This window comes from Roseibium salinum (assembly GCF_026240905.1).
GTDB classification, from domain to species: domain Bacteria; phylum Pseudomonadota; class Alphaproteobacteria; order Rhizobiales; family Stappiaceae; genus Roseibium; species Roseibium salinum.
Genome location: NZ_JAPEVI010000003.1, coordinates 3,263,083 through 3,378,425, shown reverse-complemented (window position 1 = coordinate 3,378,425; position 115,343 = coordinate 3,263,083). Strand labels below are relative to the sequence as shown.

Genomic DNA, 115,343 nt, shown 5'->3' with positions numbered 1-115,343 from the left:
GTGACCGGTGACGTAGCGCACGCCCGTGGCAAGGCCGCGATGGGTCAGCGGCACGCCGCTGGACGCGGCCGCGCCTTGCGCGGCGGTAATGCCCGGGGCGTATTCGACGGAAATTCCGAGGGCGAGAAGATGGGCGGCCTCTTCCGATCCCCGCCCGAAAATAAGTGGGTCGCCGCCCTTCAGGCGGGCAACCGTCAGCCCGTCCATCGCCAGCCCCGCCAGGATCTCGTTGATCTCGTCCTGGGGTACGGGATGGTTGTTGGCAGACTTGCCGACGGCGATCTTTTGGGCGTGGCCGGGGGCCAATGACAGGATTTCAGGAGAAACAAGCCGGTCATGGACCACCACGTCGGCTTCCTGAAGCATACGCATTGCCCGTATGGTCAGCAGTTCGGGATCTCCCGGACCTGCACCGATCAGATAGACCTTGCCAGCTTGTTTCATCGTGATTTCCTGCCATTAGGAGATGTGCACAGGGGAAATGGAGGGGCGGGAAAAGTGCCCCTCCAAACCATGTCAGTAGACGTCGGCGCGAGTGTTGAAGACGTTGAACTTGCCGGTCGGCGTTACCAGCCGCTCGTCCTTGATCACGTGCTTCAGCTTGAGCGTCTTGTCGTCGACGATGACGATCGCGCTTTCCTTGTCCTTGGCGTTCCAGACCGAGAACCAGATTTCTTCACCGGCCTGGTCGAATTCGCCCTGAACGACGCGCGGCTGCCCGTCGGTGATGTCCGCCCATTCGACAATCGGCAGGACCTCGTATTGCGGCTCTTCCTGGCTCAGCTCATCCACCTTGAACACGGCGACTGATCCGGAAATCTCGGCGTCGGGGTTGAGCGGTGCATCAACGTAGAGATGGTTGGAGTTGGGATGCGACTTCACGAACAGCGAGCCGCCACCCAATCCGTAGAGCTGCTGCACCATCTTCCAGGCCTGGTCGGGATGACCCTCCGGATCGGTGCCGATCAGCGCGATGGTTTCATCGCCCAGATGCGAGGTTGCCCACACCGGACCGTGAACCGGGTGATTGAGGTTCGCGCCGCGGCCCGGATGCGGTGTCAGGCCCTCGGTTTCCAGGATCGCGGTGAGCGCACCTTCCTTGGTATCGATCACAGCCACCTTGCCGCGGGCGTTCGCCGCCGTGAGGAAGTAGCGCTTGGTGCTGTCGAACCCGCCGTCATGCAGGAAGCGTTCGGCCTCGATTTCGGTGACTTTCAGGTTCTTGATGTCCGAATAGTCGACCAGCAGGATCTTGCCGGTTTCCTTCACGTTGACGATGAACTCCGGCCTGTAGTGGGACGCCACGATGGCCGCCACGCGGGGTTCGGGGTGAAAGACCTGCTCGTCGTAGATCATGCCGCGTGTCGACTTGATCTTCAGCGGTTCGAGCGTGTTGCCGTCCATGATCACGTATTGCGGCGGCCAGTAGGACCCGGCGATCGCGTATTTGTCTTCCCAGCCCTTCATCTTGGATGTTTCGACCGAGCGCGCCTCGGAGCCGACCTTGATCTGGGCCACCGTTGCCGGTGTTTCCATCCACAGGTCGATCATGTTCACCAGGGCGTCGCGGCCGATCACGTAGAGATAGCGCCCGGAAGCGGAAATGCGCGATATATGCACCGCATAACCGGTATCGATCACCGCGTGGATTTCATAGGTCTCACCATCGATCAGGGCAATCTGGCCGGTGTCGCGCAGGGTGACGGAGAACAGGTTGTCGATATCGATGTCGTTCATCTTCTCCTTCGGGCGGTCTTCCGGCTTCACGATCAGCTTCCAGCTGGCGAGCATTTCCGGCATGCCGAATTCCGGCGGCGAGGCCGGTTCCAGAAGGAGGTAGCGGGACATCATATCGACCTGCTCTTCCGTCAGTTCGCCCGACGTGCCCCAGTTCGGCATCCCGGCCGGAGACCCGTAGGTGATGAAGTCGCGCAGGTATTCGTAGCCGTTGGCGCGGGTGATGTCCGTCGTCAGCGGTTTGCCGGTCGCCCCCTTGCGCAGCACGCCGTGGCACCCTGCGCAGCGCTCGAAATAGATCTGGTTGGCATTCTGGTATTCGTCGGGCGTTATCACCGGATCGCCTTCTTTGCGCCCCGGGATCTCGACCTTCAATTGACCGAGTGTCGACATGCTGGGTTCGTAGGCTGCCGCCGGACCGTTGCCGTGGTCCACTGGCTTTTCCTGGGCAGAAGCGCCGAGTGCTGAAAAGCCGAGCGTGAAAGCCACACTCATCAGCAACGCATTCCTGCGGATGGCTCGTGTCGGGATCATGTTTAGTCTCCGTTCGACTGGTGAGGCAGCCGGACGGTGCGCCCGCCATGGGGACCGGTCCTTGACTTTCGTTAACTTGAGAGCGCCGCTCCTGTTGGAATCGGCAGGGTCGGTCGTAGGGCTCGTGCAGCCGGGTGAGCCAAAAACGCGTTGTGTTTCAGGCGTTTTCAGCGGACGCGCCCGGCCGGTTTGTACCGAATTGTCGCAGGCGCGCTTTCAATGCCGCAAGGAACCGCCCCGTTTCCCGCCGGCCTCCGCGCAGGAAAAGGCCTGCTTGACTTTGGTTAAGGAAAAGCCCGCCGGTCCTGTCACTTTCCCGGCCAGGATCAACTCGGGGAAAGGAACGCACGATGCGCGAAGTCATGACCAAAAGCATGGCCCGAAACATATTTTACGGCGGGTCACTGTTCTTCATCATCATCTTCGTGGGCCTGTCCATCCACACTCACCTGTACATCGTCAATACGTCGACGGATGCCAGCACGCTCAACGAGAGCGTCGTCGCCGGCAAGCGGGTGTGGGAAGACAAGGCCTGCGTCAACTGTCACACGATCCTCGGCGAAGGCGCCTACTACGCCCCCGAGGTCGGCAACGTGATGGCGCGCTGGGGTGTCCTGGAGGATCCGGACGCAGCTTTCGAGACGCTGAAAGGCTGGATGGACTCCATGCCCACAGGCATTCCGGGCCGCCGGCAGATGCCGCAGTTCCACCTCACGGACGAGGAAATCCGGGACCTCGCGAATTTCCTGATCTGGACCAACAAGATCAACGCCCAGGGCTGGCCGCCCAATGACGCCGGCTGATCCGAACGCGAAAGGACATGAACATGAAATACCAATCTCAGAAGGTGGCCCTGGCGTATTTCGCCGTCGCCCTGGGCCTTTTCGCCATCCAGGTCTCGGGTGGCCTGCTGGCGGGCTGGGTCTATGTCTCGCCCAACTTCCTCTCCGAGCTCCTGCCGTTCAACATCATCCGGATGCTGCACACCAACAGCCTCATCGTCTGGCTGCTCCTCGGCTTCATGGGCGCGGCCTATTTCCTGATCCCGGAAGAAGCCGAGCGGGAGATCCATTCGACGAAGCTGGCTTATCTCCAGCTGATCATCCTGGTCGTCGGAACGCTGGGCGTGGTGCTGACCTATGTCTTCAACCTGTTTGAAGGCAACTGGCTGCTCGGCAAGGAAGGGCGCGAGTTCATCGAACAGCCCCGCTGGGTGAAGGTCGGCATCGTCGTCGCCGCGCTCATCTTCCTCTACAACATCACCATGACGGTGCTGAAGGGCAAGAAGACCGCGATCACCAACATCCTGCTTCTGGGCCTGTGGGGTCTGGCGCTGCTGTTCCTGTTCAGTTTCTACAATCCCGGCAACCTGGCCCTCGACAAGCAGTACTGGTGGAACGTCGTCCATCTGTGGGTTGAAGGTGTCTGGGAACTGATCATGGCCTCCATTCTCGCCTACCTGATGCTGAAGCTCACCGGCGTCGATCGCGAAGTGGTGGAGAAATGGCTCTACGTCATCGTTGCGGCCGCCCTGTTCTCCGGCATCCTCGGCACCGGCCACCACTATTACTGGATCGGGACACCCGCCTACTGGCAGTGGATCGGTTCGATCTTCTCCTCGCTGGAAGTCGTTCCCTTCTTCGGCATGATGGCCTTCGCCTTCGTCATGGTCTGGAAGGGCCGGCGCGATCATCCCAACAAGGCCGCGCTCCTGTGGTCGCTCGGCTGCGCGACGCTGGCCTTCTTCGGAGCAGGTGTCTGGGGCTTCCTGCACACCCTGCATGGCGTCAACTACTACACCCACGGCACGCAGATCACCGCCGCTCACGGCCACCTGGCCTTCTTCGGCGCCTATGTGTCGCTCAATCTGGCGATCATCAGCTATGCCGTGCCGATGCTGCGCGGCCGTGATCCCTACAACCAGGTGCTCAACATGGCCTCCTTCTGGCTGATGGCCGGCGGCATGACCTTCATGACCTTCGTCTTGACCTTCGCCGGCACCATCCAGACGCATCTGCAGCGCGTCAACGGCGAGTACTTCATGGGCGTCCAGGACCAGCTGGCCCTGTTCTACTGGATGCGCTTCGGGTCCGGTGTCGCGGTTGTTCTCGGCGCGGTGCTGTTCATCTACGCGATGGCGGTCCCCCGGCGTGAAATCATCGAGCAGGGCGATGCCGTCGCCGCGGCTGCGGAGTAAATGTGATGGAAGGAAGTGTATCCCTGGCAAGAGGGGCGGCCGACGCCCCTTTTACCTCTCGCAAGGCGACGAGTGCGACGTCTTTGAGGCCGCCTATGCAAACGGCCTGCCGGTCCTGCTGAAAGGCCCGACCGGCTGCGGCAAGACCCGCTTCGTCGCGCATATGGCTGCAAGGCTCGGGCGCAAGCTCTACACGGTCGCCTGCCATGACGATCTCGCCGCGGCGGATCTTATCGGCCGGTACCTCCTCAAGGGCGGCGAAACGGTGTGGGTCGACGGACCCCTGACCCGCGCCGTGCGCGAAGGCGCCATCTGTTACCTCGACGAGGTCGTGGAGGCGCGCAAGGACGTGACCGTGGTTCTGCATCCGCTCACCGATGATCGCAGGACCCTGCCGATCGACCGGACGAGCGAGGAACTGGCGGCCGCGCCCGGCTTCATGCTGGTCGCGTCCTACAACCCCGGCTACCAGAATATCCTGAAGACCCTGAAGCCCTCCACAAGGCAGCGGTTCATCTCCCTGGAATTCGACTTCCCGGCCCCGAAACTGGAAACGGAAGTGGTGGCCGAGGAAAGCGGGCTGGACCGGGAGCGGGTCGCTGCCCTCGTCCGGTTGGCCGGCAAGCTGAGGGCCCTGAAGGGCCAGGATCTGGAAGAAGGCGTCTCTACCCGCCTTGTCGTCTATGCGGCCACGCTGATCGCCCAGGGAATGCCCGTCGAACGGGCCATCCGGGCTGCGATGATCGAGCCGCTGACGGACGACGAGGACGTGAAACGCGGGCTCCTTGATCTTGTCACGGCCGTGTTTGGGTGAGGCCAGACCGATGGGCAAGATCGACTTCGAGCCATGGGAACCCGAAGAAACTGTCGGGAAACTGTGGCACGCGTTTGCAAGCCGCCTGGATGCACCTGAGGTGCATCATGGAGCCGCGGTCGACCTCCACGAGGTCGGCGGGCGGCTTGCTGTCCTTTTCCGGGGGCTCGGCGGAGCCCACAATGTGGAACTCCGCCCGGTCGCCGCTGAAGTCTCCCGCCACCGCCTCGGTTTTCTGAGGCGGCTCGGCACGGACGCGGAGATCCTGCCGCGCGCCAGCTTCGACGGCGAGATCCTGCGCCTGCCTGCCAGGCTGGCGGTGTTTCCGACCCGCGAAGCCAATGCGGCGCTCTACATCTGGCTGACGGCCCTGGTGGCCAATGCGGCCGGACATGCGGCCGAGACCGATCCGCTCTGCGCGGATCTGCGCAACCTGCAGATGACGGGCGCCATGGTCCGCGAAACGCTGACCCATGCGCCCGGACTGCGCGATCTCTATTCGGCGCTCGCTCGCGAGGCTCTGCTGCAAAGACCGGAGGCTTCCCTGCCGGCGGCCGAGCGGCGGGTCGAAAGCCTCGTGCGCCATATGCTGGGAGACACCGGCCAGTTGACCCCGGATGTCCTGGCCCTGAAAGCGGCCGTCGACACGGGCGAACTGGAAGGTATTTCAGCACCGCGCGGATACCGCCCCTTCCGCCCTGTCCCCGTCTGGCCGGATCTGCGCGACCTGGTTTTTTCAAGCGGCGACGCGGTCGAGAATGCGGAAACGGAAGGTGACCCGGAAGAAGCCGGCGGCAAGACCGTTCGGGCCCGCAGGCGCAAGGCCGACCAGGCCGAACGCCAGGACAGCCTGGTCCTGCACAAGTTCGAGGCCATCCTCAGCTGGGCGGAGTTTTTGAACCTCAACCGGCGGGTTGATGACGACGACAATGACGATGCAAAGAAGGCCGCCGACGATCAGGAGGAAATCGGCCTCGGCCAGATTTCCAAGGCTCCGGCAACGCGCCTGAAACTGCATCTGGACCTGGCGCCAGAGGATGTCGACCGCGAGCGGCTGTCCGGACGTATCCTTTATCCGGAATGGGACACGCGCAGCGGCCGCTACCTTGAGGACCACGTCTGCGTCCTTGCCAGCGTCGTCGATGCCGACCCTGAAAAGGGTACCATTGCCGTCGACCCGCGCGCCGCCCGGCGCATCCGCTCGGTCAAAAGACAATTCGAGGCACTGCGCCCCGGCCGGGTGACGACACGCGGCCATCTGGAAGGCGATGGGCTGGACATGGACGCCGCGGTGCGCTCCCAGGTGGAGCGGCTGGCAAGCGGGACCGGCAATGAGCGGATCTGGCTGCAGACGCGCCCCGAGGCCCGTGACCTGGCGGTATCCATTCTGCTCGACGTATCGCGCTCCACCGAAAGCGCGGTTTCGGGCCGTGCGGTGATCGATATCGAGCGCGAAGCGCTTACGGCACTTGCCTGGGGGCTGAACGCCTGCGGCGACGATTTCGCCATTTCCGCCTTTTCCTCCCTGAAGCGCCACCGGGTCTATCTCCAGACCTGCAAGCGTTTCGACGAGCCGATGACGGCGACTGTCGAGCAGAGAATCAGTGGGCTGAGGCCCGGGTTCTATACAAGGCTGGGCGCGGCTCTGCGCCACACCTCCGCCGAGCTCACCACCCAGTCCCGCAAGCGCAAGCTGCTTCTTGTGATCACGGACGGCAAGCCGAACGACCTCGACCACTATGAGGGGCGCCACGGCATCGAAGACACTAGAATGGCCGTCCGGGAAGCCCGGCGTGCCGGACAGTCGGTGTTTGGCGTGACCGTAGACAAATCCGCGAAATCCTGGTTCCCCCGGCTTTTCGGTCAAGGCGGATTCGCGGTGATCCCGCATCCCGACAAGCTGACCCAGGCACTGCCGCAGATCTATCGCCAGCTCGTGGGAGGATAGTCTTGGATCATTCCGAAACCGGTTCGGGAGCCGGGGCGCTGGACGAACTGCCCGGCGAGCTGATGATGTGGGTGCTCATCGTCAGCGAGTTGCTCGTCTTCGGGGCGGGGCTGGCGGCGTTTCTGGGCGTCAGGATCACCGATCCGGCCGGTTTCAGGGAGGCGCAGTCCCATCTCCACCCGGCACTGGCGGGCCTCAACACCATCATCCTGATCACCAGCGGATTTCTTGCCGCCCGCAGCCTGGCGCTGAGGGAGGCGGGAAAGCGGGCCGCATCTCGCTGGCACCTGGTCGGCGCCATGGGACTTGGCGCCGCTTTCCTGGTGATCAAGGTCCATGAATACGTGGAAGCGGCGGCGCAGGGGATCTCCACCGAAACCCATGCCTTTTTCACCTTCTACTATCTGCTGACCGGGTTTCACGCGGCCCACGTCGCCGCCGGTATCGTGATCCTGGGGCTGGTCGCCTGGAAGGACGCGCCGGGCAATATCGAGGCGGGAACCGCTTTCTGGCACATGGTCGATCTCGTCTGGGTGCTGTTGTTCCCTGTCATCTATCTGCTCGGATGAGGCGCCCATGACCATGGATCCGATCACCCGCGCATGGCTGACCTTGATGGTCTTGAGCGCCGCCTCCGTCCTCGCCGCACTCGCCGCGGGCGCGTCGTTCGGTCACAGCGCCATCGGCGCAAGCGTGTTGCTGTTTGCGTGGATGAAGGCCCGCGTCATTCTCTCGCGCTATCTCGGCCTGTGGCAGGCGCCGGGCTGGCGCGCGGGCTTCAACTGGGTTCTCGGGCTTCACTGCCTGCTGCTGCTCGGCCTGTTTCTGATACCCGAAGTCAGCCGGTGAAAGCCGCCGCCAGCGGTTCGGGAAGGTCGAATTCCCTGATCACCCTTTGCCTGGCCTCGTCGGACATCTTGCGCGCGGTCTTGCCGACGATGTCCTGCACCTTGTCGTCCGGGTGCTTGGCCGCAAAGGGCGCGAAATACCATTTCAGGAACACGAAGCAGATGACGTCTTCGAGCGCCTGCACGTCGTCGTGACGCTTTATGCCTTCCTTGCGCAGCATCCGGCCGGCCGCCGCGATATCCTCTTCCGAATAGCCTGCCGCGGCCATGATCTCGCCGACACGTTCGGCATGATGGCGCGCCAGGTCGCGGCGCCACGCATGATAGCCCGCCTTGCCTTCGGGATAGGTGCCGCGCGGCAGGATCCAGCGCTCGATATGCTGGCCCCTCGCGGCGATCTTCAGCGGCTCGGGAGCATCCGGAAAGAGACGGTCGAGTTCGGCGCTCATCCGCCGGCCGTAAAGCTGAGCGGCCGGCTCTCCGTCTTCCAGGCTGGGATCTGCGGCGTTTGCCGCGTCGATCGCTGTAAGGGCGTTTTCCAGTTTCATCATCAGGCTTTGTGCCAGGCGTCAACCGGGTCAGTTTCGGAGAACGCACGCAGCCGGTCAATATCCTCGATCGCCGCATTGTTGCGATTGATGTGGACGCCCGCGGATTTGAGCCGCGCGAAGGACCGCGACAGGCTCTCCGGCTTCATGCCCAGACGGCCGGCGATGAGGAACTTGTCGTAAGGAAGCGTCACCTCGCAGCTCCCCGTCTCCTGCTCGCACAGCTCCAGCAGGAATTCGGCGACCCGCTGCGGGCCGGTCTGCGCCTTGAGCTGCTCCAGTTGCGAGACCAGCGAGTGAAGATGGGCAAACGTGGACGCCAGCACGGACACCGCAATGTCCGGGTCCTTGCGCATCGCTTCCAGCAGGGCGCTGCTCGGGATCCGCATGACCTCGCAGGCGGTGACGGCTTCCGCCGAAACCGGATAGGCAAGGCCGCGGAAGGCGACGGCCTCTCCGAAGCTCTCGCCCTTGGCAAAGACACTCACCACCGCTTCGCCGCCATTGGGTGCGATCCGGTAGAGCTTGACCCAGCCGTCCGTGACGATGTGGATTGCGTGGGCGGTCTCGCCCTGCAGGAACAGGGTCTCGCCACGATCATATTCGCGCCAGCTCGACATGCTGAGAACCATCTCCTGGATTCCCTGCGGAAAGCTTTTCAGCAACAGCGAGTTCTGCGCAATTTTCCTGCGGCGGTCGTTCGGCATTCTGGCGGATCCTTATCAGGTCGGGCACGGAAACCTGCTCGAATCAAGGCCGCCAGTCTACACACCTGACGCGCGCGGGCACATGCGGTGAAATGCGGATCTTTCAAACCTCTGAAACTGTGCAAATGGCGGTCGGTGAAGCCGGATCCGAACGGGCAAAGCCGCGCGCCGCCCCCGCATGCAGAATTGCCCGGGATCTGTTGACGAAAGTCAAGGAGCCCGTGAAGCGCTGGCCGTTTTCTAGCTACGTGAAAACGTTGGCATTTTATTCGGCCGGGTCCGTTTCAGAGGCACGGGGCGGAGGCGGGGGGTATGGATCGCTTTCGCTCGAGGGAAACGGCCGATAGTGCCGGGCCGGGTCCGGGCCGCCGGAGCATCCCGCGATTGGAAGAACGCAGACAGGATGCTTCCGCGGCTGACAGAGGCCCGGCCCGGTTTGCCGCAATCAGCTTGGCGCCGCCCCTTTCCGGTTCTCCGGCACGGAGGTCGGCACGAACGGAAAGGATCGAATATGAAACATGCAATCTTCTGCCTCGCGGCAATCGCGGGTCTGGTTTTCACCGCTCCTGCCTCTGCCGAAGGCGATGCAGCTGCCGGTGAGAAGATCTTCAAGAAGTGCCAGGCCTGTCATGCGGTTGGCGAGGGCGCGGCGAACAAGGTCGGCCCGGCCCTGAACGGCATCGTCGGCGCGCCCGCGGGGCAGGTCGAGGGTTACAAATATTCGAAAGGCATGATCGAGGCGGCCGAAGGCGGTCTTGTCTGGGATGAGGAGACGCTGGGGGCTTATCTCCAGAAGCCCAAGGACGTCGTTCCCAAGACCAAGATGTCCTTTGCGGGCCTGCGCAAGGACGCGGAAGTTGCCGACGCCATCGCCTATCTGGAGACTTTTCAGTAAGCAAGTTTGCCGCGGTCGGATGAGTCAATCCGGTCGCGAAATGCGCTTGCCGGCCAGCCCGCCTCCCGTCGAAAGACGGCGGCAGGTTGGCCGGTCTTTTTTAAGTTGCTCAGACAGCAGCGACCAGTTCCCTGGGGCTTTTCTCGCGCCGGGGCGGCAGACGTCCGATGGCTCCCTTCTGGGGCCGCCCGGCCACGTAGACTTCCTCGATCGCCCTGTCGTCGCCGAGCATTTGCAGGACGAAGAGTTCCTCGCTGAGCGTGCCCGCGCGCTCCATGCGCAGGGCCATGGCGTCGGTCGTCCTTGAATCCAGCACCACCACATCGGCTTCCGTTCCCTCGTCCAGGGTGCCGATCCGGTCTTCCAGGCCAAGCGCGACCGCATTGCCGCGCGTGATCCAGTGAAAGGCGCGCAAGGGGTGAAGCTTCTGGTCCTGCAACTGGAGGATCTTGTAACCCTCGTTCAGCGTCTGCAGCATCGAATAGCTGGTTCCGGCGCCGATATCGGTGGCGATCGCGTTGACGATACCCCTGGCACGCAGGCCGGCATCGTCGAAAAGGCCGCTGCCGAGGAAGAGGTTGGACGTCGGGCAGAAGACCGGCCGTGCGCCGGTTTCCGCAAGGGCGTCGATCTCGCGCGGCTCCAGATGGATCGAATGGCCGAGCAGCATCCTGGCTCCGACGAGGCCGTAGGCCTGATAAACGTCCAGATAGTCGCGGGCCTGCGGGTAGAGCTCAAGCGTATAGGCGATTTCGTTCCGGTTTTCCGAAAGATGGGTCTGGACGAAGCAGTCCGGATGCTCAGTGGCAAGGGCGCCCGCCATTTCCATCTGCTCGGGTGTCGAGGTGATCGCGAAGCGGGGGGTGATCGCATAGTGCGCCCGGCCCCGGCCGTGCCACCTGGCGATCAGTTCCTTACTGTCGTCATATCCGCTTTGCGGCGTGTCCCTGAGGCCGTCCGGGGCATTGCGGTCCATCAGCACCTTGCCGCCGACCACCCGCATGTTGCGCCGTTCGGCTTCTTCGAAATAGGCGTTGGCGGACGTCTTGTGCACCGAGCAATAGGCGACGCAGGTCGTCGTGCCGTGGTTGATCACGAGATCGAAGAACCTGCCCGCCATGGCGGAGGCGTGCCCCTCGCCGGCAAAACGCGTTTCTTCGGGAAAGGTGTAGGTGCTGAGCCAGTCCAGAAGCTGCGCGCCCCAGGAGGCGACCACCTGTACCTGGGGGAAATGGATATGGGTGTCGATGAACCCGGCCATCAGCAGCTTCGGCCGGTGGTCGGCGATCTCCGCATCTCCGGCTTCCGCAGTCAGGTCAGGGTAGGACCCGCGCCTGCGGATCATGCCGTTTTCGATCAGCAGCGCACCGTCCTCGATATAGTCGAAGGACGCCGTGTCGTCGGGGCCTTGCGGTTCCGACCTGAAGGAGAGCAGACGTCCGCGCAGGAGCAGGCGATCAGGTTGCATTGTGCGATATCCCGTTTCTCGAAAATTCGGGGCGGAAGGACCGCCCCGAAGGTTGTGACGTGGCAGGGTCATTCCCCCGGAGTGACCTGTGGTTCAGGCAACCGGCCCGCTTCCGGTTCGACGGCCTCTTGCTTGTGAACCATCGGATAGATGAACAGGAAGGCCGCCGCGATCAGGTATCCGAGGCTGACCGCGCCGAAGTCCGGCCAGTGCAGCGTCGCGGAATGGATGATGCCGATGGACGCCATGGCAAAGGCGGCGAAGGCGAATCCACCGGCATTGCGGAACCTGCCGTCGATGACGCTGGCGACGATCGCTCCCCAGATCAGGCCGGTCAGGATGGCACCCTGGCTGAGCGCCAGGTGACCCTCGTAGTGGGCTCCCTGCTGCAGCAGCGCGGCCGTCAGTGCCGGATCGCCCAGAGGCAGTACGCCCTCGGCCCCGGTGGCATTGAGAGCGCCCATCAGCGAGCCCCACTTGATCACCAGGAAGCTGGAGACGTGGGGCATCATGGCGATGGTGACGGCGGCCATGTGCTCGGTCTTCACTGCATGGGCCGTGTTGGTGATGAGGCTGAGGGCGACGAACACCAGGACGGGTGCGGCGGCGGCAACCGGGATCAGGTTGTTCAGGAACGCAAGCAGCCCGAAGAACGCCGCCAGCGGGATCACGGCGCCGACGCCGATCACGTATCCGGCATGGGCGCCCATGCGCTTGTAGGCCGGATGGCCGATATAGGCGGTGGTCGGGAAGGGCGAGCCGAACAGCGCGCCGATCATGGTGCCGGCACCGTCGGTGATCTGGCAGGTCGCGACCGGATAATGGTCCCCGGCAGCCTCGGCGCTTTCCACGTTGTTCATCGTTTCGATAAAGTTGTAGATCTGCACCGGAACGAGCACCAGGAACAGTTCCGGATGGCCGAAGAGATGCTGGATGCCGACGATCAGGTCACCGAAATAGGGAACGGGCGGATAGAAACCGACGCCCTCGAAGGTGACGCTTGACTGGCCGATCGCCAGGGCCACGACCGTGCCGACGATGAGCGCCAGCAGTCCGGCCGGGATGTTGAACGGCAGCCGGAAGCGGCCGACGAGGCCCCAGAGAATGATGATCATCGAGGCAAAGCCGATGAACGGGTTCTCGAAGACGATGGCCAGCGGCACTGTGCCGATGAACACCAGCGCGATGCCGCACAGCGTGCCGAGCATGCCGGCGCGCGGCGTGACCTTTTTCAGCCACGGTCCGACGATTGCGCCGAGCGCGGCGACGATCCCGCCCATGAAGCCGGCGCCGATGCCGACCTGCCAGGCAAGCAGCGGATCATTGGTCGACCAGTAGATCGGGCCGATCACGCCGAAGAGATAGACGAACATGACCGGCGTCGAAATGCCGTAGGGCAGTGCGGTGACGTCCCGGCCATGCCGTGCGGCGGCACGCTTTGCCAGCAGCACATAGACCGCGACACCGGCGAGAATTGCGATCGCCGCGCCCGGAACGATCCGGCCGTAGACGATCTCCGCCGGCATCTGGAACACGAACTGGCAGATCCCCGCCAGCACCATCAGATTGACGAGATTGTCCGTGAACAATGCCCAGAAGGCACTGAAGTCCCCCCGCGAAAACAGATTGTAATCGTACCTCCCAACCCGCATTTCGGGTCTCCTTTCTCGATTGAACCGGCTGGTTCCGCCATCTCTCCCGGTCCGGCGGAACGGCCGTCATTTTCACTGTGCCGCTTCCAGCAGCACAGCCTCCCTGTTGCCGCTGGAAGCCCGGGAGCCCGTCGTCAGGGCTGTCAGGACTTCGGCGGCCACAAATGCGGCGATGATTTCGGGTCTCTTGTCGCGGCTTGCCGTTGCCCCGATGGGGCAGGTCAACCCGTCTATGGAGAGCCCGTCGCAATGGCTTTCGCACCAGGAACGCAGCCTGGCGCGCTTCGTCGCCGAGCCGATCATGCCCACATAGGCGGCATGGCCGATCTCGAGCGCGGCCGAAGCCAGCAGGAAATCCAGGCCGTGATCGTGGGTCGCGACGACGAATGCGCTGCCCGGCGGGGCCTTGTAGATATCGACCTCTGGAATTGCGCTGCGGCGCTTGTCGACAGCGGCCGTCGATTGCGCCAGTTCCCCTTCGCGCATGTCGACCAGCACGCAATGCACCGGCGCATGCTGCATGAGATTTGCGAGCGCCCGGCCGACATGGCCGGCGCCCATGATGTAGACATGCGGCTGCTGCTCTTCGGCATCCTTGAACCGGTCCAGCGCGTCCCGGCGGTCCTTGCGGCTCATGCGGGTCAGGTGCAGTTCGACCCGGCCGCCGCAACACTGGCCGATTTCCGGTCCGAGGGGCAGGTCGAGCCAGCGGCTGAGCATCCCCTCCGCCAGCAGGGTGCGGGCCTCGTCAATGGCGATATGCTCCAGCCGCCCGCCGCCGATCGTTCCCAGAAGTCCGGACGCGGTGACGAACATTTCCGTGCCTACCCCGCGCGGCGAGGATCCGCGCACGCGGGTCAGCGCGACGCGAATGGCCGGGTTTCCCGTGTCGAAGAAGTCGGCTGCGTGGGTGAGGAGCGCGCTCATGGCGTTACGCGCCTTCCTTCAGCCGTTCGATGGCCATGAGAACCCGCTCCGGCGTCGCCGGTGCGTCGAGGCGCGGGCATTCCCGGTAGTCCGCGACGCTGGCGACGGCCATGGACAGGGCTTCGAACACCGAGACGCCGAGCATGAACGGCGGTTCGCCGACGGCCTTGGAGCGCTTGATGGTCCGTTCGCGGTTCTCCGACCATTCCGCCAACTGCACGTTGAAGATGCGCGGCCGGTCGGAGGCGAGCGGGATCTTGTAGGTGGACGGGGCATGGGTGCGCAGGCGCCCGGCCTGGTCCCACCATAATTCTTCCGTCGTCAGCCAGCCCATGCCCTGCACGAACGCCCCTTCCACCTGACCCTTGTCCAGGATCGGGTTCAGCGACTTGCCGACATCGTGGAGGATATCGGTCCGGTCGATACGGTATTCACCGGTGAGCGTGTCGACGGAGACCTCCGAACAGGATGCCCCATAGGCGAAGTAGTAGAACGGACGGCCCTTGCCGGCGGCGCGGTCCCAGTGGATCTTCGGCGTCTTGTAGAACCCGGCGGCCGAGAGGTGGATGCGGGCCATATAGGCCTCGCGTACCAGATCGCTGAAGGAGACCGTCGCCTCGCCGATCCGCACCACGTTGTTGTGGAAGACGATTTCCTCCAGGGCTACGGACCACTTTTCGGCGGCAAAGGCGATCAAGCGCTCTTTCAGCTGTTCGGCGGCATCCAGCGCCGCCATGCCGTTGAGGTCCGAGCCGGAGGATGCCGCGGTCGCGGACGTGTTCGGCACCTTTTCCGTGGTCGTCTTGGTGATCTTGATGCGCTCGAAATCGACCTGGAACGCATCGGCGACCACCTGGGCGACCTTGGTGTTGAGGCCCTGGCCCATTTCGGTGCCGCCATGGTTCAGGTGGATCGAACCGTCATTGTAGATGTGGATCAGCGCGCCGGCCTGATTGTACCAGGTGGCGGTGAAGGAAATGCCGAATTTCACCGGCGTCAGCGCGATGCCCTTCCTGATGATTGAGGAGCGGGCATTGTGCTCAAGAATTGCCTCGCGGCGAGCCTGATAGCCGCAGCTTGCCTCCAGTTCGCCGATCAGGCGCGCCAGAATGTTGTCCTCGACCTCCTGGTGATAGGGCGTGAGGTTCCGTCCGTCGGTGGCGTCGCCATAGAAATTGGCCTTGCGGATCTCCAGCGGATCCTTGCCGAGCGCATAGGCGATCTCCTCGATCATCCGCTCGGCCGCAACCACGCCCTGCGGGCCGCCGAAGCCGCGAAAGGCGGTGTTCGAGACCGTGTTGGTCTTCATCGGCCGGCTGCGGAGGCGGACATGCGGGTAGTAATAGGCATTGTCCGCGTGGAACAGCGCACGGTCGGTCACCGGGCCGGAAAGGTCGGAGGAATAGCCGCAGCGGGCGGCAAACGTGCCGTCGACGCCTTGAATGCGGCCTTCCTCGTCAAAGGAAACGTCGTAGTCGACCACGAAATCATGGCGCTTGCCGGTCGCCGTCATGTCCTGGTCCCGGTCCGGGCGGATCTTGACCGGCCGGTTCCATTTCTTCGCGGCAATGGCGGCGACGGCACAGAACAGGTTCATCTGGCTTTCCTTGCCGCCGAACCCGCCGCCCATGCGGCGCACGTTCACCGTCACCGCGTTGGAGGGAACGCCCAGGACGTGCGCCACCATGTGTTGCGCTTCGCTCGGGTGCTGGGTGGAGCAATGGACGGTGACATCGTCATCCTCACCCGGCAGGGCGAAGGCGATCTGGCCTTCCAGATACATGTGGTCCTGGCCGCCGATGCTGATCTGCCCCTTGATGCGGTGCGCGGCAGAGCTCAGGGCGGTTTGCGCGTCGCCGCGTTCCAGCTTCAGCGGTGCGGTGACATGCGGGTAGCCGGCTTCCTGCGCGCTCAGCGGATCGAGCGCATGCGGCAGCACCTCATAGTCGATCCTGGCAAGCTCGGCGGCGCGGCGGGCTGCGTTCCGGGTTTCGGCGATAACCGCAAAAAGCGGCTGGCCGTGATACTCGGTCTTTTCCGTCGGAAACACAGGCTCGTCGTTCTGGCCCGTCGGGCTGATGTCGTTGCAGCCCGGCACGTCCTCGGCGGTCAACACGCCGATCACGCCGGGAGCCGCGAGCACCGCGGAAAGGTCCATGCCCTTGATGAGCCCGTGCGCGACCGTCGAAACGCCCAGATAGGCGTGCAGCGTACCCTGCGGCTCGGCAATGTCGTCGCAATATTCGGCCCGTCCGGTAACGTGCTTTTCGGCGCTGTCGTGCCGCCGGTCGGCGTGGACGCCGCCGCTGATGGATGTGCCGGCTTCAGTGATTACGTCGTGTTTCATGGCTCAAATCTCACTGTCACGCGGAAAGCAGGTCGACCGGCTCTGCGGTCGTGTCGTCATGGGCGAGGTAGAAGCGCAGCAGGAGGTTGCGCGCGGTGCTCATCCGGTACTGCGCCGAGGCGCGCCAGTCGGTGAGCGGGGTGAAGTCCGCTTCGAGCGCCTTGCCCGCCGCGGCAAAGGCGGCCTTGCCCCAGGGCTGGCCGCGCAGGGCGGCTTCGGCTGCGCCTGCGCGTTTCGGCGTTCCCGCCATGCCGCCGAAGGCGAGGCGGCAATCCGTGATGACGCCGTTGTCGACCGTGACGCAGAACCCGGCCGCGATGGACGAGATATCCTCGTCGCGGCGCTTGGAGATCTTGTAGGCGGCATCGAGCTGGCCCGGAGCGGGGCGCGGGATCACGATGCGCTCGACGAATTCGCCCGGCGCGCGATCCTGCTTGCCGTATTCGATGAAGAAATCCTCCAACGGCAGCGTGCGCTGGACCTGTCCCTTGCGCAGCACGATCTGCGCGCCGAGCGCGATCAGGACCGGCGGCGTGTCGCCGATGGGCGATCCGTTGGCGATATTGCCGCCAATGGTGCCCATGTTACGAACCTGGCTGCCGGCAATGCGGTCCCAATAGGCGCCAAGATGCGGGAACCGCTCCGTGATCGCTCCCTGAGCCTCGGAATAGGTGACGCCCGCGCCGATTTCCAGGGCGCTCTCCGTCAGATGGATGGCCTTCAGATCACCCAGGTTTCCGATGAAGACGGCCGGGCCGATCGGGCGCATGAATTTAGTCACCCACAGGCCGACATCGGTCGCTCCGGCGACGATGGTCGCCTCCGGCCATTCGCTCAGGATGTCGGCGAAATCCGCGACATCGGCCGGAATGATCGCCCGGTTGTCTTCCGGGCCGGTAACCACCCGCCTGCCATCCTTGAGCGCGCTCAGGCGGCGGGTGATCTCGTCCCGTTCACCTTGAAGAAAATCGTTGGCCGGGGAGCCGTAGCGATTGGCCGCCATCGCGGCCGCGACGATCGGCTGGTAGCCCGTGCAACGGCAGAGGTTGCCCTGAATGGCGGATTCGACTTCGTGTTCCGCCGGCTCCGGATTTTCCATCCACAGCGCATAGAGCGACATGACGAAGCCCGGCGTGCAGAAGCCGCACTGGCTGCCGTGGTAATCGACCATCGCCTGCTGGATCGGGTGCAGTCCGCCGTCCCGTCCTTTCAGGTGTTCGATGGTGACGACATGGCAGCCGTCGAGCGAGGCAAGGAAGCGGATGCAGGCGTTGACGGTCTCGTATTTGAGGGCGCCGTCGTGCAGGCGCCCGACCAGGACCGTGCAGGCGCCGCAATCGCCTTCCGCGCAGCCCTCCTTGGATCCCGTCAGGCGGCGTTCCAGTCTCAGATAGTCCAGCAGCGTCTGGTCTGCGGGCACATCGCCGGCGGCAACGTCGGCGCCGTTCAGCAGAAACCGGATTTCTGTACGGTGGGTCATCGCGTCCTCAGCTAACAGTCTCTTCCCATCTGGGTACGGTACCGCCGGCGACTGGCTCGAAAAATCCGGTGAATCCGGAAATACTTTCAACAATTCATTGAAAAAGCGCCGGGACTGCGAAACTCAGGAAGTGGTAAGCTGGCGGAAACCGCTAGGCGCGCGGCCGCGACACGCGACGTTTGAAACGGGAGGACGGGACATGGCCTATCTGGAATCCTTGCGTGTCTTCACGCGCGTGGTCGAACTCGGCAGCATCACGTCCGGCGGACGGGATCTGCGACTGACCCCGGCCGTTGCCAGCAAGCGCATCAAGGAGCTGGAAAAGCACTTGGGCGTCCGTCTTTTCAACAGGACGACACGCTCCCTGACGCCGACCGAGGTCGGCAAGGTCTTCTACGATTACGCGGTCAAGGCGCTGGAATCGATCGAGGACGCGGAAATGGCGGTCGCGAGCTTTTCCGACACGCCCCATGGCGTCATCCGGGTCACCGCGCCGCTCGGCGCGGGCCGGCGGATCATCGCACCGCTGGTGCCGCGCTTCGTCGAACTCTATCCGGCAACGGAAGTGCACATGCGCCTGTCCGACCGAAAGGTGGATCTCATGGCCGACGGGCTGGATCTCGCCTTCTTCATCGGCACGCCGCAGGATTCCAACCTGAAGCTCCGCAAGATCTCCGATTGCCCGCGCGTGCTGTGTGCGTCTCCGGAGTATCTGAAGAAACACGGCACGCCGCAGACGCCGGACGACCTCCTGAGCGAGGATCACAACTGCCTGCTGCTGCGCTATCCGCGCTCGCCGGAATATTTCTGGGTGCTGCAGACGCCGGACGGGCCGCGAAAGCTTCAGGTCGCCGGCAAGTTCGACGCCGACCATGGCGACGTCCTGACCGACTGGGCGCTGTCAGGCTACGGCATCGTCAACAAACCGCGCTTCGACGTCGCCCAGCATCTGGAAAGCGGCCGCCTCGTCGAAGTCCTGACGCATACGCCCCCGCCGCCGACCATGTTCGGCTGCCTCTATCCCCACCGCCGCCTGCAGGATCCCAAGATCCGGCATTTCGTGGATTTCGTCATCAGGCACGCGGATGTGAGCGGGTAGGATAACGTATCGCGTTCTGCCCACGTCATTCCGGACAAGTGAGGCGCAGCCGAGCGCTGATCCGGAATCCAGACATAATTCGCGCTGAAAGCGCGGCCGATTTTACTTAAAAAAGTGTTCGCGACGCTCACTCTGATTTCTGGATTCCAGATCAGCGCGCAGCAGTCGCTGCGCTTGTCTGGAATGACGGAGACAAGTGGTGAGCCTTTCCCCAAGCAAAGCGCTCCCCGGAAACGGGAAGCGTCCTCTTTGCAGCTACGGTTTCCTCACCGCGCCGCCACGCCGAACGGCAGTTTCTCCCTTGCATTGCGGTACCATTCCACGATCTTCCGCCGCTCCGGCTCTTCCATGAAGGAGACGTTGGCCGGTGGCATGGCGTTGGTCAGGCCTGCCTGCAGGTAGATCTCCTTCGCCGCCCGGACGACATCCGCCTCGGTTTCCAGGAGAATACCCTTGGGCGCCCAGTGGATGCCCTCGTAGAACGGCTCACGGGCGTGGCACATGCCGCAGCGGCCCGGGACGATGTTCATGACCTCGTTGAACCCCTCGGCGCTGGCGAAGACCTGTTCGCTCGGCGTCAGGCTGCGGTTCTCGGAGGCCTCGTAGCTGTTTTCCTTCCACAGCGGCGCCATGCTGAGCTGGATGATGATGACGAAGAGGATCGCGGTCACCAGCCAGGTCCAGGTGGGATTGCCCGCCCCCGCATGCACGGTGTTGAAATAGTGCCGGATCGTGACACCCATGAGGAACACCAGCGCGGCGATGACCCAGTTGTATTCCGTGGCGAAAGCCAGGGGATAGTGGTTGCTGAGCATCAGGAAGACGACCGGCAGGGTCAGGTAGTTGTTGTGGGTCGAGCGGAGCTTGGCGATCTTGCCGTATTTCGGGTCCGGTGTGCGTCCCGCCTTGAGATCCGCGACGACGATCTTCTGGTTCGGAATGATGGTGAAGAACACATTCGCGGTCATGATCGTGGCCGTGAAGGCGCCCAGATGCAGCATCGTCGCCCGGCCGGTGAACACCTCGTTGTAGCCCCAGCCCATGGCCACCAGCAGGATGAACAGCAGGACCATCAGGAGGGTCGGCTTTTCGCCGAGCCCAGACTTGCACAGGAAGTCGTAGACCAGCCAGCCGATGGTCAGCGAACCGGCCGAGATCAGCACGCCCTGCCACAGGGCGAGATCCGCCTTGGCCGGATCGATCAGGTAGAGTTCGCCGCCGACCCAGTAGACGATCATCAGCAGCCCGGCGCCGGACAGCCAGGTTGCGTAGCTTTCCCATTTGAACCACACCAGATGGTCCGGCATGTTTTCCGGCGCCACCAGGTATTTCTGAATGTGATAGAAGCCGCCGCCATGCACCTGCCATTCCTCGCCATGGGCGCCGACGGGCAGATGCGGCACCTTGCGCAGCCCGAGATCCAGCGCGACGAAGTAGAATGACGATCCGATCCAGGCGATCGCGGTGATCACGTGCAGCCAGCGGACGGCGAAAGCCAGCCAGTCCCATATGATGGCAATGTCCAGCATAGTTTGTCTCCCTAAAAACTTGTCGCTTACGCCAGGGTACGGACCCATAAAATTGACTGCACTGGCGTCAAAACGGCAATGAGCAGGGAGGAAAAGTCCGCAGGTCGATGCTTGTACATCGGCCAAGGGCTTTGACGCTGCTGCTCGCAGCCGTTTTGGCGTCCGTCGGATCTCTCTGGAGCGGACCGTCTCCTGCGTTGCGAAGACTTGAAAACCGGCCGGGTTTCCCGCGCCTTCGCGCCTTGGAAACGGTCCGCTCCAGAGAGACCAGTGCATTCAATTTTATGGGACCGTACCCTAGCTCAGATCCACATTTTCTGGTATCTCAGCATAATGCCGAGCAGTTTCAAAAAAACTAGAATAATCGTTGGAATCAGCCGATGGCCTATCTGGAAAATATCCGAACCTTCCTGCGTGTCTATGAGCTCGGCAACATGTCCGCAGCGGCCCGGGACCTGAGGATATCCTCCGCCGTCGCCTCCTCGCGGGTTTCCCAGCTTGAAGAACACCTGAACGTCCGCCTGTTCCAGCGCACCACGCGCGCGCTCAGCCCGACGGAACACGGCAACCTGTTCTATCGCGGGGCAACCAAGATCATCGAGGCGGTGGAGGAGGCCGAGGCGGAAATCAGCAACGTCACCCGCTCGCCGCGCGGCACGTTGTTCGTCGCAGCGCCCATCGGCATGGGCCAGCGCCTGATCGCACCGGCGATCCCGAGGTTCAAGAAGGCCAATCCGCTGATCGATATCCGCTTGAGACTGTCGGACCGGAAGGTCGACCTCACGGGGGAGGGGCTGGATGCGGCGTTCTTCCTGGGTCTGCCGGAAGATTCGACACTTAAAATCCGCAAGATCGCCGATTGCACGCGGGTTCTGTGCGCATCGCCGGATTATATCGCCCGCAAGGGGATGCCGGTTACCAGCGAGGAACTCACTTCAGGCAAACACGACTGCCTCAACATGCGCTATCCCGGCGCGCCGGAATTCCAGTGGCCGCTGCAAACGGCAAACGGCGTCAAGCGGGTGGCCGTGTCGGGTCCCTTCGAATCCGATCATGGCGATGTCCTGACCGGCTGGGCGCTGGAAGGCCACGGAATCGTGCTGAAGCCGGTCTTCGAGGTCGCCGATTATCTCAAATCCGGCCGGCTCGTGCCTGTCGTTGAAAACGAACCGCCGATCCCGGTCCAGATGGGCTGCCTCTACACCCACCGCCGGCGCCAGGATCCGAAGGTGCGGCTGTTCCTGGAATTCATGGTGGCGCATATTCAAGGCTCGCTGGCGGCGATGGCGGGACGTTAGGTGCGAGAGCCAACAAGAGGGCCCTATTCAGGCCCCACGAGGAGCCTCCTCACCCCTCATGCTGAGGAGGGCCGAAGGCCCGTCTCGAAGCATGGGCGGCATATTCCGGGGCAGGCCCGTCCATCCTTCGCGACGCAAGCAAGGCCTGCGCCTCAGGATGAAGCCGCCTTGCGGCTCGGCTGTTCATCAAGGTCCGCGTTCTGCGCGAGCCCGCCGGTCGCCTCCCACCAGTCGCCGAGCGCGTCGATGAGGGGTACCAGCTTTCGTCCTGCATCGGTGAGGTCATATTCGACCTTGCGCGGATAGCCGTCATATTCGGTGCGCCGGACGATGCCGGCATCTTCGAGCCGGCGCAGTTCCATGGTGAGCATCTTGTGCGAAATCGTCGGATTGTCCCGGCGCAAGGTGCTGAACCGCTTCGTTCCTTCTGAGAGATAATAGATCAGCAGGGTCGGCCAGCGGCCGCTCAGGACCTGCATCACTTCTTCGATCGGGCAGCGGGAGACGAGCTGTTTCATGGGCGGCCTGTGGTAACAAAAAGGTGCGTAATTGCCTGGGTTTGGCAGCGTGTTAGGGTCCGCCATCGCTGCGCAGCGTGATCATCAGAAATCACGGAGAACGATGTCTTGGAACCTATCCTTATTTATGGCTATCCCTGCGGGAGCTCAATGGGCCTTGTGGCCGCTCTCGAGTGGCTGGGGAAACCGTACCGCCTCTGCCGTGTCGATATGCTCGGCGAAATGCGAGAGCCGGCCTACAAGCGCCTCAATCCACGTGTCGAAACGCCCGTGCTCGTTACCGACGGGGGAAACCTCGTCACCGAGACTATGGCGATTGCCGCCTGGCTGGAAGCCCGGGACACGGAGCGGCGCGTCTCCTTCGACCCGATATCGCCGGAAGCGGACCGGATGCATCAACTGACGGCCTTCATCAACACAGGCTTCACCGGTGCCTTCTCGCCGCTCTGGATTGCCATGGAAACCGAAGATCCGGCTCCGGCGACCCAGGCGGTTCTGACGGAAATCGGCCGCAACGGCGTGATGGAGCGTCACGATAGGCTTGAGGAGATGATCGGGAACGGCAGGTTCCTCGTCTCCGACAGGCCGGCACTTGCCGATGGCGTTCTGATCGGCGTCGCCCGCTGGCTGGACTACCATGGCGTCGCGAACCGGGAGCGGTGGCCGAAGCTCGACGCTCTGCGCAAGAGGATCGAAGCAGAGCCAGCAGTGACCTATGCCTTGGCACTGGAGAACGGCGAGGATGTGCCCGGAACCGGAGCCTGCAAGGGACACATCCCGCTCGCCGAAGTTATCGACCGCTTCGGCAACTAGACCATCTACCGGACGCCGGTGAATGCCGGCGTCCGATATTGTGTTGCAGTAGTCGGAACGGTCTGACACGTTTCCGGATCAGGGGGAACGATTGCGGGTGCCTTGTGAAGGGGAGCAACCGGATGGCTTATGCAATCAAGGCGGAGATCCGCGATCCGCAGGCGAGCACCAATACGCTCCCGGCCCGGAAAACCATGTATGGCGGCAAAAGGATCGCGGCCGGTGACACGGTCTATATCTTCGCAAGTGAAAACGAGGGCGGGCCCGGATTGATCGCCCGCGGTACCGTCACCTCTGCCACTCCTGTCCCGAAAATACCGGACGTGGAGCGGCAGACTCCACGCGTGGATGTCGAAATCCGCCGCGACGCGACGGCAAAACGGCCGCTGGGCCGCGCGCAGCTGAAGTCTTTCAGGGACTGGGAAGACGGCCTGCCCGAGACGGAACTGAACTTCAAGCTCTACCGCCAGGCGACGAACAAGATCGTCGGGCTGACGGACGAAGCGGCCAGCTATTTTGGGACCTTCTTTTGACGCAGGGACCGCGGGAGCCGCGCGTGTCCTAACTTCCCCGGTAGGTCGAATAGCTGAACGGCGAAACCAGCAGTGGCACGTGGTAGTGCGCTTCCTCGGACATGCCGAAGCGTAGCGGCACCTCGTCCAGGAAGCGCGGCTCCGGCGTCTTGATGCCGGCCGCGTCGAAATAGGCGCCGATATGGAAGACGAGCTCATAGGTGCCGGTCCGGAATTCACCCGTCGGCAGGATGGGTGTGTCCGTCCGGCCGTCGTCGTTGGTCACGAGGCTGCGCAGATGCGTCCGGGTCTCGCCTGAGACCTCGTAAAGATCGATCCTGATGCCCTCGCCGGGGCATCCGCGGGCTGTGTCCAGCACATGGGTCGTCAGGTAACCGGCCATCGGGTGCTCCTTCACATTTCACTTTCGGCGCATCATGCTGTGACACGTAACCGAAGGGCACCTATGGTTATCAGAAAGCACTTTCTAAAAAACCCAGAAAGTCAGCGACATTGTTTTGCTTTATAAGAAGACTAACGCCGCCGGCCGCTGATCGTGCCCACCTGACCGTCGGCGTCAGCAGGAGGTAAGTTTTGAATCGCTATCCTCGTAACTTGCGTGGCTATGGTCCCAATCCGCCGGATCCGCAGTGGCCGGATGGCGCGAGGGTCGCCGTCCAGTTTGTCCTCAATTATGAAGAAGGCGGCGAGAACTGCGTGCTGCACGGCGATGCGGCTTCCGAAGCCTTCCTCTCCGATATTCCGGGGGCCGCCCAGTGGCAGGGCCAGCGCCACTGGAATATGGAATCCATCTATGAATACGGTGCGCGCGCCGGGTTCTGGCGGCTGCACCGGCTGTTCACCCGCACCGGCATCCCGCTCACCATCTACGGCGTCGCGACGGCGCTTGCCCGCAGCCCGGAGCAGGTCGAGGCGATGAAGGACGCCGGCTGGGAAATCGCCAGCCACGGCCTCAAATGGGTCGAACACAAGGACATGCCGGAGGAGGACGAACGGGCCGCGATCAACGAGGCCGTTCGCCTGCACACGGAAGTCATCGGCGAACGTCCCCGCGGCTGGTACACCGGCCGGTGCTCGGCAAACACGGTCCGCCTTGTCGCCCAGGAAGGCGGCTTCGACTACATTTCCGATACTTACGACGACGACCTGCCCTACTGGCTGGACGTCGACGGCCGCGACCAGCTGATCATTCCCTATACGCTCGAAGCCAACGACATGCGCTTCGCGACGGCGCCCGGCTGGACCGACGGCGAGGACTTCTTCAACTACCTGAGGAACGCCTTCGACGTGCTTTATGCCGAGGGCGAAACGGATACGCCGAAGATGATGACGGTCGGGCTCCATTGCCGCCTCATCGGCCGTCCGGGCAAGATCGCCGCCCTGCAGAAATTCATCGACCATATTCAGAAACACGCAGGCGTCTGGTGCCCGCGCCGGATCGACATTGCCCGGCACTGGGCGGCCACTCACCCGCCGCAGACGGGACCGCAGCCGAGTCGGATGAGCCGGGAAGAATTCGTCGCCACCTTCGGCGGCATCTTCGAGCACTCGCCGTGGATCGCCGAACGCGCCTTCGATCTGGAACTCGGACCCGCGCATGACTGTGCGGCCGGCGTGCATAACGCGCTGTGCCGTGTCTTCCGCACCGCCGGCGAGGACGAACGTCTCGGCGTGCTGACGGCGCATCCGGACCTTGCGGGCAAGCTCGCCCGGGCCGGGCGCCTGACGGCGGAAAGCACCAGCGAACAGGCAAGCGCCGGACTGGATCATCTGACCGACGAAGAGCGGGAGGAATTCACGAGGCTCAATACCATCTATGTGGAAAAGCACGGTTTTCCGTTCATTGTCGCGGTGCGGGACCACGACAAGGCATCGATCATGGCGGCATTCCTCCGCCGGATCGAGAACGACCGGGAAACCGAGTTCGCCGAGGCCTGCCACCAGGTCGAGCGCATTGCACGGCACCGGCTGAAGGATCTTCTGCCGTGACCGGGAGAATTGCCCCATCACCGCTGAACGCCGAGGCGTTCTCCCCCTATGGCGACGTCATCGAGGTCGCGGGCGCACCTGACAAGATTATAAACCAGGGCAAGTGCGGCCGTTATCACGACCTGGCAACGCTCGATTTCGGGAGGGGACGGGCGGGCATCAGCCTCTTTGAGGCCGAAGCCCGCGCGCTGCCCTACACCGTCGACATGGTCGAGCGGCACCCGGACGGCAGCCAGGCTTTCATTCCGATTGACGGCGTTCCGATGCTGGTCGTCGTCGCCGACGACCAGGACGGGACGCCCGTCAATCCGAAGGCCTTCATCAGCCAGCCGGGCCAATCCATCAATCTGCACCGCGGCACATGGCACGGCGTTCTGGCACCGCTGGGACGCGCGGGCCGGTTTGCCGTTGTCGACCGTATCGGGGACGGGACCAATCTGGAGGAATACTGGTTCCCGGAACCCTGGACCGTGGAGGTGGCCGAGACCTAGGCATTCACCGCCCACACCGGACGATCCCTGCCCGCCCAATGAGGTGGAGACGTCCAATCGACCTTCAGAGGAGCACATATGAACAAGTCTACGATAGGAACCGCGGAACAGCTGCGGGATCCGAACTATACCCCACCCTTGATCCAGGCGATTCCGCTCGGAATCCAGCATGTGCTGGCAATGTTCGTGTCGAACGTGACGCCGGCCATCATCGTCGCCGGCGCCGCCGGTTTCGGCTTCGGGTCGAATTCGCCGCATTTTCCCGAACTGCTCTACCTCATCCAGATGTCCATGGTCTTTGCCGGGGTCGCGACTCTCCTGCAGACCCTGACCCTCGGCCCGGTCGGCGCCGCTCTTCCCATCGTGCAGGGAACGTCCTTCGCGTTCCTGCCGATCATGATCCCGCTTGTGGCGGGCAAGGGCGTCGACGGGCTCGCAGCCCTGTTCGGCGGGGTGATTCTCGGCGGGATCTTCCATGCCGCGCTCGGCCTGGTGATCGGCAAGATCCGGTTCGCCCTGCCGCCGCTCGTCACCGGCCTGGTCGTGACCATGATCGGACTTGCCCTGGTGCAGGTCGGCATCCAGTACGCGGCAGGCGGCGTGCCGGCCATCGGCACGCCGGAATACGGTTCGCTGCTCAACTGGTCGGCGGCCCTGGTGGTGATCCTGGTCACGCTCGGGCTGAAGTTCTTCGGCAGGGGCATGCTGTCCATCTCGGCGGTTCTGCTCGGCCTGATTGCCGGGTACATCTACGCGCTGCTGACCGGCATGCTGACCTTCGAGGCGATTGCCGGCTCCTGGTCGAATGCCGCTGCCTTCGCCCTTCCGCAGCCGTTCAAATACGGCTTCGAATTCTCCGCCGCTGCGGTGATCGGCTTTTCGCTGATGGCGTTCGTTTCCGCGGTCGAGACCGTGGGCGACGTTTCGGGCATCACCAAGGGCGGCGCCGGCCGCGAGGCCACCGACAAGGAGATCCAAGGCGCCACCTATGCGGACGGGATCGGCACGGCAGTTGCCGGTCTCTTCGGCGGGTTCCCGAACACCTCCTTCAGCCAGAACGTCGGCCTTATCGCCATGACCGGCGTCATGAGCCGCCATGTGGTGACCTGCGGCGCGATCTTCCTGATCGTCTGCGGCCTGATCCCGAAGGTGGGCAGCGTCATCCGCACGGTGCCGATCGAGGTGCTGGGCGGCGGCGTGATCGTCATGTTCGGCATGGTGGTCGCGGCCGGTATCTCCATGTTGTCGGACGTCAACTGGAATCGGCGGAACATGGTGATCTTCGCGATTTCCCTGTCCATCGGCCTCGGCCTGCAGCTTGAACCGGGCGCCCTGCAGCACATGGCGGATACCCCGCGCATCCTGCTGACCAGCGGTCTCCTGCCGGCGGCCCTGATCGCCATCGTGCTGAACCTGATCCTGCCCGAGGATCTCACCGACGAATCCACCGAGGAGGTCTCCGGCGGCATGGCCGGCCACGGGCGCGGGTCGCTTCCAAAGGAAGAGACGGCCTGATTTTTCAAGGCCTAGCGAGAAGACGAAAGGGCCGCGTTTGCGGCCCTTTTGGCGCCCTGTTTGCCGGTGACGCGACAAACCGGTTTGACGAGAAGGTGGGTTTACCTCGCAGCCATCAGCCGGGCCATGTCGATCATGCGCGCGGAAAAGCCCCATTCGTTGTCGTACCAGCCGAAGATGCGCACCTGCCGCTCGCCGACCGTCAGCGTCTCGGGCAGGGCGACGACGAGGGATTCCGGCCGTGCGCGCATGTCCGTCGAGACCACCCGGTCTTCGGTAAATCCGATCACGCGGCTGCCGGCGAACATCTCGCAAAGCATGTCGTTGACGGGCTTCCCGGCGGGTCGTGCCAGGGTCAGGGTCAGGTCGACAGCGGAGACGCTGATCGCCGGCACCCGGACGGCTGCACCGCTGATCTTGCCATCGAGCTGCGGCAGGACCTTTCCCACCAGCCTGGTGGCGCTGGTGGTGGTCGGCACCATGGAAACACCGCCCGCGCGGCTGCGCTCCAGCGGTCCGCGCGGCGCATCCACCATCGGCTGGCTGCCCGTATAGCAGTGGATGGTGGTCATGTGGCCGGCCTCGATCCCGAGCGTATCGTCAAGGACGCGCAGGAGCGGCGCCAGCGCGTTTGTGGTGCAGGAGCCGTTGGAAACGATGCGGAAATCGCCGAGTTTTTCCTCGTTGGCGCCGAGCACCAGCGTGATGTCGGCCGCCGCGGAGGGGCCGGAGATCAGCACGTTCGCCGCACCCGCCCCGAGGCCCCGTTCGGCGGTCTCGCGCGCGTCCGCCTTGCCGGTGCATTCCATGACCACGTCGACGCCGGTAAGGTCGAGGTCGCCGAGATCGGCCTTGCCGGAAAACGGGATTTCCCGGCCGTCCACCATGAGGCAGCCGGGCCCCGCCTTCACCTCGCCCGGATAGGGGCCGAAGACGCTGTCATACTTGAGGAGATAGGCGCAGGTTTCCAGCGGCGCGATATCGTTGATCCGCACCACGTCGATGGCTTCCGTCTCGGGGAGTTTGAGCACCTGACGCAAAACGGTCCGGCCGATACGGCCGAACCCGTTGATGACAATCCGCATTCACACAATCCAAATTACGTCTTCTGAGGACTGCGGTTTCTGGCGCGAACCGAATGAGCCTTGCTCTTTCCGCGCGTCCTCAAAAATCCACTTCGATAGCGACACCCTTCCGGATCGCCAGCTCAACCGCGGCCGAGGCAACGGCGAGATCCTGAAGGCCGACGCCGGTTCCGTCGAACAGCGTGATCTCGCTTTCCGAGGTCCGTCCGGGATGCGTAGCATTAATCACGGCGCCGATCTCGATTATATTGTCCCTGGATACAATGCCTTTGGCGACCGCGTGCTGGCATTCGCCGATGGTGGCGGACTGGGCGACTTCGTCGGTAAAGAGGGTCGCACCGGCCACCAGCTCGACATCGACTTCCTGCTTGCCCTTGGTATCCGTGCCCATGCAGGCGATATGCGTGCCGGGGCCAACCTGATGCGCCATCAGGATCGGATCGAAACTCGAGGTGATCGAGATGATCACATCCGCTTCGGCGCCCATCCGGTCGAGGTCGACGGACTCGAACGGCAGGCCGAGTTCGCCTGCAGTCTCTTCCAGGCGGGACAGCATTTCCGGGTGAAAGTTCCAGCCGAGGACCTTATCGAAGTCCCGCTGCTCGGCCGCGGCCCGCATCTGGAACGTGGACTGATGACCCGCTCCGATCATGCCGAGCACCTTGGCATCCTTGCGGGCGAGATGCTTGATGGAAACGGCGGAAGCCGCAGCCGTTCTGAGCGCCGTCAGAAGATTGCCGCCGACGACGGCCCGGGCCCTGCCGGTATCCGCATCGAACAGGAAGACCGTCGACTGGTGGTTGGTAAGGCCCTTTTCGGCATTGCCGGGCCAGTAGCCGCCGGATTTCAGCCCCAGCGCGAGCGAAGAGCGGTCGAAGCCGGACTTGAAGCCGTAAAGCGCGTCGGCATGGCCGATGGCTTCGCGAATGACCGGAAAGTTGTAGGCCTGCCCGCTCGCCATGGCGGCAAAGACGTTCTCGACGGCCTCGAATGCCTCGGCCCTGCCGAGCAGCCCGGCGATTTCCTTTTCAGGAACGATGATCATTTGGTTCTCCAGTGGGAGCGGTCTCAAAACAAGCTCCGCCTCATCTTGAGGTGCGGAGCGCAGTGGAGCCTCGAAAGATGGGCCGCGAACTCGGAGCGTACCGCCCATCCTTCGAGACGGGCCGGTGGCCCTCCTCACGATGAGGCTGTGCTTCTTTCCTTCTGTCGTCATCCCGGCCGAGCGGAGCGCGCGCCGGGAACGGAGAGCCACAGAGTTTCTTTTGGGGCTCAACCGGATAGCCCCGGGTTCCCCGATCCCTGATCTCCGCTTCGCTGCGTCCGGGATGACGGATTGAGAGGTTGTATGCTTCGGCTCAATACGCCTTGCCGCGCGCGGAGACCGGCCAGACGGTTTCGACCTTGCCGTTGCGCACGCCGACATACCAGTCGTGAACATTGGCGGTCGGGTCGCAATGGCCCGGGACCAGCTTCAGCTTTTCGCCGACTTTCAGGACGCCCTTCGGATCGGCGATGACGCCGTGCTCGTCCGAGCACTTGACGTATTCCACGTCGTCGCGGCCATAGATGAAAGGCAGGCCGCTGTCGACGGACTGGGCCTTCAGCCCGGCGTCGCAGATCGCCTTGTCCGGCTTGGCATGGCTCATCACCTGGGTGAGAATGAAGAAGGCGTTTTCCCATTCCCCCTGGTCGATGCGATTGCCGTCCTTGTCCAGTATGCGGCCGTAGTCGGCATCCATGAAGGCATAGGACCCGCATTGCAGTTCGTTATAGACGCCGGAATTGGACTCGAAATAGTAGGACCCGGTGCCGCCGCCGGAAACGAGTTCCGGCTCGAGCCCGGCCGCTTTCAACGCCTCGACCGCATCCTTGACCATGGCAATGGCGATATCCAGCTTTTCCTTGCGGGCCTCATAGGTGTCCAGGTGCTGCATGGCGCCCTGGTAGGCTTGGATGCCGGTAAACTTCAGGTTGGCGGCCGCGTCGACGGCCTTGGCGATCGCGACAACGTCTTCGCTCGTCGTGACACCGCAGCGCCCGGCGCCGCAGTCGATCTCGATGAAGACCTCCAGCGTGGTGCCGTGCTTTTGCGCCGCCGCCGAAAGATCGGCGACATTGGCAATGTCATCAACACAGACGATGGTGCGGGCGCCGAGTTTCGGCAGCCGCGCCAACCGGTCGATCTTGGCCGGGTCGCGCACCTGGTTGGACACCAGAATGTCCTTGATGCCGCCGCGGGCAAAGACCTCCGCCTCGCTCACCTTCTGGCAGCAGACGCCGACGGCGCCGCCAAGACGCTCCTGCAATTTGGCGACGTCGACGGACTTGTGCATCTTGCCATGCACCCGGTGACGCATGCCGTGGTCCCGGGCATAGTCGCCCATCTTCTTGATGTTGCGTTCCAGCGCATCGAGATCGAGCACCAGGCACGGGGTCTGGATATCGGCTTCGTCCATGCCCGGCACGGCCGGAATGTCGTAGCCGACTTCGAGTTTTTCAAAACCGGTTTGTGCGTTCATGGGTCAGTCTCCCGGGTTAGCTTAGGGTCCAGGGCAGCTTGTCGAGGTCGACATTGCCGCCGGTAATGATCACGCCGACGCGTTTTCCCGCGAAGACGTCCCTGTTCTTGAGAATAGTGGCGAGCGGTACGGCGGAAGACGGTTCCATCACGATCTTCATCCGGGCCCAGATCAGACGCATGGCGTCGACGATCTCCTGTTCGGACGCTGTCAGGATGTCGGTGACGTGATTGGAGACAAAGTGCCAGGTCAGCTCCTTCAGCGGCACTTTCAGTCCGTCGGCAACCGTATTGGGTGCGTCGTCGGCAATGATGTGACCGGCCCGGAAGCTGCGCGCGGCATCGTCCGCCTGTTCCGGTTCTGCGGCGTAGATCTTCACCTCCGGCGCAAGGTTGGAAAGGGTCAGGCACGTGCCGGACACCATGCCGCCGCCGCCGATCGGCGCGATCACCGCGTCGAGGCCGTCGGTCTGGTCCAGAAGTTCCCTGGAGCAGGTGCCCTGGCCGGCAATCACGCGGTGGTCGTTATAGGGGTGAACGAATTCGGCCCCCGTCTTTGCCTGCACTTCGGCAAAGACCGCCTCGCGGCTGGAGGTCGACGGCTCGCACTCGGTGATGATGCCGCCATAGCCGCGCACCGCATCCTTCTTGGCCTGTGGCGCCGTTTTCGGCATCACCACATGACAGGGAATGCCCCGCCGTCCGGCCGCATAGGAAAGGCTCAGCGCATGGTTGCCGGAACTGTGCGTGGCAACACCCGCTTTGGCCGTTTCCGCGTCGAGGCCGAAGACCGCGTTGGAGGCGCCGCGCACCTTGAAGGCGCCCGCCTTCTGGAAGTTCTCGCATTTGAAGAACAGCTCGGCGCCGGTCAACTCGTTCAGAAAGGACGAGGTCAGGACCGGGGTGCGGTGGATGTGCGGCTTGATGCGCTCATGGGCCACCAGCATGTCCTCAAGCGTCGGAATATAGGTGTTCAAGGCGTCGGTTTTCATGCTGCTTTCCTGGACGAAAGGACTTCCTCGTTACGGTAATATTCCTGGGCGGCGGCAACGCCGGAGCCAAGGCGGATGTCAAGGCCGAGATCGGCCATGACCATTTCCGCGGTCCCGATACCGGAGAGCGTCATGACGTCGGTCAGGCTGCCCAGATGGCCGATGCGGAAGACCTTGCCGGCGACTTCCCCGAGACCGACGCCGAAGGCGACGCCGTATTTCCGGGCCGCATGCGTGACGATGTCGGTGGCGTTGAAACCGTCCGGCGTGCGGATCGCGCTGACCGTGTCGGAATAAACGTCCGGCGTTTGCGCGCACAGCTCCAGACCCCAGGCGCTGACGGCGGCGCGCACGCCTTCGGCAATGCGGTGGTGCCGGGCAAAGACGGCGTCGAGCCCTTCGCCGAGCAGCATGTCGCAGCTCTGCTTCAGGCCGTTCAGAAGTCCGACGGCCGGCGTGTAGGGATAGGCGTTCGAGGCATAGGCCTTGGTCATGTCGCGAATGTCGAAGAAGGTGCGCGGCAGCCTGGCGGCTTCCACCGCGGCCAGTGCCCTGGGCGACAGCGCGACGATTGCAAGGCCCGCCGGAAGCATGAAGCCTTTCTGCGATCCGGTGACGGCGGCATCGACGCCCCATTCGTCCATGCGGAAATCCATCGAGGCGATGGAACTGACGCCGTCGACCAGCAGCAGCGCCGGATGCCGTGCGGCGTTGAGGGCACGGCGAACGGCCGCGATATCCGATTTGACGCCGGTTGCCGTCTCGTTGTGGGTGGCCAGAACCGCCTTGATCTCGTGGTTGGTATCGGCCGTCAGGATCTCCTCGTAGCGGTCCGCCGGAAGACCCGTTCCCCAGGGCGTCTCGACGATCTCGACCTTCAGGCCGTGGCGCTGGCACATGTCGATCCAACGATGAGAGAACATGCCGTTGCGTGCCGCCAGGATCTTGTCGCCCGGGCTCAAGGTATTGGTGATGACGGTCTCCCAGCCGCCCGTCCCGGTGGACGGAAAGATGAAGACTTCGGCGCGGTCCGTTTTCAGGACCTTTTTGACGCCCGCCAGGGCCGGACGGAGGATCTCTCCGAACAGCGGCGAGCGGTGATCCAGGGTCGGCATGTCGCAGGCCTTGCGGAGGGCCTCTGGCATGTTTGTCGGGCCTGGAATGAAGACCGGGTTTTGAAAGCTCATGGCCGTTTCCTCTCACAGTTTCCAGAAGCGTACCGGAGGAGGCCACGAGAGCGCAATTTTTTTAAAAAGTTTTTCATAAACGCGAAAAACGGAAAAGGGCCGTATTGTCAGCGGCTTGCATTTTTCATATGGTGAAGTGATTTTTCATCAATGAAAGAATGTGTCTGATGACGGAGATGAAAACCGACTCTTCCGCCACCCGCCGCGCCCGCGGGCGTCCCCGTGCGTGGGACGACAAGAGCGGGCAGAACACCATCAAGTCGCTCGACCGGGCGATGGCGGTGTTCGAGCATCTGAGTACCCAGTCGGGTGTCTCGCTCTCCGCGCTGTCGGACCAGATGGGCGAGTCCACCGCGACCCTCTACAGGATCCTCTTCACGCTCGAGGTGCGCGGCCTCGTCGAGTTCGACCAGGGTCAGCAGCTGTGGCACATCGGACCGGGCGCCTTCATCATCGGCGCCCGGTTTTTGAGGCGGACGAGCCTGGTCGAAAGGGCGCGGCCCATCCTGCGCGAGTTGATGGAAGCAACCGGCGAGACCGCCAATCTGGGCGTTGCGCAAGGCGATCAGGTGCTGTTCGTTAGCCAGGTCGAGACCCATGCGAATATCCGTGCCTTCTTCCCGCCCGGAACCCTCTCGCCGCTGCACGCCTCCGGCATCGGCAAGGCGCTGCTCGCCTCCATGGACCCGGCCCAGTGCGAGCGTATCCTGAAACAGGGCCCGCGTGAGAGATTTACCGAATACACCTTGTGCGACCCGGATCTCCTGAAAGCGGATCTGGAACGGACGCGCGGGCGCGGATATTCGATCGACGGGGAGGAAAAGAACCTCGGCATGCGCTGCATCGCCGCCCCGGTCTTCAATCATTTCGGCGAGGCGATTGCCGGGCTCTCGGTATCCGGGCCGACAAGCCGTGTCTCTGAGGAAATGACCGACGATCTGGCGGCAGCGGTGAAGGCGTCCGCCGCCGCACTCACCGCCGCACTCGGCGGGGACGTTACTCCGCCGCGTTCCTGAACGCCTGCTGCCGGGTGCCGGCCTCGAAACCGGCGGCGGGCCGCAGCTTCGCGTGCCGGTTGACGTCCTTGTAGAGAAGGTAGCGGAAAGGGCCCGGCCCGCCCGCGTAGCAGGCTTGCGGACAGAAGGCGCGCAGCCACATGTAGTCGCCGGCCTCCACTTCCACCCAGTCCTGGTTCAACCGGTAGACCGCCTTGCCCTGCAGCACGTAGAGCCCGTGCTCCATCACGTGGGTCTCGGCAAAGGGAATGACCGCGCCCGGCTGGAACGTGACCACGTTGACATGCATGTCGTGGCGCAGGTCTTCCGGGTCGACAAACCGCGTCGTCGCCCATTTGCCCTCGGTTCCTGGCATCGCATTCGGGGTGATTTCGCTTTCGTGGGTCACGAACAGCTCCGGCAGGTCCAGCCCGTCGACGGGCTCGTAGGCCTTGCGGATCCAGTGGAAACGCACCGCCTCGGCGGATTTGTTGCGGATGGTCCAGCCGGTCTGCGGCGGCAGATAGGCGTAACTTCCCGCCCGCAGCGGATAGGACTGTCCTTCAGCTGTCAGAACCGCCTCGCCTTCGACCACGAAGATGACGCCCTCGGCCATGGGATCGGTCTCCGGCCGGTCGGAGCCTCCTTCAGGCGATACCTCGACGATATACTGCGAAAAGGTCTCGGCAAATCCCGACAGCGGCCGGGACAGGATCCACACGCGCGTGCCTTCCCAGAAGGGCAGGGCGCTGGTGACAATGTCGCGCATCGTTCCGCGCGGTATGACCGCATAGGCCTGGGTGAAAACGGCCCGGTCGGTCAGAAGCGTTTCCTGCCCGGGATGCCCCCCTTTTGGCGCGTAATAGCTGTAAGGTCCGTTTGACTGCGGCATTTCCAACCCTTTTTCTTGTCAGATCCATTGCCGACTATGGCGCTCATGGCCACCGGGCACCATGGGGGAAGTTGAAAGAGAACCTTTCGGAAATTCAAGATAATGGCTATGGCGTGACAGTGCGGTAGCCTCTCACGAGAGCGGCGGCGGCGTGGTAACACTGATGCGCTTGTCCTGCGAAGCGTAAGAGTGAACGACGAGAATGAAGGCGTTTGGATGACCTTGAGTGACAACCCGGCTGGTTTCCTGTCGCTTGGCCCGGCGGCGAACGGAAGGGCGATCATGACGCCGGACCGCGCGGCACTGTGGTGGCTTTCCCTCGACAGGATCGGGGACCGGGACTGGCAGGACCTGAAAGGTCTGCTCACGGAGGCGGAACGCGCGCGCTCCGAGAGGTTTCATTTCGAAGGCGACAGGCAGGTCTATATTGCCGCCCATGCCACCTGCCGGGGACTGCTCAGCTATTGCACGGGCCATGCACCGCTCAGCTGGGATTTTTCGGTCGAGGACCACGGCAAGCCGGAGCTGGTCTGCCCGCCGGGCGGCCCGCGCCTGCGGGTGAACATCTCGCATACCAGGGGACTGGCCGCCGCCGCCCTGACGGTGGAGCACGATATCGGTGTCGATGTGGAATGGCTGCAGCGGACCACTCCGGCGGAAAAACTCGCCGAACGGGTGTTTGCCGAACCCGAACGCAAGGTTCTCGCCGCCGCGCCGGAACAGCGGAAACTCGACACGTTCCTTACCTTCTGGACCCTGAAGGAGGCTTATGTGAAGGCCATCGGCAAGGGCCTGTCACAACCGCTCGACGCCTTCTCCTTCGACCTTGAAACCTTGCGGATCCGCTTCGACGACCGGCTGGCGGACGATCCGGAACACTGGCATTTCGAACGCTATTCCCCCGGTCCGGACCACCTCATGGCCCTCGCCATCCGCCACCCCGACCCGGCGCGCCTTGCGGTCGACGCCATGCCGGCCCCACTCGACTGGCTGCGGGATCTGGCGGGGAAGTAGGGTGCGGACACGGATTGCACCGGTTGCCTGGAAGCGTCGCCGCCCTTCAGTCGCTTGACTTTTCCTGATCCGGGTCTATTATTTCTGTCATGACAGAAATTACTGACATGTCCGACGCATCGGCAAAGGCAAAGTTCATCCTCTACTGGGGCGACATGGGCAGCCAGTGGGGCGTCAACCGGTCCGTGGCGCAGATCCATGCACTGCTGTTCCTCAGTACCGAGCCGCTCAACGCCGAACAGATCTCTTCCGAACTGGGGATCGCGCGCTCCAACGTCTCCAATTCGCTGAAGGAACTTGTCGGCTGGCGTCTCATTCAACGCGTCCCGGTCGCGGGCGATCGCCGGGAGCATTTCGTTGCCGAGACGGATGTCTGGGAAATGGCCTTGCTGATCACCAAGGGCCGCAAGGAACGCGAGATCGACCCCGCCATCCGGGCGATCGATATCTGCGTGAGCCAGGCGGAAAACGAGCCCGGTCTTCACCCCGTCGTGCTCGGTCGGATGCACGATATGCAGGAATTCCTGCAAACCGCGGACCGCTGGTCAGAACAGATGCTGAGCGTACCGAAGGCGAAGCTCGCCATGTTGATGAAGATGGGGGACAAGGTTCTGTCGCTCCTCAAGATCGGCGGCAAAAAGACGGAATAGGCGGCACCCTTTTTTGCTTAACTATTTCTCTTTCTGCAGAAATAACGGATAGTACAGTATCAGGTGCAAAATGCGACACGAACGCCCAATCCCGACCGCCCCAATTCTTCGCGATGGCCGTTTTCGTGACTTGGTCGGAGAGGCGGCATGGAACAGCCTTCCGGCGGCCGTTCAACGGCGCTTCGGCAAACGCCTGACAGGCGGAGCGAGCGTCGTCTATCAGGGCACAGTCGTCACGATGCGCATGAACCCGGCTGGATGGCTCCTTGCACAGCTTGCCCGCCTTCTGGGCGGGCCGCTGCCTTACGACATGTCCTCGGTGAACCAGCCCGCCGTCGTCTCGGTCACGGAAGATTGCGCCGGAGAAGGCCAGTTCTGGATCCGCCAGTATGGACGCGCCGCCGGATTTCCGCAGGTCATCCACAGCTCCAAGCGCTTCGCCGGCCCAACCGGCATCGAGGAGTATATCGGAGCGGGGATCGGCATGGCGCTGCGTGTCACGGCCGATCCCGACGGCCTGCTCTTTGAGAGCGATCACTACTTTATCCAACTCGGTTACCGGAAGCTGCGGTTGCCGGCCTGGTTACGGCCCGGCGCCCTGACCATTGCCCACAAGGAGCGCGGCAACGGGCGGTTTCTCTTTTCACTCACCCTCAAGAGCCGCCTGTTCGGCGAACTGGTCCACCAGGACGCGCTCTTTCACGATGTGGAGGCCTAGTCATGGATAGTTCCACGCTTTGGACCCTGGACGAAGCGAGCGCTGCCCGCAATCACCGAACATGCAATCAGATCAACTGCCTGACTGCGACGAGACCGGAAACGAACTGTGTTGCCCGGCCTGAGCTCGCCGCCGCTGTGGCTGCGGATTTCCGGCTCTCCGGCAGGGCGAACGGATGGTTTGGAACAATGCGCTTGGTCAGTCCGTTGGGAGTCCGGTTGCAGGCTGCGGAGCTTGCACTGCGCCGGAAAGCCGGCATGCGCATGCAGGCTTACTCCGTTGCGTACGGTCAGAAGGCCGTCTTCCAGCCGTATTGGCGGCGGGCCTTGGCCGCGCCGAGTTCGTCGAGGTCAAAGAAGACTTTGGCACGAACGGCCAGTGAACAAGCTTCGGCACTGCAAAAGGTGCGGCGCGTCAAATTGCCGTGCTGCAGGCAACCACAGAGACAGAAGGAGAAAGATCATGTTCAAGACTGATATCACCGCCCTTCTTGCCGGTTCGGCACTTGCGCTGTCGGTGGCGGCATCGCCTGCCGTGGCTGCCATTGATTTCAGCAACTGGGATTCCGACAGCAACGGTTCGTTGAGCAAGCAGGAATTCAACAGCGGGTTCGATAACGCCCAGGTCTTCAGCGCTTGGGACGACGATGGCGACGGCAAGCTGTCGCGCGAGGAATTCGAAGCGGCTGCCGCTGACAACCAGGATAAGATGCAGGAGCGCTTCGGAGATACCGACGTTTACGCGATCTGGGATACAGACGCTGATGGTGAAGTCTCCGAACGGGAGTTCAAAGAGAGCGCCTGGGGGGTCTACGATCCCGACGCCGACAACATCATCGAGGAGCCGGAACTCGGCGATCTTGGTGACGATATGGGCGACGAAGGCTTCTGGGACGTCTGATTCCCGAGATCTGCCAACCCGGAACGGGGCCGCGCTGCGGCCCCGTTTTTTGCGTGGCTCTGCAAGCCGGTCTTGTGCGGAGCCAGGGACTGTACCCTAGAATCGGGAAGCGATGGTGTCCGCGATGGCGATATGGGCCTCCGCGGTGAGGTGAACACCGTCCTCCGCTGAAACCGTTGCCACCGAGCCCGCGTCGAAAAAGCGCGCGCCGAATTCCTCCGCCAGGCTGGCAAAGAGAGAGGCCAGTGCCCGTGATTTCGCCGCGCCGCCTGCAAGGCTTTCGGCGGTCGGGCCGCATTCCTCGATCGGCACCGGCGCGACCACGAGCACGTCCGGGGCCCCCTTGTCCGGGCTCGCCTCGCTGCGGCGGATCTGCAGAAGCAGGCTGCGCAGCCCCTTGGCGATGTCCGGCGGGGTGAGGCCGAGAAAGGCCTTGAGGTCGTTGGTGCCGAGCATGACGATGATCAGGTCGATCGGCGCATGACTTTCGAGCGCGACCGGCAGGTGGCGCAGGCCGTTCTTGTGCGGGCCGTCGAACGGGTTGTCGTGGCAGGTCGTGCGGCCCGGCAATCCCTCTTCGATCACGTGCCAGTCCGGTCCGAGCAGCGATGCGAGCCGGCGCGGCCACCGGATATCGGGTCCGTAGCGGAACCAGCTTCCATCCGGTTTCATCGGTGACGAGCCGTAGGTGTTGGAGTCGCCGTAGCAAAGCACGGTTTTCATGGAACGCGCCTCAGGACGGTTGGCCGGGCGTGGCGCCGGCGATGCCGCCTTCATGGCCGAGCGCGGCCGAGGCTTCCTCGCCGGCCGCCTTGAGCAGGGCAATGTACTCCGCCTTCTTCGCCTCGTCGAAGCGGAAGAGCGGAAAGCCGATGGAGATCGCCGCGACGGATTTCCCCATGTGGTCGAGGATGGGTGTCGCCATGCAGCGCACCCCTGCCTCGCTCTCCTCGATCTCTTCGGAATAGCCGCGCAGACGCGTGGCCTTGAGCTGTTCGCGCAGCACATCCGGGTCGGTGATCGTGCGCGGCGCGACCTGGATGAGGTCCATCGAGGCAAGCCGTTCGCTGACCTCCGCATCGTCCCGCCACGCCAGCAGCGCCTTGCCGAGCGAGGTCGAGTGCAGCGGATTGCGCAGGCCGAGGGTCGACTGCATCGACAGGCTGTAGAAGGAATCGTACTTGTGGATATAGGTGACCTTCTGCTCGCGGTCGTCGAAGACCCCGAGATTGATCGACTCGCCCGTGGCCCGCGAGAGCTTGCCCATAACGCGGTCCGCCACCTTCAGGAGGTCGGAGCGGCCGGAGAGTGAGCGGGCGGCAAGGCTGAAGAGCTTGAGCGTCAGAGAATATTTCTCGGTCTCGGGATCCTGCACCGCGTAGCCGAGATCGATGAGCGTGTTGAGCAGCCGGTGCGCGGTGGTCTTCGACGTCATGGCCGTTTGTGCGATTTCGCCGAGGCTGGCGCTCTTTTCTTCCGCGAGGCTCTCGAAGACGGCGAACACCTTCAGAACCGCAGCCGCGTTTTCAGTTTTCGTGGTGGTATCGGACATCTTCATTGCTCTTCTTTTTCGGAACCGCATTCCGCTTTTTTTGAACGGATTTGTCAACGGTTTGATGAAAAACCCCGTAAGTCATTGCAACTGTGTGATCTTTAAAATCAGCTCGGGTCCGCAAAACGCTGTTGTCAGATGGACTGGATTGTGGTTTCATTAAAAATGGAATTTCGTTCCAAAAAAGTCAACACGGCATTTAAGGTCCGCGATGCATCCCCTGCTTCAACAAAAACAGCATCTCCTGCCGAAAGAAGGCGTTTGCGAGCTGATAGATCGGCTCACGGACAATCTCGTCAGCATTGAGGACGAGACCGGCGAGTTCCTGTTGCGGCTTGAAGACGGGCGGGTAATCGACACCAAGGGTTGGGCCGGTTGGGAATGGACCCACGGGATCGGCCTCTACGGGCTGTTCAAATACTGGCAGACAACCGGCAACGCACGGGCGAAGCAGATCGTCACCGACTGGTTCGAGGCGCGTCTCGCCGAGGGCACGCCCACCAAGAACATCAACACGGTTGCCCCCTTCCTCACTCTCGCATGCCTCTACGAGTGCGACCCGGACCCGGTCTGGCGCACCTGTCTGGAACGGTGGGCGGAATGGGTGATGTACGAAATGCCGCGCACCGCCGAGGGCGGGCTGCAGCACATCGTCTACAACAACGTCAACGACCAGCAGATGTGGGACGACACGCTCATGATGAGCGTCATGCCGCTGGCAAAGATCGGGCTGGTTCTCGACCGCCCCGAGTTCGTCGAGGAAGCCAAATACCAGTTCCTTATCCACGCGCAGTATCTCGCCGATACACGGACGGGCCTGTGGTTCCACGGCTGGACCTTCGACGGCAATCACAATTTCGCCCGGGCGCTGTGGGCGCGCGGCAACAGTTGGATCACCATTGCGATCCCCGAGTTTGTCGACCTGCTCGATCTCAAGGAGGGCGATCCGCTGCGCCGTCACCTTCTGTCGTTGTTGTCGCGGCAGGCGGCGGCGCTCAAGGAGATGCAGGATCCGTCCGGGCTGTGGCACACGCTGGTCGACGATCCGGACAGCTATCTGGAAGCCTCGGCAACGGCGGGCTTTGCCTATGGTCTGCTCAAGGCCGTGCGTAAACGCTATCTGCCGCCGGACTACCTGCCCGTGGCCGAGCGCGGGGTCAAAGGCGTGATCGACAACATCAACGAGGACGGTGAACTGCTGCAGGTCTCCTTCGGCACCGCCATGGGCCACGACCTCGATTTCTACCGCAATATCGCTCTCACCTCGATGCCCTACGGACAGGCGATGGCGATGCTGTGCCTGAGCGAATTTCTGTTGACCTACATCTGAGCGCGCTTGCTCGGGTGAACCCGCTATCGGGACGCACCAGGCCATGGAGGATGGCGACGGCGGTCCGACTGAATAAAGAGGAGGAAATCACATGAGAATCACACGTCGGCATCTGCTCGCATCGATCGGGGGCGCGAGCGCATTGGCAGCGCTTCCCGGCCTCCCGGCCTTCGCGCAGGAGCGCACGATTCGGCACTTCTGGTGGGGCAATCCCACGCGCGACAAGAACACGTTCGCCGTGATCGACCTGTTCCAGAAAGCCCATCCGGACATCAAGGTGTCCGGCGAGACCATCGGCTGGGGCGACTATTGGACCAAGATGGCTACGCAGACGGCGGGCGGCAACATGGCCGACGTGATCCAGATGGCGCATACCTTCATCCATGAATATGTCGGCCGCGGCGCGATCAAGCCGCTGGACGAATATGTCGGCAACGGGATCAGCCTCGATCACTACGACGACGGCGCCAATGAGGTCGGCACGATCGACGGCCAGCTCTACGGCATCAATATCGGCTCCACGACGCAGGCCATCCCCTACAACATCAAGGCCTTCGAGGACGCCGGCGTCACGGCGGACCTGCTCGGCTGGACAACCGAGGATTTTGCCGACGCCTGCGCGAAGATCACCGAAGCCTCGGGCGGCGCGATGCGCGGTTCCGAAGACCTCTCGCTCTATATCGAGAATCTCGAGGTCTGGGTGCGCTCGACCGGGCGCGATCTGTACGCGCCGGACGGCGGCCTGGAAATGACCGAGGAGGACGTGCGGTCCTATTGGGAATTCTGGGGCGGGCTGCGTGACGACGGAATTGTCGAAGGCAAGGACGCCACGGTGATCCTGGACAAGGGCATGGCGGAACTCGGCATCACCAGGGGCACCACGGCAATGACCTTCCGCTACGCCAACCAGGTCGGCGCGGTGCAGAGCCTGATGACCGATCCCGTGGGCGCGGCAATGGTTCCGCAGCGCCCGGGCACGAGCAACGGCCACTACGTGCTGCCATCGATGTTCCTGTGCCTCACCCGTGATGCCAAGGACATCGACGCGGCTGCGGCTTACATCGACTACTGGATCTCCAACCCGGATGCGCTCAAGGCGCTGGGCATAGACCGCGGCATCCCGCCGAGCCAGCTCGGCCGTGATGCCATCGCGCCGACCCTGTCGGAAGTGGACCAGAACGTCGTCGCGTTCTTCGGCGGCATCCAGGACAAGGTCGGACCCGTGCCGAATGCCACCCCGAAGGGAGCGGGTGAGGTGCGCGACGCCTTCATGCGCACCGGCACGGAAGTGGTTCTCGGCAACATGCCCGCAGACGAAGCCGCAGGCCGGTTCATCCAGGATGCAGAGGCTATCCTGATCCGCGCAAATCGCTAACTCCTCCCCCGGCTCTTGCGCAATTCGCGCAGGAGCCGGTTTTTTTACCTACAAGGCAGCGATCGCAATGCGCCGATTCATACGCAGAAACGCGGCGGGATATTTCTTCCTGTCGCCCTGGCTGCTCGGGTTCGGGCTCCTCGCCCTCGGGCCGATCCTCGCGTCGCTCTATCTGAGTTTTACCCGCTACGACATGGTCTCCGCGCCAGTCTGGGACGGGCTCGGCAACTATCACTATATGCTGGAGTACGACCGCCGCTTCTGGAAGGCGCTGGAGGTCACGTTCACCTTCGTCGCCCTGTCGGTGCCGCTGCGGCTCGCCATGGCGCTCGGGGTGGCGATGCTGCTTGACAAGGGCCTGCGCACGATCGGGCTTTACCGGGCCATTTTCTACCTGCCGTCGCTGTTGGGCGCATCCATCGCCATCGCGCTCCTGTGGCGCGAGATGTTCGGCATCGATGGCGTGGTCAATCAGGTGCTTGCCGTCTTCGGGATTGAGGGCAAGGGCTGGATCACCGATCCCGACACGTCGCTCTACACCATCGTCGTTCTGGCCATGTGGCAGTTCGGTTCACCGATGCTGATCTTTCTCGCAGGCCTGCGCGGCATCCCGCGCGATCTGTATGAGGCGGCGGAAATCGACGGCACGTCAAAGTGGCGGCAGTTCTGGCGCATCACGCTGCCGATGCTGGCGCCGGTGGTTTTCTTCAATCTCGTGCTTCAGACCATCGAGGCGTTCAAGACCTTCACGTCAGCCTTCATCATTTCCAACGGAACCGGCGCGCCGGCCGACAGCCTGCTGTTCTACACCGTCTATCTGTTCAACGAGGCCTTCAAGTTCTTCCGGATGGGCTACGCCTCGGCACTCGCCTGGGTGCTGCTGATCATCATTGCGGCCTTCACCGCGCTGGCCTTCGCGACCTCGAAATACTGGGTGCACTATGAAAATGAACGCGATTGACCAGGCGGCGGTCCTGGTGGACCCGGACGCCCGCCTCGCGCATGAAATCAAGCAGCGTCAGATCAGCCGGGACAAGCGCGCGCGCCTGTTCAAGCACGCCTTCCTGATCGTGCTGTCCTTCGTGATGCTCTATCCGCTGATCTGGCTCTTTGCGTCGTCGCTGAAGCCGGAGAATGAAATCTTCGGCAGCCTCGATCTCTGGCCCTCGAAGGTCGACTGGTCGAACTACACGGAGGGCTGGAACGCGCTGCCGGTCTCCTTCACGGTTTTCTACAAGAACTCCGCCATCGTGACGGTCCTGTCGGTGATCGGAAACCTGCTGTCCTGCTCCTTTGCCGCCTATGCCTTCGCGCGGCTCAAGTTCAACGGGCGGACCTTCCTGTTCGCCCTGATGATGATGACGATGATGCTGCCCTACCACGTCGTGCTCATCCCCCAGTATGTGCTCTTCCTGAACCTTGGCTGGGTGGACACCTACCTGCCACTCATCGTGCCGCGCTTCCTGGCCGCGGACGGGTTCTTCATCTTCCTGATGGTGCAGTTTTTCCGCCAGATCCCGCGCGAACTCGACGAGGCGGCGATGATCGACGGCTGCTCGCCGTTCAAGATCTACTGGGCGATCATCCTGCCGCTGTCGCTTCCGGCCATGGGCACGGCCGCCATCTTTTCGCTGATCTGGGTGTGGGAGGACTTCCTTGCCCCGCTCATCTACCTCAACGACATCAACAGCTACACCGTGCCGCTCGCCCTGCGTCTCTTCGTCGATCAGGAGGGTCAATCGGCCTTCGGTCAGATGTTCGCGATGTCCGTGCTTTCCCTCGTGCCGGTGTTGATTTTCTTCGTCGCCTTCCAGAAGCTGATCATTCGCGGCATCGCCACTTCGGGTATGAAATAAGGAGTTGAAGCATGGCTGGTCTGTCGCTTCGCAATGTCGGAAAGTCCTACGGGGCCGTGGAAATCATCAAGAGGCTGAACCTCGAAATCCGCGACGGCGAGTTTCTCGTGCTCGTCGGGCCTTCGGGCTGCGGCAAGTCCACGCTCCTGCGCATGATCGCGGGGCTCGAGGAGATTACCGACGGAACGATTTCGATCGACGGCAAGGTGGTGAACGACCTGCCCGCCTCCAAGCGGAACCTGTCGATGGTCTTCCAGTCCTACGCGCTCTATCCGCATATGTCGGTGCGCAAGAATCTCGCATTCGGGCTGCAGAACCTGTCGATGCCGAAAGCCGAGATCCTGAGGCGAGTCGACGAGGTCGCGCGTATCCTCCAGATCGAGCCGCTGCTCGACCGCAAGCCGCGCCAGCTTTCCGGCGGTCAGAAGCAGCGGGTGGCGATCGGCCGGTCCATCGTGCGCGAGCCGGGCTTGTTTCTCTTTGACGAGCCACTGTCGAATCTCGACGCGGAGTTGCGCGTGCAGATGCGCGTCGAACTCGCCGCTCTCTACGGCCGGCTCGAGACGACGATGATCTACGTCACCCATGACCAGATCGAGGCGATGACGCTCGCCAGCCGTATCGTCGTCCTGCGGGCCGGCAAGATCGAGCAGGTGGGCACGCCCGAGGAGCTCTACACGCGGCCCGCCAACCTGTTTGTCGCCGGTTTCATCGGCTCGCCCAAGATCAACATGCTCAAGGCAACCGTCGAGGACGCCGCCGGTGCCCGCACGGCAAAGCTGGCGGACTTCCCGGACTTTTCCCTGCCGGACATCGCTACCGCAGATGCGGACCTGACGCTCTGCGTCCGGCCGGAAGCCATCCATCTCGGGGGTGGGGATATCAAGACCGAAGGCACCATCCGCCTCGTCGAGTACCTCGGCGCGGAACGGCTCGTGCACATCGAACTGCCGTCGGGCCAGCGCCTGCTGTTCCACGCGACTGGCGCGCAGAACCATCGGGCCGGGGAAAAGGTGACGGTGGGGCTGAACCTCAAGGATATCCATTTCTTCGACGCGCTCGGCGAGCGGGTCGTACCGGCTTACCAGAAGGTGGCGTGAGATGCGGGTCGCCATCGTCGGCTGCGGCTCGCGCCACCAGATGTACCGCAATGCCCTGACCGGCCCCTATGCCCACCTGCATGATCTGGTGGCCCTTTGCGACACGAACGCCGTCCGTCTCGCGCTTTCCCTGGAGGCGGCCGGAGGAAAAGGGGTGAGGGGGTATGACGCGGCGGAGTACGGCCGCATGCTGGCCGAACGGGAACCGGACACCGTCATCGTCTGCACGCCGGATTTCACCCACGCCGACTACATCGTGACCGCCCTGGAGGCAGGCTGCAACGTGATCTGCGAAAAGCCCCTGGCAACGACCGCCGCGCAACTCCAACGTATTCTCGAGGCGCAGGTAAGGACGCAAAAGAAGGTCACCGTAACCTTCAATTACCGCTACACGCCCGCCCGCACCCAGATCAAGGAGATGCTTTCCTTGGGGGCGATCGGCGAGGTAACGGCGGTCATGTTCCGCTGGTCGCTCGACCGCGTGCACGGCGGCGACTATTTCCGGCGTTGGCATCGGCAAAAGGACAATTCCGGCGGGCTGCTGGTCCATAAGTCGAGCCATCATTTCGACCTTCTCAACTGGTGGCTCGACAGCCACGCGGTCGACGTCACGGCCACCACGCGCCGGGTCTTCTACACACCCGAAGCTGCCAGGTCACTTGGGCTTGAGGGGCACGGCGACCGCTGCGCCGCGTGTCCGGTTATCGATCGGTGCGACTTTGCCCTGCGCCTGGACGAGGACGAGAACCTGCGCCGCCTCTACAAGGACGCCGAAGACGCGGACGGCTATTTCCGCGACCGTTGCGTCTTTGACCCCGAAATCGGCATCGAGGACACCTACCTTGCCCATATCCGCTACGCGTCCGGAGCCGTCTGCAACTATTCACTGGTGGCCTACGCTCCCTGGGAAGGATTTGAAGTCACGTTCGTGGGCACCGAGGGCGAACTGACGCACCGCCATGTCGAAGTGCACGGTATCTTCGGCGGTACACGCCCGGCTGGCGAGCGCGAGTCGATGACTACCACCCTGCACCGGGCGGGCTACCCCGCCGAGGTGGTCGAGGTCGCCAGCGGCGACGGCGATCACGGCGGCGGCGACCCGCTGATTCTCGCCGACCTCTTCGCACGCGAAAAGGCGCCGGATCCCCTGGGCCGGAGCGCCGATCACAGGGCGGGCATGTTTTCGATCCTGACCGGGCTCGCGGCCGAAAGATCCGCAGCCTCGGGAAAGACGACACGTGTGACCTTTGACGGACTTTCCGAGTAACGGCCGGGACTGGTCAAGATTCACTCCGGCAGAACATCCCGCAGGTAGTGGGCCATCCCCTTGTTCTGGTCCCACTGGCGCGGGTAGCCGAGCGAGACTTCTTCGAAGCGCGAGCCGTCGCGCCAGTCGGTCCGGCGCGTATGGAGATGGCCGGAGATGACCACTCTGGCGTTGAAGCGCCGGTGCCAGTCTTCCGTTCGCCTGGTTCCGCACCAGGGCGTGAACCGCGGCGCTCTTGGAATATGGATGAGGTCGCGGCGCAAGGGATAGTGATTGACGAGAATGGTCGGCAGGCCGTCGGGGATTTCCTCCAGCCTGCGTTCGGTTTCCTCGCAGCGGCGCGCGCACCAGTCCTCGCGGCTTTCAAAGGGCGCGTGGTTCAGGAACAGTTCGTCCGCGCAGACGGCGCCTTCCTCCCGCGCCCAGTCGACCACCTCGTCCCGCCCGATATGGTCCGGCCGGAAACTGTAGTCGTAGAGCAGGAAGAGCGGCGCGATCACAAGCGGCCCGCCGGACCCTTCCCACGTCTCGAAAGGGTCTTCCGGCGTAAGGACACCGTAGTCGCGCGCGCAGTCGACCAGCGCGCGGTAGCGGGCCTCCCCGGCCAGTGCGGGTCCGTCGTTCCTGTCCGGAATCGCCCAAAGGTCATGATTGCCGGGAACCCAGAACACCTTCGCGAATTTTCGCGTCAACGTTTCGAAGGCAAGGCGGACATGCTCGAACTTCTCGGCAATGTCGCCCGCAACGATCAGCCAGTCCTCATCATGGGACGGCAGGTCCTGGAGCGCTTCGCGGTTGGGTTCGCTGGCGAGGTGCAGGTCGCTGATGGCCTTTATGGTGTTGGCCTTTATGGTGCTGGATTGCGGGATCTGCGCCTCCTTCCATTAACGATGTGCCGGGAGCAAACACTTTCCGCATAGGCGGAGCATTGTCCACCCTGAACTGTTGCCTTCGCGGTCCTGTTCCGGCCTGACGCCCATAGCCGCCCTGTGAGGCCACGATGCAATGTAGAACTACGTAGGTCATCTGCGCCACATCCGTTTTTCGCCCGACGGCGCATCCGTCAGGGTTGCGCCCGTGACCGATTTCGCGTGACCGCGCCGAGATCTTTGTCGTGATTTTTGGCGGTTGATCAGAAAATGTCCGCTTCGCCGAGGTCAGTTAAACCTACATTTGTTACAGTGGGTGTAGGGATATACTGACGAATACAGAAGTATTTGGCCACCTGTCAATGAAGTGATTGTGGTTATACGTTGTTATGTTCCGGGGTCGGGTCGTCAGCAACGAACCGACATCGTTAAAGCGAAGAAATTACTCTCGGGTACATGATGAGAGTTCTTAAGTATTCGACCGGATTACAACTGAGGCGGGAAAATGTCATTTATCAAATCGCAAAACAATACAACTGTGCAGACAACCCCATCCCACTCAAAACCCGCCCGCATGAATTTCCGGGCGGGTTTATTTTTTGAGCGAAGGGCTTATCGGATCTCGCGGTCTTCACATGGAACGAGGTGTTCCATGAGGGACGTTTTTGCACCCAGGATATGGTCTCTGGTCAGTCTTGCCGCCAGGTCGGCATCGCCCTTTTCGCAGGCCTCCAGAATGGCAAAATGCTCCCGGCCCGCGCGTTCCATGCCGTTGCTCATCACAAGCTGCGCCCGGATCTGGCGCTCCACCCGGTCGATGGCATTGTCGGCGATTTCCATGAAGAATTTAAGCGTGCTGGAGCTGTAGAGCGTTTCGTGAAAATCACGGTTGAGATCGCCCCATGTCATCGGGTCGGGCGAGGCGGAAAAAGCCGCGCATTTCTCCCGTGCCTTCTCCAGTAGCTCCGCACTCATGTTGGGCACCGCATTGCGGATGATTTCCGGTTCGATCAGCGCGCGCAGATCGAAAATCTCCTGCGTTTGCTGCGGCGACAGTCCGGCGACCACCGCGCCCTTGTAGCGCTGCGTCCTGACGAGGCCCTGTTCTTCCAGACGGGAAATCGCTTCCCGGACGGGAATGCGGCTGGTGTTGAAAAGACGGGCGATCTCGTCCTGCCGAAGCGGTTCGCCTTCTTCTATCCGTCCTTCAATAATGGCCTTCCGCAAGGCATCGAACACGATCGACGAGGCTGACGCCGTCGCGGAAATGTCCATTGCTTGCAGTTTCATGGCACCGTCTCTCCTTGAGCCATCTTTTAAGGCAAGGTTTGCCGCGGGTGAAGGAAAATCTGATTTTCGAATATTCTATATTGAATATTGGATCCAAAATTGTTTATCTGTTTTCTGAATTCGTGTCGGCGATGCGTGTGAAGGAGAAGTGTGCAGGGTGGCAGCCGGGTCAGCAACGGCCGGAAGCCGCCGCGGATATCCGCCTGCCCGGGCCACGCCGCGCGATGTTGTCTGACCGCCAGCCATGTGTTCCAGTGCTTGCCACGGGAGACATCTCGCCAGATCCTGAAGGAGTGAACATGTCCTCAAATGTCTTTTCCGGTTGCATGCCGGCCCTGATGACCCCCTGCAAGGCGGACCGTGCGCCGGATTTCGATGCGCTCGTGAAGAAGGGCCGGGAGCTGATCTCTGCCGGGATGTCCGCCGTCGTCTATTGCGGGTCCATGGGCGACTGGCCGCTGCTGACCGACGGACAGCGCATGGAGGGCGTGGAGCGCCTGGTGAAGGCGGGCGTGCCGGTCGTGGTCGGCACCGGGGCGGTGAACACGAAAATCGCCGCCGCGCATGCGGCGCATGCGGCAAAGGTGGGCGCACGCGGCCTCATGGTCATTCCCCGGGTCCTGTCGCGCGGTGGTTCCGTCACCGCGCAGCGCCATCATTTCAGCGCCGTTCTGGCCGCGGCCCCCGAACTTCCGGCGGTCATCTACAACAGCCCCTACTACGGCTTCGCGACCCGCGCGGATCTGTTCTTCGAGCTGCGCGGGAAATTTCCGAACCTGGTCGGCTTCAAGGAATTCGGCGGCTTTGACGATCTGCGCTATGCGGCAGAGAACATCACCTCCAGGGACGATCAGGTGACGCTCATGGTCGGTGTCGATACCGCCGTCTATCACGGCTTCGTCAATTGCGGCGCAACGGGTGCCATCACCGGCATCGGCAACGCCCTTCCCAAGGAGGTCCTTCACCTCGTCGCGCTCAGCCGGAAGGCGGCTGAAGGACACGCAGAGGCACGGCAGCGCGCGAAGGAACTGGACGAGGCGCTTGGTGTGCTCTCCAGCTTTGACGAAGGGCCGGATCTGGTGCTCTACTACAAGCACCTGATGGTGCTGAACGGCGAGGAGGAATACCGTCTCCACTTCAACGAGACCGATGCCCTGACGGACGCGCAGCGGGGCTATGCCGAAAGCCAGTACAAGCTCTTCAGGACCTGGTACCACAACTGGTCGAAACACGGTGGAGTGATTGCCGAATGCGCGTGATCGACAGCCATACGGCGGGGGAGCCGACCCGCGTCGTCGTGGACGGCGGCCCCGATCTCGGCTCCGGGCCGCTGGCCGCACGCGCGGCGCGGCTCGAGGCGGAGCATATCGACTTTTGCGCCTCAGTGGTGCTGGAGCCGCGCGGCCATGACGCCATCATCGGCGCCCTGCTGCTGCCACCCTCGCGGCCGGATTGCGCCGCGGCGGTGATCTTCTTCAACAATCTGCGCAATCTCGGCATGTGCGGCCACGCGACCATCGGCCTTGCCGTGACGCTGGCGCATATGGGCCGGATCGGGCCCGGCCAGCACAGGTTCGAAACGCCGGTGGGCATCGTCGAGGTTCGCCTCCATGAGGACGGCCACACTGCGTCGGTGGTCAACATCGAAAGCTACCGGCTGCACAAGGACGTCACGGTGGAAGTCGAGGGCCACGGCCCCGTGACGGGCGATGTCGCCTGGGGCGGCAACTGGTTTTTCCTGGTGAAAGATAGCCCGATCGCGCTGAAGGCGGCCAACATCCGCCCGCTTACCGATCTGACCCTGCGCATCCGCAAGGCGCTTGAGACGGCCGGCATCACCGGTGCCGACGGCGCGTGGATCGATCACATCGAACTGTTCGGCCCGCCGGAAGATCCGGCCGCCAACAGCCGCAACTTCGTTCTGTGCCCCGGCGGCGCCTATGACCGCTCGCCCTGCGGCACGGGCTGTTCAGCAAAACTCGCCTGCCTGGCGGCGGAGGGCGACCTGGCGCCGGGCGAGGAATGGGTCCAGGAAAGCGTCATCGGCAGCACCTACCGGATCAGCTACCGGCCGGGGGAGAACGGCGGCGTCATTCCGACCATCACCGGCCAGGCCTTCGTCACATCCGATGCCCACCTGATCTTCGATCCGGCAGACCCTTACCGGACCGGTATTCGGTCTGGCTGACGTTCGAAAGGAGAACCGGAACGACCGGCCCTTCCCTGCAACAAACGGTCCAGAGGTGTGACGCATGCGCAGCAGCAAAACCATTCACGTGATCTCCTGCCATGCGGAGGGCGAGGTCGGGGATGTGATCGTCGGCGGCGTCGCCCCGCCGCCCGGCGACAGCCTGTGGGAGCAGCGCAGCTTCATCGCCCGGGACCAGACCCTGCGCAATCTCGTCCTGAACGAGCCGCGCGGCGGTGTCTTCCGCCATGTCAATCTGCTGGTGCCGCCAAGGCACCCGGACGCGGACGCAGCTTTCATCATCATGGAGCCGGAGGATACGCCGCCCATGTCCGGCTCGAACGCGATCTGTGTGTCGACGGTGCTGCTCGACGGCGGCATCGTTGCGATGCACGAACCGGTGACGGAATTGGTGCTTGAAGCGCCGGGCGGCCTGGTGCGCGTGCGCGCCGAGTGCCGGAACGGCAAGGCCGAGCGGATCTTCGTGCAGAATGTCGCCAGTTTTGCGGACAAGCTATCGGTTCCACTGGAAGTGGAAGGCCTCGGCACCTTGAGCATCGACACCGCCTATGGCGGCGACAGTTTCGTCGTCGTCGACGCCGGCGCACTCGGATTTGCGATTGCAGAGGACGAGGCGAAGGATATCGCCCGCCTCGGCGTGCGGATCACCAATGCGGCGAATGAGCAGCTCGGCTTCTCTCATCCGGAAAACCCTGACTGGGACCATATCTCCTTCTGCGCCTTTTGCGGTCCGGTCTCGTCGACGGCCAGCGGCCTGAGCGGGCGCTCGGCGGTCGCCATTCAGCCCGGCAAGGTGGACCGGTCGCCGACCGGAACGGCGGTTTCCGCCCGGATGGCGCTGATGGCTGCGCGCGGTCAGATGAAGGTCGGCGACACGTTCGAAGCGGTCTCCATCATCGGCTCTACCTTCACCGGCCGCATCCTGTCGGAACAATCGGTCGGCGGGCGCAACGGCATCGTCCCGGAAATCAGCGGCCGCGGCTGGATCACCGGCATCCATCAGCACATGCTGGATCCCGATGACCCCTGGCCGACCGGCTACCGCCTGAGCGACACCTGGGGCGCGTGATCGGGTAGGGGGTTCAGGAGTTGTTTCGGTGGGACCATCCGCGTCATCATGACCATGCGATAGCGTGGTGAGGCGGTGGGCAGTGCCGCGCTGAAAAACCTTTGACCGGTCATCTGTGTCTATGAGAGCGCCGGGTTGCCTTGTGGTGACTTCTGCGTCCAGCCTCCTCTCCGGGTCACCCCGGGCGAACGACAGTGAGACCCAGGGCCTACTCATTTCCAGAACGCTTACAAATTGAAGCAGGAGGTCCGCCTGCAGGCGTCGTTACACGCTGCGGCAAGCGGACCAGCGAGTAGGCCCCGGCTCTGCGCTACGCTGGGCCGGGGTGACTCGGAGAGGAGGCTGGACGCAGCGAAGCGGAGATCCGGGATCGGAGCGCCGGGGTGCTTCCGATCAGCATTTGGAATTCCTGAGGGGTTGTGGCTCTCCGATCCCGGCTTGCGCTACGCGTGGCCGGGAGGATGACGGAGAGGGCAGTACCTTTTCGCACGCTCTAGCCCCGGTCCCGCCGCACGCGTTTGGCAAAGATGCGGGCCGACATTTCCTTCGCCGGAGCGATGACTTCCTTTGGGTCGAGGGCCTTCTGCCAGTCGAGTTCGACCGGGCTGATGCTTGCAAGGGCCTCCGCAAATGGCGCGTCATCCCTGGAAGCTTCCGCCACGAGCTCTTTCGCTTGCGCGCGCGAGACGCCGTTGCGGGCAAGCACGAAACTTGCAGTCTCCGCCATGATCTCCGGATTGGCCTCCAGCGTGGCGGCAAGCCTGTCCGGATCGGGTTTCAGGGTGTCCGCCAGTTCCTGTGCATGGCAGAGGGCCATGCCGGTAGCCAGGATGAGTTGCGGCAGGAACATCCACTCCAGCGGCCATTTCGAACCGTCCCGCTCTTCCGCCGGATCGGCGGCAGCCGTGAGCCCGGCGTGGGCGGCGATGGCGATCCGGTTGAGGACCAGAATGGTCTCCGCCTGAACCGGATTGGCCTTTTGCGGCATGGTCGACGACCCGCCACCGGAGCCGGCCGCAACCTCGGCGCTCTCGGTCCGTCCCATCAGCACGAGGTCGCCCGCCATCTTGGCCAGGCCCGAGCAGACCTGTTGCAGCCAGGCCGCGAGCGTCAGGACAGGTGTCCGGTTGACATGCCAGGAAGGGCCTGCTTCAAGCCCGAATTCCTCCGCCAGCGCGTCCGCTACAGCGGACCCGTTCGGTGCAATAGCGCTGTTGATGCCCGAGGCACCGCCGAACTGCACCTTGAGTGCGGATCTTTGCATGTCGGGCAGGGCATTTTCCGCATCGATCAGCGGATGCGCCCACTGGGCGATCCGGTAACCGAGCGTCACTGGCGTCGAGACCTGGCTGCGCGTGCGCCCGGCGAGCAAAAGGTCGCCATTGTGCTTGCTCTGCGCTTCGAGCGTGTCGATCACGACCGCGAGGCGCACCGCGAGGATGGCGAGGCAGGCCTTTGCCTGGAGCGCCTGCGCCGTGTCCATGACGTCATGGCTGGTCGCGCCCCAGTGCAGCCATTGGCCGGCCTCTTCTCCGGAGACCTTTCGCAATTCGGCGACCAGGGCGGGAACCGGCACCCCTGCCGATCTGGTTCCCGCGGTCAGCTTGCCAGGATCGATGGTCGCATCCTGAAGCTTCTCCAGGATCTGCTGCGCTGCCTCCTGCGGAATGATGCCGAGCTTGCCCTGCACCTTTGCAAGCGCGCGCTCAAAGGCGACCATATGGGCAATATCGCTGGCATCCCCGAGGAAGGCCATCAGCTCCTCGTCGGCAAAGAGGCCGGAATGGATCGTGCTGGAAAACAGGGAAACAGGCATGGCTCACACGCGGTTGGTCAAGCTGCGGTCCGGCAAAGTCTCCGGACGGCAGCAATTCAGGTTTTTATTGAGAGCTACCCAGGGCAGGCGGTCAACCCGCCTTCACCGGAATTTCCAGTATCTCGCGCGCCTGCTGCCAGGACGCGACGGGGCGCTCGTATTTGTCGCAAAGATCGACGGCCCGTTTCACGAGCGCCGCATTGGACGGGGCGAGCGTGTCGCGGTCCAGGCGGACATTGTCTTCAAGGCCCGTGCGCGTATGCCCGCCTGAGGCGATGCACCATTCGTTGATTGTCAGCTGGTGCTGGCCGATCCCGGCGGCGCACCATTCGGCATCCGGCGCAAGCCGCTGCACGGTCCTGATGTAATAATCGAAGACATCCCGGTCGGCCGGCATGGCGTTCTTGACGCCCATGACGAACTGAACATAGAGCTTGCCGGGAATGCGTCCGTCCCGGTTCATGGCTGCCGCCTGGTGAATGTGGCTGAGGTCGAAGGCCTCGACTTCGGGCTTCACGTGATAGCTGCGCATTTCGCTTGCCAGCCAGTCGACCAGGTCCGGCGGGTTCTCGTAGACCCGGGTCGGGAAGTTGTTCGAGCCGACGGAAAGCGAGGCCATGTCCGGCTGCAGGGAAAGCATGCCTCCTCGCGCCTTGCCCGCGCCGGACCGTCCGCCGGTGGAGAACTGGATGATCATGCCGGGACAATGTTTCTCGAGGCCTTCCTTCAGCCGGGCGAATTTCTCCGGATCGGAGGACGGCGTCTCGTCGTCATTGCGCACATGCGCGTGGACGATCGCGGCACCGGCTTCAAAGGCTTCCTGGGTGCTTTCCACCTGTTCGCCGATGGTTATCGGCACGGCCGGATTGTTGGCTTTTTTCGGCAGCGAGCCGGTGATCGCGACACAGATGATGCAGGGTTTCGTCATTGGTCGTACTTACCTTTGGAACAAATTCCCTTCAGGCTGGCTCACCTGAATGCGGAAAAGGAGATCGCTTTCAACAGGTTGTCTGGAAACACACCCTCGTCCTGAGGAGGACCGTGAGGTCCGTCTCGAAGGATGGGCTCCATCCTCCGAGCAAGCGGCCCATCCTTCGAGACGCCGCTTGCGCGGCTCCTCAGGATGAGGACGTACATGTATTCACCGCCGGAGTGTTTCTGGCGGATACCTGTTGCAACTTCCCATCTAGATATCGAAAAAGACCGTCTCGTCCTGCCCTTGCAGCTTGATGTCGAAGCGATAGACCGTCTGGCCGTCGCGTGTCTCCTTGCGGGCGATCAGCGTCTGGCGGCGCCGTTCCCACTCGATCAGGTTGAGCACCGGATCGGCGGCGTTGGCTTGATGCTCGTCTTCGAAATAGAGCCGCGTCTGCAGGCCGACATTGATGCCGCGGGCAACGATCCACAGGCTGATATGCGGGGCCGCCACCTTGCCGTCCGGTGTCTTCACCGGTCCGGGTTTGACCGTGTCGAAGCCCCAGTCGCCGGTCTCGAAATCGGTGATGACCCGGCCCCAGCCGCGAAACCCCTCTTCCACCTCGCCTTGATGTTCCGGATGCGCATAGATCCCGTCCGCATTCGCCTGCCAGGCCTCCAGCAGGACGTCCTTGATCGGCGAGTCCATCCCGTCGATCACCCGGCCCTCGACGCGGATGCGCTCGCCTCTGGCATTCGGGCCGGCAATGTCCCAGCCGAGCTCCTGGCGGTAGATCTCGAACCCGGCCGCCCCCGGCGCCAGGCCGATATGGACGTATGGGCCGGCGGTCTGTGACGGCGTTTCTTTCAGGTAGTTCAGTTGCTGGCGCATGATCAGTTGCCCTCCATGCGGTTCTCGAACAGGGTGGACCGGCGCCCGCGCAGCACGATGTCGAACTTGTAGGCGATGGTGTCGAGTGGGATGGTGGCGTTCATGTCCAGCCGTGCAATCAGCTGCTGGATGGCCTCCGGATCCGGGATCGTATTCACGATCGGACATTTCGGGATCAGCGGATCGCCCTCGAAATAGCACTGGGTGATCAGCCGCTGGGCGAAAGCGGTGCCGAAGATCGACATGTGGACATGGGCCGGCCGCCAGCTGTTCACCCAGTTGCGCCACGGATAGGCGCCGGGCTTCACCGTGCGGAAATAGTAGTAGCCGTTCTCGTCCGTCAGCGTGCGGCCGCAACCACCGAAATTCGGATCGATGGGAGCAAGATACGTGTCCTTCCTGTGCCGGTACCGGCCGCCCGCATTCGCCTGCCAGATCTCCACCAGCGTGTTCGGGATGGGCCGCGCATTCTCGTCCAGCACGCGGCCGTGCAGGATGATCCGCTCGCCGATCGCACTCTCGCCCGGTTTGGCATAGTTCTGGATGAGGTCCTTGTCGAGCGGATCGATGTCGTTGTGCCCGAAGACCGGTCCGGTGATTTCACTGACCGTCGTTTCAAGGCTGATCAGCGAATATTGCGTCGATCTGGCAACGCTGGTCTTGTAGTCCGGGGTCAACGCCGGCGGATGCCACTCGCGGTCCCGCTGATAAAAAGGCCCTGGTTTCATCTTGCATCCTCCCATCCGGTCCCGTTAACGGGCCGCCTGATGACTGTTTCGTTCCATCTCTGCATAGGTTTCCTTGGCGATCTTAAGCGCCTGGTTGGCCCGTGGCACCCCGGCATAGATGGCAACGTGCTGAAAGGCTTCGATCACGTCCTGTTTGCTGGCGCCGGTGCGCGCGGTGGCCCGCACATGCATGGCGATTTCCTCGAAATTGCCGAGCGCGGCCAGAAGGGCGAGGGTCAGCATGGAGCGTTCGCGCGGGCTGATGCCGTCGGAGGCCCAGACGGTTCCCCATGCGCCCTCGGTGATCAGGGTCTGAAACGGCTCATCCAGCGAGGTCTTGGCAGCTTCGGCCCGCGCGACATAGTCCTCGCCGAGCACGGCCTTGCGGACCGTCATGCCCTGTTCATATCGTTTCGACACGGAGGTCCTCCTTGAAAAACGTCTTCAGGTGGCCGGTAAACCGGTCCGGCTGTTCCACGCAGGGCAAATGCCCCGCGGCCTCGATTTCCACGTAGCGGCTGCCGGGAACGAGCGCTGTGGTGGCGCGCACCAGGTCCGGCGGGCTGGCAAGGTCCTCGGAGCCGCCGATGCCGAGAACGGGCAGGCGCAGGGCCGATGTCAAGGCGGTGAGGTCCGTGCCCGCAATCGCCTCGCAGCAGCCGATATAGCCCTCCGCCGGCGTGCGCGTCAGCATGTTGCGCCAGGCAATCGCTTCTCCGCTCTGCCGGAAGCCCGCCGAGAACCAGCGCTCCAGGATCGCATCGCCAAGGCTCTCGATGCCGCCGGTGCGGATGCGCGAAATCCGGTCCTGCCACATGGCGGCTTCACCCATTTTGGCGCCGGTGTTCGACAGCACCAGTCCCTTGACGAGCTGCGGCCGGCGGGCCGCCAGAAGCTGGCCGATCATCCCGCCGATGGAAAGGCCGACGAAGAGGCAGCTCGTGACACCGATCTGCTCCAGGAACTCCTCCGTGTCCCCGGCCAGATCCTCCAGGGAATAGGGCGAGGCCGGACAGGAGGAAAGGCCGTGGCCGCGCTTGTCGAAGCGGATCAGCCGCAGACCCCACGCGGGCAGCCGGTCGATCACCTTGTCCCAGAGCCGCAGATCGGTTCCGAGCGAATTTGCGAAGACGACCGGCACACCGTCCGGATCGCCGTCATCGCGCCAGTGCAGGTCGACACAGGAAAGCTTTGCGATCTTCATCAGTAGGGCAGCCCCACATAGTTCTGCGCAAACCACATTTGCGCCGTTTCGTGGTAACGCAGGGCCTCGATCTCCGCCCGCTGTATCTTCAGATCGAATTCCGACTGGTCCGGGAAACGATGCAGCATGTTGGTCGTCGCCCAGCTGAAGTGTTCGGCTTTCCAGATCCGGGCCAGCGCCTTTTCGGAATAGCGGTCGATGCCGTGGCTGTCCCTGTCTTCGTAGAACTGCATCAGGCCTTCATGAAGATAGTGCACGTCGGAGGCGGCGGTGTTGAGGCCCTTGGCGCCGGTCGGCGGGACGATATGGGCGGCATCCCCGCACAGGAACAGCCGGCCCCAGCGCATCGGTTCGCTGACGAAGGAGCGCAGCGGCGCGATCGATTTCTCGATGGACGGGCCGGTCACCAGCTTGTCGGCAATTTCCTCCGGCAGGCGGAGTTTCAGTTCCTTCCAGAACGCCTCGTCGCTCCATTCGTCGGCGTGGTCCGTGGCATGGCACTGAACATAGTAGCGCGACAGGTTCTCGTTGCGCATGGAGCACAGCGCAAAGCCCCTGCTGGAATTGGCATAAATCAGTTCGTCATGGACGGGAGGGGTTTCGGAAAGCACGCCCAGCCAGCCGAACGGGTACACCTTTTCGTAGTCCTTGCGCACCGTGTCCGGAATCGTCTTGCGGCTGACCCCGTGAAAGCCGTCGCAGCCGGCAACGAAGTCGCAGTCGATCCGCTGCGTTCTGCCCTCGGTGGTGAACGTCACATGGGGCGCGTCGCTGTCCGCGCCGCAGATCTCGACATTCTCGACTTCGAAAATCGTCTTGCCGCCGGTCGCCTCCCGGGCGTCGTAGAGGTCCCGGGTGACTTCGGTCTGGCCATAGACGATGACGTTTTCGCCGATCAACTTGCGGAAGTCGATGTCGAACATCTCGTTCTCGTAGGAGATGGAGGTGCCGTGATGGACGAAGCATTCCCTGTCCATGCGCTCGGCGACGCCCGCCTCACGCATCAGGTTGACAAACCCGGTTTCAAGAATGCCGGCACGGATGCGGCTGAGCACGTAGTCGCGCGTCTTCCTCTCCAGAACGACGGTGTCGATGCCTCTGCGGTAGAGAAGCTGCCCGAGCAGGAGGCCGGACGGTCCTCCGCCGACGATGACAACCTGTGTGCGCATGTTCTCCCCCTCTGTTGAACTCATATTGAATGTTCGAAAATAAGAAGTAAAATGAGAAATAGAGCCGCTTAGTTTCTGAAAAAGGAAAGTTAGTGATCGACCGGCGGATAAAGTTCCGGCACATCCAGTGCTTCATCGAAATCGCACAGGAGCGCAGCCTCAAGCTCGCTGCCGACAAGCTCAGCCTCACCCAGCCGGCCATTTCCAAGACGCTGAAGGAACTGGAAGAAATCATCGGCGCGACGCTGATGACACGCAACAGGGCCGGCATTGCCCTGACGAAACAGGGCAAGGTGTTCCTTCATTTCGCGCAGATTTCCCTGGCGAGCCTCCAGCAGGGGCTGGACGGTGTCGAAAAGGAAGGCGATGCCCGTGCGAGGCTGAAGGTCGGCGCCTTGCCGAGCGTTGCCGCCAGCTTCATGCCGTCTGTGGTGCGCGAGTTCTCGGAAATGGCGCCCAACGTGATGCTGCAGATCATGGACGGCCCGATCGGCTACCTGATCGAGCGGCTGAAGCTGGGCGAGCTCGATCTGGTGATCGGGCGCCTGGGGCACCCGGCGGCCATGGAGGGGGTCTCCTTCACCCAGCTTTATTCGGAGCGGGTCGACCTGGTGGTCCGGAAAGGACACCCGCTGGTGAAGACGCCTGATCTCAAGAAGATCGTCGACTGGCCGGTCATTTATCCTCCGGAGGGCTCCGCGATCCGGCCGCTGGTCGAGCGCTACATGATGGCCAACGGTGTCGGCGAGATCCCCAACAGGATCGAGACCGTCTCCGGCGCCTTCGGCCGCGTCTATACGCGCCGGTCCGACGCGGTCTGGATTATCTCCTCAGGCGTCGTGCAGAACGAGGTCGCCGACGGCCACCTGGTCCGGCTGCCGTTCGACAGCGACATCACCAAGGGCCCGGTCGGCCTGATGACCCGGCCGGACACGCCGCCGAGTGCGGAGGAACAGGTTTTTCGGCTGGCGGTGCAGGCGGTGATCGATGAACTCGGGCTGACGTCGTGATCACGTGACCAAAAGTCGATTGGCCGGAATGAACGGTCTCGGTTCTTTTGGAATATTCTGCGAGAACTAGTGGGTGCCCAATGAAGACTGGTACGCGTATTTTCCTAATATCGATTGCAACGGTTGCTGCCATGATGGTTTCTCTCGTGTTTTATGAGTTTTTCGTCAGTCCCATCGGCGGAATCTTTTGTTCAGAATTCACTGAAAAGGAAACTTCATTCCCCGCCGGAAGAGTGTGTGAAAGCTCGGGCTCTGGACGTGCCCGGTCATTTGAGTTCTCGGGCCGGGAGAGTATGTACTTGCTCAAGACGGGCGAACCTCTGTTTACGCAGTGCCTCTGGATTGAAACCAAGGACTATGACGTAACCTACAGCAAGGCACCCCGTGCCCTGGTGGACCAAAACACTGTATTTTACTCATGCTTCGATATTGATCGAATGAAAATATCCAGAAAGTAATGAACTACGGGCAGAGTTTCCGGTGCACCCTGGGCGGCTCACCGAATTCCAGGCGGTAGGCACGGGTCATGGCGCTTGTGTTGCGGTAGCCGCAGCGTTCGGCGATTTCGGCGATGCTGAGCCGGGTGAGTTCGACGAGCCTTCTGGCCTCGCGCAGGCGGATGGCCTTGTAGACCGCAAGCGGCGTCATCGCCGTTTCGCACTGAAAGCGATCCTCGAGGCTGCGCTGGTCGATGTTGAGGCGGCGGGCGAGCTCCGGGATCGACAGCGGATCTTCTATCGTCCGGCGCATCAGGGCGGCCGCGCTGCGCACCAGCGTGTCCGCACTCATGCGCTGATAGGGGTCATGCAGTCCCGGCCTCTCGCCATGCATGAAGAGCGCTCCGACTTCGAGCGCGAACATCGCGCTGTGCTGTCGCTTGATGAGTTCCAGCGTGAGCTCCATCGCCGTCGAGGCACCGCCGCAGGTGGCGAGATCCGCCTCCAGAACGAACCTGTCCTCGACCGCCTCTACATCGGGAAAGGTTTCGGCGAAGGACGTGAACTCGTCCCAGTGGATGGTTGCCTTGCGCCCGTCCAGCAGACCTGCGGCGGCCAGCAGCCACGCACCCATGTCGAGGCCCACAAGTGTCGAAAAGCGCTTGCCCGCCGCGCGCAGGGCCTGGTTCGTTATTGGAACCGCAAGATCCTTGAAACCGTAGCCGGGCATCACGAACAGAAGATCGCCCGCCGGTCTGACATCGGACCAGCAGTCGGTCGCGATCGTCAGGCCGCTGGAAGAGGTCACCGCGCCGCCGTCAAGACTGAAGATCCGCCACTGATAGAGCTGCCGCCCCGCAATCGTATTGGCGGCCCGGAACGGCTCGATCGCGTTGGCAAGGCAATGGTTGGAAAAGGCCCCGAACAGCATCACCGAAATTTTCTGCGGAGACTTGCTCGAAAGAGGCATGTTCAGCTACCAGATCGGCACGATATTTGCACTTTTCCTTGTCTCATGCTGCTTGTGATCACGCAAGCCAAGCGCATCCCGGCCCGCGCTGCGGCTGGTCGGGAAGCGAAAGCGGCGATCCTGGGAACTGCTCTCAGAGCCCCAGCATCTTGCGGATCTGTTCCTGATCCGTCTTGCCGCCGGCAAAATCGTCGAAGGCCTTGTCGGTGACTTCGATGATGTGGCTCTCGATGAACGGTGCGCCTTCGGCGGCGCCCTGTTCGGGCGATTTGAGGCAGCATTCCCATTCCAGCACGGCCCAGCTGTCATAACCGTATTGCGCCAGCTTCGAGAAGATGCCGGAAAAGTCGACCTGCCCGTCGCCGAGCGAGCGGAAGCGTCCGGCCCGGTTGACCCAGCTCTGGTAACCCGAATAGACGCCCTGGCGGCCGTCCGGATTGAACTCCGCATCCTTCACGTGGAAGGCGCAGATGCGCTCGTGATAGATGTCGATGAAGGCCAGGTAATCCATCTGCTGCAGCAGGAAATGCGAGGGATCGTAGTTGATCCGGCAGCGCCCGTGTCCGCCGAGAGCCTCAAGGAACATCTCGAAGGTCGCGCCGTCGAAGACATCCTCGCCGGGATGGATTTCGTAGCCGACATCGACGCCGTGCTCTTCATAGACGTCGAGGATCGGCTTCCAGCGTTTCGCCAGTTCCGAAAAGGCCTCGTCGATCAGGCCGGCCGGGCGCTGCGGCCAGGGATAGAGATAGGGGAAGGCAAGCGAGCCGGTGAAGCTGACCGAGGTGTTGAGGCCAAGGTTGCGGCTCGCCGCGGCCGCCTTCTTCATCTGGTCGACCGCCCATTCCTGCCGGGCCTTCGGGTTGCCGTGGACCTGCGCCGGCGCAAAACCGTCGAAGGCGAGGTCATAGGCGGGATGAACGGCAACGAGCTGGCCCTGAAGATGCGTGGACAGCTCGGTGATCTCCACGCCCGCGTCCGCGCAGATGCCCTTCACCTCATCGCAATAGGCCCGGCTCTCGGCCGCCTTGTCGAGATCGAACAGGCGGCTGTCGAAGGTGGGTATCTGGATGCCCTTGTAACCGAGGCCGGCCGCCCATTTGGCGATCGCGGGCAGCGAGTTGAACGGAGCTTCGTCTCCGGCAAACTGGGCCAGGAAAATCGCGGGCCCCTTGATCAGTCCAGCCATGAGTTTCTCCCTCAATGATATACGGGGCCGCGTGCGGCGTGTGCGCGCTCACGATCCCTCCGGTGCATATGAAAATCTGCTGAAATCCGCGGTCTTGCCGTGACCGGTAATATCGAAGGCGAGCATGCCGACAAAGGCGCCGGTGAAGGACCCGTGCTCGCCCCGCCCGCCTTCATCGGAAATCACGCCGGCATCGAGTTCCGGCCCGAAGGTCTGCCAGCCAGCGCCCTGCTGGCGCCAGAAAAACTGCTGCCGGAGCCCGTCGACGTCGACGGCCAGCTCGACCGGTCCTTCCGCGATCGCCACCGGCTCCGCAGGAAAGCTGAGCTTGCCGTCCGGCCAGTCTCCCGGACAGGACAGCAGCGTCAGGCAGCGGCCGGTCTGCTCGCTCCAGCTGACGGCCAGAAAGTGGAATTTGTGCCGGTTGTAATAGGTCGTCAGTCCCGCCGCCTGCTGATAGGTCTCCGGGTCGAAGGCGGAGAGCACGGTGTCGGCTCGGTAGGTCAGGTGTTCCTGGCGCCGGGCGACCAGCGACTGCTCGTACCAGCTTCCGACGCTTTCGCGGCCGATGAGGCGAAGCGCCGATCCCGTCAGCGTGAACAGCCGTTCCGGGAGGGGCGTGCGCAGCCATTGGAACTCTTGCGGAAGCGAAGCGCCGGTAAAGTCCCGCTCGATCCTTTGCGGCGGGCGGGCAGTTGCGGCTCCGAGACCCGGCACGTCGATCTGCGGCAGCGTTCCGCCATCTTCCAGATAGAGCCAGTCATCCTCGCGCCAGACGCATTTCTGGATCGCGGTCTCGCGCCCGAGCGGCGAGAACCGGCCCGGCAGCGGCCGCGAGCACAAATGCGTGTGGTAGACCCGGCCGTCCGGCGTCTCGACGATCTGGCCGTGACCCGCCCTTTGCAGGGCCCAGTCCGGATTGTCCTTGGCCGTAATCAGGTGGGTTTGCGGGTGAAGCTCGTAAGGCCCGTCGATCGACCGGGATCGGGCCATCGTGACCGCATGATTGTATCCCGTCCCGCCTTCGGCAACGGTAAGGTAGTACCAGCCGCCTCGCTTATGCAGGTGCGGGCCTTCGCTCAAACCGTGCGGGCTGCCGGAGAAGATCTTCTTCGGCTTGCCGATCAGCCCGTCACTCTCCGACCATTCCTGCAGCAGGATGCCGTCGAAGGCGGGATGGCGCGGATGACCGCCGACCGAGTTGGAAATGTGGTTCCACTGCAGGACCAGATACCATTTGCTGCCGTCGTCGTCGTGAAAGAGCGACGGATCGAAGCCGTGGGAGCTGACATGGACCGGATCGCTCCACGGCCCCTCGATCGAGGGCGCCGTCACGATGTAATTATGGGCGTCCTTGAAATTCCCATCCAGCCGTTTGACGTCCGTATAGACCAGCCAGAACCGCCCGTCCGCATAGCTGAGACAGGGAGCCCAGATGCCGCCGCTGTCCGGATTGCCGCGCATGTCGAGCTGGCTTGCGCGGTTGAGCGGACGGCAGGCCAGATCCCAGGTCACCAGGTCCTTCGACCGGTGGATCTGGACGCCCGGATACCATTCGAACGTGGACGTGGCGATGAAATATTCATCGCCCGCCCGGCAGATCGAGGGATCCGGGTTGAAGCCCGGCAGGATGGGATTAATACCAACCGTCATTGATCATGACTCATCTGATGGACCATATCGGTTTGCCGGCGAGGCGCGTCGCGCTTCTTGGCCGATGCCCCGCATCGCCCTGCGAAGCACTTCTCGCCGGACGGTGCGAAAACTCGGTCAGATGGGTCACAATCAATGACGGTTGATATAAGAATCATTTGCGCGGCGGTCCTTTCCGTTCCGCGGAAGCGGCCCACAGGTTGATGTCCGCCTCGACCGTCGTTGCCTCGATTTCCTTCAGCTCGGCCTCGGTGAAATCGAGATTTGAAATCGCGCCGACGCAGTCCTTCACCTGTTCCGGCCGGCTTGCGCCGATCAGCGCCGTGGTCACCCGGCCATGGCGCAGCACCCAGGCCAGCGCCATCTGGGCAAGGGTCTGGCCGCGCCGTTCCGCGATGGCGTTGAGCTCGCGGATCGTCGCCAGGTTCTCCTCGCTCAGGAACTGTTCGCGCAGGGACTTGCCCTGGGTCGCCCGGCTGCCTTCCGGAATGCTCGACAGGTACTTGCCCTGGGTCGCCCGGCTGCCTTCCGGAATGCTCGACAGGTACTTGTTCGTCAGCATGCCCTGGGCGAGCGGCGAAAAGGCGATGGAGCCGATGCCGAGGTCGTCCAGCGTATCCAGCAGCCCGTCATCCTCCACCCAGCGGTTGATCATGGAATAGCTGGGCTGATGGATCAGGCACGGCGTTCCGAGTTCCTTCAGGATCGCCGCGGCCTCCCGGGTCCGCTTCGAGTTGTACGAAGAGATGCCGACATAAAGCGCCCGGCCAGAGCGGACGATTTGGTCGAGCGCCATCATCGTTTCTTCCAGCGGCGTCTCCGGATCGAAGCGGTGGGAATAGAAGATGTCGACATAGTCGAGCCCCATCCGCTTCAGCGACTGGTCGCAGGAGGCGATCAGGTATTTGCGGCTTCCCCATTCGCCGTAGGGTCCGGGCCACATTTCATAGCCGGCCTTGGAGGAGATGATCATCTCGTCCCGGTAGGGTGCGAAATCGGTCCTGAGCAACTCGCCGAAGGCCTGCTCGGCCGCGCCGGGCCGCGGTCCGTAGTTGTTGGCGAGATCGAAATGGGTGATGCCGAGATCGAAGGCGGTGCGGGCGATGTCGCGCTTGCGGTTGTGCGGCGTGTCGTCGCCGAAATTGTGCCAGAGGCCGAGGGAGATCAGCGGCAGCTTGAGGCCCGATCTCCCGCACCTGCGGTATTGCATTGCGTCATAGCGCGTCTGCGCTGCAGTCCAGCTCATGGATGCTCCAGTTTAGGCCAGGAGGCCTTGTGCTGCCTGCGGATCCAGCGCTTCCGGCCGGTCGCAGGTGGTGTTGATGTCAATGAATCGACCGCTCTCGCCGGAAGCGAGAATCGACGTCATCACATCGACAACATGCAGAGAAAATTCCAAAGAACAACGGTGCGGCCGGTTTTCCAGGATAGCCTGCGCCATGTCCGCCAGGCCGGCCGTCCGGTAGTTCGCAAAGGTCCGGTCGTTCGTCTTCGAGAACGGATGGTTCCAGGCTTCGGAAATATTCACGAAGCTGCCTTTCTCGGTCATGCGCACTTCGCCGCCGAAGAAATTCGGGTCCGGAACATGAAGCGTGCCGTCCAGGCCGTAGAGCTCCATGTTGGAATGGCCGTGCTGCCACACGTCCCAGCTTGCGCAATAGGTGATCTGGGCGCCCGAATGGAATTGCATCACCGCATGGATCGTGGTCGGGGTCTCGACAGCGATCAGTTCGCCGAAACGCGGCTGCGAGGTGATGGTCCGCTCCTGCCGGCCGCTGGAACTCATGGCGGCGACCCGCTTCACCGGTCCGAGAAGCTGAACCAGATTGGAGACGTAATAGGGGCCGAGGTCGAGAACCGGACCGCCGCCGGCCTTGAAGAAGAAGTCCGGGTTCGGGTGCCACATCTCCATGCCGGGGCTCTGGACGAAGCAGGTGCCGGACGTGACCTTGCCGAAGGCGCCCTTGTCGATGAGGTGGCGGGCGAGCTGATGGGCGCCGCCCAGGAACGTATCCGGCGCCGATCCGATCCGGAGCCCCTTGGTCTCGGCGATCGCGGCAAGGGCTTGCCCTTCCGCGACGCTGAGCACGAACGGCTTTTCGGAATAAACGTGCTTTCCCGCTTCCAGGATAATCTTGGAGACTTCGAAATGCGCGGACGGAATGGTCAGGTTGACGATGATGTCGATGTCGTCGGCGGCCAGCAGGCCGTCGACCGTTTCCACACGCAGGTTGAATTCTTCTCCCCGGGCCTTGGCGGCCGCCTCGTTGATATCGGCGCAGGCACGCACTTCGATGCCGCGGAAAAGCGGCGCCAGGCGCATATAGGCAGCCGAGATATTACCGCATCCCAGGATGCCGATCCCAAGTGTCTTGCTCATGGTTGTTCCTTAATACGTACGGAATGCTTGGATGGAGCGGCTTGCAAAGCGTTCGAAATCGGAGGGTTTGTCGTGCTCCATCACGAAGAGGTCGACGCCCGCCTTGCGCAGGGCGCCCATGAGCCCTTTCCAGTCGAGCGTGCCATGGCCGACATCCGCCCAGCCGTCCTCGTCCACGCATTCTCCCGCAGACGCAATGTCCTTCACATGGGCCGTGGTGATGCGGTCGGCATGACGCTCGATCCAGGCCAGCGGATCCTGTCCGCCCCGTACGATCCAGGCGATATCGGCTTCCCATTCGATGGAAGGAGCGGCGGTGAGCAGGATGTCCATCGGCAGGCGGCCGTCGGCGCAGGGCTTGAATTCGAAGTCGTGGTTGTGCCAGCCGAAGCGCAAGCCCGCGCCGCGCATCTTCTCACCGACGGCCTCGAGCCGCTCGGCGACCGATTGCCAGCGGTCGGCATCGGGAGCGCGCTGATCCGGCGGCAGGGCCGGGCAGAACACCCGGTTCATGCCGAGCGTGCCGGCCGTGTCGATGACCTTGTTGATGTCGTCCTCGAACTGTTCCATGGGAAAAAAGTGTCCGGAGGGCATTGCCAGGCCGTTGGCGTCGAGGAGCTTGCGGAAGGCCGCCGGGTCCTCGTAGTTGCCGCCAAATCCTTCGACCTGGGTGTAGCCGAGTTTTGCAAGCCGCTCGAGAACGGTTTCCCACGGCGTGAATTCGCGCGCGGAATAGAGCTGAAAAGAAACATTCATCTTGATATGTCCTGATGTCTCGGAAAGGCAGGCCCAGGGTGCGGACCCTAGAGCCGGTTTTCCGTTACCTTGTCGAAAAGATTTGCGCGGGCCGCGTCGAATCCGACGGTGATCGGATCGCCGTACCGGACCGTTGCCAGGCCGTCCATGCGGATCCAGAGCAACTGGTCCTTGGCGCTGACGCGCACGAGTGTGTCGGAGCCGAGCGGCTCCACCAGATCGACCAGCCCCCGCAGCCGGATGGGGGCGGCTTCCGCCTCCGTGCCGGTGACCATGTGCTCCGGACGGATGCCGAAGGAGGCAGGACCCGAGGCTCCCCCGTCCTGGAACTCGTAGCCGTCGAGAGGGAACGCTTCGTCGGCAAAGATGAACCGTGGGGCACTGCCGCCGTCGACGGTGCCTTCGAAGAAGTTCATTGAGGGCGAGCCGATGAACCGGGCGACGTATTTGTTGGCCGGACGGTTGTAGATTTCGTTCGGCGAGGCAAGCTGGAGGATCTGACCGCCACGCATGATGGCGATCCGGTCGGCCAGGGTCATGGCCTCGATCTGGTCGTGGGTGACGTAGATCATCGTGTTGCTGAGCTTCTGGTGCAGCTGCTTGATCTCGACCCTCAGATCCGCGCGCAGTTTCGCGTCCAGGTTCGACAGCGGTTCGTCGAACAGGAACACATTTGCATCGCGCACCAGGGCGCGTCCGATGGCGGCCCGCTGGCGCTGACCGCCGGAAAGGGCGGCCGGCTTGCGGTCCAGAAGCGGCTCTATCTGCAGGACCTTGGCCGCCCGGCTGACGCGTTCCTCGATTTCCGCCTTTGGCACGCCGGCATTCTTCAGGCCGAAGCTGAGATTTCCCTTCACCGTCATCTGCGGGTAGAGCGCGTAGCTCTGGAAGACCATTCCGATGCCGCGTTTGGACGGTTCTTCCCAGGTGACATTGCGCCCGCCGATGAAGATCTGGCCGCCGGTGACGTCCAGAAGCCCGGCAATGCAATTGAGCAGCGTCGACTTTCCGCAGCCGGACGAGCCGAGCAGCACGAGAAATTCTCCTTGTCCGACTTCCAGGTTCAGGTCTTTGAGAACGTCCAGGAGGCCGAAGCTCAGAGAAAGGTTTCTGATGGCGATACTGGTTTCCGTACTTGCATCCATGGGACTTGTCTTCAGCCTTTCACTGCGCCTGCGGCGATGCCGCGGACAAAGAGTTTACCGGAGAGGAAGTAGATGGTGAGAGGAACGAGGCCCGTCAGGATGGTCGCCGCCATGTTGACGTTGTATTCCTTCACCCCTTGCGTGGAGTTGACGATGTTGTTGAGCTGCACCGTCATCGGATAGAGATCCGGCTTGGTGTAGATCACGCCGAACAGGAAGTCGTTCCAGATGCCGGTCACCTGCAGGATCATCGCCACCACGAAGATCGGCAGGCTCATGGGCACCATGATCCGGAAATAGATCGACCAGAATCCGGCACCGTCCACGCGCGCCGCCTTGAAGAGCTCCTGCGGAACGGAGGCGAAGTAGTTCCGGAAGAGCAGCGTCAGGATCGGCATGCCGAAGATCGTGTGCACGATCACCAGTCCCGTCAGGCTGCCGTAAAGGCCGACCTCCCTGAGCATGATGACGATCGGGTAGATCATCACCTGATAGGGAATGAAGGCGCCGACGATCAGGATCGTGAAGAAGGTTTCGGCACCCTTGAACCGCCAGTTGGCGAGGGCATAGCCGTTCACCGATGCGATCGCGATGGACAGGATCACGGACGGAATGAGGATCTGGACCGAATTGAAGAAGCCGCGGGAAAGGCCGTCGCAGTTGAGACCCGTGCAGGCCTCCGACCATGCCTTCACCCAGGGCTGGAACGTGACTTCGATTGGCGGGGAAAAGATGTTGCCGATACGGATTTCCGGCATGCCCTTGAGCGAGGTCACGATCATCACGTAGAGCGGCAGCATGTAGTAGAGCGAGACCACGATCAGCGTGCCGTAGACGATGATGTTGCGGCGGGAGAGGATCGGTCGCGGCTTGCGGCCCGACGGGCCGTCCGTGTCCCGCTCGACGGTGGCTGCCCCCGCCAGTCCCGCGATATCTGCGGGCACGGAGCCTTCGTACTTCACGGCATGATCGGGAAGATGAGGCGATGTGGTCATTTCCGCTTGCCTCCGAATTCCAGGTAGGCCCATGGCACGACGATGATGACGACCGTCAGCAGCATCATGGTGGATGCCGCAAACCCCTGTCCGAGGTTCTGCGACAGGAACATTGAGTCATAGACGTATTTCGCCGGGACCTCCGAGGAGATGCCGGGTCCGCCGCCCGTCTGCGCGACGATCAGGTCGTAGACCTTGATGATGCCCGAGGCGATCAGAACGATCGCGGTGATGAAAATGCCGCGCATCATCGGAATGACGATGAAGACATAGGTCTTCCACATCGGAATGCCGTCGATCTTCGCCGCTTTCCAGATGTCTTCGTCGATGCCGCGCAGGCCCGCCAGCATCAGGCACATGATCAGTCCGGTCTCGTGCCAGAGCCCGGCGATCAGCACTCCGTAGATGACAATGTCGGAATTGTAGAGCGGGTCGAAGGTGAAACTCTCCCATCCGAGGCTGCGCACCACGTGCTGCACGCCGAAGTCCGGATTGAGGATCCACTGCCAGGCAAGCCCGGTAACGATGAAGCTCAGCGCAAAGGGATAGAGCAGCATCGTGCGGAACGTGTCTTCGAAGCGGATTTTCTGGTCGAGAAGCGCGGCCAGAAGAAAACCGATGACCAGCGCGAATATCAGCGACAAGATGCCGTAAATCGCCAGGTTCTCGATCGAAATCAGCCATTTGCTGCTGGTCCAGAGCCGTTCATACTGGAACAGGCCGACAAATTCTTCCCGGGGCAGAAGCTTGGAATTGGTGAAGGAGTAGAGGACCGTCCAGGCGGTTCCGCCGACAAAAACCACCAGAGTGGTGGCAATCATCGGAATTGCCGCCACCTTGGCACTCATGTTGCGGTGCCATCTTGCGGGGCCAGTTGCTGCGGCCATGCCTTGTATTTCCCTGTCGATGCGCGGTGTTCGGTAACCTCCAGCCCCGCGCACACCATGTGCGCGCGGGGCTGGAGGACGCCACCCGGGATCAACCCGCCCCCAGGCTGACGCCTGACTAGGGAAAAGCTGATCGCTGCCGGAGTGCCGGAACATCTGTCTGCTCCGGCCCACTGCACCCGTCACGCCGGGTGGCGGTTCCCTGTGCCGGACTTGGCCGATCTGTGGCCGGGTCCGGCGTGCCTGTCAGTCAGCGCTACCGACGATGGCGGCGAACTGTTCCTGGGCGTCTTCAGCAGACATGGACGGGCTGTTGAAGAACTCGACGAAGAGGTCGTTCACCTGGACCAGGCTGTCGGCGGACATGAGCTGGTCCGGTGCCTGGATGATGTTGCCCTTGTCAAGGATAGCCAGACCCTTGCGCATGCAGTCATTGGCAGCCTCCAGGTCCACGTCGCCGCGAACCGGGAGCGAGCCCTTCTTCAGGTTGAACGCCACCTGGGCTTCCGGAGACATCATCACCTTGGCAAGTTCGCCCTGCGCTTCGGTGATTGCCGGGTCGTCCACTTTCGGGAAGTAGAAGGCGTCGCCGCCGGTCTGTATCACCTCGTTCACGCCGAGGCCCGGCAGGCAGGTGTAGTCTTCGCCGGCCACCTGATTGGCGACCTGGAATTCACCCTGCGCCCAGTCACCCATGATCTGGCCGGCGGCCTTGCCGGTGATGACCATGTTGGTGGCATCGTTCCAGTTCTGAACGTTGGAGTCCTTGGCCATGTCGCGTGCCGTTGCCGCTGCCTGGAAGACCTTCGCCATTTCCGGGCCGGCTGCAAGCTCGGCATCCTTGTCGCCGAAAATCTTCGTGTAGGTTTCAGGTCCGGCAAGGGCGACCAGAAGGACCTGGAACGCCAGGGTGGTCTGCCAGGGCTGCTGGCCCATCGCCAGCGGAGTGATGCCGGCTTCTTCCAGCTTGGGCGCCGCGGCCACGAATTCGTCCCAGTTGCTCGGGATTTCCAGACCGTTGTCCTCGAACACCGAATTGTTCAGCCACAGCCACTGCTGGGAATGGATATTGACCGGCACGCAATAGATCTTGCCGTCCAGCGTGCAGCTGTCGAGCAGGCTGGTCGGGCGGATGACCTCGCGCCAGTTTTCAGCCTCGGCAATATCGCTCAGGTCGCGCATCAGGCCCGCCTCTACCAGTTCTTCCGCCTGGCGGCCGTGGTTGAACTGGGTGGCGCCCATCGGGTCGCCGCCGGTAATGCGGCTGATCATGACCGGCCGCGCGGTGCCGCCCGAGCCTGCGATCGCGCCGTCGACCCACTTGTTGCCGGTTGCATCGAATGCCTTGGCGAATTCGGCCACCGCGGCCGCTTCCCCGCCGGAGGTCCACCAGTGGGTGACTTCCAGGTCGGTCGCGTTTGCAGCGGTCGCAGCGCAAATTGCAGTGGTTGCTGCAAAGGCAGCACATAATGCTTTCATAATATCCTCCCACCGAACGGGTTGGTTCGATTGACCTTTAGATGCGGCCTCCACCGCACTTTTTAAATCGATTACATTTTGTTGTTTCTTTCGATGTAATCGATTACATTCATAATTCTCGGGAATGGGGCTCATGTCAACCGGGAAATTCAATCACTGAGAAAACAAAAAATACCGGAGACGTTCTTGGTCCAGAAAAATGCAAGAATTCAGGATGTTGCGCGGGAGGCGGGGGTCTCGACGGCAACGGTCAGCCGCGCGCTCAGCAATCCTGAACTTCTGACCGAAGCGACCCGCGAGAGCGTTTTTGCCGCCATTCGCTCAACCGGCTACCGGGTCAACCGCGCCGCGCGGAACCTCAGGACACGGCAGGCGGGCGCGGTGCTGGTTCTCGTGCCCAATCTGGGCAACCCGTTCTTCTCGCAGATCCTGGCCGGCATCAGCGAGGTCATCGGCGAGCGCGACTATGCGGTGCTGATCGCCGATACGACAGATCACGCAAGTGCGGGAAAACGTCTGGTCGACTATTTCCGGGATCTCGCAGATCGACGGCATGATCTGCCTGGACGGCTCGCTGTCGAGCGACCAGATGCAGCAGTTCGACGACAACGGCGTCTCCGGAAAGATTGTCTTTGCCTGTGAATGGGTGCATGGCTCGGACCTGCCCTCGGTGCGCAGCGACAATGTGTGCGGCGCGCAGCTTGTCGTGCAGCATCTCTACGGGCTCGGTCACCGGAAAATCGCCCATGTCACCGGCCCGCAGGACAACGTCCTCACCCATGCCAGACGGGAAGGCATGCTGGCGGAGCGCGAGCGCCTTGGCCTTCCGCTCCGGGACGAATGGATCATCCGGGGCGACTTTTCCCTGAAATCCGGCCATGACGCTGCGGAGCGAATCCTGGCCATGGAAGACAGGCCGACTGCGGTCTTCTGCGCCTCGGACCAGGTTGCCTTCGGTCTCATATCCACCCTGACCGCAAACGGGCTCGATGTGCCGCAAGATATGTCGGTGATCGGTTTCGACGACATCGAGCTTTCCGAGCATTACGTGCCCGCGCTGACCACCATCCGTCAGGACAGGCGCGCGCTCGGGACAAAGGCGGCCGCCTTGCTGCTGGAGCGAATCGATCCCGCCAGTGAAATGCGGGACGCTCCGGTGGCTCCCGTCATGGTCGATGTCGAACTGGTCGTCCGCCGAAGTGCCGCGCCTCTACGGATCTGAGTTTATCGTTGGCGCCTGCGAAAGCTTTGTGCCCCGGGTGCCACTGAAGGTTGCGATTTCGGCGCCGCACTTTGACGGCCCGCGCTGGAACAGGCCGGCAAGGCAAATTTGGTGACAAAAGAAACAAGACGCTAATCGGCGAGTCTGCAGCCTTTCCTAGGTGCGATGTAACCGAATGGGCACGAACTCTCGTGGAAGTAAGGTTCACTACGTACTGGGAGAGAAAAAATTTAAAGTCTATTCGGGGCAAATCGATTGCATGGCCGCGTCAAGAATTAGAAACTACTGGTTGTGGGAATATATTTCCTGGTTCACGCACCAAAAAAGTTGGAGGGCATAGAAATTATATTTCGAATACTGACGCTTGTTACATGTTTATTGTAATTTATCCTTTAATATTAGCGTTTGATTAACTTGAATGTGTCACCCTGCAACAGGGTAGAGAGATTGGTGGTAGACATGCGGGTTTTAGCCTTCGGCTTTGCGGCGTTATTCAGCGCCATGTTTTTGCAGGTTCCTCAGGTTCTGGCGGAACCGGAGCTCAAGGTCGTGGGGACCGGCGACGGTCTCGATATGCTTCAGGAGATCGGCGCGGGATTCGCCGCCGGGCATCCGGACATCAAATTGTCCATTCCCCCCAGCATCGGTTCCGGGGGCGGCATTGCCGCAGTCAGTTCCGGAGCTGAGCGGCTTGGCCGGGTCGCGCGTCCCTTGACGGACAGTGAGATTGAGTTCGGTCTCGTCTATCTTCCGATCGCGAAAATTCCGAGCGCCATCTTCACCCATCCTTCAGCCGGAATCGAGGGCTTGACGAGCGAGGAACTCGTGAAGGTCTATTCCGGCGAAATCACCAACTGGTCGGAACTGGGCGGCAACGATGTGCGCGTGCGCCTCGTCCGCCGCGAAGACGCCGACAGCACGCTGCAGGTGCTGCGTGCGTCCATGCCCGGCTGGAAAGACCTGGAGTTCTTCCCCCGGTCAAAAACGGCTCTGACCACTCAGGAGGCCATCTCGACCGCACGGGAAGTTGAGGGGGCGGTTGCTTTCGGACCCTATTCGAAGGAGCTGGAAGATGGTCTCGCCATATTGAGAATCGACGGACACCATCCGACCGATGGAGCCTATCCGAGCGCCGTGACCCTGGCACTGATCTACAAGGACGGCACCATGGACGGCGAAATGCAAGCCTTCATCGATTACGCCGTGTCGGATCCTGCCCGTGAGCTGATCCGGAACTTCGGCGGCGTCCCGGCTCCCAACTAGCCACATGGCCTGACATGACACGTCACTCGTCCATTCTCTGGCATTACACGTATGGCGCTGTCTTTACAGCGCTATGCGCGTTGGGCGGATTGATCGGACTGGTGGCGTATCAGCTCGAGAGCAGCATGGAGCGCCAGGAAGCGGAACTTCTGAAGCTTTCCCGGTCCCGCTTGCTCGAGACGCTCGACGCGGATGTGAAGCTTGCAGGGGCCCGGCTGGAGTTCCTGGTTCAGGACAGGGCACTGCGTGTGAGCGCAATTGCCGAGCGCCTGGACACCGCCAATGCGATCGATTCGCGGAACGTCGTGGCCATGTCCGAATTGCTGGGCTCGGCGGCAGAGCTGGCGGATGTCGACAGCATCGTCGTCCTGGATGATACCGGCCGGGTGATTGGCGCATCGTCCTACGAGGCCGACCTGGTCACGCTCGGCGCCAGCATCCCGGAAACTGGTTTCTACGACGAGATTGCCGGATCGCTGAGGGAAAGCATTCCCGGCAGGAAGCAAACCTATTCGGCAATACTGCCGCGTTCGGAGACCGGAATCTTCGTTCCCGGCGAGGCCGTCAACACGGTTTCCCAGGTCATTTTCGTGCCGGTCTTTGACGACTTCGGATATGTGACCGGCGGCCTGCTGGCGCAGCGGTGGTTGCGTGAGCAAGAACCGATGCTGCGGGATCTGACGGGCATCAACTCGTTCGAGCTGGCTCTCCTCCATGACGACAGGGTGATTTCCAGGGCGAATTTCGACGGCCGCATGGCCGATCTGGAAAGCTCGTACTCCACGCCCAGCATCACCGCCAACGGAGAAAGGCTGATCAGGTGCAGCGTGCCCGTTGCGCCGCTGGCGGTTTGCGCCATGCTGCCGATCGAAGCCCTGACGGAGACCCAGAACGAACTGATCAGGATCGGTACGGAAGAGGAAGCGAAACTGCTCCATCGGCTGTTTCTTTTCGGCCTCCTGGCGCTTGCCGCATTCGCAACTGTGGCCTTCCTTCTCGCCCGCCAGGTCACGCTTCCACTGACGAAGATTACGCGTGTGCTGTCGGGCATCGCTGCCGGCGATTTCGAAAATCAGGTCGTCGGAACCGAGCGGCCGGACGAAGTCGGCGACATTGCCCGATCCGTCGTCTCCCTGCAGCGGTCCGTCAAGGAGCGCGATGCCCTGCGCGACCGGGTCCACGAGAAGAACACCATCCTGAAATCGCAGGAAGCCCAGCTGCGCGAGCAGAACATCCTCTTCGACGCGGCTCTCAACAACATGTCCCACGGCCTTTGCATGTTCGACGCGGACGGCCGGCTGATCGTCTCCAACAGGCGGTACAAGGAGCTCTTCGAACTGGAGCCGGAGGCGGTGAGGGCAGGAATGACCGCCGCGGAGCTTCGTGCACTCAAGAAGGTCGAGGAACTTGATCTTGAAACGGCGAGGTTCGGCGACAAACGGAACGCGAATTCCCATGCCGCGTCATCCGGGCAAAGCACCGAAATGGTCAAGCTGCACTCCGGCCGGATCGTGCTGACCACGCGCCAGCCGCTGGCCGACGGCGGCTGGGTGGCGATCTCCGAAGACATTACGGAACGCCAGGAAGCCCGGGACCGGCTGGCGTTCCTTGCCCGCCACGACATTCTGACCCAATTGCCGAACAGAATTGAGTTCCGCGACCAGATGGAGATACTGCTCAAGCGGCAGCAGATCGAAGGCGGTCCGTTCGCAATTCTTTGCCTCGATCTCGACGAGTTCAAGACCGTCAACGACTCCCTCGGCCACCCGATCGGCGATGAACTGCTGCGCCAGGTGGCGGACCGGTTGCGCGACCTGGCGGGCGACGGGGAGCTTGTCGTGCGTCTGGGCGGCGATGAATTCGCCATCCTGACCGGCCTTCCGTCCCATCTGCATGACGTCGATGAACTGGCGCAGTCGATCATCTGGGAGCTCTCGCAGCCATTCCAGATCGCCGATCATGAGATCGTCATCGGCGTGAGCATCGGCATTTCGGTCGCCAAGGGGGACGGTATCGTCGGCGACGAGTTGTTCAAACAGGCCGACCTTGCGCTCTACAAGGCAAAGGAAGACGGACGCAACACGCATCGGTTCTTCGAAACCGACATGGGAATTGCGGTGAACGACCGCCGTGAACTCATCTCCGATCTCAGAAATGCTGTCGCCAATGGCGAGATGGAGCTGTATTTCCAGCCGCAATACAGCCTGGACAACTATGCGATATCCGGCTTCGAAGCGCTGGTCCGCTGGAACCATCCGACGCGCGGACTGGTGTCTCCGGGAGATTTCATTCCCCTTGCCGAGGATACTGGCTTGATCACGCAGCTCGGCCAATGGGTGCTGACCGAGGCCTGCCGGATCGCGGCCGGCTGGCCGCGGCATCTGCGAATGGCGGTGAACCTCTCACCCCGGCAGCTGCGCGGACATGCCTTCGGCCCGGTGCTCATCGAGGCACTTGCGAAGTCCGGTCTGCGGGCGGACCGCCTGGAACTGGAGGTCACCGAAAGCGTGCTTCTGACCGATTCCGACGAGGTCCTGGACGCCCTGCACCAGGCCAAGTCGCTCGGCGTCAAAGTGTCGATGGATGATTTCGGAACGGGCTATTCCTCGCTGAGCTATCTCCGTCGCTTCCCGTTTGACAAGATCAAGATCGACCAGTCCTTCGTCCGGTCGATGGCCTATTCGGACGATTCGATTTCTATCGTGAAAGCCGTCATCGAGCTGGCGAAAAACCTCGACATGACGACAACGGCCGAGGGTGTCGAAACCCGCCAGCTGCTGGATATGCTTAAGGACATCGGCTGCAACGAGGCGCAAGGCTATTTCCTGGGACGGCCGATGCCTGTCGCCCAGGCCGAAGAACTGATCTTTGCCTGCGAACAGTCGCTGTCGACCGTTGCTCAATAAAAGCCGGGTCCGGGGGCCTTGAGGTCCTTGAGCATCAGGCCTCGCCGTCGCGGCAAAAGGCTCTCCTTCTGAACTGCCTCATCCCGGCAAAAACCCGATACACGCAAGTGTTTGTGGAACAGGGCCGTCTTGAAGCCGCCGCGTCACGCCGGGCGCACGAAAGTCAGGCCTGGCCCGCTCGTGCGGGTTCGCTTCCAGCGCGACCGCTTTGATGCGACGGGACCGGCCGCGTGGTCCTCACGCGCCGTTCCTGGACGCTCGGTGAGCCGGATCCGGATCCGGGGCCGGTTCGGGCTTAACAGTTACATTCAATTTTGTGAGTTCAAAAACCTAGCCGGCTGTCGCCGTCGTGAACGGCGCCGCCGCCTTCCGGAACAGGGAGCCGGCGAATGCCAGAACGCCCTTGTCTTCCTCGGCGACATAGAATGGATCGGCGTAGAAGGTCGCGCCGGCCTGCCGTGCCAGTTCGCGCATGGTTTCCACATGCGAGGGGGCACCGGCGGAATAGACGATGTGGTTTTCGGTGATGTCGCCGACCAGTTCATGCGGCCGGGCCGTCATGACCGTGTCGTCATCCCCGTCGCTTGCCGTCAGCGTGATCGCAATGCCCCGGTGGCGCAGCCAGCGCACGGCGTCGCGCATGTAGAGACCGTCCCGGGCACGCGACCCCACGACCAGTTTCAGTTCCCGCTTCGGCTGACCCATGCTTGCGGCGACGGCAATCGACCAGATGGGCGCAAATCCGGTGCCGGTCGACGTCAGGATGATCGGCTCGGGCTGGCGGCGCAGAAACGCATTGCCGAACGGTCCGCGCAGTTTGACGGCGTGGCCCTTGCCGATTTCCTTGCCCAGCTTCGAGGAGACGATACTGTCCGGATACACCTTGATGTGAAAGACGATGACGTCCTGCTCCGCATCGAGGTTGAGCGGCGTTGTCGGGCTGTAGTCCCGCGGCGGATAGCCGGCGAAGGTCGCGCGCAGGTACTGGCCCGGAAGCCATGTGACCGGCCTGGCCACCCGGACGCGGATCTCAAGGTAGTCTTCCTTGACTTCCCGAATGGACTCCACGACGCCCTTGGTGGTCTTCACGATCGGCACGGGGTCGTAGGAAATCTCCGCGTCGCCCTCCAGCACCGCCAGGCAGCCGAGCACGGTGTCCTTCTCCCGCGTTCCCAGATCGTCGACGCCGCCGCTCAGCACGCGCACCCGGCAGGTTTCGCACTGGCCGGAGCAGCAGTCATGCGGCAGGACCAGACGTCCGCCGAGGCCGGCATCAATCAGCGTATCCCCGACATTGGCCTTGATCTTCTTGCCGTTGATGGTGACGGTGCAGGTGCTTTTCGACATATTGGCGTGTCCGTGGTGAAGGGCGATCAGTTGAGTGTCAGGCGGACCGGACGCGAATGGCGTGTGTGGCGCGTCTGGTTATGGTCGAAAACGGACAGCCAGACGAACAGGCCGTCTTCCATGGCAAGGTCCTGGTGATGGCCGGTATCCATGTCGCGGATGACTTCCAGCGTCCAGTAGCCGTCATGCCATTCGGATCCGCCCATGAGGTCGGCCCGGCTTCCGGCATATTCCCCCTGGATCAGCACGCCCGGAATAACGGTGCCGACGGGGATCTCGGCGTCCTTCTCTTCGGAGTAGGGGACGCTTTCCTCCTCTAACATCCACCACTGCGATCCCTCGTCTTCGCTTGATTCCACCGACAGGTCGATATTTCCCATGAGGGCAGCGGTTTTCGTGTAGTCGACGGGGAGGCGTTGGACGCCGACCGTGCCGTGATAATGGGTCTCGGGGTCGCCGATGTAATTGTAGACGTAGAAGGCCTTGCCTTCGTCGGCGCTGTACCCGGCGCTGTAGCGGCTCTTGCCTGCCACGTGGTCCGCGCTTGGCTCAAGCGGTGTGCCGAACCACATGTCGTCGACCTTGCCCAGCATGCCGCCGCGGGCTGCCTTCCATTGCCAGACATCCAGCAGGCTGCCGTCGGTCGTATAGTGGAGGCCACGCCCGTGGAAAGCCTTGGGTTTGTCCGAAAGCGGCTTGGGGCCCATATGCGTGCTGGCACCGCCACCGAAGGCATCGGACTTGGAGAAGGCAACGGAGAACTTGTCTTCGTAATAGGCTGTTTCGTCCGACAGGTCCGCACGGTTGTTCAGCATGCGCCAGCCCTCTTCGGTCTTGACGACCGGGTGCCTTTTCAGGGACCGGGTGGCGTCCTCCCAGCGAAAGGCGAAGGCGATCTTGTCGCCGACGCGGAGGGCGCGGACCTCGACGGTGGACTCGCCCGTTCCGCTGAGGTTCGAACCTTGTTGCGTCCTCACGAAAACGGGTCTGGCGTCCTGCCACACCTCATCGCTGAGGTCGCCGTCAAGGACCGGAAGTTCCGCCGCACTCGCCACGACCAGATCTTGCCGGCTGCCGAAATCGAGGGTGACGGCACCGGCGATGATGACGGCTCCGATGGCCAGCGAGATGCCAAGCGGGTGGACAGCCATGCCGGGAAACCGGCGCAGTGCCTGCGGCCGGAACAGCCGCAGCAACTGTGCGATGCCGCCATAGGCATAGTGAAGGATGACATGCGCGACGATATAAGTCAGCACCACCAGGGCCGAGGTGTAATGCACGGTTACCCAGATGCCGCCATGGCCGACATAAAGCAGGACCCCCGTTGCCGTCAGCGTGACCACCGCGGCGAAGAGGATCCAGTAGGCAATGACATTGACTGCGGCAATGCGCAGCTTGTTGCTTGCCGGCAGTGTCAGGACCACGATCTTTTTTGACGAAATGCGCCGTTTCAGTCGGGCGAGCGACATATAGGCGGCATAGGAAAATATGAGCGCCAGCACGAATACCGCCGATACATAGTGCCACGTCCAGATTTCGCCCTGGGGAAGGATCGGCTCGAACAGTTTCGAGAACCAGGCGCCCTCCGCATCCGAGGAAAGCCTGAGGCCGGTCAGCAAACTGACGAAGATCGCGACAACCAGCGTCCAGTGCAGCAGGATCGTTCCGAGATCGCTGCGCACGGGCGGTTTGATGTCTTCCGGTCTGACTGCAGCCGAGCCTTTTTCCTTCGCACCGAGCCCGGTTCGCGCGGACTTTGGCGGAGCAGTGAGTTCGAGCGGGTTGGTGGTCACTTGATCCGTCAATACGGCCTCCAGATTTCGAAACACCATGATCGAGTGTTGAAACAGCGAATCACGGAAGCAATACTAGTAAAGAAGTCAAAAAATAAGCTTAAAAAAGTCTTATTTTGAAGACAAAAATGAAAAATTGTGGCCGCGCAACCTCTACTAAACTTATGCGTGCGATATTTTGGTATCCTGACTTGCCCCATCCCGACTGAAACAATAATGCCCCCTCGGTATTGTTTGCTAATCTTCAATGCTGTTGAGAAATCCAGCGCCGAAATCGGAAGTAGACTAATCGCCATCATGGTGTAGCAAGTATAGTAAATAATGACAGTAAACATATTCCTAATTTTCGGATTTCGATGCTGTCGTTCTCATGGCGAGCGCACCGGCGAACCGGTTCAGCGCCACGGATGCCGCTGGATGGTGCGGCAATGAAACCGTTGATCCAGGTCATACGCGCCCGGCCGCTTCTCTCATAGCGTTGCATCACCTGAAATGTATTCAGTGGGCCCGTGCCAATGGCTCTTGATCCTGGCGCGTGCACCTACAAGTAGCAGGTATGATCGGGCGGGATTGGAAATCGATGAACAGGCACGTGCCTCCAAAGAGCGTACACGCGCAGTCGGCGGACGAGGCGCTTCGCGCCCTGGACGCAGCCGAAACCGGGCTTAGCTCCGCGGAGGCCGCGCGCCGCCTGAGTGGCCACGGGCCGAACCGGCTGCCCGAACCGCCAAGGCGCAGCGTGATTCTGCGGTTTCTCGCGCATTTCCACAACGTGCTGATCTACGTGCTGATCGGCTCGGCCATAGTCACGGCCGCGCTGCAGCACTGGGTGGATACCGGGGTCATCCTGGCGGTTGTGATTGCCAATGCGGTGATCGGTTTCGTCCAGGAAGGCCGCGCCGAACAGGCGATGGAGGCAATCCGCGGCATGCTCGCGCCGCGCTCGGCCGTGCTGCGCGACGGGCGGCGGCAAAGCGTCGACGCCGAAGGTCTCGTGCCGGGCGACGTCGTGCTGATCGAGGCGGGCGACCGTGTTTCCGCCGATCTGCGGCTGATCGAAGCCCGCAGCCTGAAGGCCGAAGAGGCGATCCTGACGGGCGAGTCCGTGCCGGTTGAAAAGGACACGGCGCCGGTGGCTGAAGAGGCCGTGCTCGGAGACCGGACGTCGATGCTCTTCAGCGGCACGCTGGTTGCCGCAGGAACGGGGCGGGGCGTGGTTGTGGCCACCGGGAAGGGTACCCAGATCGGCCGGATCAGCGGCATGCTGTCCGAGGTGACTTCGCTGACGACGCCGCTCGTCCGCCAGATGGACACCTTCGCCCGCTGGCTCACCTTGTTCATTCTCCTCAGCGCGGCTGGTTTGCTGGTTTACGGCTATTTCGTCGGTCATCTGCCGTTCGCCGATCTTTTCATGGCCGTTGTCGGTCTCTCCGTCGCTGCCATCCCGGAAGGCCTGCCGGCGGTTCTGACGATCACCCTGGCCGTCGGCGTGCAGGCCATGGCGCGGCGAAACGCCATCGTCCGCCGCCTGCCGGCGATCGAAACGCTGGGTTCGGTCTCGGTTATCTGCACCGACAAAACGGGCACGCTGACCCGTAACGAAATGATGGCGGCGACGCTTGCGTCCGCGGAACACGTCTATTCGGTGGGTGGCAATGGCTACGCACCTGAAGGCGCGGTGCGCTGGCGCGAGGCGGACGTATATCCCCATGAACATGCCGTCCTGATGGAGTTCGCCCGGGCCGCGGGACTTTGCAACGATGCGGTGCTTCACGGCACGCATGGCGAGTGGCGCGTGGAAGGCGACCCGATGGAGGGTGCCCTGATGGCACTTGCGGGCAAGATCACCGGTGGGGGGCGGAGCCGTTTGGCAACTGGAGCCGGAGCGATGCAATTCCCTTTGATGCCGCGCATCGCTATATGGTCGTGCTGCACCACGATCGCGAGGGTCATGCCTGCATTCACGTCAAGGGCGCGCCGGAAGCGGTTCTGGCCCTGTGTGCCGACCAGCGCGCCGATGGCGGCGGAACGGAACCCCTGGCCGAGGCCCATTGGCATGCCATGGTCGAGGAGCTTGCCACCGTAGGCCAACGGGTGCTCGCGGTTGCGGTGCGCGCCATGCCGCAGGACCATACGACCCTGAACGCCGCCGATCTCGATCGCCGGCTGACGCTGATCGGCCTGATCGGCCTGATCGACCCGCCCCGCTCCGAGGCGGTCGAAGCTGTCGCAGAGTGTCATGCGGCCGGCATCCGCGTGAAGATGATCACCGGCGATCACGCGGCAACGGCCCGGGCCATCGCCGCGATGATCGGGCTGAAGAACCACGAGCAGGTGCTGACCGGCGCGGACATCGCGGCGATGGACGACATCGCCCTTGCAGGGGCGGTCGTGGCGACGGACATCTTTGCGCGCACCTCGCCTGCCGACAAGCTGCGCCTCGTCACCGCGCTGCAATCCCATGGCCTGACCGTGGCGATGACCGGCGACGGCGTCAACGATGCACCCGCGCTCAAGCGGGCCGACGCCGGCATTGCCATGGGCCGCAGGGGCAGTGAAGCTGCAAAGGAGGCCGCGCAACTGGTGCTGGCCGATGACAATTTCGCCTCGATCGCGGCGGCCGTACGCGAAGGGCGGACCGTCTACGACAACATCAAGAAGGTCATCAGCTGGACCCTGCCCACGAGCGCGGGCGAAGCCATGACCATCGTCGTCGCGCTCCTGGCGGGCCTCGCCCTGCCGATCACGGCGGTGCAGATTCTCTGGGTCAACCTGGTCACGGCCGTCACACTCGGGCTTGCCTTGGCTTTCGAACCGTCCGAGCCCGGCAGCATGCGCCGACCGCCGCGCCCTCGTGACGAGCCACTGCTCACCGGCGGACTGGTCTGGCACATCGCCTTCGTCTCGGCGCTGTTTCTCGCCGCGGTCTTCGGAGTTTTCACCTATGCCACGGCCCGCGGCTACGAACAGGCGCTGGCGCAGACCATGGCGATGAACATGCTCGTGGTGCTGGAGATCTTCCATCTCTTCTTCATCCGCAACATTTACGGCACGTCACTCACCTGGAAAGCGGCAAAGGGGACGAAGGTCGTCTGGGCATGCGTCATTGCGGTCACGGCGGCACAATTCGCCATCACCTATGTGCCTCTCATGCAGTCCGTCTTCGGGACGCACGCCGTGCCGTTCTCCGACGGGGTTCTGCTTGTCGCCATCGGCGTGGCATTCTTCGCCCTGGTCGAAATCGAAAAACAGATGCGCCTGGCACTCGGCGGCGGACATCACAAAACCGGCCCGCAATAGGTCTGCCGCTGCGTCACGCGAGCCGTCTTCCCGGAAGTTTTCGGCCTCAAAGCGCATTGACTAAAAAATCACCTTGACCAGTGACATGGCAGCTTTCTAGATTTTCTTGACCATTTGGTCAGCATGGAGTGCAAAGAGGCGTGAATGTCCGCACGCTCCTGCGGTGGCCAGATTGCCAAATGTCCGATACGGCGGGTTGGGAGCCGGATTGTATCGGACCGGTGAGGTCAACCTGGCTTCATGCGTTTAGGCATGAAGGCAGACTGTTGATTGTCATTGACGGGTTGGAGCATGCTGCCTGCGTTGTTCTGAATGCAGGACGCTCCAGGGGTTGAAAGTTCCAGAGAGAGGCAGGCCGGATAAGGTCATGCCCGAAACCAGTAGGGGAATTGCAATGAAGGTATTGAAAAGTCTGGCGCTTGCGTCCGTGTTGGGGGCAGGTCTGGCCTCAGGCGCGGCAAACGCCGCGGACGAGCTGACACTGCAGCTCAAATGGGTCACTCAGGGCCAGTTTGCCGGCTACTATGTCGCGCAGGACAAGGGCTTTTACGAGGAGGAAGACCTGGATGTGACCATCAAGCCGGGTGGGCCGGATATAGCTCCTCCGCAGGTGATCGCAGGCGGTGGCGCGGACGTCATCGTCGACTGGATGCCCTCCGCGCTCGCATCCCGCGAAAAAGGCGTGCCGCTGGTCAACATCGCCCAACCGTTCAAGAAGTCCGGCATGATGCTCACCTGCCTCAAGGACACCGGCATCACGTCTCCGGAGGATTTCAAGGGGAGAACCCTTGGCGTCTGGTTCTTCGGCAACGAATACCCGTTCCTGTCCTGGATGAGCCAGCTCGGCATCCCGACGGATGGTGGGCCGGAAGGCGTGACCGTTCTGAAGCAGGGCTTCAATGTCGATCCGCTTCTGCAGAAGCAGGCCGATTGCATCTCCACCATGACCTATAACGAATACTGGCAGGTGATCGATGCAGGCATTCCGGCCGAAGACCTGATCGTCTTCAAATATGAAGACCAGGGCGTCGCCACGCTGGAGGACGGTCTCTATGTGCTGGAATCCAGCCTGGAAGATCCGGCCATGGTCGACAAGCTTGCCCGCTTCGTGAGGGCGTCGATGAAGGGCTGGGCCTATGCGGCCGAAAACCCGGAAGAGGCTGCCGAGATCGTTCTTGAAAACGATGCGACCGGTGCCCAGACCGAAAAACATCAGGTCCGCATGGTGAGCGAGATCGTGAAACTGGTCGACGGTTCCGACGGCAAGCTCGACATGGATGCCTACCAGCGCACGGTGGACTCGCTGTTGTCCGGCGGGTCCGATCCGGTGATCACGAAGGAGCCGGAAGGCGCGGTGACGACTGTCGTGACCGACAAGCTGTAAACTTCCCGTCCCAGTCGGGAAATGACAGGACCGGAGCGGCAAACCGCTCCGGTCTTTTGTTTTAAGCAATGTCCCTAACCAAATCGAAAACTTTACGCGCTTGTATCGCTCCTGGAATTACTTGCATTCAGGCAGCTTCACCTGAATGCGGAAAAGGTGGTCGCCGGAAAAGTGCCGGAGAATCTCGTCAGCGTCGCCTAGTACGCGGGAGGTTCCGGACGCGCCAGCGGGTTTATGGATAAGGGATGCTCAACTGGTCTGAAAAGGCAGGCAATATCGGCCCGGTTCCCGCCGGAGAACCGGCCTCGCGTTCTGCTGGAGCTTTGCCCCAGAACGGCATTGCGGGCATTCCGTCCGGCCTGGTCATCATCGTGATGTTCTGCGCCGTCATCCTTTCGTTCGGCGTCGTCCTGTTCAAGGTCCTTGTCGCCGAGCAACAGGCGGCTGCAAGAGAACTGAAATCCGTCTCCCGCGTCTTCGAGAACCACAAGCAGGTCCTGTTGACGGACATGGAGCGCTACGCCGCCTCGAATGCCGCCTACCAGAACATAGAAACCGCAAAGTCGATGGACTGGATCAAACACCGGTTCGGCGCTGACATGGCTCAGAATATTGCCTACGACCGCATGGCTCTCGTCGGCAGAAACCTGGAGGTGATTTTCGCGGCAAATGCCCCTGGTGCCGGCGTGCCGGAACTGTCCACGGCCAGGATCCGGGAAATTCTCGGAGGGACCGTCGAAAAGATCCGGAATACCTATCAGCATGGCCTCGTCACCACCGGCGGCGGCGAGGTGCGTTTTGCGGGCAGGCTTTCTGATGTCGCAGGCGTGGATATCGTCGAGATTGACGGCCGCCCCAACCTTGCTGCCGCCTTCGCCGTCGTGCCCGATCCGGGCGGCATCAAAATGGTTCACGGCCCGCCGAACATTCTGGTCACGACCTTTGAGATCGATGCCATCCATCTCGGCAGCCTGCTCGCGAGCCTGTCACTCGACAATCTGATCTTCGCCAGGCAGGTCCCGGAGGACATGATCTCGGTCCCGCTGGCCGGCAAGTCGGGCCAGGTTCTGGGCCATCTGGCGTGGTATCCCATGAGCCGGGCCTCCGCCATCATCGCAAGTTCGCTCCCGATCCTGGTCATCTCGCTGGGAATGATCCTGACGATCACGCTGATGACCCTGCGCCAGAACGCAAATGCCAAAGCCCGCCTTGAGCAAAGGGAGCAGGAAGCGCGCTATGCGGCCGATCACGACTTCCTGACGGGCTTTGCGTCGCGGGGATACTTCCATTCGGCGGCGGCAAGGTGGCTGGACGCCAGGGATGCGGCGGGAAATCCAGCCGCGATCATCTATCTCGATCTCGACAGCCTGAAGCAGGTGAACGACGTTCACGGCCACTCGGCCGGCGACCAGTTGATCCTCGAGCAATCTCGGCGCATCAGCCGGGCGCTGGGCCCTGACGGGCTTGTCGGCCGCATCGGCGGCGACGAATTCGTCATCCTGACGGACCGGTGGGGCACCGGTAACAACGCTCTTCAAGACATCCGTGACCTTCTCCAGGCCTTGAGCCGACCGGTCGAGTTCGAAGGCAAGCGTATCGACGCTTCCTGCAGCGCCGGTATCGCCCGCTTTCCCGACCACGGAAGCACGCTGAAGGAGCTGATCCGCGCGGCGGACATTGCCCTGCAGCGTTGCAAGATGGAGCACAAGAACGCCTTCCGCCTTTACGACGAGCGCATGGACGACATGCTGCGCGAGCAGAGGGAAGTCCGCATCGAACTCGATGCCGCGCTTCGCAACCATGAATTCGAGCTGTTCTATCAGCCGATCGTCCGGGCCGGGACGGGAGAAACCGCCTATTTCGAGGCGCTGATCAGATGGCGGCATCCCGAACGCGGGCTCGTGCCGCCTGACCGGTTCCTCCCGATCGCCCTTGAGGCAGGGATGATGCCGGACATCGGTGCCTGGGTTCTCGAACGCGCGCTCAAGGATGCCTGCGGCTGGCAGAAAGCCGGCGTTTCGGTCAATGTCTGTACCAGTCAAATCCGGAAGCCGGGTTTTGCCGAACTGGTCGAGACACTCCTCAGGCGGTACGATTTTTCGCCCGAGCGCCTCGTTCTGGAAATCACCGAAAGCCTGATGCTGGAAGAGGGCCAATCGACGCGCGAGACGCTGGAAAAGCTGCGCGATCTCAAGGTGGTCCTTGCCATAGACGACTTTGGAACCGGCTATTCCAGCATGAGCTACCTGCACAAGTTCCGCTTCGACACGATGAAGATCGACCGCAGTTTCGTCTCCCGTATCGGCGTCGACGAAGAAGCCGACACGCTGGTGCGTTCCCTTCTGGGCCTTGCCAGGGAAATGGGCATGCAGACCATCGGCGAAGGGGTCGAAACCGAGCAGCAGAAAGCGTTTCTCGTCGAGGCCGGATGCGGATTCATGCAGGGCTACCTGTTCGACAGGCCGCTGCCCCTCAAGGAACTTGCGGCCTGACCGCCTCGGGTCTTCCGGCCGAATTTCACAGAAATTGCCGATTGTCCGTTTATGAACGAAATCTGAACGCCCGGTTCACTCTGAGTTCCGGGACGCATTGCTAATCCTGTTCACGTCATCACGACACGGTTTTCAACCAGGACAGAGGATTGAGACAATGATCCGCAGATTTTTGATTTCCGCCGCAACCACTCTCGCCCTTGGTGCCTTTGCGGCTCCGGCCATGGCCGGCGGCATTACCATCGACCAGTACGGCTTCGGCAACAGCGCAGGCGGCAAACAGGTCGGGTCTCGCAATGCCATCGGCATTTTCCAGGACGGCTATTACAACAATTCGGTCAACCGGCAGTTCGGGCGCCGCAATACCGCGGCTGTCGGCCAAAACGGTTACGATAACCATGCGGACACCTGGCAGAACGGTCGTGACAATGCTGCCGGCGTTGGCCAGTTCGGTGGAAACCACACCGCGATCATGACCCAGGACGGCAACGGCAACATTGCCGCCGGTGTCCAGGTCGGCAACGGCTGCAATGCCAACGTCTCCCAGGCCGGATCCGGCAATGTCGCCGCTTTCGTGCAGACCTGTCCATAAGGAACGGACGGGCCCATTGAGAATTCTTCTCGACAGGCCGGGACCCGTCCCGGCCGTCGTCGAACAGGAGCAAGACCCATGTTGCAGTATTCCAAACCTCTCCTCGCCGGAACGTTCGCCCTGCTTGCCGGTACGGCTGTCTGGGCTGCCGGAAACGGTGTGGACGGTGAAGGCCCGCGCTGTGAAATCGTCGAAAGCGCCAACGGATCGATGACAGTTCTCCAGGGCCGCATCGAAGGCGAGGCCGGCGCCAGTGGATCCTACCGGATGACCGTCGAAAGCTCCGGCGGTAGCGGCAGCACCAATGTCAGCCAGGGCGGCGACTTCACCCTCGAAAAGGACGGCACGGCAACGCTTGGCAAGGTGACCCTCGGCAATAGCGGTGCGACCTATGATGCGCGCCTGAAGGTGAAACTCGATGGCCGGTCCTTCGATTGCACCGGCCGGTTCAGCGACCGCATCTGAGCGATCAACCAATTTCAGACCCAAGGGAAGACAGATGAAACCGACATTTTTCAAAACGCTCGCAGCCGGAATGCTGGTCTGCCTCGCGTCCGCAAACGCCGCCTTTGCCGGCGGCTCGTTCTCCGTCTCCGTGCAGCCGCGCAATCAGGACGAGGCAAACATGATGCGCGCCGGCCTTGGGATTTACTCCATGGTCAACCAGTTTCAGCGCGGCGGCGGCATCAAGCAGAAGGGCATCGCGAACGCTGCCGGCGTTCTGCAGAACGGCTTCGGCAATCACGCCGTGGTGCATCAGGACGGCAAGGGCCACAACGGTACCATCCAGCAGCATGGCAATGGCCATTCCTACGGCCTGTTCCAGTTCGGCAAGGGCGCCAACGCCCACGTGGTCCAGAGCGGCAACGGCCAGACCGGAACCTCCTTCCAGTTCGGCTGGTAGGGCAACTTTTCCCTGTGACGGCGGTGATCCAGACAGCGTCGGATTACGCGAAATTTTTCAGCAGGTGATCACGCGGAATACCTGATCCCCGGTCATGGCGCTGACGCGCCAGACCGGGATTGTTTGTTCTGGGGTCTGTCTCTGCGGCGCTCGAAAACGAAAAAACGCAGGCAAGCGGGGCTTGCCTGCGTGAGAAACCGGAACGGGCGGCCGCCTACTCCGCCGCTTCCCGGACCGCCATCGGGTTGTTCGGGTGCGTCGTCCAGTTGGCGTAGTCTTTCTCGACGACCTTCTTCGTGCGCGGATCGATGGTGCCGGCAGCCATGGGCTCCATGGTGATGCAGTTCTCCACCGGGCAGACATTGACGCACAGGTTGCAGCCGACGCATTCCTCGTCGATCACCTCGAACTTGCGTGCTCCGTCCACCATGTTGGTGATCGCCTGGTGCGAAGTGTCCTCGCAGGCGATGTGGCAGCGGCCGCACTGGATGCACAGGTCCTGGTCGATCTTCGCCTTGGCGATGTAGTTGAGGTTGAGGTGCTGCCAGTCGGAGACATTCGGCACGGCCCTGCCGACGAACTGGTCGACAGAGGTGTAGCCCTTCTGGTCCATCCAGTCGCTGAGGCCTTCGATCATGTCCTCGACGACCTTGAAGCCGTAGGTCATGGCGGCGGTGCAGACCTGCACCGTGCCGGCGCCAAGCGTCATGAACTCTGCCGCGTCGCGCCAGGTCGTGATGCCGCCGATGGCGGAAATCGGCATGCCGTAGGTCGCCGGATCGCGCGCGATCTCAGCGACCATGTTGAGGGCGATCGGTTTGACCGCCGGGCCGCAATAGCCGCCATGGGCGCCCTTGCCGTCGACGGAGGGCGACGGCGCCATGATGTCGAGGTCGACGCCCATGATCGAGTTGATCGTGTTGATGAGCGAAACCGCGTCCGCACCGCCCGCATTGGCCGCCTGGGCGGGTTTGCGGACATCGGTGATGTTCGGGGTCAGCTTGACGATGCAGGGCATGCGCGTGTTCGCTTTGACCCAGCGGGTGACCATCTCGATATATTCCGGAACCTGGCCGACGGCGGAGCCCATGCCGCGCTCGCTCATGCCGTGCGGACAGCCGAAGTTGAGTTCCACACCGTCCGCGCCGGTATCTTCCACCTGCCTCAGGATGTTGATCCAGTTCTGCTCCTCGCAGGGCACCATCAGCGAGACGACCAGGGCGCGGTCCGGCCAGTCGCGCTTCACCTGCTTGATTTCCCGCAGGTTCACTTCCAGGGGCCGGTCGGTGATCAGCTCGATATTGTTGAGGCCGATCAGCTGGCGGTCCTTGCCATGTATCGCGCCGTAGCGCGGGCCGTTGACGTTGACGACCGGCGGGTCCTCGCCAAGCGTCTTCCACACGACGCCGCCCCATCCAGCCTTGAAGGCCCGGACCACGTTGTATTCCTTGTCGGTCGGCGGCGCGGAGGCCAGCCAGAACGGGTTCGGCGATTTGATGCCGATAAAGTCTGTACGCAAGTCAGCCATGATGGCTCTCCCTCAAATCCGTGACGCCGGGCGCTTCTCAAGCGCTCAAGGCGGCATTGATGCTTTCAGCGGCAATCTTCCCGTCTTCGACGGCGGCAACGGTGAGATCCTCGCCGCCCGTCACGCAATCGCCGCCGGCCCACACATCCGCGAGGCTGGTTCTGCGCTCCGCATCGACGACGATGCGGCCCTTCTCCAGGTTCAATGCGCCGCCCAGATCGGTCTGCACCAGCGTCTGGCCCACGGCCTTGAACACCATGTCGGCGGGCAGGGTGACGATGTCGCCGGTCCCGGTCAGGGAGCCGTCCTGCTCCTGCGTGCGCTCCAGCTCGATCGCGGTGATCGCGCCGTTTTCGGCAACGAGCGCCCTCGGCTGTGCCCAGGTCATGATCTTGACGCCATTGGTCTGAGCCAGGTGCTGCTCGTATTCGGAGGCGTTCATGCGGTCCTGGCCGCGGCGGTAGGCGATCGTGACGTCTTCTGCGCCGAGCAGTTTGGTCTGGACCGCAATGTCGACCGCGGTCATTCCGCCGCCGATCACCACGATGCGCCGTCCGACCGGAAGCCTGGAGAGATCCTTTGCCTGGCGCAGGTCGGCAATGTAGTCGACCGCATCGATGGCCCCGCTCTTGTCCTCGCCGTCGATACCCATTGCATTGACGCCGCCGAGGCCGATGCCCAGGAAAACGGCGTCATAGGAGGCGCGCAGGTCGTCCAGGGTCAGATTTTCGCCCAGGCGCTTGCCGGCCTTCCATTCGATGCCGCCGATGGAGAGGATGAACTCCACTTCGCGGGCCGCGAAATTGTCGACGGATTTGTAGGAGGCGATGCCGAACTCGTTGAGGCCGCCGGCTTTTTCACGGGCATCGAACAGGGTGACGTCGTGGCCGTGAACGGCCAGCCGGTGTGCGCAGGAAAGACCCGCGGGACCGGCCCCGACGACGGCCACCTTCTTGCCGGTCGGCGCGGCGCGGGTGAAGGGGGTGGAGCTGTTCTCGGCCATATAGTGGTCGGTGGCATAGCGTTGCAGCTGGCCGATTTTCACCGGCTTGCCTTCCGCCACCTCGCGCACGCAGACCTGTTCGCACAAGGTCTCCGTCGGGCAGACGCGGGCGCACATGCCGCCCAGGATGTTCTGTTCGAATATGGTCTTCGCCGATCCGGTCGGGTTGCCGGTCGAGATCTGGCGGATAAATTGCGGAATGTCGATGCTGGTCGGGCAGGCCTGCATGCAGGGCGCGTCGTAGCAAAAATAGCAGCGGTCCGCTTCGACCTGGGCTTCATGCGGTTCCAGAAGCGGATGCAGGTCGCTGAAATTCTTTGCGTAGGCGTCCTCAGGCAAGCGTCCGGCAGCTATATCCGGGCCGGCTTTGGTCTGGGTCATGGAGATCTCCGGAAGGTTGGCGATCGTTTTCACACCGGCTTCCTTCGTTTTTTGAGGAAGCTCGTGGACCCATTGGAAAAAAATTTGAACAGTTAGTCAAATATTTTTAGAACAATTAAAAACTTGAGGCGAAAAATCAGCAATAATATTGCCGAGAAAACAGAGAGTTAGCCGCAAAACCCGGCGGAATTTAAATTGATTCCAGATCGCGGCGGAGGAGCCTGCCGCGCCTTCAATCGACGCTGTTTTGCACAGAAGGGTTGCCGAGCGGCAAAAACCGGCCGTCGGCACATGCGATTTCGGCACCCGCGGGGGTGGATGAACGGACGAGGCCTCAGCCGGAAAGAACCAGACCCGGACCGGACGCGGTGCCGGTCAGTGCCAGTGATGCGGCAGGTGCGACCAAAGCTGCCGCGCCGGACGGGACGCAGGGTCCCTGTACTGGGCGAGCAGGGCCAGGAGGCTGACCACAAGGAGGGTCACCGGCCAGAAAAACGAACACGCGACCATCCCCCACAGCCGTGCGGTGTTGCTGCGGCCGCATTCGACCAGGTCAGAGGTCGACAGGATCACGAACAAAAGAGCAATGCCGCCGTAAAGAGCCATGCCGGTCATCGTGATGATGTACATATCGATTGTCCATCTTGCTGCCGGCGCTGCGACCAGTGCATTCGATCTTGCGGGTCCGGACCCTGGCGCCATTCTCGGCACCTCACCCTGACATCAGGCGGGAATTATTTGGCCTAAATGTGGCTTGCCCGGTCTTGAGGCTGCTCAAGAGCCCTAATAGGTGCCTTGGTCCCCGAAATTCTGGAATCCGGGATTGCGGCCATTGTCGAAATAACTGACAGGGGCTCTATTCCGGAAACCAGAGTTTGGCTTTCTCGGCGCCGCGCTCAATGATCACGTGGCCGTTTGCAAACACGCGGTAAGAGTGGCTCCAGTCTCCATCCGGCCATTTGATTCGCACATTGGCCCGCTCGGCAACGCCGAGGCCGAAGTGGATGAAGCCCATCTGTCCCGACGCGTGGCCGGCCCCCACCTGGACGTCTTTCACGACGGTCCGGTTGCCGGTCTTCACACTGATTTTCGCTCCGACGGCCCGCGTGTTCGCCTGGCGCGGCTGGCGAATGTCGACCGCGAGCCAGTTGCCGATCTGCTTCGGCTTCTCCGCCGTTCCCCGGCCGACGTTGCGGAACAGGCTGACAGGCCCGCCCCGGTTGACGACGACGAGATCCAACAGCCCGTCCGCGTTGAAATCCGCAAGGCCCGCGCCGCGGCCGCGGCGGTCCAGGTTGATGCCGGCCGTGTCGCCGGTCTCGGTAAACCTGCCGGCCCACTGTCCAATCAGCAGGTTGTCCGGGTCATAGGCGGCGAAGTCCGGCATGGCTTCCACGTTACCCTTGGCGATGAACAGATCCCAGAGCCCGTCATTGTTGACGTCCTGGAATTCCGAATGCCAGCCGGTCGAGGGTTTCAGGTCGCCTCCCGCATAGGGCCTGTGCGCGGTCACCCCGAGATCGAAGGCCACGTCCTGGTAGATCGGCACCGTTTCGTCCGCTTCCGGGTCGAGCTTCTGCAGCTTGGTGTCGCCCATGCTGGTCAGCGCATATTCCGGGAAGCCGTCGACGTCGAGATCGATCGAGGCGATCCCCATGCCCCAGATCTTCACATGCTGCCAGCCGTCGGATTTGCGGTAGGGCCGCGGGGGTCTTCCCGGCGGAACGGCCCAGAGCTGTTCCTGGCCGCCGCGGTAATACTGCCGGTCGTTGGATATCCTGAGCGCCGCTTCGCCGGACCGGTTCCAGTCGGTAAACAGCATCGACAGGCTGCAATAGCCCGGTGAAAGGCGGGTGGCCTCGGAATAGCTGACGCCGCCATCGGCGGCCCCGACCGGCCTGAACAGGAAATTGTCGTGGCATGTTCCCCAGGGCGAACCCGGCGCCGAGCGGTCGACGTAGTTGCCGAAAGCCAGCGTCGGATAAGTCTGGTCCTGTTCGAAGCTCGCCGAAAAGGACGTGGTCCATTCGCGCCCGCCGTCAAAGCCGAGCGCCCGGTTGGCAACTTCGAACCTGCACGCGCCTTTTCCCTCCAGCAGGAGGTTTTCTCCCAGGCGCAGCACGGCAAGGTCCGCAATGTCGTCGTTGTTGAAGTCGAGCGGATAGGCGCCAAGGACGTTGACCGCCTGCTTGTCCGTCAGTCCGGTGTCGGCCGGGACGAATTTCAGGGCGCCGCCCGTCGGGCTGGCGTTCCGGAAGAGTTGCGAGGGGTTCCTGCCGCCTGCAAGGAACAGGTCCGGCCGCCGGTCGCCGTCGCAGTCGAAGACCGCGGTGCCGCCGCCGACGAAAAACTCCCAGGCACCGTCATAGCTGTGGCTGATCCCGGCTGCCTGCGCCTCTTCCACGAATAGAGGTACCGGAGCGATGGAAGCCTTCCCGGCTTCGCCGTTTGCCAGCGCCGGCTGGACGAATGCCGCCGCCAGGCACACGGCGGAGATTGAATGGCCGAGATGTTTCATCATTCCGCGATCTCCAGGCTGCGCAGAAAGGCGATAATCGACTGCCGCTTGCTCTCCTTCAGATCGGCATAGGCTTTCCGGCTCTGCGCGGCTTCGCCGCCATGGGCCAGGATGGCTTCGTTCAGCGTGGTCAGGTCTCCCCGGTGGCCGTAAGGCGCCGTGCTGCCGATGCCCCAGAGTTCAGAGGTGATGAACACGTCCCGGGCCACGAAACGCTGCGCCAGCAATTCGTTGCCGAATGTGTCGTTGGCCGCATCGGCGACCGTGTGGCGTTTCAGGTCGCCGTAAAGGGGCACCAGAACCCGGCCCTGATCGTCCCGCGGCAGGGCCTTGACCCAGTCCAGCGTTCCCAGATCCAGCGCCAGAGGCGTCTCCACGTCGCTCTGGCGCAGGGTGCCTGCCGTGTCAAAAGGGCCCGGGTCGTGGAAAATCAGGCTCTCCAGCGGCAGCGACGGCACGTGGCAGGATGTGCAGCCGACATCGGCGAAAAGCTTTTCGCCGGCTTGCGCCGCATCCCGCCAGATATCCGGCAGGTCCTGCTTGCGCGTCGGCGCGGGCAGGGTGGCCTGAAAGGCCACGAGCGCAGAGACCTGGCCCGGCGTCATCTCGTCGGCATGGCCGTCGCCATCGAAATCGTCGGTACCGGTCCACGCGGCGCCGAACCGTTCGGCGGCCTGGATGCCGTGATGGTCGTTCGAGGCGTTGACGGTGAATTGGCGCAGGGACGCAAAGACGCCCTTCTGGCTGAAGGGACGCACGGTCAGGTCGGAATCGACGCCGTCGAGGGCGGAGATATCCACGGTGCCGTCGGGATAGGCAGTCAGGGACCCGAACGAAATGCCTTTGGCGTGAAGACCGATTGTTTGCGGCTCGCCCCCGGCACGCGCCCTGTCGAGCACGTCCTTCCTCTGCGCGCGCAGATCCATCGTCATTTCCCGGGCAAGCAGTTCGATCAGCCCTGCGCCCTGGAGGGCAACAGTGTTGCGTTCGTTGGAAAACTGCGGATCGACCGTGTCGAAATCAGTGCTCTCGAAGCCCTCGGAGACGAAGACGTTTGCGGTGAACGCGCCCGAGCCGCCGATGACCGGCTCGTTGTGACAGGAGGCGCAGGAATTGGCATCCATCCCGGCGAGGCGCTGGAAGGCCTGAGGCGGCGGGCGGCGCACCTTGGTCGGCACGATGGCCCTGGTCGCATCCGGGCGCCCGGCCCCGTCGAGGGTGGTGAACTTGGCTTCAAAGAGCTTCTCGCCGATCGGCTGCAGAACCGGGATCGGATCCTCCCCCGACCGGGCAAGATCCTTGATGTCGACATCGTCCTGGATGGCTCGCTCGCTCCAGGGAGCAAACTCTGTATCGGCCAGCGCGCCTGTCGGAAGACAAAGGCCGAGAGCGAGGAGGGAAGCTGTCAGTCTCGAAATCGGGGTCATGCCCGCACCTCCGAATTGTCGGGCCGCGGCGTACGGCCTGCCGCAAGCGATGCCTTGCCCAGGAAGTCCTTGTCGAGGCGTTCCATCGACTGCGCAATCAGCCCGCTGCGGATGAAGTCCCCGTTCCAGGGCATTACGTCGAGCGAGAAATTGTTGCGCAGATCCGCGACCAGGGCCTCTTCGAGCCCCTCCCACATGCCTCTTTCCATGAACGAAAAGGCCCGCATGGCGGCGCCGGTCAGCACCACACGTCTCGGGTCGATCATGGCGATCACCCGGGCAAGGCCGTAGCCAAGCACGCGTCCGGCCTCGTGGAAGGCCGTGCGGGCGTCAGTGTCGCCGGAACTGGCCAGTTCGATCAGCCGGGCAAGTCCGCTCACGCCCGCATCGATCGTATCGGGAGCCGTATCTTCCGGCTGATGGGTTGCCGCCCGCACCAGGGCATAGTCGGAAAGATAGGCTTCCAGACAGCCCTTCTTGCCGCAGCGGCAAAGGGCTCCGCCCGGAATATGATTGGCATGGCCGAACTCGGCGGCGGTCCCGCTGGCGCCGGAAAACAGCTGATTGTTGAGATAGAGCCCCATGCCGACACCGTAGTCGAGCATGATGACGGCGAAGGTGCCGCTGTACCGGTTCGGGTCGGACCAGTGCAGGGCCTCGGCAATCATGTTGGTATCGTTGGAGATGTAGCACTCCGCGCCAAAGGCCGCGTGCAGCGGGCTGACGATCGGGATCTTCCGGCCCGCAAAGGCCGGGCTCCAGGCGACCACGCCGGTTTCCGTCTCCACGACGCCCTGCGCGGCCACGCCGATTTCCCGCACGCGCGCTTGCCCGACGCCCGCTTCCTCCAGGAACAGCCGGATGGCGTCCACCAGGGCCTTGGGGAAGCTGTGCGCATCGGCGTTCGTGCTGTTGAAATGGGTGCGCTTTTCCCGTGTCACCTCGCCCGCGAAATCCACCAGCGCCAGGTCGATATTGTTGACCGAGAGCCGGACACCGATCATGTAGGCCGCATCCGGGTTCAGCTTCAGCAAGGTGCGCGGCCGACCGCGCGCCTGTGGCGCCTTCGGCTCTTCGCTTTCCAGACTGAGGATCAATCCCTGGTCCAGAAGGTCGGATGTGATGGCCGTCACGGTGGCCGGGCTCAACCGCGTCATGTGGCCGAGATCGATCCGGGCCATCGGGCCGTTCCGGCGCAGGGCCTGCAGGATGATACTTCTGTTTTGCCGCCGGATCTGATCCCGGTCCGCCTTGCGTGTCATGCTCGCTCAGCTCTTCCCAAGGTGTTTCCTCCGTACCGGGTTTGCCCCGGTTTTTCCGCCCTCATTCGAGAATTTTCCGTCCCGTGGAGCAGAGTTTTGCAAAACCATGTTGACAGGAGCGGCGCTTTAGAGCAACTTTTTTCGGGCACCAAAAAAAATAACAATAAGGTTGTCCTAATCAAAGGCGCCTGGATTGGCGCCGGATAAGCAGACGCATTTTCAGGTGCAGCCGCGTCATGCGAGTTGCGCCAACTGGAGGAAACATCGCAATGCGTAAAATCACCACTTTGCTGGCGGGCGTCCTCATGTCCGCGACCGCAATTCACGTCGCTCAGGCGCAGGACATCGTCGTCGGCGTGAGCTGGTCCAACTTCCAGGAAGAACGCTGGAAGACCGACGAAGCGGCCATCAAGGAAGCTTTGGACGCTGCCGGCGCATCGTACATTTCCGCGGACGCACAGAGCTCTTCCGCGAAACAGATTTCGGACGTCGAAGCCCTGATCGCACAGGGCGCAACCGCGCTGATCATTCTGGCTCAGGATTCCCAGGCGATCGGACCGGCTGTTCAGGCCGCTGCCGATGAAGGCATCCCGATCGTCGGCTATGACCGCCTGATCGACGACCCGCGTGCCTTCTACCTGACCTTCGACAACGTCGAAGTCGGCCGCATGCAGGCCAGAGCGGTTCTGGAAGCTGCGCCCAAGGGCAACTACGTCATGATCAAGGGCTCTCCGACCGACCCGAATGCGGATTTCCTCCGCGAAGGTCAGCAGGAAGTTCTGCAGCCGGCCATTGACGCGGGCGACATCGAGATCGTCGGCGAAGCCTATACCGACGGCTGGCTGCCGGCCAACGCTCAGCGCAACATGGAACAGATTCTGACGGCCAACGACAACAATGTCGACGCTGTCGTGGCTTCCAATGACGGTACCGCCGGCGGTGTCGTTGCCGCTCTGACGGCTCAGGGAATGGAAGGTATTCCGGTTTCCGGTCAGGATGGCGACCATGCGGCGCTGAACCGCGTTGCCAAGGGAACCCAGACGGTTTCCGTCTGGAAGGACGCCCGTGACCTCGGCAAGGCTGCGGCCGAAGCCGCTGTCGCCATGGCGAACGGCACGGAAATGACCGACATCGAAGGCGCTGCTTCCTGGACGTCTCCGGGCGGAACCGAGCTGACGGCCAAGTTCCTGGCACCGGTTCCGGTCACCCAGGAAAACCTGAACGTCGTTGTCGATGCCGGCTGGATCTCCAAGGAAGATCTCTGCCAGGGCGTGGAAAACGGCCCGGCTCCCTGTAACTAATAACAATACGCTGAAAGCGCAGCCCCGGTTATTCTTGTAACCGGGGCTAATAACAGGGAGCGTTGCTGCGGGCGGCTCCCTCGGGACGGGCCACCCGATGCGTAAGCGTGATGGTCTCCAAGCAGGAGTAACCCCTATGTCCGACACTGCTCTGTCAGGGTCCAAGCGCCCGACAGCACGTAATCTTATTGCCGCGATGCAGCTCGACACCCGCCTTCTGGGCATGATCGGCGCATTCGTCGTGCTCTGTCTGGCGTTCGACGTGTTTACGGAAGGCCGGTTCCTGACACCGCGCAACATATTCAACCTGACGATCCAGACCGTGTCCGTCGCCATCATGGCGACCGGTATGGTGTTCGTCATCGTCACACGCCATATCGACCTGTCGGTCGGGTCCCTGCTGGCGACGGTTGCCGCCGTCATGGCGGTCGTCCAGACGGATATCCTTCCCGACTATCTGGGTCTGGGCCATCCCGCCATCTGGATCCTTGCCGTTCTGGCGGGGCTTGCAGTGGGCATCGCCATCGGCGCCTTCCATGGCTGGATGATCGGCTATCTCGGCATTCCGGCGTTCATCGTCACCCTTGGCGGGCTTCTGGTCTGGCGCAACGTGGCCTGGTTCATCACCTCCGGCCAGACGATCGGTCCGCTCGACGCGACCTTCAAGAAAATGGGCGGCATCGGCGGCACCATGGGGGAAACCGGTTCCTGGATCTTCGGCGTCGTCGCCGTTGCCTTGGCCCTGTGGCTGCAGGTCACCTCCCGCCGCCGCAAGGCCTCGCACGGGTTCCCGGTCAAGCCGGTCTGGGCGGAATTCACCATGGCGGGCATCACGTCCGTCGCGATCCTCGGCTTCGTCTGGATCCTGAACTCCTACGAAATCGCGCGGCCGCGGCTGGAGCGCATCTTCGAAGCCAGGGGCGAAACCCTGCCCGAAGGGGTGACCATGGGCTACGGCATTCCCTATTCCGTGGTGCTGCTGATCGTCGTCGCCGTCATCATGACCATCGTCGCGCGGCGTACCCGCCTCGGCCGGTACATCTTCGCAACGGGCGGCAACCCGGATGCGGCCGAGCTTTCGGGCATCAACACCCGCTTCCTGACCGTCAAGGTCTTTGCGATCATGGGCGGCCTGAGTGCGCTTGCCGGCGCCGTCGCCGCGGCCCGCCTCGGCTTTTCGACCAATGACATCGGCACGCTCGACGAGCTGCGCGTCATCGCTGCCGCCGTAATCGGCGGAACGGCGCTCGCCGGCGGGATCGGCACCATTTACGGCGCGATCCTCGGCGCGCTGATCATGCAGTCCCTGCAATCGGGAATGGCCATGGTCGGCGTCGACGCACCGCTCCAGAACATAGTGGTCGGCTCGGTGCTGGTCCTGGCGGTTCTGGTCGATATCATCTACCGCAAACGCACGGGAGAGTAAGTGATGGAAACCCCTCTCGTAGAAATGAAGGACATGTGCATCTCCTTTGGCGGGGTGCATGCCGTGGATCACGTCTCCGTCGACCTCTACCCGGGCGAAGTGGTCGGGCTGCTGGGCCATAACGGCGCCGGCAAGTCGACCCTGATCAAGATCCTGTCGGGCGCCTACAAGGCCGACAGCGGCGAGATCCGCATCAATGGCGAGGAAGTTCATATCCACTCACCGCGGGACGCGCGCTCGCACAACATCGAGACGATCTACCAGACCCTGGCTCTGGCCGACAATCTCGATGCCGCTTCCAACCTGTTCCTCGGCCGTGAACTGACCACCGCTCTGGGCTTTGTCGATGACGATGCCATGGAGGCGGAAACCCGCAAGATCATGTCCCGGCTCAATCCGAACTTCAAAAAGTTCCATGCGCCGGTGAAAGCCCTGTCCGGTGGCCAGCGCCAGTCGGTGGCGATTGCCCGGGCGGTCTATTTCAACGCCAGGATCCTGATCATGGACGAGCCGACCGCAGCGCTCGGCGTGCACGAAACCCAGATGGTGGCGGAACTGATCCAGCAACTGAAGAAGCAGGGCATCGGCATCTTCCTGATCAGCCACGACATTCACGACGTCTTCCAGCTTTGCGACCGGTTGGCCGTGATGAAGAACGGCGAGCTTGTCGGCACGGCGCGCACCCAGGACGTGACCGACGACGACGTGCTCGGCATGATCATCCTCGGCAAATGCCCGCCAGGCGCCACCCCGGGCCTGGTGCCCTTGTGGATGACACAGTGCTCGGATAAACCATTAAGACCCGCGGGCCGCAGCCCGCGGGATCCCCTTGTCCTTACGCGGGCCGGACGGCGACGTTCGGACAGTGCGGACGACACCGTGCCGGGACCTTTCCAAGGGGCGTCGGCATTCTTTTTGGCGCTATTTGAGGAACGCACCTCATGTTTATCGGCCTCGATATCGGCACCAGTTCGGTCAAAGGCATTCTTATTGGCGAAGACCAGTCGCTGATTGCCTCGGCGACCGCGGATCTGAGCGTGGAGCGCCCCCATCCGGGCTGGTCGGAGCAGGATCCGGACAGCTGGTGGACCGCCTGCGAAACTGTTCTGGATGCGCTCGCGAGCCGGGCACCGAAGGAACTGGCGGCAGTCAAAGGCATCGGCCTTTCCGGTCACATGCACGGGGCCACCCTTCTTGACGATGCGGGCAAACCGCTGCGGCCCTGCATCCTGTGGAATGACGGCCGCTCGGGCCGGCAGTGCGCGGAGCTGGAAGCGGCCGAACCGAAGTTCCTGACCCTTGGCGGCAACCGCGTCATGCCGGGCTTCACCGCGCCCAAGCTGCAATGGGTGCGCGAAAACGAGCCGGAGATCTTCGCCAGGACCGCCAAGGTCCTGCTGCCGAAGGACTATGTGCGCTTCAAGCTGACCGGCGAATACGTGGGCGACATGTCCGACAGTGCCGGAACGCTCTGGCTGGACGTTGCCAGGCGGGACTGGAGCGACGAGCTGCTGGCGGCAACCGGCCTGACCCGAAACCACATGCCGCGCCTCGTGGAAGGGTCGGAAAGCTCCGGCATGCTGAAAGCGGACCTCTGCGCCCGCTGGGGCATCGACGGTGCCCCTGTGGTGGCGGGTGGCGGCGGCGACAATGCTGCGTCGGCCTGCGGCGTCGGCGCGGTCAATCCCGGGTCCGCCTTCGTGTCACTCGGCACCTCGGGCGTGCTGTTCGTGACCAACGACCGGTTCTCGCCCAATGTGGAGAGCGCGGTCCATGCCTTCTGCCACGCCGTGCCGGACACCTGGCATCAGATGGGCGTCATCCTGTCGGCAACCGACAGTCTCAACTGGCTTGCCAAAACGCTGAAAAAGTCGCCGGGCGAACTGACCGGCCTGCTCGGCCGGATCTCCCGTCCGTCGGAAATTTCCTTCCTGCCGTATCTCGGCGGCGAGCGCACGCCGCACAACGATGTCGATATCCGCGCGGGTTTCTTCGGCATCGGCCACGAAACCGACGATGCGGCTCTCACCCATGCGGTGCTGGACGGGGTCGCGTTCGCGCTCAAGGACTGCCTGGACGCATTGACCGTTGCCGGAACGAAGATCGACCGCGTTCTGGCCGTCGGCGGCGGTTCGCGGTCGGACCTGTGGCTGGAGATCATTGCCAGCCTGCTCGACATTCCGGTGGACGTACCGGTGGATGGCGACTTTGGAGCATCGCTCGGCGCTGCCCGGCTGGGTCAGGCCGCGGCGCTCGGAACCACGGACGGGATATTCGCGAAGCCGGCCCTGAAAGCCAGCATCGATCCCGTTCCCGCCCTGACCGAAAGCTACGCCGAGGCCCACGGCCGATGGCGCAATCTGTATCCGGCGCTCAAGCAAGCCGGCTTTTGAGGAGACGAAAGATGAGCACAGGTTTCTTCGGTGATCTGCAGCCGATTGAATTCAAGGGGCCGGACAGTCGCGATCCGCTGAGCTACCGCCACTACAACAAGGACGAAGTGGTTCTGGGCAAGCGCATGGAAGACCATCTGCGTCTGGCCGTGTGCTACTGGCACAATTTCTGCTGGCCGGGGTCCGACCCGTTCGGCGGCGAAACCTTCATGCGCTCCTGGATGGCGGCCGGCGGCGATCCGATGGAGCAGGCCAGGCTGAAGGCGGACGTCGCCTTCGAGATGTTCCAGATCCTGGGCATGCCCTTCTTCACCTTCCACGACCGCGATATCGCGCCGGAAGGCAAGACACTTGCAGAGAGCAACGCCAATGTGAGCGCCATTGCCGACGTCTTCGAAAAGAAGATGGCCGACACGGGCGTCAAGCTGCTGTGGGGCACGGCCAACATGTTCTCCAACCGCCGCTTCATGAGCGGCGCGGCCACCAACCCGGATCCGGATGTGTTCGCCTATGCGGCGGCCCAGGTGAAGAACGCCATGGACGTGACGCACCGTCTCAATGGAGCGAACTACGTTCTGTGGGGCGGCCGCGAGGGCTATGAGACGCTGCTCAACACCAACATCAAACAGGAACTGGACCAGCTCGGCCGCTTCCTGAACATGGTGGTGGAGTACAAGCACAAGACCGATTTCAAGGGCACGATCCTGATCGAGCCGAAGCCGCAGGAGCCGTCCAAGCACCAGTACGACTACGATGTCGGCACCGTCTACGGTTTCCTGAAGGCCTATGGCCTGGAAAACGAAGTCAAGATGAACATCGAGCAGGGTCACGCGATCCTGGCCGGCCACTCCTTCGAGCATGAGCTGCACATGGCGCGCTCGTTCGGCATCCTGGGGTCCGTCGACATGAACCGCAATGACTATCAGTGCGGCTGGGACACCGACCACTTCGGAATGAACGTGCCGGAACTGGCGCTCGCCTATTATGAGATCCTCATGGACGGCGGCTTCACAACCGGCGGCACCAATTTCGACGCCAAGCTGCGCCGCCAGTCGATCGATCCGGTGGACCTGATCCAGGCCCATGTCGGCTCCGCGGATGCCATCGCCCGCGGCCTCAAGGCCGCCGCCGCGATGATCGAGGACGGTCGCCTGAAGGGCTTTGTCGACGACCGCTACGCCGGCTGGTCCAAACCGGAAAACGCCGAGATCCTCAAGGGCGGCTCTTCGCTCGAAGACCTCGCCGACCGCGTTCACTCCAGCGATCTGGAACCGCAGCCGAAATCCGGCAAGCAGGAATACCTGGAAAGCCTGGTCAACCTGTTCGCCTAGGAAGCCGATCAGCCTTCGGACGCTCGACCGTTTCCGATCGGGCGTCCGCTGGTCCGGATCGATGCGAAGGTGAGCTGGTCCTGACTGGCTGCAGACACTCGTCTCCCGTCCGTTACCTTCCAGGTTGCGTAACGGTCACCCTGGCCGCGGCACCGTCCGCGGCCCTTTTACGAAGCGCTTTTCGATCATAGCCGGTCGAAGAACCGCAATCCGTCCGGATCGGACAGATCGTGCAGCCGGTTCGCGGCGTTTCTGGCAAAGCGCAACGTCACCGCCTTGCGGGTTGCCGCGGCAAGCTTGTGTTCGGGTGCTTCGCGCAGGATTTCGGCGCCGAAGCCGTCGGACAGGATGAGCCCCGCCTCTTCAGGGAAAATCTCGACCGGCACGTCCGGATGCGTGGCGAAATAGAAGCGGTCGCAATGCAGGCGGTAATCCGGCCACTTGGTGTCGGCCCTGAAATCGGCAATCGATGATTTCACCTCCACGATCAGCAGCTCGTGTCTCGGCCCGAGCGCCAGCAGGTCGGCGCGGCGGTTGGAGGCAAGGGTCACTTCCGGCAGGCAGGCGTAATCGAACTGGCGCAGCAAACGCGCCGCGCCGCGCCACACCTTGAGCGCGGTCTCCGATTGCCGTCCGTCCGTCAACGGATCGTCCAGCAGAATGCGGCCCGACGCTTGCTGAAAGTCGCTCGTCATCCTGGAATTTGTTCCACATTTGTTCGCGTTTTTCAAGACATCCGAGGCAGAAGTTGACCTTTGGCTGAAAATTGCGTGTTCTATGCCCGGCTCCAGGTGCTCTGGTAGCGCCTGGCCGTATCGACCTGGAGGGGCGAGGTTGAAACTTCTTGGATGCTGCATAATGCTTGCCGCGCTGCTTGCGGCTGCGGGTGGATCCGCGAGCGCCGGCAAGGGAGACCTGAAGGCTAATGTGCCCAGGTCCGCTCCCCTTCTGGAGGGCAAAGCGCTTGATCTGAGATTTGCCAAATTCGCCCAAGGGATCTGGGTCTCCGACCTGGATCATTGCCCGGGACCACGGATAGACCAGAGCCCCTCCGGCACGACGGTTGCCATTTATCGCGGCCTTCTGGAAACGCCGGACAAGATCTGTCAGGTCTACGGCGCCGAGAAGGACGCCGGCCGGACCCAGCGTGCCGCGATCAACTGCCTGCTGGACAGCGGCAACGAGGCGATCGAGCTGGTGACGGTGCGGCCCAGGGGGACGAATGTGCTCATGGTGCAGGAAGGCGAAAAGCCGCCGGCCGAGTTCCGCTTCTGCAAGCAGATCACCCCGATCCTGCAATCGGCTGTCGGCAAGTAGCCGGCCGCCCGCGAACAACCTTGCTGCTGCTCGCGGCAGCCGCAAGCGCCCTCAGCCGTGGCTGTCCGGCATGCCTGTCGGATCCATCCAGGCGATTTCGAAGACGTGACCGTCGGGATCTTCAATGGCCCGGTTATAGAGCCATCCCATATCCATCGTCTCGCGTATGCCGGCATTGCCGCCGGCCGCCGTGCCCGCCTCGATCACCTTGTCGACGTCCTCCCGGCTGTCATGAGACAGCGCGAGCAGCACCTGGCAGGTCTTGTGCGGGTCCGGGATGTCCCTGGAAATGAAGCCGGCAAAGAAGTCACGGGTGAGAAGCTGGAACGTGATCGTGTCGGACCAGACCATGCTGGCGGCGTTCGCATCGCTGAACTGCGGGTTCCTGACACAGCCGATGGCCTCGTAGAAGGCGGTGGATGCGGCAAGATCAGAAACGGGCAGGTTCACGAAAATCGTCTTGGCCATGGCATATCTCCTCTTGGTTGGACACAGGGCGGAAAGTCCGCCGGACCGTATGTACAACCGGGATGTGATGAAGACGTGGCCGTTCTAGGGTAAGGGCTCTAAATCTCCGGACCCGACCAGATATTCGACCGCGCCGTCTTTTTCGGCGTCCGGGATTCCGAGATGTGGGCGGTGAGCGGATCGAGCGTGCAAAGGGCATCGTACTGGCTGAGGAAAATCTCGCCGGTCAGATGCTTCAGAAAATCCGTCCCCTTCAGCCGGTCCATTACCGGGCCCTTGACCTCGGAGAGGTGGAAGGTAACGCCGGAATCCCGCAGTCGGTGATTGATCTCCTCGAGGCTCTCCAGGGCGCTGGCGTCGATCTCGTTGACGGCCGGGCACATCAGCACCACGTGCTCGATGTCGGGTTTGTCGGCGACGAGTGCGTAGACCTTGTCTTCCAGGAACCGGGAATTGGCGAAGAACAGGCTCTCGTCGACCCGCAAGGTCAGCACCCGCTCCCCGGTGATCACCTTGTGACGGTCGACGTTGCGGAAATGCTCGGTTCCCGGAACGATGCCGACAATGGCCATGTGCGGGCGGCTGTTGCGGTAGAGATAGAGCGCGATGGACAGAGACACGCCGGTCACGACGCCAGGTTCGACGCCGAAGAACAGCGTGATCAGGATCGTTGCCGCCATCGCCGCGAAGTCGCTTTTCGAATAGGCGAATGTACGTTTGATCGCGCCGAAATCCACCAGTGAGAGCACGGCCACGATAATAGTGGCGGCAAGCGTTGCCTGGGGCAGATGGGTCAGCAGCGGCGTCAGGAAAAGCGTGGCAAGGGCGATGCCGACGGCGGTGAAGGCTCCTGCGGCCGGCGTGGCCGCCCCGGCGTCGAAATTGACGACGGACCGGGCAAAGCCGCCGGTCACCGGATAGCCGCCGGAAATGGCCGAGGCGATGTTGGAGGCCCCGAGGCCGATCAGTTCCTGGTCAGGTTCGATCCTCTGGCGCTTCTTGGCGGCAAGCGTCTGGGCGACGGACACCGATTCCACGAAGCCGATAACGGAGATGAGCAGCGCCGGGCCGGCAAGCGCCAGCCAGAGTTCGCTGTCGAAGGACGGCAATTGCGGAACCGGCAGGCCGGAGGGGATGTCGCCGACAACGCGCACGCCCTTTTCGCCCAGTTGAAACACCGCCGAGGCAAGGGTGGTGACGGCAACGGCCGCCACCGGGCCGGCCTTTGTCAGGATATCGGCCAGGAAGGGTTTCACGCCAAGGCCCAGCAGCAGCTTCTTCAGGCCCTTGCGCACCCAGAACAGGAAGACGGTCGCCGAGGCTCCGATGACAAAGGTGATCCAGTTGATCTCCGTCAGATGGCTGCCGATGGACAGGAGGATCTCATAAAGCGTGTGGCCGTTCGCCTTGACGCCGAGAATGTGCTTGAGCTGGCTCGACGCGATCAGCAGGCCCGACGCGGTGATGAACCCTGAGATCACCGGGTGGCTGAGGAGATTGGCCAGGAAGCCAAGCCGGAACAGGCCCATGGCGACCAGCATGAGGCCGGAGAGGAAGGCCAGCACGATGGCCGCGCCCAGATATTCCGGCGTCCCCTGCCGGGCAAGCTCCCCGACGGCGGAAGCGGTCATCAGCGAGACGACGGCCACCGGACCGACGGCGAGCGCACGGCTCGTGCCGAAAATGGCATAGGCGACCAGCGGCAGGATCGAAGCGTAGAGACCGACTTCGGGCGGCAGCCCGGCCAGGAGGGCATAGGCCAGCGACTGCGGGATCAGCATGATCGTCACGATGACCGCCGCAACCAGGTCGTTCGTCGCCGTTTCCTTGTCGTATTTCCTGCCCCAGTCAAGGATGGGCAGATATCGCTGAAGCCAGGTCATGATCTGTGTTCGGTCTGCTTGTTGCGGGAAAAGAATGAGCCGGTTGCCCGGCTCAAGTTTGGAGGAAGCTGAAGACGAGCCTAGGCTGCGGGCGCCTTTTCCCGTGCGGCGGAAACCTTTTCCGGCTTTGCCATCCATTCCTTGCCGCGCAGCATGGCGCGCCAGTAGATCGGCGGCAGTATCCGCTCCTTCAGCAACCATGCAGTCCGCGTTGGCCTGGTCCCGTCCACCAGCCAACGCGGAAAGCTCGGCAACAGCGTTCCGCCATAGCCGAATTCCGCGAGCACGATCTTGCCGCGCTCCACCGTGAGCGGGCACGAACCGTAGCCGTCATACTGCGCCGTTGCGCTGTGGCCGTTGATGTCGGCGACAATGTTCTCGGCAACCACCGGCGCCTGCTTGCGCGCTGCTGCGGCCGTCTTGGCATTGGGCGCATTCATCACGTCCCCCAACGACCAGATGTTTTCAAAAGTCTTGTGGCGCAGCGTCGTCTGGTCGACGTCTACCCACCCGGCGGCCTCCGCCAGGGGCGAGACGCGGATGAAGTCGGGCGCCGTCTGCGGCGGCGTCACATGGAGCATATCAAAGTCCAACTCGACCTGGCGAACATCCTTTTCAGGCTCCTTCACTTCAAACACCGCTTTCCTGGCCGGCCCGTCGACCGCGATCAGGTTGTGAAAGAAATTCAGGTCGATGCTGTAGCGTTTCACATAATCCATGAGGGCGGGAACGTAGTCCTTGACGCCGAACAGCACGCCGCCTGCATTCATGAACTGGACATCGATATCGCCGAGCCTGCCGGTCTTCAGCCAGTGGTCCGCCGACAGATACATTGCCTTTTGCGGGGCTCCGGCGCATTTGATCGGCATGGGCGGCTGGGTGAACAGCGCCTTGCCGGACTGGGTTTCCTGAACCAGCTTCCAGGTATAGGGCGCCATGTCGTAACGGTAGTTCGAAGTCACGCCGTTCTTGCCGAGCGTTTCCACCAGGCCCTCGACACGGTGCCAGTCGAGCTTCAGGCCCGGGCAGACGACAAGCCGGCCGTATTTGACCACCCGGCAACCGTCCAGGATGACGGCATTGTCCTTCGGTTCGAAGGCGGCAACCGCCGACTTGATCCAGTGCACGCCCCTGGGGATGAGCGATCCCATTGTCTTGGCGGTATCGGAGGCCTCGAACACGCCGCCGCCCACCATCGTCCAGCCGGGCTGGTAGTAATGCACATCGGCCGGGTCGATGATGGCGATCTCCAGGTCCGATTTGCGTGCCAGGAGGCTGGACGCGACCGAGATGCCGGCCGCTCCGCCTCCGACGATGACAATGTCGAAGCGGGCATCTTCCACCGTCTCCGTCGGTGTGCGCCCGCCATTGGCAATCCGGCGCACGACGCCGGCCATGTCGTAGCCCGCCGCTTTGGTCTGGGACAGGATATCGGCCAGCGGCAGCGTATTTGCCTCGGAAAGCGACCAGAGCGTCGCCGAGCGCGTACCGGTCCGGCAATAGGCCAGGACGGGTCTGGGCAACTCGTCCATCAGCCTGGCGAAGGCGACGGCGTCCTCGTCTCGCACCTTGCCGGCAACGATGGGCAGATAGCGGGTTTCGAGACCGAATTTCCGGGCGGCAGCTTCGATTTCCTCAAAGGAGGGCTGGTCCGCTCCCTCGCCATCCGGGCGGTTGCAGATCACCGACCGGTATCCCTGTTGCGCCAGGTCCGCCATATCTTCGGGGCGGATCTGCGGGGAGACCGAGATTTGTGTGTTGATCGCCTTGATCGTCATGGCGGTTCCTACCGGTTGGGATCAGCCGGCATTCGGGCTGGCTCGCCCGAATGCACGGTAGCTGATCGCATTCTTGTTTGAATCAGAGGCCGTTGACCGGCACTTTCAGAAAGGTCTTGCCGCTTTCGTCGGAGGGCGGCAGCTTTCCGGCGCGCATGTTCACCTGTAGCGAGGGGATGATCAGCTTCGGCATGTCCAGTTGCGCATCGCGTTCGGTGCGGAACTTGACGAAATCTTCCCTGGTCTTGCCGGCGCCCACATGGATGTTGTGCTCCTTTTCGGCCCCGACCGTGGTTTCCCACTGGATGTCGCGGCCGTTCGGGCCGTAGTCGTGGCACATGAAGAGGCGCATGTCGTCCGGCAGGGCGAGCACTTTCTGGATGGAATCGTACAGCGTGCCGGCATCACCGCCGGGGAAATCGGCGCGCGCCGAACCGCCGTCTGGCATGAACAGCGTGTCGCCGACAAAAGCGGCATTGCCCATCACATGCACCATACAGGCGGGGGTGTGGCCGGGCGTATGCATGGCAAAGGCGGTCATTCCACCGATCTGATAGGTGTCGCCGTCCCGGAAAAGCCGGTCGAACTGACTGCCGTCCCGCTGGAACTCGGTGCCCTCGTTGAAGACCTTGCCGAAGGTTTCCTGGACGACGGTGATGTTCTCGCCGATACCGAGCTTGCCGCCGAGCTTCTGCTGGATATAGGGGGCCGCCGAAAGGTGGTCCGCATGAACATGCGTTTCGATCAGCCATTCCAGTTTCAGGTCGTTTTCCTGGATATAGGCTATGATCTCGTCCGCATGGTCATAGGTGATGCGGCCGGCGGCATAGTCGATATCCATGACGCTGTCGACAACGGCACAGGCACTGGAATCCGGATCCTTGACGACGTAGCTGATGGTGTTCGTCGCCGGATCAAAGAAGGCTTTGACGTCCGGCTTGAGGGTCATTTCGATCGGATAGTTGGCCGAATTGCTTGACTGGCTCATAGAATGTCTCCCTGTGTGGTTTCAGGCCTTAACCGTGGTGCCGCGCCGGCTCAGGCTCATAGCCCATCTGGCGGCGACAATGCCGGCCGCGATGGCCGCCAGTGTCAGGAGTGGGCCCGTCAGGCCGATGCCGAGCACCGGAATGAGGCCGCCCTGGCAGAAGCCGGTCAGTCCCCAGCCGATCCCGAAGACAGCGGACCCGCCGATAAGCTTCATGTCCAGCTCCCGTTTCGTGGGCAGGCTGAAAGAGGACGCCAGCACGGGACGCTCCATCCTGAAGACGAGGCGGTAGCCGATTGCCGTTACCAGAAGGGCACCGCCCATCACGAATGCGAGGCTTGGGTCCCAGGTGCCCGCGACATCGAAAAAGTTGAGAACCTTGCCCGGGTTGCCCATGCCCGAAATCAGGATACCAACTCCGAACACAAGGCCGAAGGCAAAAGAGGAAAGCAGTTTCATCCGATCAGGCTCCAAAGATATGCCGGGTTACGAAGACCGTGACGGCGGTCGTTGCCATGAAGGTGACGGTTGCGGCGATGGAACGGGCGGACAGCCGCGACATGCCGCACACGCCATGGCCGCTGGTGCAGCCGGAGCCGTAGGTGGTGCCGATGCCGGTCAGGAAGCCGCCGACGACCAGAAGGGCGGGCGAGGAAGGGATCTCGATCTCGGGCAACCGGTCGGTCAGTGCAACGATGACAAGCGGGCTTGCGACCATTCCTCCGAGAAAGGCGGCGCGCCAGGCCCAGTCACGATCGAACCGTGCGGTCAGAACACCGCTCAGGATGCCGTTGATACCGGCAATGCGTCCGTGGACGGCCATGAGCGCAACGGCGGCAACGCCAATGAGGATCCCTCCGGCGAAACTGGTCAGGGGTGTGAAGTCGGTCATGATGGCCCTCTATTACATTAGTTTCGTATATATGAATATAAGAAGAAAGTATCAACCCATTTCTGAAACGCCCGGCAGGGAGCTACAGATCCCAGGGTATGGCCCCATAAAATTGAATGCACTGGTCCGCTCCAGAGAGATCCGACGGACGCCAAAACGGCTGCGAGCAGCAGCGTCAAAGCCCTTGGCCGATGCACAAGCATCGACCTGCGAACTTTTCCTCCCTGCTCATTGCCGTTTTGACGCCAGTGCGTTCAATTTCATGGGGCCATACCCTAGAGGAATAGCGGGGTTTCAGTCACTTTGAACTGGTACCGAGCGGTCCGGTGCGTTGGTGATGTTCGTCCCCTTGGGCGCTGCCGGGCCGAAGCTTAGCACGACTTCGGTCCCGTCTGCGCGTTCACGGGTGACGGCACCGGAAAGCAGCAGGGCCGGATTGTCGGCCGGGTCGGGCTTTTCGATATTCGTCCTCGGACCGGAGAATTCGCCCATCGGCCGCAGGATGTCTTCGTGAACCACACTGCCGAGATAAAGCGCATGCAGTTGTCCGTCTTTCAGGATCTCGTAGCGGCTCGGCCACAGGCGCAGCACCCATCGTCCGCTCTTGGTCTCGCCCGCATCGTTGCGGATGAGAACCTGCACGGGCTGGCGTCCGTTCTGGGTTCGCGGCAGGATCGGCAGGGAGTCCGGCGGCGTCTCTCCTTCGACAAACCCGCTCGCCGTTGTGAGGGACCATTTCGGCGGCGGTTGCCAGCCGGCGCGCCCGGCCGTTTCGGCGAAGCGGTCCAGATCGCCGAAATACTGGATCACCAGCGGTTCTTCCGTGCCGCCGTCCAGTTCGATCCTGCGCTCGGGGACGAGCCGCCAGTGATCTTCCAGCCAGCCGGAAAGGGTCATGACTTCCTTGTTCGTGCGCGGCTCATACGTGACGAGGGCGGTTTGGTAGTTCTGTGAAAGATGCCAGCCGCCAAAGGCGGCAACTGTCAGGACCACGATTGCGGCAACCGTGGTCCGGCCGATCTTCTCGTTGTGAATCGGGCCGAACACGAAGGCGAAGGCGGAAACCATCGCCATGCCGAAAAGCAGGCCGGCCAGGACGTCGGACATCCAGTGCGCACCGAGATAGACCCGGGAAAAGCCGATGGTGATCACCAGGGTTGCCGTCACGGTGAATATGGCCGCCTTGGCCCAACGGCTGAGATCGTGCGCCACGAGCACGGCGCAAATGCCGAACAGGACCGCGTTGAGCGTGGCATGGCCACTGGGAAGGCTGTAGGCGTCGGCGCCGGTATAGAGCTCCATCGGACGCGAGCGGTGCAGCATCAGCTTGAGCAGCGGCACGAACAGGGCGGTGCCCGCCATGGCGATGACGAAGCCGGTGCCCCGCCGCCAGGCCTTTCGCAAGAACAGGTAGGCGGCAACGGCCCCCGTTGCGAAGGTGACGACAATTCCGTCGCCGAGCGTGGTCATGAAGACCATGATCCGGTCGCCGCCGGGTGTGCGCAGGCTGTCGAACAGGTTCCGGATCGCAATGTCGGCCCGCACCATGGGCTCGCCCGGCGCGACTTCGCCGATCACCCAGAAAAAGGTCGGCATGGTGACCAGCAGCAGCAGCGCCGAGGCAAGCATGCCGACGGAACGCGGATGGGCCGGATCGAAATTGCGCGCGATCCATCGGGAGACCGGATCCCGGCGCCGCGCGAACCAGTTGATGATCACCTGGTGCGCATTCGGAAACAGCGGCAGGATGATGATGATCAGCCAGCGGCCCAGCATCACGGCCAGAAAGATGATCAGCAGCAGTGCCCCGAGGACAAGCGCCAGGCGCGTGCTGATCTGGCCGATCGCGTCGAGGGCGGAGCCGGCAATGATGCCCGGCGCGATATGGGCCACCGTCCAGGCAAAGGCGGAGGTGACGTTGACGACGGTAAAGCGGGCAAAGTTCATTCCCGCCATGCCGGCAATTCCCGGTACGACGGATTTGACCCCGGGAACGAAACGGCCGATGAAGACGCTCTTGCCGCCGTGCCGCCTGAAGAACGCCTCGCCGCTTTCGATGATGTGGACATATTTGGCAAGCGGCCACATGCTCTTGATCTTGTCCTTGAACACATAGCCGATCCAATAGGAAACGGCATCGCCCACCGTGGCGCCGAGCGTCGTCCAGATGAACAGCGGCACCGGGTCGAGCTTGCCGAGGCCGATCAGCGTTCCCGCGCCGACAAGGACGACGGTCGTCGGGACAAACAACCCGATGATGAACAATGCCTCGCCCATGGCGGCGAGAAAACAGATCAGACCTGCCAGCGAAGGATTTTCCGCGATAAAGGTCAGTACGGGATCAATGAATTCGGTCACGGACGTCGGTCGGGTTGACTGTCAAAAGCATTTAAAGGTCAAATTCCGGACGGCCGCGCCGCCTCTGGCTCAGGACCCATCAGCAGGATTTGAAACGCTTCCGGATCCTGAATCTGGATACCGTTTCATATAGGCGCGCATTCGCTGATCCGATAGCGAAAAAATCGGTTTCTTCAATATCGCCTTCACGCACAACGGAACGTGGTTTTTTCGCCCCGGCTGCTGCAAGATGCATTGAGCGCATCGACTCATGGAGGTCCCGATGTTCGAATCCGCCCTTCTGCCGCAGAAAATGGACAAGAAGACCTTCAAGGAACTGGAGCCGAAACTGCGGGAGGCCCTGCTTGGCGCCCAGTTGCCGGTGATCGAGAACCAGCCTTTTTCGACACTGCTGCTGGTGGACGGACTGGACGGCGCCGGCAAGGGTGAGGCGGTTGCGCGGCTCTATGGCTGGATGGATGCGCGCCATCTCATCTGCAATGCCTATGGCGAGCCGATGGACGAGGCGCGCTTGCGCCCGCCGCTCTGGCGCTACTGGCGGGACCTGCCCGCCAGGGGCGATACCGCGATCGTCTTCGGCAGCTGGTACCAGAGCGTCCTCAGGGACTGGATTTTCGACAGGATCGACGAAGATGCCTTCGAAAAGGCGCTCGCCCGTATCCTCCGGTTTGAGGAAATGCTTGCCAACGAAGATGTGCTGATCCTGAAATTCTGGTTCGTCCTGCCAAGGCAAGCGCAGGAAGAACGGCTGAAGGAGATCGAGACGAAAAACGCGGCCCGCCATGTGCTGGCCGACTGGGCGGCGCTGAAAAACCACGAGAAGGCCAGCGAAGCCGGAGAACGGCTCATCCAGGAGACCAGCAAGGGCTATGCGCCCTGGTTCGTCATTCCCTCGGAGGATCCCGAATACCGCGACGCCGCGCTTGCCGAGGCGGTGGCCGGCGCCATGAAGCGGAAGCTGGAAGACGGCAAACCGCGCACGCTGGCCGCACCGCCGGTTATCGGCGGCGTGAAGCGCCAGACGGCGGTGGATACGATCGATCTGAGCGCCAGGCTGGAAAAGAACGACTATGAGGAGCTGAAGGACAAGTATCAGAAAAAGCTCTCGGACCTTTCCGACCTGAAATCCATGTCGAAAACCGGCGTGGTGCTGGTGTTCCAGGGAAACGACGCGGCAGGCAAGGGCGGGGCGATCCGACGGGTGATCCAGCCTCTCGACCCGCGCATCTACAAGGTCTATCCGATTTCGGCGCCGAGCGACGAAGAAAAGGCGCGGCCCTATCTGTGGCGCTTCTGGCGCCGCGTTCCGCCAAGGGGACATTTCGCGTTTTTCGACCGGTCCTGGTACGAGCGGGTGCTGGTCGAGCGGGTCGAAGGCTTTGCCGGTCATGAAGACTGGTTGAGGGCCTATAACGAAATCAACGAGTTCGAGCAGGAGCTGACCGATTTCGGCTTCATCGTCTGCAAGTTCTGGCTGGCGATTTCCGAAAAGGAGCAATTGCG

101 protein-coding genes and 2 pseudogenes (2 of these 103 only partly in view) are annotated in these 115,343 nt (G+C 62.5%); 47 read left to right on the top strand and 56 right to left on the bottom strand.

All coding sequences use genetic code 11. From position 1 onward, the window contains the following. A protein-coding gene (gene cobA / locus ON753_RS20155) for a uroporphyrinogen-III C-methyltransferase (protein ID WP_265964841.1) crosses the window boundary here: on the bottom strand, positions 1-444 show its 5' portion. 360 nt of this gene lie to the left of the window's left edge; only the first 444 of its 804 coding nucleotides appear in the window; its start codon is at positions 442-444; the stop codon falls past the left edge of the window. Between the two features lie 72 nt (positions 445-516). After that, on the bottom strand, positions 517-2,271 hold the full coding sequence (locus ON753_RS20150; RefSeq protein ID WP_323054758.1) for a cytochrome D1 domain-containing protein: 1,755 nt from the start codon (positions 2,269-2,271) through the stop codon (positions 517-519). A gap of 350 nt (positions 2,272-2,621) precedes the next feature. Between ON753_RS20150 and ON753_RS20145 the strand changes: the two genes are divergently transcribed. The 6 genes from ON753_RS20145 to ON753_RS20120 are packed head-to-tail and all read left to right on the top strand — an operon-like array spanning position 2,622 to position 8,079. Continuing rightward, positions 2,622-3,074, top strand: coding sequence for a c-type cytochrome (locus tag ON753_RS20145; RefSeq protein WP_265964839.1), 453 nt, complete (start codon positions 2,622-2,624; stop codon positions 3,072-3,074). Between the two features lie 23 nt (positions 3,075-3,097). Continuing rightward, positions 3,098-4,468 (top strand): cbb3-type cytochrome c oxidase subunit I, encoded by a 1,371-nt coding sequence (locus tag ON753_RS20140; protein ID WP_265964837.1) that lies wholly within the window; start codon positions 3,098-3,100, stop codon positions 4,466-4,468. Further along, complete coding sequence (locus ON753_RS20135; RefSeq protein ID WP_265964835.1) at positions 4,443-5,282, top strand: CbbQ/NirQ/NorQ/GpvN family protein; 840 nt, start codon at positions 4,443-4,445, stop codon at positions 5,280-5,282. The genes ON753_RS20140 and ON753_RS20135 overlap by 26 nt, the downstream gene beginning before the upstream one ends. Before the next feature lie 10 nt (positions 5,283-5,292). Beyond that, complete coding sequence (locus ON753_RS20130) at positions 5,293-7,230, top strand: nitric oxide reductase activation protein NorD (RefSeq protein WP_265964833.1); 1,938 nt, start codon at positions 5,293-5,295, stop codon at positions 7,228-7,230. Between the two features lie 2 nt (positions 7,231-7,232). Further along, positions 7,233-7,799, top strand: coding sequence for a cytochrome c oxidase subunit 3 family protein (locus ON753_RS20125; RefSeq protein ID WP_265964832.1), 567 nt, complete (start codon positions 7,233-7,235; stop codon positions 7,797-7,799). Positions 7,800-7,806: 7 nt separating this feature from the next. Further along, positions 7,807-8,079 carry a hypothetical protein gene (locus ON753_RS20120; RefSeq protein WP_265964830.1) on the top strand — a complete coding sequence of 91 codons (273 nt, stop codon included), beginning with the start codon at positions 7,807-7,809 and terminating at the stop codon, positions 8,077-8,079. Here ON753_RS20120 and ON753_RS20115 read toward each other — a convergent pair. Together ON753_RS20115 and ON753_RS20110 are read right to left on the bottom strand one after the other, a co-directional pair. Continuing rightward, positions 8,069-8,629, bottom strand: coding sequence for a DUF4202 domain-containing protein (locus tag ON753_RS20115; RefSeq protein ID WP_265964829.1), 561 nt, complete (start codon positions 8,627-8,629; stop codon positions 8,069-8,071). The genes ON753_RS20120 and ON753_RS20115 overlap by 11 nt on opposite strands. After that, positions 8,629-9,333, bottom strand: a complete 705-nt coding sequence (locus tag ON753_RS20110) for a Crp/Fnr family transcriptional regulator (RefSeq protein ID WP_265964827.1) — start codon at positions 9,331-9,333, stop codon at positions 8,629-8,631. The genes ON753_RS20115 and ON753_RS20110 overlap by 1 nt, the downstream gene beginning before the upstream one ends. A gap of 511 nt (positions 9,334-9,844) precedes the next feature. Here ON753_RS20110 and ON753_RS20105 point away from each other — a divergent pair. Then, positions 9,845-10,228, top strand: coding sequence for a c-type cytochrome (locus ON753_RS20105; protein WP_265964826.1), 384 nt, complete (start codon positions 9,845-9,847; stop codon positions 10,226-10,228). A gap of 109 nt (positions 10,229-10,337) precedes the next feature. On the opposite strand, the gene guaD is transcribed toward ON753_RS20105, so the two are convergent. From guaD to xdhA, 5 genes are all read right to left on the bottom strand, one after another. Further along, positions 10,338-11,696: a guanine deaminase gene (guaD, locus tag ON753_RS20100; RefSeq protein ID WP_265964824.1), complete on the bottom strand. Its 1,359-nt coding sequence runs from the start codon at positions 11,694-11,696 to the stop codon at positions 10,338-10,340. 68 nt (positions 11,697-11,764) lie between these two features. Beyond that, a complete protein-coding gene (locus ON753_RS20095) occupies positions 11,765-13,348 on the bottom strand; it encodes a xanthine/uracil/vitamin C permease (RefSeq protein ID WP_265964822.1) in 1,584 nt (527 codons plus the stop codon). Positions 13,349-13,420: 72 nt separating this feature from the next. Further along, on the bottom strand, positions 13,421-14,275 hold the full coding sequence (gene xdhC, locus ON753_RS20090; RefSeq protein WP_265964820.1) for a xanthine dehydrogenase accessory protein XdhC: 855 nt from the start codon (positions 14,273-14,275) through the stop codon (positions 13,421-13,423). A 4-nt stretch (positions 14,276-14,279) separates the two neighbouring features. Further along, positions 14,280-16,622, bottom strand: coding sequence for a xanthine dehydrogenase molybdopterin binding subunit (gene xdhB / locus ON753_RS20085; protein ID WP_265964819.1), 2,343 nt, complete (start codon positions 16,620-16,622; stop codon positions 14,280-14,282). 16 nt (positions 16,623-16,638) lie between these two features. Then, positions 16,639-18,102 carry a xanthine dehydrogenase small subunit gene (gene xdhA / locus ON753_RS20080; protein WP_265964817.1) on the bottom strand — a complete coding sequence of 488 codons (1,464 nt, stop codon included), beginning with the start codon at positions 18,100-18,102 and terminating at the stop codon, positions 16,639-16,641. A gap of 199 nt (positions 18,103-18,301) precedes the next feature. Here xdhA and ON753_RS20075 point away from each other — a divergent pair, with 199 nt between their 5' ends. Continuing rightward, entirely contained in the window at positions 18,302-19,201 is a 900-nt protein-coding gene (locus tag ON753_RS20075; protein WP_265964816.1) for a LysR family transcriptional regulator, read from the top strand. A gap of 266 nt (positions 19,202-19,467) precedes the next feature. On the opposite strand, the gene ON753_RS20070 is transcribed toward ON753_RS20075, so the two are convergent. Beyond that, the gene (locus tag ON753_RS20070) at positions 19,468-20,730 is read right to left on the bottom strand and encodes a urate hydroxylase PuuD (protein WP_265964814.1); all 1,263 of its coding nucleotides are present in this window, start codon (positions 20,728-20,730) and stop codon (positions 19,468-19,470) included. Between the two features lie 380 nt (positions 20,731-21,110). On the opposite strand from ON753_RS20070, the gene ON753_RS20065 reads away from it, so the two are divergent. Continuing rightward, positions 21,111-22,028, top strand: a complete 918-nt coding sequence (locus ON753_RS20065) for a LysR family transcriptional regulator (RefSeq protein WP_265964813.1) — start codon at positions 21,111-21,113, stop codon at positions 22,026-22,028. Positions 22,029-22,180: 152 nt separating this feature from the next. On the opposite strand, the gene ON753_RS20060 is transcribed toward ON753_RS20065, so the two are convergent. Continuing rightward, complete coding sequence (locus ON753_RS20060; protein ID WP_265964812.1) at positions 22,181-22,546, bottom strand: winged helix-turn-helix transcriptional regulator; 366 nt, start codon at positions 22,544-22,546, stop codon at positions 22,181-22,183. Positions 22,547-22,654: 108 nt separating this feature from the next. Between ON753_RS20060 and ON753_RS20055 the strand changes: the two genes are divergently transcribed. Both ON753_RS20055 and ON753_RS20050 read left to right on the top strand, forming a co-directional pair. Further along, entirely contained in the window at positions 22,655-23,359 is a 705-nt protein-coding gene (locus ON753_RS20055) for a glutathione S-transferase family protein (RefSeq protein WP_265964810.1), read from the top strand. A 122-nt stretch (positions 23,360-23,481) separates the two neighbouring features. Continuing rightward, positions 23,482-23,892 carry a hypothetical protein gene (locus ON753_RS20050; RefSeq protein ID WP_265964807.1) on the top strand — a complete coding sequence of 137 codons (411 nt, stop codon included), beginning with the start codon at positions 23,482-23,484 and terminating at the stop codon, positions 23,890-23,892. A 28-nt stretch (positions 23,893-23,920) separates the two neighbouring features. Here the strand turns inward: ON753_RS20050 and uraH are convergent, their stop codons facing one another. Next, entirely contained in the window at positions 23,921-24,274 is a 354-nt protein-coding gene (gene uraH / locus ON753_RS20045; protein ID WP_265964804.1) for a hydroxyisourate hydrolase, read from the bottom strand. 191 nt (positions 24,275-24,465) lie between these two features. On the opposite strand from uraH, the gene puuE reads away from it, so the two are divergent. From puuE to ON753_RS20030, 3 genes are all read left to right on the top strand, one after another. Then, positions 24,466-25,881 carry an allantoinase PuuE gene (gene puuE / locus ON753_RS20040; RefSeq protein WP_265964802.1) on the top strand — a complete coding sequence of 472 codons (1,416 nt, stop codon included), beginning with the start codon at positions 24,466-24,468 and terminating at the stop codon, positions 25,879-25,881. Then, positions 25,878-26,372 carry an ureidoglycolate lyase gene (locus ON753_RS20035; protein ID WP_265964799.1) on the top strand — a complete coding sequence of 165 codons (495 nt, stop codon included), beginning with the start codon at positions 25,878-25,880 and terminating at the stop codon, positions 26,370-26,372. Before puuE ends, ON753_RS20035 begins: the two co-directional genes overlap by 4 nt. A 78-nt stretch (positions 26,373-26,450) precedes the next feature. Continuing rightward, positions 26,451-27,887: a uracil-xanthine permease family protein gene (locus tag ON753_RS20030; protein WP_265964796.1), complete on the top strand. Its 1,437-nt coding sequence runs from the start codon at positions 26,451-26,453 to the stop codon at positions 27,885-27,887. 101 nt (positions 27,888-27,988) lie between these two features. Here ON753_RS20030 and ON753_RS20025 read toward each other — a convergent pair whose 3' ends face one another. From ON753_RS20025 to bhcA, 5 genes are all read right to left on the bottom strand, one after another. Beyond that, positions 27,989-28,972: a type I glyceraldehyde-3-phosphate dehydrogenase gene (locus tag ON753_RS20025; protein ID WP_265964793.1), complete on the bottom strand. Its 984-nt coding sequence runs from the start codon at positions 28,970-28,972 to the stop codon at positions 27,989-27,991. Between the two features lie 79 nt (positions 28,973-29,051). After that, positions 29,052-30,017: an iminosuccinate reductase BhcD gene (gene bhcD, locus ON753_RS20020; RefSeq protein WP_265964791.1), complete on the bottom strand. Its 966-nt coding sequence runs from the start codon at positions 30,015-30,017 to the stop codon at positions 29,052-29,054. 313 nt (positions 30,018-30,330) lie between these two features. Then, entirely contained in the window at positions 30,331-31,494 is a 1,164-nt protein-coding gene (gene bhcC / locus ON753_RS20015; RefSeq protein ID WP_265964789.1) for a 3-hydroxy-D-aspartate aldolase BhcC, read from the bottom strand. Between the two features lie 16 nt (positions 31,495-31,510). Beyond that, complete coding sequence (gene bhcB / locus ON753_RS20010; RefSeq protein WP_265964787.1) at positions 31,511-32,485, bottom strand: beta-hydroxyaspartate dehydratase BhcB; 975 nt, start codon at positions 32,483-32,485, stop codon at positions 31,511-31,513. After that, a complete protein-coding gene (gene bhcA, locus ON753_RS20005; protein ID WP_265964785.1) occupies positions 32,482-33,672 on the bottom strand; it encodes an L-aspartate--glyoxylate aminotransferase BhcA in 1,191 nt (396 codons plus the stop codon). Before bhcA ends, bhcB begins: the two co-directional genes overlap by 4 nt. 167 nt (positions 33,673-33,839) lie before the next feature. On the opposite strand from bhcA, the gene bhcR reads away from it, so the two are divergent. Continuing rightward, positions 33,840-34,688, top strand: coding sequence for an HTH-type transcriptional regulator BhcR (bhcR, locus tag ON753_RS20000; protein WP_265964782.1), 849 nt, complete (start codon positions 33,840-33,842; stop codon positions 34,686-34,688). On the opposite strand, the gene ON753_RS19995 is transcribed toward bhcR, so the two are convergent. Then, positions 34,669-35,559 carry a bifunctional allantoicase/(S)-ureidoglycine aminohydrolase gene (locus tag ON753_RS19995; protein ID WP_265964780.1) on the bottom strand — a complete coding sequence of 297 codons (891 nt, stop codon included), beginning with the start codon at positions 35,557-35,559 and terminating at the stop codon, positions 34,669-34,671. The two genes, bhcR and ON753_RS19995, sit on opposite strands and share 20 nt — an antisense overlap. Positions 35,560-35,748: 189 nt before the next feature. Between ON753_RS19995 and ON753_RS19990 the strand changes: the two genes are divergently transcribed. The 3 genes from ON753_RS19990 (at position 35,749) to ON753_RS19980 (ending at position 37,941) form a co-directional block, all read left to right on the top strand. Next, positions 35,749-36,573 carry a 4'-phosphopantetheinyl transferase family protein gene (locus tag ON753_RS19990; RefSeq protein ID WP_265964778.1) on the top strand — a complete coding sequence of 275 codons (825 nt, stop codon included), beginning with the start codon at positions 35,749-35,751 and terminating at the stop codon, positions 36,571-36,573. A gap of 89 nt (positions 36,574-36,662) precedes the next feature. Beyond that, positions 36,663-37,223, top strand: coding sequence for a GbsR/MarR family transcriptional regulator (locus ON753_RS19985; protein ID WP_265964776.1), 561 nt, complete (start codon positions 36,663-36,665; stop codon positions 37,221-37,223). Between the two features lie 70 nt (positions 37,224-37,293). Then, complete coding sequence (locus ON753_RS19980; protein ID WP_265964774.1) at positions 37,294-37,941, top strand: DUF4166 domain-containing protein; 648 nt, start codon at positions 37,294-37,296, stop codon at positions 37,939-37,941. Positions 37,942-38,230: 289 nt separating this feature from the next. Here the strand turns inward: ON753_RS19980 and ON753_RS19975 are convergent, their stop codons facing one another. Further along, positions 38,231-38,359: a hypothetical protein gene (locus ON753_RS19975; protein WP_265964772.1), complete on the bottom strand. Its 129-nt coding sequence runs from the start codon at positions 38,357-38,359 to the stop codon at positions 38,231-38,233. Between the two features lie 44 nt (positions 38,360-38,403). On the opposite strand from ON753_RS19975, the gene ON753_RS19970 reads away from it, so the two are divergent. Next, complete coding sequence (locus ON753_RS19970) at positions 38,404-38,841, top strand: EF-hand domain-containing protein (protein ID WP_265964770.1); 438 nt, start codon at positions 38,404-38,406, stop codon at positions 38,839-38,841. Positions 38,842-38,937: 96 nt separating this feature from the next. Here ON753_RS19970 and ON753_RS19965 read toward each other — a convergent pair whose 3' ends face one another. Continuing rightward, on the bottom strand, positions 38,938-39,564 hold the full coding sequence (locus ON753_RS19965) for an SGNH/GDSL hydrolase family protein (RefSeq protein ID WP_265964769.1): 627 nt from the start codon (positions 39,562-39,564) through the stop codon (positions 38,938-38,940). Positions 39,565-39,574: 10 nt separating this feature from the next. Beyond that, a complete protein-coding gene (locus tag ON753_RS19960) occupies positions 39,575-40,393 on the bottom strand; it encodes an IclR family transcriptional regulator domain-containing protein (RefSeq protein WP_265964767.1) in 819 nt (272 codons plus the stop codon). 211 nt (positions 40,394-40,604) lie between these two features. Here ON753_RS19960 and bglB point away from each other — a divergent pair, with 211 nt between their 5' ends. The 6 genes from bglB to ON753_RS19930 all read left to right on the top strand — a co-directional run bounded on the left by bglB (position 40,605) and on the right by ON753_RS19930 (position 47,321). Continuing rightward, positions 40,605-41,723, top strand: a complete 1,119-nt coding sequence (bglB, locus tag ON753_RS19955) for a beta-galactosidase BglB (RefSeq protein ID WP_265964765.1) — start codon at positions 40,605-40,607, stop codon at positions 41,721-41,723. 91 nt (positions 41,724-41,814) lie between these two features. After that, entirely contained in the window at positions 41,815-43,098 is a 1,284-nt protein-coding gene (locus tag ON753_RS19950; RefSeq protein WP_265964763.1) for an ABC transporter substrate-binding protein, read from the top strand. A 67-nt stretch (positions 43,099-43,165) separates the two neighbouring features. Further along, positions 43,166-44,059: a carbohydrate ABC transporter permease gene (locus tag ON753_RS19945; RefSeq protein WP_265964762.1), complete on the top strand. Its 894-nt coding sequence runs from the start codon at positions 43,166-43,168 to the stop codon at positions 44,057-44,059. A gap of 124 nt (positions 44,060-44,183) precedes the next feature. After that, on the top strand, positions 44,184-44,954 hold the full coding sequence (locus tag ON753_RS19940; protein ID WP_265967214.1) for a carbohydrate ABC transporter permease: 771 nt from the start codon (positions 44,184-44,186) through the stop codon (positions 44,952-44,954). A gap of 11 nt (positions 44,955-44,965) precedes the next feature. Then, positions 44,966-46,054: an ABC transporter ATP-binding protein gene (locus tag ON753_RS19935; protein ID WP_265964761.1), complete on the top strand. Its 1,089-nt coding sequence runs from the start codon at positions 44,966-44,968 to the stop codon at positions 46,052-46,054. Between the two features lies 1 nt (position 46,055). Continuing rightward, complete coding sequence (locus ON753_RS19930; RefSeq protein ID WP_265964760.1) at positions 46,056-47,321, top strand: Gfo/Idh/MocA family protein; 1,266 nt, start codon at positions 46,056-46,058, stop codon at positions 47,319-47,321. A 20-nt stretch (positions 47,322-47,341) separates the two neighbouring features. Here ON753_RS19930 and ON753_RS19925 read toward each other — a convergent pair whose 3' ends face one another. Beyond that, complete coding sequence (locus ON753_RS19925; RefSeq protein ID WP_265967213.1) at positions 47,342-48,139, bottom strand: metallophosphoesterase family protein; 798 nt, start codon at positions 48,137-48,139, stop codon at positions 47,342-47,344. Positions 48,140-48,802: 663 nt separating this feature from the next. After that, positions 48,803-49,480, bottom strand: a complete 678-nt coding sequence (locus ON753_RS19920) for a GntR family transcriptional regulator (protein ID WP_265964757.1) — start codon at positions 49,478-49,480, stop codon at positions 48,803-48,805. 299 nt (positions 49,481-49,779) lie between these two features. Here ON753_RS19920 and ON753_RS19915 point away from each other — a divergent pair, with 299 nt between their 5' ends. The 3 genes from ON753_RS19915 (at position 49,780) to ON753_RS19905 (ending at position 52,758) form a co-directional block, all read left to right on the top strand. After that, positions 49,780-50,739, top strand: coding sequence for a dihydrodipicolinate synthase family protein (locus tag ON753_RS19915; protein WP_265964756.1), 960 nt, complete (start codon positions 49,780-49,782; stop codon positions 50,737-50,739). Further along, a complete protein-coding gene (locus ON753_RS19910; RefSeq protein WP_265964754.1) occupies positions 50,730-51,668 on the top strand; it encodes a 4-hydroxyproline epimerase in 939 nt (312 codons plus the stop codon). Before ON753_RS19915 ends, ON753_RS19910 begins: the two co-directional genes overlap by 10 nt. Positions 51,669-51,732: 64 nt before the next feature. After that, complete coding sequence (locus ON753_RS19905) at positions 51,733-52,758, top strand: trans-3-hydroxy-L-proline dehydratase (RefSeq protein ID WP_265964752.1); 1,026 nt, start codon at positions 51,733-51,735, stop codon at positions 52,756-52,758. Between the two features lie 493 nt (positions 52,759-53,251). On the opposite strand, the gene ON753_RS19900 is transcribed toward ON753_RS19905, so the two are convergent. From ON753_RS19900 to pobA, 7 genes are all read right to left on the bottom strand, one after another. After that, on the bottom strand, positions 53,252-54,574 hold the full coding sequence (locus ON753_RS19900; RefSeq protein WP_265964750.1) for a lyase family protein: 1,323 nt from the start codon (positions 54,572-54,574) through the stop codon (positions 53,252-53,254). A gap of 91 nt (positions 54,575-54,665) precedes the next feature. Then, positions 54,666-55,502, bottom strand: coding sequence for a 3-oxoadipate:acetyl-CoA acetyltransferase (locus ON753_RS19895; RefSeq protein ID WP_265964748.1), 837 nt, complete (start codon positions 55,500-55,502; stop codon positions 54,666-54,668). Positions 55,503-55,760: 258 nt separating this feature from the next. Further along, positions 55,761-56,381: a protocatechuate 3,4-dioxygenase subunit alpha gene (gene pcaG, locus ON753_RS19890; protein ID WP_265964746.1), complete on the bottom strand. Its 621-nt coding sequence runs from the start codon at positions 56,379-56,381 to the stop codon at positions 55,761-55,763. Positions 56,382-56,383: 2 nt separating this feature from the next. Next, entirely contained in the window at positions 56,384-57,109 is a 726-nt protein-coding gene (gene pcaH / locus ON753_RS19885) for a protocatechuate 3,4-dioxygenase subunit beta (protein WP_265964744.1), read from the bottom strand. Positions 57,110-57,133: 24 nt separating this feature from the next. After that, the gene (pcaC, locus tag ON753_RS19880) at positions 57,134-57,529 is read right to left on the bottom strand and encodes a 4-carboxymuconolactone decarboxylase (RefSeq protein WP_265964742.1); all 396 of its coding nucleotides are present in this window, start codon (positions 57,527-57,529) and stop codon (positions 57,134-57,136) included. Further along, positions 57,513-58,313 carry a 3-oxoadipate enol-lactonase gene (gene pcaD, locus ON753_RS19875; RefSeq protein WP_265964740.1) on the bottom strand — a complete coding sequence of 267 codons (801 nt, stop codon included), beginning with the start codon at positions 58,311-58,313 and terminating at the stop codon, positions 57,513-57,515. Before pcaD ends, pcaC begins: the two co-directional genes overlap by 17 nt. Beyond that, positions 58,313-59,482: a 4-hydroxybenzoate 3-monooxygenase gene (pobA, locus tag ON753_RS19870; protein WP_265964739.1), complete on the bottom strand. Its 1,170-nt coding sequence runs from the start codon at positions 59,480-59,482 to the stop codon at positions 58,313-58,315. Before pobA ends, pcaD begins: the two co-directional genes overlap by 1 nt. Positions 59,483-59,574: 92 nt before the next feature. Here pobA and pcaQ point away from each other — a divergent pair, with 92 nt between their 5' ends. Continuing rightward, positions 59,575-60,492 carry a pca operon transcription factor PcaQ gene (gene pcaQ / locus ON753_RS19865; RefSeq protein WP_265964737.1) on the top strand — a complete coding sequence of 306 codons (918 nt, stop codon included), beginning with the start codon at positions 59,575-59,577 and terminating at the stop codon, positions 60,490-60,492. Positions 60,493-60,954: 462 nt separating this feature from the next. Here pcaQ and ON753_RS19860 read toward each other — a convergent pair whose 3' ends face one another. From ON753_RS19860 to ON753_RS19815, 10 genes are all read right to left on the bottom strand, one after another. Continuing rightward, positions 60,955-61,899, bottom strand: a complete 945-nt coding sequence (locus ON753_RS19860) for a GlxA family transcriptional regulator (protein ID WP_265964735.1) — start codon at positions 61,897-61,899, stop codon at positions 60,955-60,957. Positions 61,900-62,032: 133 nt separating this feature from the next. Beyond that, on the bottom strand, positions 62,033-63,088 hold the full coding sequence (locus ON753_RS19855; protein ID WP_265964733.1) for a sugar phosphate isomerase/epimerase family protein: 1,056 nt from the start codon (positions 63,086-63,088) through the stop codon (positions 62,033-62,035). Between the two features lie 48 nt (positions 63,089-63,136). Continuing rightward, a complete protein-coding gene (locus tag ON753_RS19850) occupies positions 63,137-64,741 on the bottom strand; it encodes a glycoside hydrolase family 43 protein (protein ID WP_265964732.1) in 1,605 nt (534 codons plus the stop codon). Positions 64,742-64,895: 154 nt separating this feature from the next. Then, positions 64,896-65,987, bottom strand: a complete 1,092-nt coding sequence (mgrA, locus tag ON753_RS19845; RefSeq protein WP_265964731.1) for an L-glyceraldehyde 3-phosphate reductase — start codon at positions 65,985-65,987, stop codon at positions 64,896-64,898. Positions 65,988-65,999: 12 nt separating this feature from the next. Continuing rightward, on the bottom strand, positions 66,000-67,121 hold the full coding sequence (locus ON753_RS19840) for a Gfo/Idh/MocA family protein (protein ID WP_265964730.1): 1,122 nt from the start codon (positions 67,119-67,121) through the stop codon (positions 66,000-66,002). Between the two features lie 9 nt (positions 67,122-67,130). Beyond that, positions 67,131-67,877: a sugar phosphate isomerase/epimerase family protein gene (locus ON753_RS19835; protein WP_265964729.1), complete on the bottom strand. Its 747-nt coding sequence runs from the start codon at positions 67,875-67,877 to the stop codon at positions 67,131-67,133. A 47-nt stretch (positions 67,878-67,924) separates the two neighbouring features. Then, on the bottom strand, positions 67,925-69,022 hold the full coding sequence (locus ON753_RS19830; RefSeq protein ID WP_265964727.1) for an ABC transporter ATP-binding protein: 1,098 nt from the start codon (positions 69,020-69,022) through the stop codon (positions 67,925-67,927). Between the two features lie 11 nt (positions 69,023-69,033). Beyond that, complete coding sequence (locus ON753_RS19825; RefSeq protein WP_265964726.1) at positions 69,034-70,017, bottom strand: carbohydrate ABC transporter permease; 984 nt, start codon at positions 70,015-70,017, stop codon at positions 69,034-69,036. Continuing rightward, positions 70,014-70,904: a carbohydrate ABC transporter permease gene (locus ON753_RS19820; RefSeq protein ID WP_265964725.1), complete on the bottom strand. Its 891-nt coding sequence runs from the start codon at positions 70,902-70,904 to the stop codon at positions 70,014-70,016. Before ON753_RS19820 ends, ON753_RS19825 begins: the two co-directional genes overlap by 4 nt. Positions 70,905-71,150: 246 nt before the next feature. Beyond that, complete coding sequence (locus ON753_RS19815; protein ID WP_265964723.1) at positions 71,151-72,383, bottom strand: ABC transporter substrate-binding protein; 1,233 nt, start codon at positions 72,381-72,383, stop codon at positions 71,151-71,153. Between the two features lie 186 nt (positions 72,384-72,569). On the opposite strand from ON753_RS19815, the gene ON753_RS19810 reads away from it, so the two are divergent. From ON753_RS19810 to ON753_RS19795, 4 genes are all read left to right on the top strand, one after another. Further along, positions 72,570-73,025, top strand: a complete 456-nt coding sequence (locus tag ON753_RS19810; protein WP_265964721.1) for a LacI family DNA-binding transcriptional regulator — start codon at positions 72,570-72,572, stop codon at positions 73,023-73,025. Then, on the top strand, positions 72,937-73,605 hold the full coding sequence (locus ON753_RS19805) for a substrate-binding domain-containing protein (protein WP_265964719.1): 669 nt from the start codon (positions 72,937-72,939) through the stop codon (positions 73,603-73,605). Before ON753_RS19810 ends, ON753_RS19805 begins: the two co-directional genes overlap by 89 nt. 459 nt (positions 73,606-74,064) lie before the next feature. Beyond that, positions 74,065-74,868 (top strand): PstS family phosphate ABC transporter substrate-binding protein, encoded by an 804-nt coding sequence (locus ON753_RS19800; RefSeq protein WP_265964717.1) that lies wholly within the window; start codon positions 74,065-74,067, stop codon positions 74,866-74,868. 14 nt (positions 74,869-74,882) lie between these two features. Next, a complete protein-coding gene (locus ON753_RS19795) occupies positions 74,883-77,774 on the top strand; it encodes a bifunctional diguanylate cyclase/phosphodiesterase (RefSeq protein WP_265964715.1) in 2,892 nt (963 codons plus the stop codon). 330 nt (positions 77,775-78,104) lie between these two features. On the opposite strand, the gene ON753_RS19790 is transcribed toward ON753_RS19795, so the two are convergent. Together ON753_RS19790 and ON753_RS19785 are read right to left on the bottom strand one after the other, a co-directional pair. Further along, positions 78,105-79,121 (bottom strand): 2Fe-2S iron-sulfur cluster-binding protein, encoded by a 1,017-nt coding sequence (locus ON753_RS19790; RefSeq protein WP_265964713.1) that lies wholly within the window; start codon positions 79,119-79,121, stop codon positions 78,105-78,107. Positions 79,122-79,147: 26 nt separating this feature from the next. Beyond that, entirely contained in the window at positions 79,148-80,926 is a 1,779-nt protein-coding gene (locus tag ON753_RS19785; protein WP_265964711.1) for an ethylbenzene dehydrogenase-related protein, read from the bottom strand. A gap of 544 nt (positions 80,927-81,470) precedes the next feature. On the opposite strand from ON753_RS19785, the pseudogene ON753_RS19780 reads away from it, so the two are divergent. The 7 genes and pseudogenes from ON753_RS19780 to ON753_RS19750 form a co-directional block, all read left to right on the top strand. After that, positions 81,471-82,472 (top strand): annotated as a pseudogene (locus ON753_RS19780) (HAD-IC family P-type ATPase); the annotation flags it as partial. Positions 82,473-82,834: 362 nt separating this feature from the next. Next, positions 82,835-84,214: an HAD-IC family P-type ATPase gene (locus ON753_RS19775; protein WP_265964710.1), complete on the top strand. Its 1,380-nt coding sequence runs from the start codon at positions 82,835-82,837 to the stop codon at positions 84,212-84,214. A gap of 394 nt (positions 84,215-84,608) precedes the next feature. After that, entirely contained in the window at positions 84,609-85,598 is a 990-nt protein-coding gene (locus ON753_RS19770; RefSeq protein ID WP_265964709.1) for an ABC transporter substrate-binding protein, read from the top strand. A gap of 245 nt (positions 85,599-85,843) precedes the next feature. Continuing rightward, positions 85,844-88,090 (top strand): putative bifunctional diguanylate cyclase/phosphodiesterase, encoded by a 2,247-nt coding sequence (locus ON753_RS19765; RefSeq protein ID WP_265964708.1) that lies wholly within the window; start codon positions 85,844-85,846, stop codon positions 88,088-88,090. A gap of 157 nt (positions 88,091-88,247) precedes the next feature. Beyond that, positions 88,248-88,682 carry a curlin gene (locus ON753_RS19760; RefSeq protein ID WP_265964706.1) on the top strand — a complete coding sequence of 145 codons (435 nt, stop codon included), beginning with the start codon at positions 88,248-88,250 and terminating at the stop codon, positions 88,680-88,682. A gap of 78 nt (positions 88,683-88,760) precedes the next feature. Continuing rightward, positions 88,761-89,147 (top strand): curli-like amyloid fiber formation chaperone CsgH, encoded by a 387-nt coding sequence (csgH, locus tag ON753_RS19755; RefSeq protein ID WP_265964703.1) that lies wholly within the window; start codon positions 88,761-88,763, stop codon positions 89,145-89,147. 34 nt (positions 89,148-89,181) lie between these two features. Then, positions 89,182-89,586 carry a curlin gene (locus tag ON753_RS19750; protein WP_265964701.1) on the top strand — a complete coding sequence of 135 codons (405 nt, stop codon included), beginning with the start codon at positions 89,182-89,184 and terminating at the stop codon, positions 89,584-89,586. A 214-nt stretch (positions 89,587-89,800) separates the two neighbouring features. Here the strand turns inward: ON753_RS19750 and preA are convergent, their stop codons facing one another. The 6 genes from preA to ON753_RS19720 all read right to left on the bottom strand — a co-directional run bounded on the left by preA (position 89,801) and on the right by ON753_RS19720 (position 97,705). Next, positions 89,801-91,114, bottom strand: a complete 1,314-nt coding sequence (gene preA, locus ON753_RS19745; RefSeq protein ID WP_265964699.1) for an NAD-dependent dihydropyrimidine dehydrogenase subunit PreA — start codon at positions 91,112-91,114, stop codon at positions 89,801-89,803. 37 nt (positions 91,115-91,151) lie between these two features. Next, positions 91,152-92,498, bottom strand: a complete 1,347-nt coding sequence (locus ON753_RS19740) for an NAD(P)-dependent oxidoreductase (protein ID WP_265964697.1) — start codon at positions 92,496-92,498, stop codon at positions 91,152-91,154. A 375-nt stretch (positions 92,499-92,873) separates the two neighbouring features. Then, complete coding sequence (locus ON753_RS19735) at positions 92,874-93,128, bottom strand: hypothetical protein (protein WP_265964695.1); 255 nt, start codon at positions 93,126-93,128, stop codon at positions 92,874-92,876. Between the two features lie 226 nt (positions 93,129-93,354). Next, positions 93,355-95,019: a CRTAC1 family protein gene (locus ON753_RS19730; protein ID WP_265964693.1), complete on the bottom strand. Its 1,665-nt coding sequence runs from the start codon at positions 95,017-95,019 to the stop codon at positions 93,355-93,357. Further along, positions 95,016-96,443, bottom strand: coding sequence for a di-heme oxidoredictase family protein (locus ON753_RS19725; protein WP_265964692.1), 1,428 nt, complete (start codon positions 96,441-96,443; stop codon positions 95,016-95,018). Before ON753_RS19725 ends, ON753_RS19730 begins: the two co-directional genes overlap by 4 nt. Next, positions 96,440-97,705 (bottom strand): ROK family transcriptional regulator, encoded by a 1,266-nt coding sequence (locus ON753_RS19720; RefSeq protein ID WP_265964690.1) that lies wholly within the window; start codon positions 97,703-97,705, stop codon positions 96,440-96,442. Before ON753_RS19720 ends, ON753_RS19725 begins: the two co-directional genes overlap by 4 nt. Positions 97,706-97,974: 269 nt before the next feature. On the opposite strand from ON753_RS19720, the gene xylF reads away from it, so the two are divergent. From xylF to xylA, 5 genes and pseudogenes are all read left to right on the top strand, one after another. Next, positions 97,975-99,006, top strand: a complete 1,032-nt coding sequence (xylF, locus tag ON753_RS19715; RefSeq protein WP_265964687.1) for a D-xylose ABC transporter substrate-binding protein — start codon at positions 97,975-97,977, stop codon at positions 99,004-99,006. Positions 99,007-99,142: 136 nt separating this feature from the next. Further along, positions 99,143-100,432, top strand: a complete 1,290-nt coding sequence (locus tag ON753_RS19710; RefSeq protein ID WP_265964685.1) for a sugar ABC transporter permease — start codon at positions 99,143-99,145, stop codon at positions 100,430-100,432. Between the two features lie 3 nt (positions 100,433-100,435). Then, a pseudogene (locus ON753_RS19705) lies at positions 100,436-101,188 on the top strand (ATP-binding cassette domain-containing protein); the annotation flags it as partial. Between the two features lie 185 nt (positions 101,189-101,373). After that, positions 101,374-102,825: a xylulokinase gene (gene xylB / locus ON753_RS19700; protein WP_265964683.1), complete on the top strand. Its 1,452-nt coding sequence runs from the start codon at positions 101,374-101,376 to the stop codon at positions 102,823-102,825. Between the two features lie 11 nt (positions 102,826-102,836). Next, positions 102,837-104,156: a xylose isomerase gene (gene xylA / locus ON753_RS19695; protein WP_265964681.1), complete on the top strand. Its 1,320-nt coding sequence runs from the start codon at positions 102,837-102,839 to the stop codon at positions 104,154-104,156. A 185-nt stretch (positions 104,157-104,341) separates the two neighbouring features. Here the strand turns inward: xylA and ON753_RS19690 are convergent, their stop codons facing one another. Beyond that, on the bottom strand, positions 104,342-104,851 hold the full coding sequence (locus ON753_RS19690) for an MmcB family DNA repair protein (RefSeq protein ID WP_265964679.1): 510 nt from the start codon (positions 104,849-104,851) through the stop codon (positions 104,342-104,344). A gap of 163 nt (positions 104,852-105,014) precedes the next feature. Here ON753_RS19690 and ON753_RS19685 point away from each other — a divergent pair, with 163 nt between their 5' ends. Continuing rightward, positions 105,015-105,473, top strand: a complete 459-nt coding sequence (locus ON753_RS19685) for a hypothetical protein (protein WP_265964676.1) — start codon at positions 105,015-105,017, stop codon at positions 105,471-105,473. Between the two features lie 51 nt (positions 105,474-105,524). Here ON753_RS19685 and ON753_RS19680 read toward each other — a convergent pair whose 3' ends face one another. The 7 genes from ON753_RS19680 to ON753_RS19650 form a co-directional block, all read right to left on the bottom strand. Then, positions 105,525-105,941 carry a VOC family protein gene (locus ON753_RS19680; protein WP_265964674.1) on the bottom strand — a complete coding sequence of 139 codons (417 nt, stop codon included), beginning with the start codon at positions 105,939-105,941 and terminating at the stop codon, positions 105,525-105,527. A gap of 98 nt (positions 105,942-106,039) precedes the next feature. Further along, a complete protein-coding gene (locus tag ON753_RS19675; RefSeq protein WP_265964672.1) occupies positions 106,040-107,824 on the bottom strand; it encodes a SulP family inorganic anion transporter in 1,785 nt (594 codons plus the stop codon). Between the two features lie 80 nt (positions 107,825-107,904). Next, entirely contained in the window at positions 107,905-109,602 is a 1,698-nt protein-coding gene (locus ON753_RS19670) for a bifunctional protein tyrosine phosphatase family protein/NAD(P)/FAD-dependent oxidoreductase (RefSeq protein WP_265964669.1), read from the bottom strand. Positions 109,603-109,684: 82 nt separating this feature from the next. Continuing rightward, positions 109,685-110,590: an MBL fold metallo-hydrolase gene (locus ON753_RS19665; protein ID WP_265964667.1), complete on the bottom strand. Its 906-nt coding sequence runs from the start codon at positions 110,588-110,590 to the stop codon at positions 109,685-109,687. Between the two features lie 21 nt (positions 110,591-110,611). Beyond that, positions 110,612-111,049 carry a DUF6691 family protein gene (locus ON753_RS19660; protein ID WP_265964665.1) on the bottom strand — a complete coding sequence of 146 codons (438 nt, stop codon included), beginning with the start codon at positions 111,047-111,049 and terminating at the stop codon, positions 110,612-110,614. 4 nt (positions 111,050-111,053) lie between these two features. Then, a complete protein-coding gene (locus ON753_RS19655) occupies positions 111,054-111,482 on the bottom strand; it encodes a YeeE/YedE family protein (RefSeq protein WP_265964662.1) in 429 nt (142 codons plus the stop codon). Between the two features lie 294 nt (positions 111,483-111,776). Next, a complete protein-coding gene (locus tag ON753_RS19650) occupies positions 111,777-113,840 on the bottom strand; it encodes a bifunctional DedA family/phosphatase PAP2 family protein (protein ID WP_265964660.1) in 2,064 nt (687 codons plus the stop codon). 262 nt (positions 113,841-114,102) lie between these two features. Here ON753_RS19650 and pap point away from each other — a divergent pair, with 262 nt between their 5' ends. Further along, positions 114,103-115,343, top strand: partial view of a polyphosphate:AMP phosphotransferase gene (pap, locus tag ON753_RS19645; RefSeq protein ID WP_265964659.1) — the 5' portion only. It continues 226 nt past the right edge of the window; only the first 1,241 of its 1,467 coding nucleotides appear in the window; its start codon is at positions 114,103-114,105; its stop codon lies beyond the right edge, outside the window.

Excerpts from the sequence above, each read along its gene's own strand:
- xylF (WP_265964687.1), top strand. The coding sequence starts at position 97,975 with ATGCGTAAAATCACCACTTTGCTGGCGGGCGTCCTCATGTCCGCGACC.
- ON753_RS19855 (WP_265964733.1), bottom strand. The coding sequence starts at position 63,088 with ATGGCTGGACTGATCAAGGGGCCCGCGATTTTCCTGGCCCAGTTTGCC.
- ON753_RS19915 (WP_265964756.1), top strand. The coding sequence starts at position 49,780 with ATGTCCTCAAATGTCTTTTCCGGTTGCATGCCGGCCCTGATGACCCCC.
- bglB (WP_265964765.1), top strand. The coding sequence starts at position 40,605 with ATGCATCCCCTGCTTCAACAAAAACAGCATCTCCTGCCGAAAGAAGGC.
- ON753_RS19685 (WP_265964676.1), top strand. The coding sequence starts at position 105,015 with ATGCTTGCCGCGCTGCTTGCGGCTGCGGGTGGATCCGCGAGCGCCGGC.
- csgH (WP_265964703.1), top strand. The coding sequence starts at position 88,761 with ATGTTGCAGTATTCCAAACCTCTCCTCGCCGGAACGTTCGCCCTGCTT.
- ON753_RS20075 (WP_265964816.1), top strand. The coding sequence starts at position 18,302 with ATGGCCTATCTGGAATCCTTGCGTGTCTTCACGCGCGTGGTCGAACTC.
- bhcA (WP_265964785.1), bottom strand. The coding sequence starts at position 33,672 with ATGAGCTTTCAAAACCCGGTCTTCATTCCAGGCCCGACAAACATGCCA.
- ON753_RS19760 (WP_265964706.1), top strand. The coding sequence starts at position 88,248 with ATGATCCGCAGATTTTTGATTTCCGCCGCAACCACTCTCGCCCTTGGT.
- ON753_RS19830 (WP_265964727.1), bottom strand. The coding sequence starts at position 69,022 with ATGGATGCAAGTACGGAAACCAGTATCGCCATCAGAAACCTTTCTCTG.
- ON753_RS19930 (WP_265964760.1), top strand. The coding sequence starts at position 46,056 with ATGCGGGTCGCCATCGTCGGCTGCGGCTCGCGCCACCAGATGTACCGC.
- ON753_RS19980 (WP_265964774.1), top strand. The coding sequence starts at position 37,294 with ATGCGACACGAACGCCCAATCCCGACCGCCCCAATTCTTCGCGATGGC.
- bhcR (WP_265964782.1), top strand. The coding sequence starts at position 33,840 with ATGACGGAGATGAAAACCGACTCTTCCGCCACCCGCCGCGCCCGCGGG.
- ON753_RS19805 (WP_265964719.1), top strand. The coding sequence starts at position 72,937 with ATGATCTGCCTGGACGGCTCGCTGTCGAGCGACCAGATGCAGCAGTTC.
- mgrA (WP_265964731.1), bottom strand. The coding sequence starts at position 65,987 with ATGAGCTGGACTGCAGCGCAGACGCGCTATGACGCAATGCAATACCGC.
- ON753_RS20110 (WP_265964827.1), bottom strand. The coding sequence starts at position 9,333 with ATGCCGAACGACCGCCGCAGGAAAATTGCGCAGAACTCGCTGTTGCTG.
- ON753_RS19840 (WP_265964730.1), bottom strand. The coding sequence starts at position 67,121 with ATGAGCAAGACACTTGGGATCGGCATCCTGGGATGCGGTAATATCTCG.
- ON753_RS19900 (WP_265964750.1), bottom strand. The coding sequence starts at position 54,574 with ATGCCTGTTTCCCTGTTTTCCAGCACGATCCATTCCGGCCTCTTTGCC.
- bhcC (WP_265964789.1), bottom strand. The coding sequence starts at position 31,494 with ATGAACGCACAAACCGGTTTTGAAAAACTCGAAGTCGGCTACGACATT.
- ON753_RS20065 (WP_265964813.1), top strand. The coding sequence starts at position 21,111 with ATGGCCTATCTGGAAAATATCCGAACCTTCCTGCGTGTCTATGAGCTC.
- ON753_RS19665 (WP_265964667.1), bottom strand. The coding sequence starts at position 110,590 with ATGAGCCAGTCAAGCAATTCGGCCAACTATCCGATCGAAATGACCCTC.
- xylA (WP_265964681.1), top strand. The coding sequence starts at position 102,837 with ATGAGCACAGGTTTCTTCGGTGATCTGCAGCCGATTGAATTCAAGGGG.
- ON753_RS19905 (WP_265964752.1), top strand. The coding sequence starts at position 51,733 with ATGCGCAGCAGCAAAACCATTCACGTGATCTCCTGCCATGCGGAGGGC.
- ON753_RS20145 (WP_265964839.1), top strand. The coding sequence starts at position 2,622 with ATGCGCGAAGTCATGACCAAAAGCATGGCCCGAAACATATTTTACGGC.
- ON753_RS19680 (WP_265964674.1), bottom strand. The coding sequence starts at position 105,941 with ATGGCCAAGACGATTTTCGTGAACCTGCCCGTTTCTGATCTTGCCGCA.
- ON753_RS19920 (WP_265964757.1), bottom strand. The coding sequence starts at position 49,480 with ATGAAACTGCAAGCAATGGACATTTCCGCGACGGCGTCAGCCTCGTCG.
- ON753_RS20115 (WP_265964829.1), bottom strand. The coding sequence starts at position 8,629 with ATGATGAAACTGGAAAACGCCCTTACAGCGATCGACGCGGCAAACGCC.
- xdhA (WP_265964817.1), bottom strand. The coding sequence starts at position 18,102 with ATGACCCACCGTACAGAAATCCGGTTTCTGCTGAACGGCGCCGACGTT.
- ON753_RS19790 (WP_265964713.1), bottom strand. The coding sequence starts at position 79,121 with ATGTCGAAAAGCACCTGCACCGTCACCATCAACGGCAAGAAGATCAAG.
- guaD (WP_265964824.1), bottom strand. The coding sequence starts at position 11,696 with ATGCAACCTGATCGCCTGCTCCTGCGCGGACGTCTGCTCTCCTTCAGG.
- ON753_RS19820 (WP_265964725.1), bottom strand. The coding sequence starts at position 70,904 with ATGGCCGCAGCAACTGGCCCCGCAAGATGGCACCGCAACATGAGTGCC.
- ON753_RS19750 (WP_265964701.1), top strand. The coding sequence starts at position 89,182 with ATGAAACCGACATTTTTCAAAACGCTCGCAGCCGGAATGCTGGTCTGC.
- ON753_RS19860 (WP_265964735.1), bottom strand. The coding sequence starts at position 61,899 with ATGCCTCTTTCGAGCAAGTCTCCGCAGAAAATTTCGGTGATGCTGTTC.
- ON753_RS20030 (WP_265964796.1), top strand. The coding sequence starts at position 26,451 with ATGAACAAGTCTACGATAGGAACCGCGGAACAGCTGCGGGATCCGAAC.
- pobA (WP_265964739.1), bottom strand. The coding sequence starts at position 59,482 with ATGCGCACACAGGTTGTCATCGTCGGCGGAGGACCGTCCGGCCTCCTG.
- ON753_RS20135 (WP_265964835.1), top strand. The coding sequence starts at position 4,443 with ATGCCGTCGCCGCGGCTGCGGAGTAAATGTGATGGAAGGAAGTGTATC.
- ON753_RS19725 (WP_265964692.1), bottom strand. The coding sequence starts at position 96,443 with ATGACCCCGATTTCGAGACTGACAGCTTCCCTCCTCGCTCTCGGCCTT.
- uraH (WP_265964804.1), bottom strand. The coding sequence starts at position 24,274 with ATGGCCGGTTACCTGACGACCCATGTGCTGGACACAGCCCGCGGATGC.
- ON753_RS19825 (WP_265964726.1), bottom strand. The coding sequence starts at position 70,017 with ATGACCACATCGCCTCATCTTCCCGATCATGCCGTGAAGTACGAAGGC.
- ON753_RS19765 (WP_265964708.1), top strand. The coding sequence starts at position 85,844 with ATGCTCAACTGGTCTGAAAAGGCAGGCAATATCGGCCCGGTTCCCGCC.
- ON753_RS19660 (WP_265964665.1), bottom strand. The coding sequence starts at position 111,049 with ATGAAACTGCTTTCCTCTTTTGCCTTCGGCCTTGTGTTCGGAGTTGGT.
- ON753_RS19775 (WP_265964710.1), top strand. The coding sequence starts at position 82,835 with ATGGTCGTGCTGCACCACGATCGCGAGGGTCATGCCTGCATTCACGTC.
- ON753_RS19655 (WP_265964662.1), bottom strand. The coding sequence starts at position 111,482 with ATGACCGACTTCACACCCCTGACCAGTTTCGCCGGAGGGATCCTCATT.
- ON753_RS20150 (WP_323054758.1), bottom strand. The coding sequence starts at position 2,271 with ATGATCCCGACACGAGCCATCCGCAGGAATGCGTTGCTGATGAGTGTG.
- ON753_RS20095 (WP_265964822.1), bottom strand. The coding sequence starts at position 13,348 with ATGCGGGTTGGGAGGTACGATTACAATCTGTTTTCGCGGGGGGACTTC.
- pcaD (WP_265964740.1), bottom strand. The coding sequence starts at position 58,313 with ATGAAGATCGCAAAGCTTTCCTGTGTCGACCTGCACTGGCGCGATGAC.
- ON753_RS19815 (WP_265964723.1), bottom strand. The coding sequence starts at position 72,383 with ATGAAAGCATTATGTGCTGCCTTTGCAGCAACCACTGCAATTTGCGCT.
- ON753_RS20050 (WP_265964807.1), top strand. The coding sequence starts at position 23,482 with ATGGCTTATGCAATCAAGGCGGAGATCCGCGATCCGCAGGCGAGCACC.
- ON753_RS19730 (WP_265964693.1), bottom strand. The coding sequence starts at position 95,019 with ATGATGAAACATCTCGGCCATTCAATCTCCGCCGTGTGCCTGGCGGCG.
- xdhC (WP_265964820.1), bottom strand. The coding sequence starts at position 14,275 with ATGAGCGCGCTCCTCACCCACGCAGCCGACTTCTTCGACACGGGAAAC.
- ON753_RS19895 (WP_265964748.1), bottom strand. The coding sequence starts at position 55,502 with ATGACGAAACCCTGCATCATCTGTGTCGCGATCACCGGCTCGCTGCCG.
- ON753_RS19940 (WP_265967214.1), top strand. The coding sequence starts at position 44,184 with ATGCTCTATCCGCTGATCTGGCTCTTTGCGTCGTCGCTGAAGCCGGAG.
- ON753_RS19770 (WP_265964709.1), top strand. The coding sequence starts at position 84,609 with ATGAAGGTATTGAAAAGTCTGGCGCTTGCGTCCGTGTTGGGGGCAGGT.
- ON753_RS20130 (WP_265964833.1), top strand. The coding sequence starts at position 5,293 with ATGGGCAAGATCGACTTCGAGCCATGGGAACCCGAAGAAACTGTCGGG.
- ON753_RS19945 (WP_265964762.1), top strand. The coding sequence starts at position 43,166 with ATGCGCCGATTCATACGCAGAAACGCGGCGGGATATTTCTTCCTGTCG.
- ON753_RS19720 (WP_265964690.1), bottom strand. The coding sequence starts at position 97,705 with ATGACACGCAAGGCGGACCGGGATCAGATCCGGCGGCAAAACAGAAGT.
- pcaH (WP_265964744.1), bottom strand. The coding sequence starts at position 57,109 with ATGAAACCAGGGCCTTTTTATCAGCGGGACCGCGAGTGGCATCCGCCG.
- bhcD (WP_265964791.1), bottom strand. The coding sequence starts at position 30,017 with ATGATCATCGTTCCTGAAAAGGAAATCGCCGGGCTGCTCGGCAGGGCC.
- pcaG (WP_265964746.1), bottom strand. The coding sequence starts at position 56,381 with ATGCGCCAGCAACTGAACTACCTGAAAGAAACGCCGTCACAGACCGCC.
- ON753_RS19675 (WP_265964672.1), bottom strand. The coding sequence starts at position 107,824 with ATGACCTGGCTTCAGCGATATCTGCCCATCCTTGACTGGGGCAGGAAA.
- ON753_RS20120 (WP_265964830.1), top strand. The coding sequence starts at position 7,807 with ATGACCATGGATCCGATCACCCGCGCATGGCTGACCTTGATGGTCTTG.
- bhcB (WP_265964787.1), bottom strand. The coding sequence starts at position 32,485 with ATGAAAACCGACGCCTTGAACACCTATATTCCGACGCTTGAGGACATG.
- ON753_RS19910 (WP_265964754.1), top strand. The coding sequence starts at position 50,730 with ATGCGCGTGATCGACAGCCATACGGCGGGGGAGCCGACCCGCGTCGTC.
- ON753_RS19710 (WP_265964685.1), top strand. The coding sequence starts at position 99,143 with ATGTCCGACACTGCTCTGTCAGGGTCCAAGCGCCCGACAGCACGTAAT.
- ON753_RS20105 (WP_265964826.1), top strand. The coding sequence starts at position 9,845 with ATGAAACATGCAATCTTCTGCCTCGCGGCAATCGCGGGTCTGGTTTTC.
- preA (WP_265964699.1), bottom strand. The coding sequence starts at position 91,114 with ATGGCTGACTTGCGTACAGACTTTATCGGCATCAAATCGCCGAACCCG.
- ON753_RS19740 (WP_265964697.1), bottom strand. The coding sequence starts at position 92,498 with ATGACCCAGACCAAAGCCGGCCCGGATATAGCTGCCGGACGCTTGCCT.
- ON753_RS19795 (WP_265964715.1), top strand. The coding sequence starts at position 74,883 with ATGACACGTCACTCGTCCATTCTCTGGCATTACACGTATGGCGCTGTC.
- ON753_RS19670 (WP_265964669.1), bottom strand. The coding sequence starts at position 109,602 with ATGACGATCAAGGCGATCAACACACAAATCTCGGTCTCCCCGCAGATC.
- ON753_RS20025 (WP_265964793.1), bottom strand. The coding sequence starts at position 28,972 with ATGCGGATTGTCATCAACGGGTTCGGCCGTATCGGCCGGACCGTTTTG.
- ON753_RS19985 (WP_265964776.1), top strand. The coding sequence starts at position 36,663 with ATGACAGAAATTACTGACATGTCCGACGCATCGGCAAAGGCAAAGTTC.
- ON753_RS19800 (WP_265964717.1), top strand. The coding sequence starts at position 74,065 with ATGCGGGTTTTAGCCTTCGGCTTTGCGGCGTTATTCAGCGCCATGTTT.
- ON753_RS19935 (WP_265964761.1), top strand. The coding sequence starts at position 44,966 with ATGGCTGGTCTGTCGCTTCGCAATGTCGGAAAGTCCTACGGGGCCGTG.
- xdhB (WP_265964819.1), bottom strand. The coding sequence starts at position 16,622 with ATGAAACACGACGTAATCACTGAAGCCGGCACATCCATCAGCGGCGGC.
- ON753_RS19850 (WP_265964732.1), bottom strand. The coding sequence starts at position 64,741 with ATGACGGTTGGTATTAATCCCATCCTGCCGGGCTTCAACCCGGATCCC.
- ON753_RS19960 (WP_265964767.1), bottom strand. The coding sequence starts at position 40,393 with ATGTCCGATACCACCACGAAAACTGAAAACGCGGCTGCGGTTCTGAAG.
- ON753_RS19835 (WP_265964729.1), bottom strand. The coding sequence starts at position 67,877 with ATGAATGTTTCTTTTCAGCTCTATTCCGCGCGCGAATTCACGCCGTGG.
- ON753_RS19690 (WP_265964679.1), bottom strand. The coding sequence starts at position 104,851 with ATGACGAGCGACTTTCAGCAAGCGTCGGGCCGCATTCTGCTGGACGAT.
- ON753_RS20060 (WP_265964812.1), bottom strand. The coding sequence starts at position 22,546 with ATGAAACAGCTCGTCTCCCGCTGCCCGATCGAAGAAGTGATGCAGGTC.
- ON753_RS19735 (WP_265964695.1), bottom strand. The coding sequence starts at position 93,128 with ATGTACATCATCACGATGACCGGCATGGCTCTTTACGGCGGCATTGCT.
- ON753_RS19965 (WP_265964769.1), bottom strand. The coding sequence starts at position 39,564 with ATGAAAACCGTGCTTTGCTACGGCGACTCCAACACCTACGGCTCGTCA.
- ON753_RS19970 (WP_265964770.1), top strand. The coding sequence starts at position 38,404 with ATGTTCAAGACTGATATCACCGCCCTTCTTGCCGGTTCGGCACTTGCG.
- ON753_RS19950 (WP_265964763.1), top strand. The coding sequence starts at position 41,815 with ATGAGAATCACACGTCGGCATCTGCTCGCATCGATCGGGGGCGCGAGC.
- ON753_RS20140 (WP_265964837.1), top strand. The coding sequence starts at position 3,098 with ATGAAATACCAATCTCAGAAGGTGGCCCTGGCGTATTTCGCCGTCGCC.
- ON753_RS19995 (WP_265964780.1), bottom strand. The coding sequence starts at position 35,559 with ATGCCGCAGTCAAACGGACCTTACAGCTATTACGCGCCAAAAGGGGGG.
- xylB (WP_265964683.1), top strand. The coding sequence starts at position 101,374 with ATGTTTATCGGCCTCGATATCGGCACCAGTTCGGTCAAAGGCATTCTT.
- ON753_RS20070 (WP_265964814.1), bottom strand. The coding sequence starts at position 20,730 with ATGCTGGACATTGCCATCATATGGGACTGGCTGGCTTTCGCCGTCCGC.